The organism is Shewanella abyssi (assembly GCF_023284025.1).
Taxonomy (GTDB): Bacteria; Pseudomonadota; Gammaproteobacteria; order Enterobacterales; family Shewanellaceae; genus Shewanella; species Shewanella abyssi.
Map to the genome: position 1 here is coordinate 1 of NZ_JAKIKR010000016.1, position 89822 is coordinate 89822.

The 89822-nt window shown below is 45.1% G+C and carries 85 protein-coding genes and 1 riboswitch; of the genes, 51 read left to right on the forward strand and 34 right to left on the reverse strand.

Annotation, left to right across the window (positions count from 1 at the left end):
- Positions 1-107: 107 nt before the first annotated feature.
- The 5 genes from glpG to L2755_RS09020 all read right to left on the reverse strand — a co-directional run bounded on the left by glpG (position 108) and on the right by L2755_RS09020 (position 4697).
- Complete coding sequence (gene glpG, locus L2755_RS09000) at positions 108-947, reverse strand: rhomboid family intramembrane serine protease GlpG (RefSeq protein ID WP_248980354.1); 840 nt, start codon at positions 945-947, stop codon at positions 108-110.
- Positions 948-963: 16 nt separating this feature from the next.
- Positions 964-1272, reverse strand: a complete 309-nt coding sequence (glpE, locus tag L2755_RS09005) for a thiosulfate sulfurtransferase GlpE (RefSeq protein ID WP_248980355.1) — start codon at positions 1270-1272, stop codon at positions 964-966.
- Between the two features lie 63 nt (positions 1273-1335).
- On the reverse strand, positions 1336-2361 hold the full coding sequence (tdh, locus tag L2755_RS09010) for an L-threonine 3-dehydrogenase (RefSeq protein ID WP_248980356.1): 1026 nt from the start codon (positions 2359-2361) through the stop codon (positions 1336-1338).
- An 88-nt stretch (positions 2362-2449) separates the two neighbouring features.
- The gene (locus tag L2755_RS09015) at positions 2450-3646 is read right to left on the reverse strand and encodes a glycine C-acetyltransferase (RefSeq protein WP_248980357.1); all 1197 of its coding nucleotides are present in this window, start codon (positions 3644-3646) and stop codon (positions 2450-2452) included.
- A gap of 391 nt (positions 3647-4037) precedes the next feature.
- Entirely contained in the window at positions 4038-4697 is a 660-nt protein-coding gene (locus L2755_RS09020) for a TetR/AcrR family transcriptional regulator (RefSeq protein ID WP_248980358.1), read from the reverse strand.
- Positions 4698-4881: 184 nt separating this feature from the next.
- On the opposite strand from L2755_RS09020, the gene waaA reads away from it, so the two are divergent.
- Entirely contained in the window at positions 4882-6153 is a 1272-nt protein-coding gene (gene waaA / locus L2755_RS09025) for a lipid IV(A) 3-deoxy-D-manno-octulosonic acid transferase (protein ID WP_248980359.1), read from the forward strand.
- A 38-nt stretch (positions 6154-6191) separates the two neighbouring features.
- On the opposite strand, the gene L2755_RS09030 is transcribed toward waaA, so the two are convergent.
- Complete coding sequence (locus tag L2755_RS09030) at positions 6192-6926, reverse strand: 3-deoxy-D-manno-octulosonic acid kinase (RefSeq protein WP_248980360.1); 735 nt, start codon at positions 6924-6926, stop codon at positions 6192-6194.
- A 207-nt stretch (positions 6927-7133) separates the two neighbouring features.
- On the opposite strand from L2755_RS09030, the gene L2755_RS09035 reads away from it, so the two are divergent.
- Complete coding sequence (locus L2755_RS09035; RefSeq protein ID WP_428847786.1) at positions 7134-8093, forward strand: glycosyltransferase family 9 protein; 960 nt, start codon at positions 7134-7136, stop codon at positions 8091-8093.
- Positions 8094-8135: 42 nt separating this feature from the next.
- Here the strand turns inward: L2755_RS09035 and L2755_RS09040 are convergent, their stop codons facing one another.
- A complete protein-coding gene (locus tag L2755_RS09040) occupies positions 8136-9380 on the reverse strand; it encodes a hypothetical protein (RefSeq protein WP_248980362.1) in 1245 nt (414 codons plus the stop codon).
- Between the two features lie 118 nt (positions 9381-9498).
- On the opposite strand from L2755_RS09040, the gene L2755_RS09045 reads away from it, so the two are divergent.
- The 3 genes from L2755_RS09045 to L2755_RS09055 all read left to right on the forward strand — a co-directional run bounded on the left by L2755_RS09045 (position 9499) and on the right by L2755_RS09055 (position 12802).
- Entirely contained in the window at positions 9499-10581 is a 1083-nt protein-coding gene (locus L2755_RS09045; protein ID WP_248980363.1) for a hypothetical protein, read from the forward strand.
- Positions 10582-10723: 142 nt separating this feature from the next.
- Positions 10724-11809, forward strand: a complete 1086-nt coding sequence (locus L2755_RS09050; protein WP_248980364.1) for a CDP-glycerol glycerophosphotransferase family protein — start codon at positions 10724-10726, stop codon at positions 11807-11809.
- Between the two features lie 3 nt (positions 11810-11812).
- Positions 11813-12802, forward strand: coding sequence for a glycosyltransferase family 52 (locus tag L2755_RS09055; protein WP_248980365.1), 990 nt, complete (start codon positions 11813-11815; stop codon positions 12800-12802).
- A gap of 77 nt (positions 12803-12879) precedes the next feature.
- Here the strand turns inward: L2755_RS09055 and L2755_RS09060 are convergent, their stop codons facing one another.
- From L2755_RS09060 to L2755_RS09070, 3 genes are read right to left on the reverse strand one after another with little or no spacing between them, the layout of a single operon-like run.
- Complete coding sequence (locus L2755_RS09060) at positions 12880-13605, reverse strand: 3-deoxy-manno-octulosonate cytidylyltransferase (protein WP_248980366.1); 726 nt, start codon at positions 13603-13605, stop codon at positions 12880-12882.
- A gap of 18 nt (positions 13606-13623) precedes the next feature.
- The gene (locus L2755_RS09065) at positions 13624-14292 is read right to left on the reverse strand and encodes an HAD family hydrolase (protein WP_248980367.1); all 669 of its coding nucleotides are present in this window, start codon (positions 14290-14292) and stop codon (positions 13624-13626) included.
- Complete coding sequence (locus tag L2755_RS09070; RefSeq protein WP_248980368.1) at positions 14276-15886, reverse strand: pyruvate carboxyltransferase; 1611 nt, start codon at positions 15884-15886, stop codon at positions 14276-14278. The genes L2755_RS09065 and L2755_RS09070 overlap by 17 nt, the downstream gene beginning before the upstream one ends.
- Positions 15887-16197: 311 nt before the next feature.
- Here L2755_RS09070 and L2755_RS09075 point away from each other — a divergent pair, with 311 nt between their 5' ends.
- Both L2755_RS09075 and gltS read left to right on the forward strand, forming a co-directional pair.
- On the forward strand, positions 16198-16359 hold the full coding sequence (locus L2755_RS09075) for a DUF2986 domain-containing protein (RefSeq protein ID WP_248980369.1): 162 nt from the start codon (positions 16198-16200) through the stop codon (positions 16357-16359).
- Positions 16360-16513: 154 nt separating this feature from the next.
- Positions 16514-17737 (forward strand): sodium/glutamate symporter, encoded by a 1224-nt coding sequence (gltS, locus tag L2755_RS09080; RefSeq protein WP_248980370.1) that lies wholly within the window; start codon positions 16514-16516, stop codon positions 17735-17737.
- A 17-nt stretch (positions 17738-17754) separates the two neighbouring features.
- Here gltS and L2755_RS09085 read toward each other — a convergent pair whose 3' ends face one another.
- Both L2755_RS09085 and L2755_RS09090 read right to left on the reverse strand, forming a co-directional pair.
- Positions 17755-18375, reverse strand: a complete 621-nt coding sequence (locus tag L2755_RS09085) for a LysE family translocator (RefSeq protein ID WP_248980371.1) — start codon at positions 18373-18375, stop codon at positions 17755-17757.
- A 67-nt stretch (positions 18376-18442) separates the two neighbouring features.
- Entirely contained in the window at positions 18443-18994 is a 552-nt protein-coding gene (locus tag L2755_RS09090) for a lysophospholipid acyltransferase family protein (protein ID WP_248980372.1), read from the reverse strand.
- Positions 18995-19221: 227 nt separating this feature from the next.
- Here L2755_RS09090 and L2755_RS09095 point away from each other — a divergent pair, with 227 nt between their 5' ends.
- Complete coding sequence (locus tag L2755_RS09095) at positions 19222-19644, forward strand: YybH family protein (protein WP_248980373.1); 423 nt, start codon at positions 19222-19224, stop codon at positions 19642-19644.
- A gap of 169 nt (positions 19645-19813) precedes the next feature.
- Here the strand turns inward: L2755_RS09095 and L2755_RS09100 are convergent, their stop codons facing one another.
- Both L2755_RS09100 and L2755_RS09105 read right to left on the reverse strand, forming a co-directional pair.
- Entirely contained in the window at positions 19814-20563 is a 750-nt protein-coding gene (locus tag L2755_RS09100) for an NRDE family protein (RefSeq protein ID WP_248980374.1), read from the reverse strand.
- A gap of 74 nt (positions 20564-20637) precedes the next feature.
- A complete protein-coding gene (locus L2755_RS09105; protein ID WP_248980375.1) occupies positions 20638-22185 on the reverse strand; it encodes a metal transporter in 1548 nt (515 codons plus the stop codon).
- A gap of 238 nt (positions 22186-22423) precedes the next feature.
- Between L2755_RS09105 and L2755_RS09110 the strand changes: the two genes are divergently transcribed.
- The 3 genes from L2755_RS09110 to L2755_RS09120 all read left to right on the forward strand — a co-directional run bounded on the left by L2755_RS09110 (position 22424) and on the right by L2755_RS09120 (position 28332).
- A complete protein-coding gene (locus L2755_RS09110; protein ID WP_248980433.1) occupies positions 22424-23014 on the forward strand; it encodes a YhgN family NAAT transporter in 591 nt (196 codons plus the stop codon).
- 138 nt (positions 23015-23152) lie between these two features.
- Positions 23153-25333: an MGH1-like glycoside hydrolase domain-containing protein gene (locus L2755_RS09115; RefSeq protein WP_248980376.1), complete on the forward strand. Its 2181-nt coding sequence runs from the start codon at positions 23153-23155 to the stop codon at positions 25331-25333.
- A 170-nt stretch (positions 25334-25503) separates the two neighbouring features.
- Positions 25504-28332 carry an immune inhibitor A domain-containing protein gene (locus L2755_RS09120; protein WP_248980377.1) on the forward strand — a complete coding sequence of 943 codons (2829 nt, stop codon included), beginning with the start codon at positions 25504-25506 and terminating at the stop codon, positions 28330-28332.
- A gap of 57 nt (positions 28333-28389) precedes the next feature.
- Here L2755_RS09120 and L2755_RS09125 read toward each other — a convergent pair whose 3' ends face one another.
- Positions 28390-28959, reverse strand: a complete 570-nt coding sequence (locus tag L2755_RS09125) for a chorismate--pyruvate lyase family protein (RefSeq protein WP_248980378.1) — start codon at positions 28957-28959, stop codon at positions 28390-28392.
- Positions 28960-29112: 153 nt separating this feature from the next.
- Between L2755_RS09125 and L2755_RS09130 the strand changes: the two genes are divergently transcribed.
- The 3 genes from L2755_RS09130 (at position 29113) to L2755_RS09140 (ending at position 31114) form a co-directional block, all read left to right on the forward strand.
- Entirely contained in the window at positions 29113-29514 is a 402-nt protein-coding gene (locus L2755_RS09130) for a flagellar basal body-associated protein FliL (protein ID WP_248980379.1), read from the forward strand.
- 53 nt (positions 29515-29567) lie between these two features.
- The gene (rlmF, locus tag L2755_RS09135; RefSeq protein ID WP_248980380.1) at positions 29568-30620 is read left to right on the forward strand and encodes a 23S rRNA (adenine(1618)-N(6))-methyltransferase RlmF; all 1053 of its coding nucleotides are present in this window, start codon (positions 29568-29570) and stop codon (positions 30618-30620) included.
- A 155-nt stretch (positions 30621-30775) separates the two neighbouring features.
- Positions 30776-31114 (forward strand): nuclear transport factor 2 family protein, encoded by a 339-nt coding sequence (locus L2755_RS09140; protein ID WP_248980381.1) that lies wholly within the window; start codon positions 30776-30778, stop codon positions 31112-31114.
- Positions 31115-31122: 8 nt separating this feature from the next.
- On the opposite strand, the gene L2755_RS09145 is transcribed toward L2755_RS09140, so the two are convergent.
- Together L2755_RS09145 and L2755_RS09150 are read right to left on the reverse strand one after the other, a co-directional pair.
- The gene (locus L2755_RS09145) at positions 31123-32028 is read right to left on the reverse strand and encodes a substrate-binding domain-containing protein (RefSeq protein WP_248980382.1); all 906 of its coding nucleotides are present in this window, start codon (positions 32026-32028) and stop codon (positions 31123-31125) included.
- 45 nt (positions 32029-32073) lie between these two features.
- Positions 32074-32901 carry a formate dehydrogenase accessory sulfurtransferase FdhD gene (locus tag L2755_RS09150; protein WP_248980383.1) on the reverse strand — a complete coding sequence of 276 codons (828 nt, stop codon included), beginning with the start codon at positions 32899-32901 and terminating at the stop codon, positions 32074-32076.
- Positions 32902-33196: 295 nt separating this feature from the next.
- Between L2755_RS09150 and L2755_RS09155 the strand changes: the two genes are divergently transcribed.
- From L2755_RS09155 to L2755_RS09215, 13 genes are all read left to right on the forward strand, one after another.
- The gene (locus L2755_RS09155) at positions 33197-33667 is read left to right on the forward strand and encodes a DUF3305 domain-containing protein (RefSeq protein WP_248980384.1); all 471 of its coding nucleotides are present in this window, start codon (positions 33197-33199) and stop codon (positions 33665-33667) included.
- A complete protein-coding gene (locus L2755_RS09160; protein WP_248980385.1) occupies positions 33664-34290 on the forward strand; it encodes a DUF3306 domain-containing protein in 627 nt (208 codons plus the stop codon). The genes L2755_RS09155 and L2755_RS09160 overlap by 4 nt, the downstream gene beginning before the upstream one ends.
- A 144-nt stretch (positions 34291-34434) precedes the next feature.
- On the forward strand, positions 34435-36114 hold the full coding sequence (locus tag L2755_RS09165) for a 4Fe-4S binding protein (RefSeq protein WP_248980386.1): 1680 nt from the start codon (positions 34435-34437) through the stop codon (positions 36112-36114).
- A 10-nt stretch (positions 36115-36124) separates the two neighbouring features.
- Entirely contained in the window at positions 36125-36790 is a 666-nt protein-coding gene (locus tag L2755_RS09170; RefSeq protein WP_248980387.1) for a TorD/DmsD family molecular chaperone, read from the forward strand.
- Positions 36791-36959: 169 nt separating this feature from the next.
- Complete coding sequence (locus L2755_RS09175; protein ID WP_248980388.1) at positions 36960-37157, forward strand: twin-arginine translocation signal domain-containing protein; 198 nt, start codon at positions 36960-36962, stop codon at positions 37155-37157.
- Positions 37158-37192: 35 nt separating this feature from the next.
- Complete coding sequence (locus L2755_RS09180; protein ID WP_248980389.1) at positions 37193-40042, forward strand: formate dehydrogenase subunit alpha; 2850 nt, start codon at positions 37193-37195, stop codon at positions 40040-40042.
- A 26-nt stretch (positions 40043-40068) separates the two neighbouring features.
- Positions 40069-40656, forward strand: coding sequence for a formate dehydrogenase FDH3 subunit beta (gene fdh3B / locus L2755_RS09185; protein WP_248980390.1), 588 nt, complete (start codon positions 40069-40071; stop codon positions 40654-40656).
- A gap of 50 nt (positions 40657-40706) precedes the next feature.
- Positions 40707-41717 (forward strand): formate dehydrogenase subunit gamma, encoded by a 1011-nt coding sequence (locus L2755_RS09190; protein WP_248980391.1) that lies wholly within the window; start codon positions 40707-40709, stop codon positions 41715-41717.
- Between the two features lie 535 nt (positions 41718-42252).
- The gene (locus tag L2755_RS09195) at positions 42253-42450 is read left to right on the forward strand and encodes a twin-arginine translocation signal domain-containing protein (RefSeq protein WP_101090110.1); all 198 of its coding nucleotides are present in this window, start codon (positions 42253-42255) and stop codon (positions 42448-42450) included.
- Positions 42451-42468: 18 nt separating this feature from the next.
- Positions 42469-45324, forward strand: coding sequence for a molybdopterin-dependent oxidoreductase (locus tag L2755_RS09200; protein ID WP_248980392.1), 2856 nt, complete (start codon positions 42469-42471; stop codon positions 45322-45324).
- A 29-nt stretch (positions 45325-45353) separates the two neighbouring features.
- Complete coding sequence (fdh3B, locus tag L2755_RS09205) at positions 45354-45923, forward strand: formate dehydrogenase FDH3 subunit beta (RefSeq protein ID WP_020914967.1); 570 nt, start codon at positions 45354-45356, stop codon at positions 45921-45923.
- Between the two features lie 81 nt (positions 45924-46004).
- Complete coding sequence (locus L2755_RS09210) at positions 46005-46988, forward strand: formate dehydrogenase subunit gamma (RefSeq protein ID WP_248980393.1); 984 nt, start codon at positions 46005-46007, stop codon at positions 46986-46988.
- 278 nt (positions 46989-47266) lie between these two features.
- The gene (locus L2755_RS09215; protein ID WP_248980394.1) at positions 47267-48595 is read left to right on the forward strand and encodes a coproporphyrinogen III oxidase family protein; all 1329 of its coding nucleotides are present in this window, start codon (positions 47267-47269) and stop codon (positions 48593-48595) included.
- A 163-nt stretch (positions 48596-48758) separates the two neighbouring features.
- Here the strand turns inward: L2755_RS09215 and L2755_RS09220 are convergent, their stop codons facing one another.
- Positions 48759-48944, reverse strand: a complete 186-nt coding sequence (locus L2755_RS09220; RefSeq protein ID WP_248980395.1) for a hypothetical protein — start codon at positions 48942-48944, stop codon at positions 48759-48761.
- A 362-nt stretch (positions 48945-49306) separates the two neighbouring features.
- Between L2755_RS09220 and L2755_RS09225 the strand changes: the two genes are divergently transcribed.
- The 4 genes from L2755_RS09225 (at position 49307) to L2755_RS09240 (ending at position 53070) form a co-directional block, all read left to right on the forward strand.
- Positions 49307-50170: a PfkB family carbohydrate kinase gene (locus tag L2755_RS09225; RefSeq protein WP_248980396.1), complete on the forward strand. Its 864-nt coding sequence runs from the start codon at positions 49307-49309 to the stop codon at positions 50168-50170.
- A gap of 239 nt (positions 50171-50409) precedes the next feature.
- Positions 50410-51867, forward strand: a complete 1458-nt coding sequence (locus L2755_RS09230; protein ID WP_248980397.1) for a sensor domain-containing diguanylate cyclase — start codon at positions 50410-50412, stop codon at positions 51865-51867.
- A 94-nt stretch (positions 51868-51961) separates the two neighbouring features.
- Entirely contained in the window at positions 51962-52660 is a 699-nt protein-coding gene (locus L2755_RS09235) for an MOSC domain-containing protein (protein WP_248980398.1), read from the forward strand.
- Positions 52661-52722: 62 nt separating this feature from the next.
- Positions 52723-53070 carry a DUF4870 domain-containing protein gene (locus L2755_RS09240; RefSeq protein WP_248980399.1) on the forward strand — a complete coding sequence of 116 codons (348 nt, stop codon included), beginning with the start codon at positions 52723-52725 and terminating at the stop codon, positions 53068-53070.
- A gap of 58 nt (positions 53071-53128) precedes the next feature.
- On the opposite strand, the gene L2755_RS09245 is transcribed toward L2755_RS09240, so the two are convergent.
- Both L2755_RS09245 and L2755_RS09250 read right to left on the reverse strand, forming a co-directional pair.
- On the reverse strand, positions 53129-55045 hold the full coding sequence (locus tag L2755_RS09245; protein WP_248980400.1) for a methyl-accepting chemotaxis protein: 1917 nt from the start codon (positions 55043-55045) through the stop codon (positions 53129-53131).
- 327 nt (positions 55046-55372) lie between these two features.
- Positions 55373-57022, reverse strand: coding sequence for an electron transfer flavoprotein-ubiquinone oxidoreductase (locus L2755_RS09250; protein ID WP_248980401.1), 1650 nt, complete (start codon positions 57020-57022; stop codon positions 55373-55375).
- Between the two features lie 251 nt (positions 57023-57273).
- Positions 57274-57410: riboswitch (molybdenum cofactor riboswitch) on the forward strand.
- Between L2755_RS09250 and moaA (L2755_RS09255) the strand changes: the two genes are divergently transcribed.
- From moaA (L2755_RS09255) to L2755_RS09325, 15 genes are all read left to right on the forward strand, one after another.
- Positions 57398-58378 carry a GTP 3',8-cyclase MoaA gene (gene moaA, locus L2755_RS09255; RefSeq protein ID WP_248980402.1) on the forward strand — a complete coding sequence of 327 codons (981 nt, stop codon included), beginning with the start codon at positions 57398-57400 and terminating at the stop codon, positions 58376-58378. (Overlaps the previous riboswitch by 13 nt.)
- Positions 58379-58461: 83 nt before the next feature.
- On the forward strand, positions 58462-58986 hold the full coding sequence (gene moaB, locus L2755_RS09260; RefSeq protein ID WP_248980403.1) for a molybdenum cofactor biosynthesis protein B: 525 nt from the start codon (positions 58462-58464) through the stop codon (positions 58984-58986).
- A gap of 145 nt (positions 58987-59131) precedes the next feature.
- Entirely contained in the window at positions 59132-59563 is a 432-nt protein-coding gene (gene moaC, locus L2755_RS09265) for a cyclic pyranopterin monophosphate synthase MoaC (protein ID WP_428847787.1), read from the forward strand.
- A 6-nt stretch (positions 59564-59569) separates the two neighbouring features.
- Positions 59570-59821, forward strand: coding sequence for a molybdopterin synthase sulfur carrier subunit (gene moaD, locus L2755_RS09270; RefSeq protein ID WP_248980405.1), 252 nt, complete (start codon positions 59570-59572; stop codon positions 59819-59821).
- A 1-nt stretch (position 59822) separates the two neighbouring features.
- Positions 59823-60272 (forward strand): molybdopterin synthase catalytic subunit MoaE, encoded by a 450-nt coding sequence (gene moaE / locus L2755_RS09275; protein ID WP_248980406.1) that lies wholly within the window; start codon positions 59823-59825, stop codon positions 60270-60272.
- A 55-nt stretch (positions 60273-60327) separates the two neighbouring features.
- Positions 60328-61107 carry a molybdate ABC transporter substrate-binding protein gene (gene modA, locus L2755_RS09280; RefSeq protein WP_248980407.1) on the forward strand — a complete coding sequence of 260 codons (780 nt, stop codon included), beginning with the start codon at positions 60328-60330 and terminating at the stop codon, positions 61105-61107.
- Positions 61107-61787, forward strand: a complete 681-nt coding sequence (gene modB / locus L2755_RS09285) for a molybdate ABC transporter permease subunit (protein WP_248980408.1) — start codon at positions 61107-61109, stop codon at positions 61785-61787. Before modA ends, modB begins: the two co-directional genes overlap by 1 nt.
- Positions 61768-62898 carry an ABC transporter ATP-binding protein gene (locus L2755_RS09290; RefSeq protein ID WP_248980409.1) on the forward strand — a complete coding sequence of 377 codons (1131 nt, stop codon included), beginning with the start codon at positions 61768-61770 and terminating at the stop codon, positions 62896-62898. The genes modB and L2755_RS09290 overlap by 20 nt, the downstream gene beginning before the upstream one ends.
- A gap of 259 nt (positions 62899-63157) precedes the next feature.
- The gene (locus tag L2755_RS09295; protein ID WP_248980410.1) at positions 63158-63679 is read left to right on the forward strand and encodes a PepSY domain-containing protein; all 522 of its coding nucleotides are present in this window, start codon (positions 63158-63160) and stop codon (positions 63677-63679) included.
- Between the two features lie 3 nt (positions 63680-63682).
- Positions 63683-64360 (forward strand): response regulator transcription factor, encoded by a 678-nt coding sequence (locus tag L2755_RS09300; protein ID WP_248980411.1) that lies wholly within the window; start codon positions 63683-63685, stop codon positions 64358-64360.
- Between the two features lie 49 nt (positions 64361-64409).
- A complete protein-coding gene (locus L2755_RS09305; protein WP_248980434.1) occupies positions 64410-65666 on the forward strand; it encodes a sensor histidine kinase in 1257 nt (418 codons plus the stop codon).
- 55 nt (positions 65667-65721) lie between these two features.
- Positions 65722-66396 carry a TIGR01621 family pseudouridine synthase gene (locus tag L2755_RS09310; protein WP_248980412.1) on the forward strand — a complete coding sequence of 225 codons (675 nt, stop codon included), beginning with the start codon at positions 65722-65724 and terminating at the stop codon, positions 66394-66396.
- Between the two features lie 157 nt (positions 66397-66553).
- Positions 66554-67036, forward strand: coding sequence for a pantetheine-phosphate adenylyltransferase (gene coaD / locus L2755_RS09315; RefSeq protein ID WP_248980413.1), 483 nt, complete (start codon positions 66554-66556; stop codon positions 67034-67036).
- Between the two features lie 10 nt (positions 67037-67046).
- Positions 67047-68540: a capsule assembly Wzi family protein gene (locus tag L2755_RS09320; RefSeq protein WP_248980414.1), complete on the forward strand. Its 1494-nt coding sequence runs from the start codon at positions 67047-67049 to the stop codon at positions 68538-68540.
- Positions 68541-68571: 31 nt separating this feature from the next.
- Positions 68572-69246, forward strand: a complete 675-nt coding sequence (locus tag L2755_RS09325) for a TVP38/TMEM64 family protein (RefSeq protein ID WP_283102770.1) — start codon at positions 68572-68574, stop codon at positions 69244-69246.
- A 9-nt stretch (positions 69247-69255) separates the two neighbouring features.
- On the opposite strand, the gene mutM is transcribed toward L2755_RS09325, so the two are convergent.
- From mutM to L2755_RS09340, 3 genes are all read right to left on the reverse strand, one after another.
- The gene (gene mutM / locus L2755_RS09330) at positions 69256-70071 is read right to left on the reverse strand and encodes a bifunctional DNA-formamidopyrimidine glycosylase/DNA-(apurinic or apyrimidinic site) lyase (protein WP_248980415.1); all 816 of its coding nucleotides are present in this window, start codon (positions 70069-70071) and stop codon (positions 69256-69258) included.
- 54 nt (positions 70072-70125) lie between these two features.
- The gene (locus L2755_RS09335; RefSeq protein WP_248980416.1) at positions 70126-70578 is read right to left on the reverse strand and encodes a hypothetical protein; all 453 of its coding nucleotides are present in this window, start codon (positions 70576-70578) and stop codon (positions 70126-70128) included.
- 812 nt (positions 70579-71390) lie between these two features.
- Positions 71391-71828, reverse strand: coding sequence for a DUF2057 family protein (locus L2755_RS09340; protein ID WP_248980417.1), 438 nt, complete (start codon positions 71826-71828; stop codon positions 71391-71393).
- A 333-nt stretch (positions 71829-72161) separates the two neighbouring features.
- Between L2755_RS09340 and L2755_RS09345 the strand changes: the two genes are divergently transcribed.
- Entirely contained in the window at positions 72162-73157 is a 996-nt protein-coding gene (locus L2755_RS09345) for a helix-turn-helix domain-containing protein (protein WP_248980418.1), read from the forward strand.
- A 542-nt stretch (positions 73158-73699) separates the two neighbouring features.
- Here the strand turns inward: L2755_RS09345 and L2755_RS09350 are convergent.
- From L2755_RS09350 to L2755_RS09360, 3 genes are all read right to left on the reverse strand, one after another.
- Entirely contained in the window at positions 73700-74365 is a 666-nt protein-coding gene (locus L2755_RS09350) for a transposase (protein WP_248980419.1), read from the reverse strand.
- A 14-nt stretch (positions 74366-74379) separates the two neighbouring features.
- Positions 74380-74997 (reverse strand): IS4/Tn5 family transposase DNA-binding protein, encoded by a 618-nt coding sequence (locus tag L2755_RS09355; protein ID WP_248980420.1) that lies wholly within the window; start codon positions 74995-74997, stop codon positions 74380-74382.
- A gap of 222 nt (positions 74998-75219) precedes the next feature.
- Positions 75220-75729 (reverse strand): hypothetical protein, encoded by a 510-nt coding sequence (locus tag L2755_RS09360; protein WP_248980421.1) that lies wholly within the window; start codon positions 75727-75729, stop codon positions 75220-75222.
- Between the two features lie 1332 nt (positions 75730-77061).
- On the opposite strand from L2755_RS09360, the gene L2755_RS09365 reads away from it, so the two are divergent.
- The gene (locus L2755_RS09365; protein ID WP_248980422.1) at positions 77062-77220 is read left to right on the forward strand and encodes a hypothetical protein; all 159 of its coding nucleotides are present in this window, start codon (positions 77062-77064) and stop codon (positions 77218-77220) included.
- A gap of 728 nt (positions 77221-77948) precedes the next feature.
- Positions 77949-78317, forward strand: coding sequence for a hypothetical protein (locus tag L2755_RS09370; protein WP_248980423.1), 369 nt, complete (start codon positions 77949-77951; stop codon positions 78315-78317).
- Positions 78318-78617: 300 nt separating this feature from the next.
- On the opposite strand, the gene moaA (L2755_RS09375) is transcribed toward L2755_RS09370, so the two are convergent.
- From moaA (L2755_RS09375) to L2755_RS09400, 6 genes are all read right to left on the reverse strand, one after another.
- The gene (moaA, locus tag L2755_RS09375) at positions 78618-79604 is read right to left on the reverse strand and encodes a GTP 3',8-cyclase MoaA (RefSeq protein WP_248980424.1); all 987 of its coding nucleotides are present in this window, start codon (positions 79602-79604) and stop codon (positions 78618-78620) included.
- 20 nt (positions 79605-79624) lie between these two features.
- Positions 79625-81421 (reverse strand): bifunctional molybdopterin-guanine dinucleotide biosynthesis adaptor protein MobB/molybdopterin molybdotransferase MoeA, encoded by a 1797-nt coding sequence (locus L2755_RS09380; RefSeq protein ID WP_248980425.1) that lies wholly within the window; start codon positions 81419-81421, stop codon positions 79625-79627.
- A complete protein-coding gene (gene mobA / locus L2755_RS09385) occupies positions 81418-82032 on the reverse strand; it encodes a molybdenum cofactor guanylyltransferase MobA (protein WP_248980426.1) in 615 nt (204 codons plus the stop codon). Before mobA ends, L2755_RS09380 begins: the two co-directional genes overlap by 4 nt.
- A 97-nt stretch (positions 82033-82129) precedes the next feature.
- Positions 82130-82858, reverse strand: a complete 729-nt coding sequence (locus L2755_RS09390; RefSeq protein ID WP_248980436.1) for an ABC transporter ATP-binding protein — start codon at positions 82856-82858, stop codon at positions 82130-82132.
- A complete protein-coding gene (locus L2755_RS09395; RefSeq protein WP_248980427.1) occupies positions 82858-83565 on the reverse strand; it encodes an ABC transporter permease in 708 nt (235 codons plus the stop codon). Before L2755_RS09395 ends, L2755_RS09390 begins: the two co-directional genes overlap by 1 nt.
- Positions 83562-84374 carry an ABC transporter substrate-binding protein gene (locus tag L2755_RS09400; RefSeq protein WP_248980428.1) on the reverse strand — a complete coding sequence of 271 codons (813 nt, stop codon included), beginning with the start codon at positions 84372-84374 and terminating at the stop codon, positions 83562-83564. The genes L2755_RS09395 and L2755_RS09400 overlap by 4 nt, the downstream gene beginning before the upstream one ends.
- Before the next feature lie 280 nt (positions 84375-84654).
- Here L2755_RS09400 and L2755_RS09405 point away from each other — a divergent pair, with 280 nt between their 5' ends.
- Complete coding sequence (locus tag L2755_RS09405) at positions 84655-86037, forward strand: sigma-54-dependent transcriptional regulator (protein ID WP_346348086.1); 1383 nt, start codon at positions 84655-84657, stop codon at positions 86035-86037.
- Between the two features lie 25 nt (positions 86038-86062).
- A complete protein-coding gene (locus L2755_RS09410; protein WP_248980430.1) occupies positions 86063-88195 on the forward strand; it encodes a sensor histidine kinase in 2133 nt (710 codons plus the stop codon).
- Positions 88196-88711: 516 nt separating this feature from the next.
- Here L2755_RS09410 and L2755_RS09415 read toward each other — a convergent pair.
- Together L2755_RS09415 and L2755_RS09420 are read right to left on the reverse strand one after the other, a co-directional pair.
- The gene (locus L2755_RS09415) at positions 88712-89026 is read right to left on the reverse strand and encodes a hypothetical protein (RefSeq protein WP_248980431.1); all 315 of its coding nucleotides are present in this window, start codon (positions 89024-89026) and stop codon (positions 88712-88714) included.
- Positions 89027-89245: 219 nt separating this feature from the next.
- Positions 89246-89704, reverse strand: a complete 459-nt coding sequence (locus L2755_RS09420; protein WP_248980432.1) for a GNAT family N-acetyltransferase — start codon at positions 89702-89704, stop codon at positions 89246-89248.
- Positions 89705-89822 lie beyond the last annotated feature (118 nt).

The window sequence follows — 89822 nt, forward strand, 5'->3', positions numbered from 1 at the left end:
CGGCATTACTAAGCTGGTGGCGGAGTGCTAAGCATGACTTAATTGGTATATTAGGCTTATACCCAAGAGGTTTGGGTATAAGCATTGTTCAGCAAGGTCAGATTAGTCTATAGCTGTTGTTTACGGCTATCGATAAAACCTTGTAATACACCGACAAGCAAACCACCAAGGTGGGCGCCATTTGCAATAGATAAGCCGAACATATCGGTAAAGCCAAAAACTAACCACAACAACATGAAGCCGATGTACGCGGGCGGAAGCCCTATTCCAGATGAGGGACGTTTAACGCCCATAATCCAGGTGTAACCGAACACTGCATAAACAACGCCAGATAAACCACCAAAATTTGGACCCGCCATAAAGTACTGCAATATGTTGGGTAGGGTACCACCAACCAATAACAGCATAAATAACGGCTTAAAGCCTATTTTGTTTTCAATCTTTCCGCCTAAGTACCACCACCATAGTAAATTGAAGATGATGTGCATTGCAGAAAAATGGATAAGACTTGGAGTAAATAGCCGCCAAAACTCACTGAACGATGCGGGCGAGGTTGCGCCAAAAAAGGACAAGGCTTCAAAGATGGGGTTAGCAAAACCGAGGTTCATTACGGCATAAATCAAAATACAGGTGAAAAAAAACCCTAAGGTGAGCGGTCCAGCTCCCGCTAAAAATTGGGTAAGTAGTAGTAATTTAGGGTTGCCGTAATCTAATTTTGTATGGGTATCGCCATAGTCCCATGATGCGGCTAAGTATTTTTCATCATAAGGGTTGCTCAGAAAGGCTTGATACTCTTGCTGTACTCGATTCAGATGAGACTCGTCGTGTAATACCAGCATAACCCCCTGCTCGGCAGGCATCACCGCACAGTTAATGTTTTGCCCTTTTAGGTAGTCGATGAGTGCTTGCGCTGCTCTGCCGTTGGGTAAGCTGCCTATCTCTATCATCGACTTCTCCTAATATTTAAGCGTTAGCCTGATGCCAAGCGCTATAGCCGCCATCTAAGCTATAAACATTATCAAATCCCTGCTCATTTAAATAGCTGGCCGCACTTTGGCTACTCATTCCATGATAACAGACAACGATAATAGGCCGATCCATGTCAGCGTCGGCAATATAGTGAGCGAGGTTTTCGTTATTGAGATTAAAAGAAGCATCAATGTGGCCGGCTTCGAAACTAGCAGCATCTCTTATATCCACAATTTGCAGATCAGCCGTGGCTCCCCGCAGTTGAATAAGTTGGTTTACACTCAAGTGTTGAAAAGCTGGCATAGGAAACCTGTCGTCATAGTGGAGTAAATAAGAGGCTGGCATTGTTGCCAGCCCATGGACCAATTAGTCCCAGTTTAAGATGACTTTTCCTGACTGGCCTGAGCGCATAGCGTCAAAGCCCTGTTGGAAATCATCAATCTTGAAGTGATGAGTGATAATCGGGGAAATATCTAAACCTGATTGGATCAAGCTCGCCATTTTGTACCAAGTTTCAAACATCTCACGGCCATAAATACCCTTGATGATCAGCCCCTTAAAGATCACCTTGCTCCAATCAATGGCCATTTCACCGCCAGGAATACCCAGCATGGCAACTTTACCGCCATGGTTCATGGTGTCGAGCATTGAGTGGAATGCCGCGGGAACGCCAGACATTTCAAGACCGACATCGAAGCCTTCGGTCATGCCAAGCTCACTCATAACGTCATCTAAGCTTTCTTTAGTAACGTTGACGGCACGAGTCGCGCCCATTTTCTCGGCAAGTTCCAGACGATAGTCGTTAACGTCGGTGATCACCACGTGGCGTGCACCAACATGACGACATACCGCAGCAGCCATAATACCAATCGGGCCGGCACCGGTAATTAATACGTCTTCACCGACCAAGTCGAATGACAATGCGGTATGAACGGCATTACCAAACGGGTCAAAGATAGAGGCTAAATCGTCAGAAATATCATCAGGGATCTTAAAAGCGTTAAAGGCTGGGATCACTAAATACTCAGCAAAAGCCCCTTCGCGATTGACACCTACACCTGAAGTGTTACGGCATAAGTGAGTACGGCCGCCACGACAGTTACGGCAGTGACCACAGGTAATATGACCTTCACCTGAGACGCGGTCACCAATGGTAAAGCCACGCACTTCTTGGCCAATATCGACAACTTCACCCACATATTCATGACCAACAACCATAGGCACAGGAATGGTGTTTTGCGACCATTCGTCCCAGTTGTAGATATGAACGTCGGTACCACAAATAGCCGTTTTGCGGATCTTAATCAGTAGATCGTTGTGACCCATTTCCGGCTTAGGGGCGTCAACCATCCAGATGCCTTCTTCAGGCTTTAATTTGCTCAGCGCTTTCATTTTTTGACCTATGACAGACCACTGAGTCGCAGTCTGCAAAATTGATTCAATTAGGGCTACAACATGGTGTCGCCCTATTGGTTTAATTCTAGCTGATAATAGCCATCTCTTTTGCGATACGGGTGAAGGCTTCAATCGCTTTGTCGATTTGCGCTTTGGTGTGCGCGGCTGACATTTGAGTACGAATACGAGCCTGGCCTTTTGGTACCACTGGGAATGAGAAGCCAATAACGTAGATGTTTTCTGCCAGTAGACGATTAGCGAAGTCACCTGCAATTTTGGCGTCGCCAATCATCACTGGGATGATTGCATGATCGGCACCACCAAGGGTAAAGCCTGCTGCCGACATCTTCTCACGGAAGTAACGACTATTTTCCCAAACGGCTTCACGCAGTTCTTGACCTGTTTTAAGCATCTCAAGCACGTGAATCGATGCGGTAACGATCGAAGGCGCTAGCGAGTTAGAGAAAAGGTATGGGCGTGAACGCTGACGTAACCACTCAACAACCTCTTTCTTAGCAGAAGTGAATCCACCTGAGGCGCCACCAAGCGCTTTACCTAACGTACCGGTAATGATGTCAACTCGGTCCATCACATCACAGAATTCGTGGGTACCGCGACCTTCTTGGCCAACAAAGCCGACAGCGTGTGAATCATCAACCATAACCAGTGCGTCGTACTTGTCAGCAAGGTCGCAAACGCCCTTGAGGTTGGCGATGACGCCGTCCATTGAGAATACGCCGTCTGTTGCAATCAGGATATTACGTGCACCTGCTTCTTTAGCGGCTTTTAGCTGCGTCTCAAGATCGGCCATATCATTGTTTGCGTAACGGAAGCGTTTTGCCTTACATAAACGCACGCCATCAATAATTGATGCATGGTTAAGTGCGTCAGAGACAATGGCATCTTCTGCGCTTAATAGTGTTTCGAACAAACCAGCATTAGCATCAAAGCATGAAGAGTAGAGAATGGTATCTTCCATGCCAAGGAAGTTGCTTAGACTTGCTTCCAATTGCTTATGAATATCTTGTGTGCCACAGATAAACCGCACAGAGGCCATGCCAAAACCGTGGGCGTCGAGTCCGCCTTTGGCAGCTTTAACAAGTTCAGGGTGATTGGCTAAACCTAAGTAGTTATTAGCGCAAAAATTGATAACTTGGTTGCCATTAACTTTAATTGCAGTTTGTTGAGGAGAAACGATTACGCGCTCGCTCTTATAAAGGCCTTCCGCTTTTACATCGGCAATCTGTTGATTTATTTGATCGTAGAATGAGGTATTTGCCACCCGAATTCTCCTTGATTTAGTATTGTTTTGTTTATTGGAGTGGCGGCATTTTAACCTTAATCAGCCCAGTGCTACAGCCTTTTTTTTAGCGCAGCTGCGAGATAAGTTAGATTAGGGCTACCGCATGTTTCAGATTAGTTAAACTAACGGTATATATTGTATTTTAGTGTTTGAAATCTGGAGGTCGCCGCGTTAACGCGTCCGCTTCATTGCCTGTTTATGCTGTTTTAGTCGCGGCCTTGAAAGCTTGGCTGTGCAGCTGGCGAAACTTACTATTACCACTATTTCTAATGGTGGCGTTGATACGTTGATTGCTGAATGATAACGATATCGACTCCAAAGTGGTATTGATAAGGTGCTGGATCCACACCTTATTGTTGTCATCAATAAACTAAGACGGGGTGCTAGAACTGAGCGCCATTGAGCGGTAGTAGTCTTCAAGCCTTTCAAAGGTGGCGGAGGAGTTTGGAGTGGAATAGGCTCTAAATATCATGATGACTCGCAATAGACCTTCATATAATGACTCTTTAGTGATTGAGCCGATACAAGATTGTGTTTGAGTTAACTTATAGCTTATCCAGAAACTCACTAGCATTTTAATGGTATCAGCCAGTGGTGCGATGTCTTCTTCACTAATTGCTAGGAAGCCATCTTGAGTCAGTTTTATCAGTACACTGCTAGAGCGTGCTAAAACATCTTGCTGTGCCTGTAAATATCGATTCTTTAACGCATCATCACGACTCAGAATATCGGCAAGGTTGGCATACATAAAGCGGAACTGCCATAAGGTGTAGAACATGGCATCAAAGTAGCCAACCAATAGTTCGACATCGACCTCTTTGTCTACATAGGGCTGAAAGCCTGACTCTAAATGTTGTTCGTAGAGGCTGAAAATCGAGCGAATAATGTCTTCTTTATTGCGGAAGTGATAGTAGAGGTTCCCCGGACTAATATTTAGATGTGCTGCAATATGATTAGTCGTGATTGCTCTTTCGCCATGCTGATTGAACAACTCTAAGCTGGCTTGGACAATTTTGTCTCGGGTCTTCATATTCATCCTAAATGATTTATATCCACGAAATCACCAACCTTGGTGTCGACAGTGTTTGGCTTGGCTATCTGAAAATGCGCGAGCAACTCGACATATTCGCAGTTTGGCATCTACGTTAAGTTGTGACTATCATGTTAGCATTAATGCAATTCTTCAAGTAAAACTCACTAAAGTAAAAAAATTAATGAATCGTAGCCTTTATTCTGCTTTGCTTTACCTCCTTTTACCGCTGTTATTGGTCTATTTAGCAGTACGTGCCTTTAAAAGCCCCGATTACCGTGGCCGCTGGGGCGAACGATTTAGCCTAAAAGGCTTACAACAAACCGACCTGTTACTGCATTGTGTTTCAATGGGAGAAACCATTGCCGCGATCCCTCTTATAAAACAGATCCAAGCGACCTATCCAGACTTAACTATTACGGTTACCACGACTAGCCCTACAGGCTCTGCTGAAGTGGTGCGGGCATTTGCTGGCACGGTACAACATTGTTACTTACCCTTTGATTTAGCGTGGTGTAGTAGGCGTTTTGTAAAGCAGGTGGCACCGAAGACCTGCATCATTATGGAAACAGAGCTTTGGCCCAATTTGATTCATTACCTAAAGAGCAATGATACCAAGGTGTTACTGGCTAATGCTCGCTTATCGCAAAAGTCTGCTGATGCCTATCAAAAGCGTCCGAAGTTGAACTTACCTATGCTACAAAGCTTAGATGCGATAGCGGCCCAATCAGATCAAGCTGCAACCCGTTTTATTAAGCTTGGAGTCAACCAGGATAAGGTGACAGTTTGCGGTAGCCTAAAGTTTGATTTAACCATTGAACATGCACGTATTGAGGCAGCCAAGGCTCTGCGTGAAAGCTGGCAAGCGCGGCATCGACCTGTTTGGGTGGCGGGTTCGGTACACCCCGGAGAGTTTGAGTTGGTGCTGCAAGCTCATCAAAGAGTCATGCAGCAATATCCTACAGCTTTGATGGTTATGGTGCCAAGGCACCCAGAGCAGTTTGACGCCGCGGTAACAGCCGTTAAACAGGCAAATATGCTGGTGGCTCGACGTAGCCTGAGTCAAGATGTGACCGCACAAACTCAGGTTGTTGTCGGCGATACGATGGGAGAGTTACTGACGTTATATGCTGCAGCGGATCAAGCTTTTGTTGGTGGTACGCTCATTGAGAGTGGTGGGCACAATCCTCTAGAGCCCGCCGCGGTCGGCTTACCCGTTTGCGTGGGACCGCATCATTGGGACTTCAAAGAGATTGCTCAGCTGCTAGAAGTCAAAGGCGCATTGCAGATCGTTGATTCAAGTGAGCAGTTAGCTGTGTTCCTCATTGAACTGTTCGCCAACAAGCAGGTTTATACCACGGCTAGCGATGCCGCTAAGCAAGTTGTTGCAGAAAACCGAGGCGCGCTACAAAAGCAGTTTTCGCTGGTGGAATCACTGCTTAGTGGTAAAGTTTAATCTAATAAGAAATCAAGCTAAGCCGTTTAAAGCACGGCTTATTTGTTGGCTAATGCGCCGTGGTAAGCGTGATGCAGGTGCTGCCAGTCTGCCTCAGTAAAGGCAAGTTGCGGCAGTTTGGCTAACTCCTTTCTAAATGAGCGCAGTAAACGGTCTATATTGGATTGTTGCCAATCAGCCCTCGGCGCGCGTATTTCACCACGGTCAAAATCGATTAAATAGAATTGCTCTGCAGTAATGAGTATGTTCTTGGCATTCAGATCGGCGTGATATACACCGTGATTATGGAAACGAGCAATACATTGGCCGAGGGATTGCCATTGCTCTGCAGTCATCGCGCTTTTGCTTAGCCGAGCGACTAAATCTTCAGCGCCCTCGACTCGTTCAATAATTAAATCTGCGCGATAGCAAATACCTTTACGTTCTACGTTGGCAGCAATGGGCTTTGGCACTGGAAAGCCTTGTTGATACAAGTTTTCCAGTAATGCTAATTCAGCTACGGCGCGAGTACGTGCTAAGCCAGTAAACAAATATTGGTCACGGCTAATTTTCTCGATCAAGCCACCACGATAATAATGACGTAGTACCCACTGTTGCTGTGTTGCCGCTAATTGACTCGCATCTACAAACCAGGTGGTATAGCGGCCTTTCGATGACCCTGTTACCGCGGAATGGGCACGCCAAAAATCCACCCCAAACCAAGAAACTTCAATCTCTTGCGGTGTTTGTTCACTATAGGCAATGCAGCCGATGGCTGTTTTTTTAAACTTCATAGATAGAATTGTACGCTAAAGCGTGGAACCTGCCGCCATTCTACATTAAGATCGGTAGATTACGCCAAACAACCTTCGAGCATTATGAGCTTAACGACCCCTGATAATTGCGTTACACCACAAGCAGACGCGTTAGATTTAACGCATGCTAAGTCCTTGTGCTTGCTTAGGCTGTCGGCGATTGGTGATGTTTGCCACGCGGTGGCTATGGTGCAGGCGATTCAGCGACGTTATCCCGATCTTAAAATCACTTGGATTTTGGGGAAAATTGAATACCAGTTGCTAAAGCATCTTCCAGGGGTAGAGTTTGTCATTTTTGATAAATCCCAAGGCTGGCGCAGTTACCTTAATCTTAAGCATGTGCTTAAGGGGCAAAAGTTTGATGTACTATTACACATGCAAATAGCGCTGAGGGCGACGATTGCCTCTCTGGCTATATCGGCAAAGTTGCGTATCGGCTTCGATCGCTTTCGAGCAAAAGAGGGTCAGTGGCTGGTGACTAATCACCGCATAGAGCCACAAGTCACCCCCCATGTACTTGACGGTTTTATGGGATTTGCGCAAGCAGTAGGCGTTACAGATCTAATCCCTCGCTGGAATATTCCAGTATTAGCAGCGGACACTGAGTTTGCCAAGGCGCTTATTCCGAGCGGCAGCCCTGTGCTGGTCATTTGTGCGGCCGCGAGTAAAGCGGAGCGTAATTGGTTACCAGAGCGCTATGCTGCGGTGGCAGATCATGCAGTCGAAAAGGGCTATCGTGTCATTTTATGTGGTGGACCAACGACGCTTGAGCAGGTGCTTGCCGATAACATTCAACGCGCCGCTCAGTCTGAACTTGAAAACCAAGTGGGTAAAACCACATTGCTGCAACTTTTAGCGGTATTAAAACAAGCGACGATTGTACTCGCACCTGATACTGGCCCAGCTCATATGGCCGTTACCCAAGGCACTCCTGTTATAGGTTTGTATGCGCATTCGAATCCCGGTCGTACGGGGCCTTACACATGTTTAGGCTCCGTCGTCAGTGTATATCAGCAGGTGATTACCAAGCAAAAGCAAGGCGATATTCCATGGGGGGTACGTGCTAAAGGGGATAACTTGATGGCTAAGATCGATGTTGACCCCGTTATTGGACAGTTCGATCTGCTCGCTAAAGCGTGGAATTAGTCGCGGCGATTCACACCGAAGAATAGTAATATTACAGACGTACTAATTAAACTGGTCTGCAAAAAATATACGTTCTTGGCTTATAACGTTTAAATACAGCATGATTTGAATCAGTGCATTTTGTATTAGATCTTGTTTTGAACCAGAGAATACAATGTATTCAATTTGGTAATTATGGGGTAGCGAAAAGTACAGTGAACTTTCCATCCCCCCCATTTTTTCGGGTAGATTATCTGTCATGATTAATGTTTCAAAAGGGATCGTTGACCTCATCTCTTCCATCTTATGAGCTTGAATTATTTCTTGATTAAAATCTGCAAAAGGGTGGCCTTTGAACTGTAATCTATCGGCCTTTAATTGGGGAATAACGCCAGTCTCAGAAAGTGAGTCTGCGATCACTCTGATCTGCAAAGCACTACTGGCAATAGTCGAGCCAACACCTATGAACATAAACTTAGAACGTTGATCCTCAGTGGCGGATTTTGCCATATTACGTGGATCTGACAAGCCTACCATCTGATAGAAAAGTGATGTTTGCTCTGCACTAAATGAAGCGTTGCTAAGATAATCCCATCTTATTTGTTTTGTCCTACCTGCCAAGTGTACCTTTAGCAAACTAATTTCAGGCTTCTCCAAATAATCCATGCGCAACATGTGATAAGTGGTTGGAAATAACCTATGCCAGTTAAAGATACTTGATATGCAGCGGGGGAGTTTATTGGAGCGCTGGCTGAGTGCTCTAATGACTCTGTTTTCGCCGCCTTTTAAGTAGCTTTTGAGGTTGTTTAGACCGGCACATAAATCATGGCTTTGCTCTGCTGCAGATAATATCTCCCATTGATACATTTTTTGATATTCAGAAGCTCCATCATCAATCAATTCGAGCTGTTTGATCATAACGCCTGATATTTGCGTTACTCTTCTTATCAACCTAGAAAGGTCTTTGCTCCAGTAGGTATTACCAAAAATGATTACTTGAGCTTTAGATTTTGTGCGAAGTATTGAGCAAGCAGACTGGTAGAGTGACTCTAATGATGCAAAGGACGTAGCGTTTAGCTGTGAGAGGAGTTTTTCATCAGTAATCGGATGCCGCAACCAGCAGATTAGCTTAGGGTGTTTACTCATCGATTCGGCTATCATTGCCATCTGTTGAATCGTCGGTAGTGTAGCCCGATCAATATAGATTTCTAATGTGAAAATTGAATCACTAATCGTTGATTTCAGCATATAATCATTGGGTTTATCGTCAGTTTTATCATTATAAGCTGTGTTAATTGCACCATTCAAACCTTTAAAAGCTATATTCTGTAGTTAGTATCACTAGATGCTTGATGAACGTGGTAATATTAAGGTGTTTTCATGCATTTGCTCTACAATTATTCGTCGTTCTTTCTAGGAAAATTGGATGTCTTTGGTTCCTAAATTTTTATTCATTCCAGTTTCTTCAGCTGAAGGCGTTGGTGAGTATATGCGATCCTTGATTGTCGCTAATGAGGTGAAGCGACGTTGGCCAGAGGCCGATATTCAATTCATTTTGAGCCGTCAGGCGCCTTATTCCTCGACTTGCCCCTATCCTGTGGCACTGTTAGACGATACCCCCACCAAAAATATTAAAGCGGTGAATGATTTCATCTCTTTCTATCAACCTGAGTTTGTCATTTTTGATGCCTCCGGTCGCCGCTCTCAATTGGTTCATGCCAATAAGCTTGGCGCTAAAGTTATATTTATCAGCCAGCATAAGCGTAAGCGTAGCCGGGGGATGAAAGTGCTTCGTGCGCGGGTGACTGATAGCCATTGGGTGGTACAACCTGAATTTGTTATTGGTGATATTAGTTGGTTCGATAAGCTAAAACTAAAATTTATTACCAAGTCAGAACCGACAGTCATAGGCCCTATTTTCGTTAACCCGAGTGTAAATCGACAAGCAGAGCAGTTGGCTCATTATGGTTTAACCAGAGGGGGCTTTATTTTGCTCAATGCGGGCTCTGGTGGACATCAAAATGGTAATGGTTATGTGGTAGAGGAGTTTGCCAGAGCCGCCGTCAATATTTACCAAGCTACGCAGATCCCTTGCGTGATGGTGTACGGACCGAGTTACCCTGGTGATATTCCGTTAGTTGAAGGTGTTACCACAATAAAGATGCTCAATCATGAAGCGTTAATTGACCTGCTTGATGCTGCAAAAGTGGCAATATTAAGTGGTGGTGACACACTACTACAGGCTATTGCACTGAAAAAAATGACCCTGTCGGTTGCTGTAGCCAAAGACCAGAATCATCGCGTTAAAGTGTGCAAAGAGAGTGGGTTAACGATAAGTTCTGAGCTAGATGCTCAATTAATAACTGACAACTTAATAAAATTAATCACAACAGATAACCAGCTAGCATTGCAGTCAGCACTGGCTAAATGTGACTGTGAAAATGGATTAGATATTGGCATGAAAATAATAAGTGATTTATTTGATTACAAATTTGGAGCTCAGCAATGAGAGTTGCAATAGGTAAGAGGTTTCCATTAGCGTCAAACCGGTAAAGCTAATGTTTGCAGTTAGGCTAGATTCGCTATTGGCGACACCTCATTAATGACTGTCGATATTGAAGCAGAGGTTAAGTCGGTAGGTATTGTTAAATATGTTTTCGGGGGAGATTGTTGTGAGTTCAAGCAACAAGCGTTATCTATTATATATTGCACAGAATTATTCTTATGCCATCTTAAGGCCGTTGCAGACGGCAATACGGGCAAGAGGAGATGAGGTGTGCTGGTTTTTTGAAGGCGATGATGTAAACCCCTCATTTCTGAAGCCGACCGAAAAGCGTTTATCCACTATTGCAGAGGTGCAAGCTTGGCTGCCTGATGCGGTTTTGGTTCCTGGTAATGTGGTTCCAAACTTTATTCCTGGCGTCAAAGTGGGGGTTTTTCATGGGTTTAATGCTGGAAAAATGAACCACAAAGGCCGTGAAGATCATTTTGAAATACGTGACTGTTTTGATCTGTACTGCACTCAAGGTCCCGCAACTACTTTGCCATTTATCCGCTTGGCTGAAAAGTTTGCCACGTTTAAAATTGCCGAAACTGGCTGGCCAACATTAGACCCAATGTTTAAAGGTGATATGCCGCAGCCTTACGCTGTCGAAGGTGATGATCGGCCTGTTGTGCTCTTTTGCTCAACGTTTTCTCGCAGCTTATCTTGTGCGCCAGTCGTTTATGAGCAAGTTAAAGCGATGTCGACGCAGGGTAACTGGCGCTGGTTGGTACAGTTTCACCCCAAAATGAGTCCACAGATTGTTGAAAAATATAAAGCGCTTGAGAATGAGAACTTAACCTTTGTGGAAACAGATGATGTATTACCACTGCTGAAAGCAGCTGATGTGATGTTGTGTGATACTTCGTCAATATTGATTATGTTTTTACTGCAAGGCAAGCCTGTGGTGACTTTTAATAATCGAACTAAACGTTCGCATCTGCTGAATGTCGACTGCATAGAAGACATTCAACCTGCATTAGAGTGTGTTTTAACTAAACCTGCTGAGTTGATGGAAGAAATAGAACAGTATTGTGACGATATTCACCCATACCGTGATGGTTTATCTAGTGAGCGAGTCTTAACGGCAGTAGATGAATTGATTGCACAAGGCACCGACGATCTTAAACTTAAACCCGCTAATTTGCTGCGTCTTTTTAAGATGCGCAAGAAGCTGGGTTACTGGAAGCTATAGAATATGAATGTACTAGAAAGTGTTGGTGTTAGAACAGACAATATATTGGTGTTTGAAAGTACTTATTACAGCCTGTTCTTGTACTTATTATGTGATGACGCATGGAGAGGGAGAGACTTTCTTATCTTTGGTGACCGTATATCAATTGAGTCGTTAGAAAGGTTAAAGAAATACGCGAATGTTTTGGACGAAAGCTATCTTTATATGCCAAGACCAATGCCTACGATGCTGAAAAATCCTTTCAATTATGTAGCTAGAAAGATTGCGCAGAAAAAGCTATTCGCCATGTACGAGTATTGTATTGGTCATGCAAGGCAGATTAATAATTGGTTAGTTGAGACTAAACGGATTCAGATTGAAGATGGTACAGCGACTCACTATGAGCTTACACATGGGGACAAGAAGCGAGGGCTTTTTGATATTATCAGTTTGAAAGAACCTCAGAAAGTTGACCGAATTGACAAGTTTATTGTGGCGAAAGATCTTAAGCCGTTGGAGCAGTTTGAAGGGAAAGTTGTAACGATTGATTTTTTTCAGCTTTGGAAGCATAAGAGCCCAGAGCAAAAAAATGAAATACTTGATGTTTTTGATGTTGATGCTAGTCAGTTTAATTTAATAAATCAGGGCTGTAGTGTATTATTTACTCAACCTTTGAGTGAGATTAACGATTATGCAGAGGTAAAAAAAATCAATGGTTATAAGAAACTTGTTCAAGAGCTTTTAATTGAAGAGTCAGATTTAGTCATCAAGCCTCATCCTAGAGAGGTCACTGACTATAAACTTCACTTTCCAGGGGCTATTATTTTAAAAGCTAGTTTTCCCTGTGAGCTAATGCCTTTATTAAATGTGAGGGTCGATAAGGTTATATCTTTGAGCTCGACTGCTGGTAGCTGTTTTCTCGGCTTTTGTAATGAAATTATTTATGCCAAAGCACCTACATATTTTGATATGCCGCAAAAATTGCAGGATAGTATTAATAAGTTTGATTTATAGTTTTGCGTGCAATACTGACACTAAGCCTATTGTGTCAGTATTGCACGAGGCATTTTTACTAACCTCTGCAAACCGCATTAACGTTCGTTAAGCGCGTTAATCACCTTGTCGACATCCAGCGGCACATCTACAGCAATACTCGAACTGGCAACCTCAATCATTTTGACTGGGATGTCATTTTCGAGGAAGCGTAAAATTTCAATATCTTCAACCTCTTCGATTGCCGTTTTTTGCTGATGTGATGCAAAAAATTCCAAATGAGCTTTAGAAAAGGCATAAATACAGACCTGCTTAAAGCCAAAGGAAAATCCATTAGTCTTACTGACTGGTATCGGCGAACGGCTCATATAGAGCAGGTTTCCTGTTTTACTGGCAACGACCTTAGGAACGGTAAAAGAGCGAAACTCCGCTTCAGCAGTGATCGGGCACATCGCATTGACTACCGTTTCTGGTTGTTTCTGGTACTCATTGATCACGCTGATGATATCGTTAGGTTCAATTAACGGTTCATCACCTTGCACGTTGATAACGAAGTCACAATCTAGCTGCTGATTCGCTTCAGCGAGTCTATCTGTGCCGGTAAGGCAGTTTGATGAAGTCATAATAACTTGGGCACCAAACTGTTCGGCTGCAGACTGGATTTTATCGCTGTCAGTGGCAACATAGACTTTATCTTGGCCAACGGCTGCGCAGCAGCGCTCCCAAACACGCTGTATCATCGACTTTCCTAGAATATCGATTAATGGCTTGCCCGGAAAGCGACTCGATTGGTAACGAGCGGGAATGACGACTGCATATTTCATATTGTAAGGATCCAATTGCTAATTATTGACTTGTACTTGTTGAGGCCAGCGCTCAATAACTTCAAACTGATGTTCGTTAGCCAGCGATTTCATTCGCTGCGGAACATTCGAAAATGGCACATAGCAGATGAAATCGATGTTGTTTGCTTGGCTGGCATCAAAGTCAGACACGGCATCGCCAATCATCAGCGCTTTGTTGTGTGTTTGGCTCTGTAAGATATCGCTCAGCAGTTGGGCTTTTGGTATCGGTGAGCCAAAAACATTAACAAAATACTTATCGAGGCCACGGCTTTTGAATACAGAACGAAGTTCGCTTTGTTCTGAACCGCTGGCTACAAACTTTTGTCCCGGCAGCGCTTGGATTAAGCTTAAGAAGCCGGGAGTGAGCTTTGCTGTTAAATATAGCGCCTTGCATTGTGCAGAAAAATCACTGAGTATTTTTGCTTCAACTAGCGTTTTTTGATCATCTTTGAGCTCAAGTATGTCATTAACAAAATGAGCTATGTGATGAAACCTCGACTTACCAAAGTTATTGGCAAAGTAGGTCACGCACTCAGTCACGAGTTCAGGGGTTAAAGAAAGCGCTTCAAGCGCTTCCTTCATTGCCTGCACTTTAAGTGCGTTTGAATCTAAAATGACCCCGTCACAATCAAAAATATATAGATCGTAATTATAAATTTGGTGCATAAATAGAGCCCTGTAAAATCGGATAGCTCGTTGGCGTTAATGCAGTAATTTGCAGCGTTGGTGCAAAACTTTTGAATTTTGCCAATAAGTCGATCATCTCTGTTTGACGAATATCACCGCGCTCATAACCATCAACACCCACAACTGAAACATGCGTAGCTTGCGCGTGCACGGCTATCGCCAGTGCATAAGCTGCGGTGAGATCATAAGGTACGCTACAATAGTTATCTTTGACAATAAAATCATCAGCTTCAATGTTCAAACCATAATCAAAGAACTCGTTAGAGACATTGCTTAGCTCTTCATCAGTAAATCGGTGTGCAGGCATAATCAGCGGCTGTTTTAGATTCTTATATACATCATGTTCTGATAGGAACTTACTGTTATGAGAAACACAGTAATAGTTAACAAACCTTGATGCCAAGGTGCTTACCGCATTGATTGCAATAACAATTGGTTGGCGATCTTGAATATAAGCTTCTATAGCGGGTAGGTAACGCTTCAGGCTTGGGCCATTACTGACGATAAGCACTTCTTTATCTTTGAATTTGCCCAGTAACTTATCGGTACCAGATATCGCTTTGGTGGAGGTGTCGAATGAAATAGCCGATTCCATCACATCACCATTGTATGATGTAGTGCCTTCAAGTTGGCTTAAGTAGTTTATTGCGCCAACGATCTCTTCGGTGCCGTAATGCTTATTCGAGATGAGGTTTTGAATATACGTCGGGTGTACATCATTTTGTGCACCAAGGAAGTACAGTAAGCTACTACCCCAACCATAGTCTTTCTGCATCTGTTCGAAATGGCGAATAACCAGTTCATAAACGGCAGAAGGTTGATATGGCGTAGTGTCGTTATCGATGACAGCCAATAAGCTTTCAGTTTGCGCATTACCAGCACCACGGCCCATACCAGTGACGGTGACGTCTAACCAAGTCACGCCTAGGCTTTTTGCCGTGATCGTATTGTCGAGGGCTTTACCCATATTATTATGGGTATGGATGCCGATATCACCTTGCCATTGAGTGCGAAGCGCTTTGACGATGCGAGTGACCTCTTCTGCATCCATATTACCCAGAGAATCGGCAAAATAAAGCGAATCTAGACCATTCCACTTAGCCGCTATTGCTGCTTTTTCTGCAATAATAGCATCCGGTTTACCACCGGCTTGCATTAAATTATAACCCACGATATAGCCTTTGGCTTTGAGGGCGTGAACGATGGCTTCAGATTTTTCGACTTCATGGAAATGAGCTGCAACACGCACAAGATCGATAGGGCTTTGAACTGCATCAGCGAACAATGCGTCTACAGCTTGTTCAATCGACATCGGTGCATCAAGAATGGTTTTAGCGTCGACCATCACCCCATAAGTTGGGCCTGCTGGGAGATTTAGGCTCTTGATAAAGGCCTCTGTAGTATACGCAAATGGACCATCAAAACCTGGCTTAGGAAAGTTACGCAGCCCTAGCTCCACGTAATCTATTTTGGCTGCCGCCATAGCGGCTAAATAAGCGGTTACAACCTCGGGAGAAAAATCCCAATTGTTGTAGTAGCCACCATCTCTCAAAGTACAATCAAGAATATACATAGTTCACCAATAAATAAAAATGCTATAAAGCCTAGGGTTGATTGGGTGGTAATACCGAGCTTGCAAACATTTGGGGCTCTTATTAAGCTTGTTGCAAGCTATTTACCGAGTATTAAGTGCCATAGTATCGCATATGAATTGGCATAATTCTCTAAGCCTACACTTAAACGATAGCGTAAGGTGTGAACCTTGTTTAACTATTCACCTCTGAGGGGGAATAGTGAGCAGTTAATTGGTTGCTGCAAATGTGATGTTAGCTGTGATTACACTATAATGTTTTACCTAGCGAATAAATTCAAAAGTATGAAGCAATGAACCGCACTAAAAAAATCACCAAAAAATTCATGGGCAAGGCTAAAAAAGCCAATGCCAAAATGAGCACAAGTAACAAGCCAAAGTACATATCTAAAGCCGAAAGAGAGCGCTTGGAGGCATTAGCTGCAAGCGATAACGTTGCTCAAGAACCAGAATAGTTTAAATATCGCTCAAATATGTTGTTTTATTACATCAATATTCATAATTCGGACATAGCTAATATTATTTACCCTAATGAATATGCCAGAATAGCCGGCTAATTTTTGCTTTAGCGGTGCTAACTGCAAAGCCGATGTAACGGATAGGAGTTTTATGGATACCGTATATTCAATCGGAGAGCTAGAATCATTCTTGGTTGCGATACTAGTGCTATTTATCGGCCATACAGTTAATCGCCATGTCGGTTTCTTCAAAAGATACAATATTCCCGAGCCCATTATTGGTGGCTTGGTGGTTGCTGCGATTACCACTTTTTTGCATTTTCAGCATATTACCCTTAAGTTTTCTTTGCCGATGCAGAACATCTTAATGCTAATGTTTTTTAGTACAGTGGGCTTGGCAGCAAGCTATAAGCTGCTAGTAAAAGGGGGCAAGAAAGTGTTTATCTTTCTTGGTATCGCCTCTGTCTATATTGTGATTCAGAATGCGGTGGGTGTGAGCTTAGCAACCGCATTAGGTTTAGAGCCGCTAATGGGCTTGGTTGCAGGCTCTATTACCTTGTCTGGCGGTCATGGTACCGGTGCTGCTTGGGCGCAGACTTTTTCCGAAAATTACGGCATGAGCACGCTCGAGTTTGCCATGGCAGCAGCCACATTTGGGCTCGTGATGGGCGGAATTATAGGCGGCCCAGTAGCGCAAAGATTGATTAATAAAAACAAGCTAGTGTCTTCCTATGGTATTGGGGGAAACCACCATAAAGATCACCCCGATCTGGTCACTTATGATCAGTTAGAAGAGGATAGGGTTACCGCTAAAAGCGTCATGGAAACGCTATTTATTTTGCTGCTTTGTGTTGCGGGTGCACGGTGGGTCGAGCACCTGGTATCGGTGTTTGAGATAAGCTGGTTAAAAATGCCTGATTTTGTCTATGCGTTGTTTCTTGGGGTTGTCATTACCAACCTTACTGAGCTGACGAGAGGCTATAAGACGAATAGTGAATGTGTGGATATATTGGGCACCGTCTCTTTGTCATTGTTCTTAGCGATGGCATTGATGAGTTTAAAGTTGTGGGAAATTTTCGACTTAGCGGTCCCACTGCTGGTTATCTTGCTTGTGCAGACGATAGTACTTGGCTTTTTCGCATATTTCGTGACATTTAGATTGATGGGGTCGAATTACGATGCTGCTGTTATTGCGGGAGGGCATTGCGGCTTTGGCATGGGAGCGACCCCAACAGCGGTGATGAATATGGGCGCGTTAGTCTCTCGAAATGGTCCCTCTCCACAAGCATTTATGGTGGTACCAATCGTAGGTGCATTCTTCATCGATATCGTAAATCTTATTGTGCTGCAAGGCTACATTAGCTTTATTCTTTAGCTGTCAACCTATGCTTGTTAACGGATCAACAAAATGGCGGCAAGAGTAATGAATACTCCGCCGCTAGTGCGATCAAACCAATGCAGTTTATTGCTGGATTTCAGTGTTGGTGCCAGTACATTTGCCATGCAAGCATAAAGCATAACGAAGCTAAAATCGACGACGGCCCAGCTTAGCGCTAAAATGGCTAACTGCGGACCTTGCGGCGCTGTGATATCAATAAATTGTGGGAATAAAGCGGCAAAAAACAGTAGATCTTTTGGATTGCTAATGCCGACTAAAAAGGCTTGTTTAAATAGCTGCAGTGGTTTACCACTTCCTTTTGCTTGCGCTAGCTCAAGGCCTCGGCCGTCTGCTTTGGTGAGCAGCAGTTTTATGCCTAAAAAGAGTAAGTAAGCCCCGCCACACCATTTCAATACCGTGAAACCATATTCCGTTGTATTTAATAGTGCCCCCAAACCAGCGGCTGATGCCATCATCAATATAAGTGCGGAAGTTACACTACCAAAAGCGGTCGCTAAGCTGCGGCTTTTACCATAATGGATACCGTGTCCCATAGATAAAACGGCCATCATGCCGGGGGAGATGGCAATAAGCACAATAGCGAACAGGTACAGCAGCCAAGTATCGAGACTCATAATATTTTATACAATGTCTAGGATCAGGCTGCACTATAGCGGGCTAACTATCTTTAGGCAATGGTGCTTAGCGCTCAAAATCAGGGATCACTTTTGGATGGCGGCCCTTAATAGAACGATAGAACGCAATGATGTTATCCATATCTTGTTGAATGTCATCGGTCGTGTCTTTGCCTATAGGTATGATGACGGTCTTACTGCCGAAATCTAACCCGACAGTGACTATTGGCACCTGAGCTTTACTGGCGATATGATAAAACCCTGTTTTCCACCGTGTTACTGAGCTACGCGTGCCTTCTGGAGCGAGTGCTAAGCTAAAGTTAGCATTAGTATTAAAGAGTTCAACGACGGCATCGACTAAGTTATTGTTCTTTCTTCTGTCCACTGGGGTGCCGCCCATAGCGCGGAAGAACCAACCCCAAGGCGGCATAAAAAGCTGATGCTTGCCAAGAAAGTTAACTTTGGCTCCCATAGCGCCACGTGCGAGGAGGCCAATGATAAAATCCCAGTTACTGGTGTGTGGACCAACGATAGCGATATATTGATGGGAAGTGGGTAGTTCGCCTGATATTTTCCAGCCGATGATTTTGAGAAATACTTTGCAAAATGATTGAAACATATAATGAAAACCGCCCTAGCCTTATTGTGGGTATTATTGCTCTCTGTGACTTATTACCAATGAACAGCCATAATGGGTAACGAGACGTCAGATGCGTATTTGGGTATAGTACACTTAATTATCTTAGGAGCTGTTGATCTTTCGAGCTTAGTTTTTTCAACTATTGATCATTGAAATGCAACTGAAGGGTCGCACTTCTTGGCTATGTTTACCGTGTGGAGAGAGTCATGTTTAAAAAAGGATTTAGCGTCTTACTACTATGTATGGCATTTAATGCTAATGCAGTACCGACGGATGACATTGCTATTGTTTTGGCTGGGCAACAAGCGGCTTGGAATCGCGGTGACTTAGATGAATACATGCAAGGCTATTGGCGTAACGATAACATGCGTTTCGTTTCTAATGGCAAGTTTCGCTATGGCTGGGAAGAAACTCTTGCTGCATATAAAAAGCATTACCCCGATAAGGCGACTTTGGGTAAGCTGACTTTCACTATCAAAGAAACCAAAATGCTGAGCAATTATGCGGCGGTTGTTGTTGGTCGTTGGGCGCTTGAACGGGCTAAGGATAACCCAAGTGGTGTATTTACACTGCTAGTGGAGAAGATAGATGATCGCTGGGTGATAACCCATGATCATACCTCCGATTAGCATCACCAAGGGAGCTACCATTAGTGGCAATCAATGCAAGCACCAAGGATGGTGTGAATGTCAGTTATGCAGGAGCAATAACTGACCTTGATTAAAGCCCATTGAATTCCCACTGAATCCTGCATCTTCAGGTGGGATGGGTATAGGTCATCACCTAAGCAGCTTTTTTCTAAAAGCTAAAATCATTCCGACCTAGATTTCTGCCTTTTCCATCATAACGTACTTCAGAAAACTGCACCTTGCCTCGCTTATCTTTCAAAATAATACTGGTCGAACGGGTACCGTATTCTTGGTGTTGGATATAGATCGATGAAAGGTGGCGCTCCCACTCTAAACTCACCCCCGTTTGCGGCAAATCAGCGTCTGGAGCCTGTGTCCCATCCTTCATAATTGCCAGTAATGAATCGATACAGGGATTGCTGTTATTGGTTATATGCGCCTGAATAGCTTGGGTGCCGCGTGACATTTTGGGCCAAATATCATCGAGTGCGCCGTTACTAATAGAGTGAAACCCAGCGGTTAGTTGGTTGAGCCGTTTAGCGCGACTGTCAAAACAATATAACGCCTTTTCATCGCCATATAGTAGATTGAATGGATTATAGAATGGGCTATAACGTGCTAACCATGACTCATCTATACCATCGTTAATGAGTGCTTTTAGGACTAACTCTCCGCGGCTTTTCATATCTGACTGAATTAACTCAGGATCGCGAATGTTGGTTAATCCAGCGATAAGTCCATTTTGATTAACACCTAGCCAAGTACCGCCAGCCTCTAGATCTTTGCCTGCAAGTAGTCGGTTTTGCTTAGGCCAAAAGTGAGCGGCTTCCGTTGGGCGATGGTGAAATTCATCTCGATTGGCGCAAATGATCAGCGGGTATTCTGGGTGTGCCTCGAGGGCGACAAATAGAATGCACATAAGCCAACATAAAATGGAGTGATGAGTACAGACTAATACTCATCTCCAAGAAAAGCCATAAAGCGGTTATCAACCTAGTGGTGATGATGACCCTTGTCATGAGAATGCTCATGAGAGTGGTTCTTAGCTTTATGCAACATCAGTCGGCTCATAAACTTACGTGGACCTAAACGCAGTAGGCTAGCAGCAAACAAGGCCGCCACTATCCAAAGGCTAATACTGTTGACAAGGGTGGGCAAATGTCCCAATGCCTGCCATTGCGGTTGGATCCATTCGATAACGACGAGCAACGTAAAGAGCATGGCAAACAATGCTAGCCTCTGCGGCCACCCCATCAGCTTAAGTTGCACGAAGTTAATGATCGGAGCGGCAATTAATGGCAACATCACCGCTGTTGTCGTCCAGCCACTATAAGCCAATGAAAGCGATAGCACTGCTGCGCCGAGGTTGCAAAAGCGCATTGGTAAAAACACCAGTAGTAATACCGCAACTTGCACCAATGGATTGGATAAAGGGACGGCTGGATGACCGATCAAGTTGGCTAAAATAAGGCTAAGTACAATCCATGGTGCACTGCGGTCAATTAAGTGAGCAAAGCCAAAACGCACAGCGGAAGTGGGTAGTGAATCGTGGGGGTCGGTTGGTTCAATCTTGTAATAAGTTAACAGAGTACCAATTATGAGTACGGCAACGGCCTGGATGAGGGCAAACATTGGTCCAAGTAAAAAGCCGGAAATGATGATCGCTTCAGGGCCCAGTAATCGTTGTAACCAACGTCGACCGAGCCCGGGGTTTTGTGGCGATAGGCCAAAGTGAAAACGAATACTGGCAACGGCATAACTAAGTAACAAGATCGGCGCGATGGTGAGCATCCAATCTAATAGATATTCAGTTGAATGGCTGTGACTATGCTGGTGGTCTTGGCCACCAGAGTCCATCATTAATAACAAGAAGAGTAGTCCTATACCAAACAAGCTGCCGATCCCTGCTTGATACTCAAACCGACCTTGCTTGTCTGTATTTGGCTGTCCGTGAGGTTGATGCAGCACCACATGCAATATTGAACCAGTGACAAACGCCTGTAAATAAACTGTATTTTCAAGACTTAGGTGCGACAACAGTTGTTCGCCAGCAAAGTAGCCAATGCCAGTTAATAGCATCATGCCAGCCAAAACTAACATAGCCCAACGGCTACCCACTTGGGGCTTTAACAGCCACCATATGGCGACACCGACAGGCAATCTGTGCAAGATGATTCCCAGAGCCAGCAGTGGAGAGTTCCCGTCTTGCTGGGCCAAAATCATCGCACCGCCATCGGTAATGGTATGCAGTAATAGCCCACCAATGCCTAAAATAAGAGTTAGATTATGGGTGACTTCAGAATACCGATGGAATAAGCGCTCGCTTAGGGTGGGGCCCCAAATGCCAATAATGACAAACACGATTGCTAGGAAGCCGCCGTGCTCTAACAGTTCGGGTAAGATGTGGATCAGCACCAAGCCGCCTAAAGAAACGAATATAAATCCGTCTAGGCCTTTTTGTAACCCTGTCCCCGATGAAAAAAATCGGTAAAACAAGGGCCCTAATAATAGTGCGATACAGCTAGATAAGAGATATAGCATGGGGATCCCATTTAAAACCGCGAGTGCGAAAAAACGCCATAGTATACCAGTGTTAAGGGTAATTAGCAGTGCGATAAACTGAATTTACATTGCACGATTACCACAACAGAATTCAAGTTAATTGTGAATGTATTAATACCGAGTGCAAATATTTTATAACTTTTTGTTAGCTTTACTGTAAAACATTATAGAATAATCATCTATTCAAGCAATTAGGCGTGAACAAGTAATGGATACAATGGATACCTTCTCTGCGGCAGTCATGCTTTTTTTAATCATGGATCCGTTAGGCAATTTACCCATATTTGCCTCTATATTGCGTCATATTGAGCCTAAAAAGCGTCGTCGTGTGTTGATCCGTGAGTTGTTATTCGCCTTAGCCATTATGCTGTTATTTCTATTTGCGGGCGAAGCGATCCTTAATTTCCTTAATCTACGTTCTGAATCAGTGAGTATTGCGGGCGGTATCATTCTGTTTTTGATTGCGATTAGAATGATCTTCCCACAGCCGGGCGGAGTCGTCGGACTTGCGGCAGGTGAAGAGCCCTTCATTGTGCCAATGGCGATCCCACTGATGGCGGGCCCTTCCGTGTTAGCGGCGCTTATTCTGCTCGCCCATACCGATGGCAGCAGAATGATGGACTGGACCGTCGCATTACTTGCCGCCTGGGGAGTCAGTGCCATCATTCTGTTATTTTATAAAGTCTTTACCAAAGTGCTTGGAGAGAAGGGCTTAACGGCGGTAGAGCGACTTATGGGAATGGTATTGGTGATGATCTCGGTGCAGATGTTTCTCGATGGTATTGCGAGCTACATGAAGTCCCTCTAGTCATAAAATATTGCCTTGATTGGTGTAACGGCTGGTTACGCCAACAAAATTTAAAGAGGTTAGGTTGTAACACAAGTGTTGCAGAACAAATACTAGCCTGTAATACTCTGAATACAATATTCAAAAACAATAATAATCATGATTACCTGTCTACTGCTCTGTGCTGTAAGTCTTACCTCAATAGATTCTGTCGATTATCAAAATTTGCTGCCTTATCAAGGTGTGCCAACGTCAATGGAGCAGCGAGATAGCAAACGGAATTTAACTATCGGCTCCGTCTATGTCGATCAAGGGGCGTGGCATGGTTTTCATCTGCCTAACTCTGCCGAGTACTATGGCAGCTTTACCGGCCCTCTATTTATTGCGCAAGAGTATAGCCTGCACCTTAGTGATAGTTTGCAGCGGTTACAGTTAATCAACGTCACCACCGACGAATTTTTATCTTTCGATAGTGCGGCGAAAATTGATATTCATAGTCAGCCTGATGGACTCGTGCAAACCTATACCTGGTCGGATATTAAAGTCAGTATGAAACTGAGTTATAGCGACAACCGCACAGCAACTGTGATGACTGAACTGACGAATCTTTCAAACCGTGAGCAGCAATGGCAATTGGTATGGCGCGGGCAACCCTTTGCCAGTCATCCAGAACAGCCGCAACACTCGCTAATTGCCGAGACCGAATCGAGCACAAAACACATTAGTTGGTACTTAAAGCCTGTAATGCAAACATGGCGCATGCAACTCGCTGATGCTCAATATCAGCTTTGGTTTGACCGTGACATGGCGATTAGAATTAATGCCCAATCAGGCTATTTGGCCATCGCTGAACCGGTCACCATTGCTGCCAAGCAATCGTACCTTTTTCAAAGTGCACAGCGTTACTTCCATACCCAAAAAGAGGCGCAAGCGCATGGTGATCCAGATTGGGAACTGATAGAGCAGCAGCTAGCAAGCAACCGAGTACGCTGGCAAAGTAGAATGGACCGGCTACTCGTCGGTGGTGATAAAACGGCGCGCCAGCTTGCCGTCAAGAGTATGCAAACCATCATACATAACTGGCGTAGTCCGGCAGGAGCACTGCTACATGACGGCATTACCCCCTCAATCACCTATAAGTGGTTTAATGGCGTGTGGGCTTGGGATACCTGGAAGCAAGCGGTAGCGGTTGCACGCTTTGAACCCGAGCTGGCTAAATCAAATGTACTGGCGATGTTTGACTATCAATACACGGAGCAAGACAAGGTACGCCCACAAGACGCGGGTAACTTACCCGATGCCATTTTCTATAACCAAGGCTCGGAGCGTGGTGGTGAGGGCGGCAACTGGAATGAACGCAATGGTAAACCGCCGCTAGCAGCATGGGCGGTATGGCAGATCTATCAGCAAGATGGTGACAGTGAGTTCGTGAAAACCATGTACCCCAAACTTGTGGCCTATCATCAATGGTGGTATCGCAACCGTGATAATAACGATAATGGTCTGGCGGAGTATGGTGCCAATCTTCACCCTGCGCATATTAATGATGATGGCGAGCTCAATGTTGAGGCCATTATTGAGGCTGCTGCATGGGAGTCCGGTATGGATAATGCCCCAAGATTTGATGCCGATGCGAGTTTGCAAGTATGGCAAAACAGTCAAGGTGGCGAAGTGGTGGGTTATTCCGTGGCGCAAGAGTCTGTCGATCTTAATGCCTATCTCTATGCTGAAAAGCGTTTCTTGCAAGAGATGGCGAAGATGCTTGAGATAGATGCAGATATTCAAAAGTGGGATGTTGAAGCAGAGCGATTAGCCAAACAGATCCAGATGCAGATGTATGATCCAGAGTCGGGGTTCTTCTACGATATTCGCTATACCGCCACTGGGAGCGAGTTGATGATAAATAAAGGTAAGGGAGTAGAAGGTTGGTTGCCATTATGGGCGGGTGCAGCATCGAATGCACAAGCAAAAATCATCGTCGAGCGTCACTTAAATAAAGAGCAGTTTGGTACCAAAATTCCATTTCCTACCGTTAGCGCAGACAGCCCTAACTTTGCTGCGGAGCAGTACTGGCGTGGTCCCGTTTGGCTCGATCAAGCTTTGTTCGGTTTACAAGGTATTGCTCGTTACGGCTATGATGATCAAGCACGATTACTTGCGCAGCAACTGGTGACTCAAGGCGAAGGTATTATTGGGCAAAGCCCTATTCGTGAGAACTACAACCCAATAACTGGAGAAGGTTTGCATTGCACCAATTTTAGTTGGTCTGCCTCGGTATTATTGCTTATCTATGATACTTGGTTAAGTAAATCAGAATTAAAACCTGTGCTCAGTCACTAGGATGGGTATACAGATCTGCCGTAGGTTATTTCAATTACGGCATGATCTCTGTTATAAAAAAGATATAAAATTGACAACTAATTGGCAACAACGCAGTCTGATTGTTAACAGAGTGAAAGAGTTCTAAGCGGGATAAGTAGCATCAAGATGCTAATAAAGGAGCGACTAACATGAAAGTTTTTTTCCGAAAGAGTGCCATTATTAGCTTTCTAATTAGTGTTTTTCTAACCATGAATGCCGCATTGGCGCTGCCTATTAATGGCACCACTTCAGATGCCAATATTGTCGATAAAGAGCGTGTGCTTTATTGGTTGATTAAGCGAGGTGAAGTCGCTAGTAGTGCATCTGATGCGGAAAAAAACCAGGCTGTGGAAGCGTTTATCGGCCATGCAAAAAGGCCGCAAAAAATATCCTTACGTGAAGCGCGCTATGAGGCAGCTCGACTGCAACAGAGTAAGCAAAAAGGTAACTTGGTCAGTTTTGCTGCGCCACAAGCACAAAGTATTACCAATAAAACCGTAAAGGTGTTGGCGATACTGATCGATTTCCCCGATCTTCCTCACGACAGTAATGGTCTAAGCAGCAGCGATACCGACATGTATTACAGCTCATACGCCGCTGAGCATTATAACAACTTACTGTTTTCGGCCAATGGCTATGCGGGTCCCAATGGGCAAACATTGATGACCGGCTATGAATACTATCAGGCCGAATCTGGTGGCAGTTTCTTTTTTACCGGAGACATTAAAGGTTGGTATCGGGCGCTAAACAGTGCAGCTATTTATGGTGCTAACGATAGTTCAGATAATGATATTGGTGCAATCGATCTGGTAAAAGAAGCTGTTAGTGCCGCCTTAGCGACAATGAGTAGTGCTGAATTAGCGAGCTATGATATCGAAGACCCGTTCGATATTAACCAAAATGGTAACTTAAATGAGCCCGATGGTGAGATAGATCATGTGATGATCTTTCATTCCAGCATAGGTGAAGAGACAGGGGGAGGGATGTTAGGGGCTGATGCAATTTGGTCGCATCGCTCATCAACTACTCCCTACACTATTCCTGGCACTAGCATGAAACTGGCGAGTTATACGGTTCAACCGATTGATGCAGCACTGGGCGTATGCGTACATGAGTTCGGCCATGATCTTGGTTTACCTGATGAATACGATATCAGCAATGAAGGCAAAGGTTCGCCTGTCGGTTTTTGGTCTGTGATGGCTTCAGGTAGTTGGGCTGGTGCAATTCGAGGTACAGAGCCGACTGGATTTAGCCCTTATGCCCGTTCGTATTTGCAAGATAAATACCAAGGGAATTGGCTTTCTGAGCAAAAATTACAACTAAGCAGCTTGGATTCATCTGGACTGGACGTCGCTATTGTCGCGGCGGTGAATCATGATCAAGTCAACCAGATTTCGCTGGCTATTCCGGCGGAAGATATCAGCTTTAAGACCCCATACACTGGTGAATATCAGTTTTATTCCGATCAAGGTGACATGATCAATCATGCCATGTCGTTTGATGTCGAACTGCCCATTGCGACACCGTTAACGCTATCGATGAAGGCGCATTGGAGTATTGAGGTCGATTATGACTATGCCCAAATTATGGTTGATGGTACGGCGTTGGAAGGTAATTACACTAAAGCCAGCAATAACATCAACTCAGCTCGCAATATTCTAACGGGAAAATCGACTGATTTGGCTGCTGCTGAAGGCACAAATGGCTGGGTCGAGCTTGAGTATGACTTAAGCCCCTATGCCGGGCGCAATGTGCGCTTATCTATCAATTACGCTACCGATCAGGCTGTTGGCGATTACGGTGTGGTGATTGATGATATCACCATTAAGCAAGCCGACATTCAGGTGTTGTTTAACGGTGCGGAAACTTCATCTGACATTGCTTACGCGGGCTTTTTACGACTAACAGACAAACGTCCAGGTAAGGATCGCCGCTACATTGTCCAACTGCGCAGCCAAGAGGGCGTTGACAAAGGCTTGCTAAGTCAGCGTTATGATCCTGGGATGGTACTTTGGTTTGAGAACAACGATTATAGCGCTAATGAAGTCAGCAAGCATGCTGGCTACAGCTTGATTGGTGTCGTCGATGCCGATCAAAATTTAATGGGTAGCTTAGATAGTGAGTTTCAGATCCGTGATGCAGCGTTTAGCTTATATAATCAGTCTTTTTTCAGTTATAACGGCGTGGATGATGAACATTTATCAGCGAATAAACTGTTTGATGACGCTAACGACTATGGGGCACCACTGCAGCCTGAATCGGGTATGGTGTTACCTGAGCTCGGTTTGTCGATTGAGGTGATGACACAAGCTGAGAATAGCAGTAGTGCTACCGTACAGTTTACCTATCGCGGAGCGGTAGAACCGTCGACAGAGTTGAGCGCCGTTATTTCCCACAGTCAGCAAGGTGGTCAAGTTACTTTTGTGGCCGACGTCAGTGGTGGTGATGGCAATTACCAGTATGCATGGGACTTTGGTGTTGATAATGCAACGAGTAATGAGGCTGCACCTAGCTATACCTATAACGATGCCGGCAGTTATTTAGTCACGCTGACTATTACTGATGGTAATGGCGTTGAGTTTACCAATAACACCACGGTCAATGTTAGCGCAGCACTTGATGTTGGATTTACATTGACCGTGAATGATTTAGTGGTGACATTTAATAATAAATCGGTAGGCGGTAGTGGTGAGCTGAGCTACGCATGGCAATTTGGTGATGGTGATACAAGTACCGAAACATCACCAACACATAGCTATGGGGCAGCTGGTAATTATACCGCGACTCTAACAGTCACTGATAGTGTCGGAAAAATGGGTGTTATGACAGGGGTTATCAACGTTGGTACACCCGTGACGACAACGCCTCAGAAGAGTAGTTCAGGCTCTAGCGGCGGTGGTTTAGGGATGTTATCAATAGGGCTATTGTGTTTGCTGGTGGGTTATCGACGCAAAAAGATGCTACTCAGTAGAATTTAAAACTGGGTAGTTTGGGCAATCCTATGATTGCCCTGAACAAAACGAATGCAAATAGTACTATTTAGGCAGTGCCGCAATGGCTTTTTGAGCGGCAGGCAGAAATATTTCGCTGACAATGAGCTGCTCCTGTTCATGTTGGAAATAACGGCGACGCCCCCATAGTGCGCTGCTGGTATCTTGGTTTAGCGATTCGGCCAGCATGGCTATTTTGCTGCAAGGTTCAAAGTGAGCGACTTCAATTTTTCCTGGCGTGAATTCATCTTTTGAATAGAGTAATTCACCGAGCGGTCTAACACCCAAACCAAGAAAGTCCTGCTGTTTTTTTTCGAGTAAACGTCCCGGAATTAATGTGCGAGCAAAAACCCAAGGCACACCATCGAGTACCAACAACACCTCTCTAATCCACACTTGTTGATAGTCTGGATACTCATTTGTCAGCGGCGACAGGGTATCTTCACCGAGCACTTTCACTTCAAAATGTTGGCATTGTGCTTTGAGCTTTTCAGTCAAACTGCTGGTGCTTAGCAGCCAATCTTTAAAAGGCGGCGGCGGAAAATTAGTTATTTTGTCTGGTGAAATCCACTTAATTGATTCACCATAGGGAAAGCTTAACCTAGTCACACTCATCTAATTCTCGGTACAATGTTAGCAACCGAAGCAGTCTAGCATGCCGGTGTCGTCCCAGATAGCCGTTGTCGGCTTTGAACGGCTAGGTTGGCGTGATATAAAATAGCATGAGATTTTGTCTCATCACATATCGACCAGGGGATCATTTTCACCATGAAAAAAATTATTGCGATATTACTCTTAGGCCTAAGTTGCAGTTTTAGTCTGTTGGCTGCGGATGAAAAACCGCTTGAGGAATACGCTTATTACGGTTTTGAGCCAGAGATCGTCACTAACTACATTTCGAATCGAAATAAGTTGGGTTATGTCAGACTCAGTGTTGAGTTGATGGTTAAAGATCCAGAAGATCTCGTTAGTTTAGAAAGGCACGATCCCTTGCTACGAGCCGCAATCGTTGAGATCTTGGGTAACCAAACAGAAGACAAGGTGAAGTCCTTAACGGGAAAAGAGGAAATTAGGCGTGAGTGTTATGAGGTGGTCAATCGCCTACTAGAGCAAGAAACAGGGAAGGATTTGGTGGTTAATCTACTCTTTACTAAATACCTGTACGATTAAAACCCATATTTAACTTTTACGCTGGCATAACCAACAGATGCTGCTGAGTGAACATGAATAAACCAAAGAATAATTCCACTACGCCAGCATCTGTGACGGCGAATAAATCTGCCCCAACGCTAGATAAAGGCATGCATCCGCGTAACCTTCACAATGGCGGCTATGACTTTCCAGCATTGATTAGCAGCTATGGCGAGCTTAAGCCGTTTGTGAGTACCAATGCATTTGGTAACTTATCGATAGACTTCGCTTTGCCCGAAGCGGTTAAGGCGCTCAATGCTGCTTTGCTTAAGCACCATTATGCTGTCAATGCCTGGGATATACCGTCAGGCTTTTTATGCCCTCCTATCCCTGGACGGGCTGATTATATCCATCATGTGGCCGATCTACTCGCGGTCAAAAAATCGAACAAGAAGCGTGTACCTAAAGGTCACAAAATTCGGGCGCTGGATATTGGCACCGGGGCGAATGTTATTTATCCGCTGCTTGGGATCCAATCTTATGGCTGGCAGTTTGTGGGTAGCGATGTTGATCCCATTTCAATCAGCAATGGCCAACAGATTTTTGCTAATAATCCTGACTTGAGTAACAAATTTTCTGCTCGTTTACAGCGCAATGCACAACAGGTGTTTCAGGGGATTATTGGCAAAGGTGACCGTTTTGATCTCACCCTGTGTAACCCCCCATTTCATGCATCTCTTGCCGAAGCTAACGCCGGTACAGCGCGCAAACTGACTAACCTTGCTGCTAACCGCGCGGCTAAATCTGGGCCGCAAAAGACTGCTGCAGTGGCAACAAATGATTCTGGGGTGCTTAATTTTGGTGGCCAGAAAGCGGAACTTTGGTGTGACGGTGGTGAGAAGCAGTTTTTGAATAACATGATTACCGAAAGCCAAATCTTTGCTGAACAATGTTTGTGGTTCACGACCTTGGTCTCTAAGAAAGAGAACCTGAAGCCTGCGCAAGCGTTACTGCAAAAGGTCAAAGCCCGCGATGTTAAAGTGATTGATATGCACCAGGGTAATAAAATCAGCCGTATTTTAGCTTGGACATTTTTAACGCCCGAACAGCAACAGCTATGGCAGCAATATCGTGATCAACTCTAGCTGAGTAAGCTGCCTTATAGTTAATCTGAAATTAAAGTCTTAAATAACTGGCTGAGCCATTTCAATTTCTTCACAACTTGGCCTAGACTCATAGCAATGTTATTGAGTTGATTGGACTTAGTTGTGAATTTTAAGTTAAAGCATCTGCTAGTAGGATGGGTATATTTCTGCAGAAACCTGAGGTAAGAGCATCTCGGGGGGAGCTCGAGCGCTTAATTAGTGATGACTTTATGGAGTTTGCCGCCACAGGTTGTTGTTTTGGAAAAGCTGAAGTGCTCGCTCGATTACCGGATGAACGTGCGCCGTACATTGAAACTAGTCATTTTGAGGTTCGCGAGTTAACTGATGGACTTTGCCAGGTCCTCTACCGTGCTAAATTTAAAAAAGCCAATGACAACATCATCAGCTTTTCTATCCGAAGTTCACTTTGGCGTGGCCATCAAGAAGTATGGCAAATGGTATTTCACCAAGGCACACCTTGTAAGCCATTTTAAGATTTAACTTACTGTCCATTCCAGAGTAATTTACCGCAATCGGTCAAGTCATAGCCACCTAAAGTTGCAGCCAATTGCTGTGTTTGTGGCTCGGCAAGTAGATTGAATAAACGTTGCAGCTGACGTCTGAAGTAAATTCCTTGGGGCATAACAAAATCAAAAGACTCTGTTACCAATGGCACAAAGCTTAAACCGCTTTCAAGTGCGACTGATTGACAGCCGAAACCTATGTCTGCATCACTTCGAGCAATATACCCCGCCAGCTCTCGCTCGCTTTGCGCCACTAAACTCGAGTTTAACTGCTCAAATGTAGCCCCCTGCTTCATTAGCCACTGCTCCAAGTGTTGTTGGCTGCCAGCACCGGCTTGACGTGCAACCCAGCGCCAAGACTGTTGCGGTATTTTGTCCAGTTCTTGACAGCGATGATGCATATCGGACCGCATCATTAATCCTTGCTTACGGGTATAGCCATGCACCATCACCCACTGCTGGTGATTGGCGTAGCCTTGCAGTAAAGCAGGGTGACGAACCGCACGCTCTTCAATACTGCCCCAATGTAGAGTACATACATCAGCATAACCACGTGACAGCAGATCCAGCCCCAAACGGGAGCCAGTCGAACTATAGCTGATGAGTTCACTTTTACCGACTTGCGACATCATGCGAGCGACCAACATCGACAGCAAAGGATCATCGCTGCCGGTGATATGCATACGATCAGATAGCATACCGCTGTGACAAGAGTCCATGACCCAGCGGTCGATTAAAATTTTTGGGAAGAGCCACTTGCCGGTAATTTTAGTCGCGGGGAGAATACGGTCATTCGCCATGGAATAGACTTTCTTCTCATTGAGATCAAGATACTCGGAGACCTGTCTAGCACTCATGTAGATCAGTTCTGTTGGCTCAGTCATTTTTTATCCTTGTGGCGCAAAATCGTTTGGTCATTATTTAACGGGTTAAATGGCATCAAATTCAATGTTTTCAGCACCGTTGTAAACTAAAAAATGGCGGCCTTTCGCGCGAGCGATCATAGTGATCCCCAGTTGTTGTGCTAACTCTAGCCCCATTTGAGTGGCGCCACTGCGAGAAAGCAAAACAGGGATCCCCATCTTGGCGACCTTAATTACCATCTCAGAGGTTAAACGCCCAGTGGTATAGAACAGTTTGTTGTGACCGACGTCTTGATTAAGCCACATCTCGCCTGCAAGTGTATCCACCGCGTTGTGGCGACCGACATCTTCTACAAAACCTTTAATCTGGTCGCCTTGGCATAAACCGCAACCGTGTACGGCGCCAGCATTCTTATAGGTTTCGTTATAGGCATTAATGTTCTTAAGTAAGCTATAAATGGTGCTCTGCTTAATTTTTGGTGCCTGAAGGTTAATTTCATCGAGGCCAGCCATAAAACCACCGTATACCGTCCCTTGGCCGCAACCTGAGGTGACTGTTTTTTCAGATAGTTTTTCATCTAAGTCTTCGGTTTTTTCACTGGTAATAATAGCGGCTGAGTTGACATCCCAATCGACAATGACAGACTCGAGCTTGCTCAGGTCAGAAATAAATCCCTGATTTTTAAGATAACCTAACGCAAGTGCTTCAGGTCTGGCGCCTAATGTCATTAAGGTCACAATAGGGCGCCAGTTTAAATAAACAGTGAGTGGGCGTTCGCAAGCAATAAACTTATCTACTTTCTCGCCCTTTTCATTTATTGCGGTTACGGCAATGGTAAGAGGAACTTCAGTGTTGGTTTTGATTAAAGTTGGGTTGCTCTTGTTTGCTGTCATAAGACCCGTCATCAGTTATGAAAATTAAATTGCAGTTATTACTAAGCAATATCTGTACCTAACTTCATAGGGATATAAAGTTAGTGGCAGATCACATTAATCGACAGTGAGTCGCCCTTTTATGTCCCATAGCAGATTGCTATTTGGACAAAATGTCCTAGTCTTTGGTGTGATTAGTTGATCTAGTTCAAACTATTTTCACACAGGCATATGGCACACATATTGCTTTACTAAAGGAGTATTTATTTAGTTGGACTGTCATTTAGGCAGCCATCTCAGGCAAGACGGAGACTGAATGCAACATACCGAAAGCCAATGGCCAATGTACGTTTCTCTTAAAAAGATTGAGAAACAAGTCGGAAGATGGACCTCAGTACAGTGGGAAGTAGACCAAATTCTCCCTGCCACCCACGCAGCACCAGAAGGTGCAACACTCGTCTTGCTAGAGCTGCATAAAGACGAACGCGGTAGCTACCGTATCAATATCGACATGGATAACGCCATGTTGTACATCGTTTGTGATGAAAACCTTGAAGGCGACTGGATCCCTGCCGCCTTATCTGCTGATCAAAATGTTGCCGCCGGCTGCTTAGAAGGTGATACCCCAGTACTTAATATCCCGATGCCACAAGCCATTGCCTGTTGGATTGAAGCGTTTATTACCCGTCATGGTGAAGTCGAAATCAGAGCGCATCGTCGCCAAAAGCACGTTAACCGCCGCAAAAATGAAGGTCCAAGTACTAATCATTTAGCAGGTGACTCATGAGTGGCTTGCTGTCGCGCTGGAACTTGCGTCGACAAAAAGTAGAGCAGGAAGCTGAAGCTGATCTAGAAGCACTCGAAGCCGCAGAGCAACAGGTAGTGGCTGAAACTACACCATCGGCAACCACTGCTTCAGCAGAGAGTTCCAGTGCTGAGGTTATTGAGCCTGATGAACCGAAACTGCTCACAGCCGAAGATCTTCCTGATCCCGAAAAGATTGAAGTTGGTGGTAGTTTTGCCAGTTTTATGGGAGCCAATGTCGATCCCGCCGCAAAATCAGCAGCGTTAAAAGCCCTTTGGAAACAGCCTCATTATAGTGAAATTGATGGGCTGCTTGATTACGCACTGGACTACAGTAATCAACCCAAGTTGTCCGCAAAAGTCTCTGCTGAATTGGCCAAAAAAGTATTCCGTTATGTCGTTGAAGATAAAGATGATGAGGAGGAAAACGAAATCGAAGCAGTTTCAGAGCTTGAGTCAGATGAGATGACTGCCGCTGAAAATACTGTTGAAACTGAAGTTGTTAGCGATACAAAACAGGTATCGGACATTTTGGACGATAATGATGAAGAGTTGTCCCAAAATGAACCAGAGCACCCAGACGTTATAATAAACAAAGTTGTTTAACGTCAGTATAGAGTGTTTTTAATTCCACAATTTTGGTATGTGAATTGCTGTACCTAGTGCAAAGCTGGCGTTAACGATAAACGCACTAAATAAACAGCGAATACTAAGTATAGAAGCAGCCAAAGAACTGTTCAGGAACGCAATGTGAGCAATCGTGAAACACAAGTTGGACTCAAAGAGGTTCGACAGCAGGTCCTTGCTGGGACACAGGTTATTCAAAACCTAATCCCACCGACTGTTAGTTATACCACCGAGGGCAATGTGCTCGTTATCGGGCCAGAAGATTTGGCACGTTTAGCAGCCGACAAATTGTCCCACATGGGCAAGTGCGCCATTTTGGCTAACGAAGCCATCACTAGCCAAGACGAGGCACATCTAGAGCTCGTCATGACTGCAGCCGAAGGTGTTGAGAGTTATTACAATAAACTCATCGAGGTAAAAGGTTTCTTGGGCCAGTTCCAAGTTAAGGTTGAACATGAAGAGGGCAGTGCGGATTTAAGTGTCGTTGCTATTCGTAAACCGCATTTCGATCTGATCCTTGATTTAAGCATGAGTCCTTGTATTAACCTTGAAATGCTACCGCCTGGCTATTTTTATGTTGGCCAAGATCAGGTCAAACTGGCTGAAGCAGTTGAGCAATTACCCGATCTTATCGGTGAGTTCGACAAGCCGCGTTATGTCAAGGTCAATAGTGACATCTGTGCCCATAACCGTAACGGTAATGAAGGTTGTACCCGCTGCTTGAATTTCTGCCCCGCGGATGCGATTGCCAGTGTTGAGAAAAAAATCGAAATCGATCCATACCTTTGTCATGGTGCGGGTAGTTGTACCAATGCGTGCCCAACCGGCGCCATTAGCTACGACTTACCGACGCCGCAATCTATGCATACCTACCTCAATAAGCTGGTGACACGTTTTCGTTCACAGGCGCAAGTCGCACCAGTGGTGTTATTTCACGATATTGGTAAAGGTGCAGAGCTGGTCACTGAGCAACTCGCTGGCGATATTATTCCTGTTGAAATGGAAGAGATCACCGTCGCCAGTGTTGATCATTGGCTATCGTCTCTTGCATGGGGCGCTCGTCAAATCTTGATCCTCAATACCGATGCAACGGCACCTACGTTAACTCAAATGCTCAATGGCGAACTGGCATTAGCCAACGATATTCTTGATGAGATGGGGCAACCGCGTCGTATAAGCTTGATCAGCGAGCATCACTTAACGGAAGCGGGTGCAGATGAGTTATCTGAGCTACTAACTACCAGCGCCAGCTGGCCAGTGATTGTGCCAGCGGAATTTGCGGCGACCACTAAGCGTGAAACGCTATATGAGGCAATCGATCACCTCAATGAGCAAGCAGCATCTGTCGATACTTGTTTGTCTCAGAGCAACATCCCTTATGGCCGCGTTAGCGTTAACACCGAGAGCTGCACCCTGTGTATGTCTTGTGTGGCAACCTGCCCAACCGCTGCGTTAACCGACGGCGGCGACCAGCCAGCACTACACTTTGTTGAGCAAGATTGTGTGCAATGTGGTTTGTGTGAAGCGGCCTGCCCTGAGAGAGTCATCAGCTTAACGCCTCAGGTTAATTTAGATAAAGCTGCGCGTCAGGCGCGTCAAACCCTGCATGAGGAACCCCCGTTTGAATGTATTACTTGCGGCACACCGTTCGCAACGCAATCCATGGTCAAACGGATGTTAGAAGTGGTAGGAACCCACAGTGCCTTCAGTGCCAACACACAGCGTTTAAAGATGTGTGGCGACTGTCGAGTAAAAGACATGTTTGAAGACATTCTTCAAGATCCTGAACAGCAACTGCGATAAGAGTTTAGCCATGACCGAATTAGTAAGAGAAGTTTCAGAAAACGATCAGTTAAGAGCCGATATTTATCAGCTATTAGCTGCACTATTACGTCGCCAGCCTAGCAGCGAATTATTGCAGTTCTTAGCAGGCTTAGAGATTGATGCCAATGACGGTAGCGATATGACCAAGGCTTGGGTTGGACTCAAGTTAGCGGCCGAGCAATTTACTTCTGAGCAGCTTGAGGATGAGTATTTTAATATCTTCCTCGGTGTAGGTAGTGGTGAAATATTACCTTATGGCAGCTGGTTTATGACAGGTTCACTGATGGATAAGCCATTAGCCTTGTTACGTACTGACCTAATGCAGCTTGGTTTTGAGCGCGAAGAGGAAGTGAAAGAGCCTGAAGATCACGTAGCCGCTTTGTGTGAGGTGATGGGCACTTTGATCCTTGAGGCTCCTGGTTACCGTCAGCTTGCTTTCTATCAGCGCCATATGGGCAGCTGGATAGCACGTTTTTGCGAGACGCTAGCCAAAACACCAAGTGCGGCGTTTTATGCCACGGTAGCGGAATTAGCGAAAGCATTTTTTGTTATTGAAGCAAACGAATTTGAACAGTTAAGTTTAAACATTCCGGTTAACTGCCCTGGCAGCGAAGAGGAAAAAATTGAACCAAGCACTAACGAACTGGCTTCGTAAGTCATCGTCAGTGTAAGTCATCGTCAGTGTAAGGCTGAATTTATGCCTGCTGAGAAATCCACTTAGCAGGTATATAAAAAACAGGGAGCATTCCCTACATTAATCGAGTGAGACGTTTAGCTTTATTTAAACCTATCATCTCAATATCTGTAAAACCAAAGGAGACACTATGAAGAAGCAAGCTTCCGACATGGGTCGTCGTCAACTGCTTAAAGCATTGGCGATCGGCAGCGCTGCAGGCGTTGTGGCAACCGCCAGCGGTCAAGCGATAGCGGCGACGCCAGAAGTTGCACCTGCTGCGAAAGGCGATGGCTATCAAGAGTCCGATCATGTTCGTAGTTATTACGCGTCGTTACGCACTAAATAAGCGTTTCGTAGTCAATAATTAAAGGAGAGTGTGTGATGCGATTAACCCGCAAAACAGACCAAGCAGCCAGCGGTTCTAAGGCTGTCTTAGGTTTAAACCGCCGTCAATTCCTCAAGTCCGCGAGTCTCGCGACGGGTGGTATTGCCGCGGCATCAATGCTTGGCGCAGGAATGATGCGTAAAGCAGAAGCTAAAGATGTACCCCATAGCGCCCCAACTGAAATTAAACGTACTATTTGTTCTCACTGTTCAGTGGGTTGTGGTGTGTACGCTGAAGTGCAAAATGGAGTTTGGACCGGGCAAGAGCCTGCATTCGACCATCCGTTTAATGCTGGTGGCCACTGTGCAAAAGGTGCTGCTCTGCGTGAACACGGTCACGGTGGAAAGCGTCTTAAATATCCAATGAAGCTTGAAGGCGGAAAGTGGAAGCGTCTTTCATGGGATCAAGCCATCGAAGAAGTGGGTCAAAAAGCCCTTGATATCCGTAAGGAATCTGGTCCAGATTCAATATTCTTCATGGGTAGTGCAAAGTTCTCCAATGAACAAGCTTATATGTATCGCAAATTTGCAGCAATGTGGGGCACTAACAATGTCGACCACTCAGCGCGTATTTGTCACTCTACCACTGTAGCCGGTGTTGCAAACACTTGGGGCTATGGTGCGCAAACTAACTCTTTCAACGATATTCGCAACGCTAAGGCGATGATGTTTATCGGCTCTAACCCTTGTGAAGCTCACCCTGTTGCGATGCAGCATATTTTGGAAGGCAAAGAGCGCGGCGCGAAAATCATCGTTGTCGACCCTCGATTCACCCGAACGGCAGCTAAGTCTGATGAGTTCGTGCATATTCGTCCTGGTACGGATATTCCTTTCATTTATGGTCTGCTGTGGCATATTTTTGAAAATGGCTGGCAAGATGAGAGCTTTATCTCTCAACGTGTTTACGGAATGGAACGTATCCGTGAAGAGGTGAAAAAATATAACCCAGCTGAAGTCGAACACGTTGTTGGTGTGCCTAAAGAGCAGATGTACCGAGTGGCTAAGCTGTTAGCTGAAACTAAACCAGGTACTATTGTTTGGTGTATGGGGGGGACTCAGCATCACGTGGGTAACGCCAATACGCGTTCATACTGCATCCTACAGTTAGCCCTTGGTAATATGGGTGTTCCGGGTGGTGGTACTAACATTTTCCGTGGCCACGATAACGTACAGGGTGCAACTGACTTTGGTCTATTGTTCGATACTCTGCCGGGTTATTACGGCTTAAAGACGGGTTCTTGGAAGCACTGGTGTAACGTTTGGGATCTGGATTATGAGTGGGTTAAGAACCGCTTCGATCAAGAGCAGCGTTTAGGCCAAGATCCAATGACCTCAACGGGTATCCCATGCTCACGCTGGCATGATGGTGTACTTGAAGATAAGTCAAAGATTGCCCAAAAAGATAACATTCGCATGGCATTCTTCTGGGGCCAATCGGTCAACACTGAAACCCGTGGCCGTGAAGTGCGTGAAGCGCTGAACAAAATGGATACCGTGGTTGTTGTGGATCCATATCCTACAATGGCGGGTGTCATGCATGAGCGTACCGATGGCGTTTATTTGTTACCTGCAGCCACTCAGTTTGAGACTTACGGTTCTGTATCAGCGTCTAACCGCTCATTGCAGTGGCGCACACAAGTTATTGAACCACTGTTCGAGTCTAAGCCTGACCATGTGATCATGTACAAGCTAGCGAAGAAGTGGGGCATTGAAGGTGAGTTCTGTAAGCATATTAAAGTGAATGGTGATGAGCCGTTGATTGAAGATATGACCCGTGAATTCAACCGCGGCATGTGGACCATTGGTTACACAGGTCAAAGCCCAGAGCGCTTGAAGATGCACCAAGAAAACTGGGGCACATTCGATATTAAATCGCTTGAAGCACCAGGTGGCCCAGCAAAAGGCGAAACCTACGGGTTACCTTGGCCTTGTTGGGGCACACCAGAAATGAAACATCCTGGCTCGCAAATTTTGTACCGCACTGGCCGTGAAGTTAAGAACGGTGGTGGTAACTTCCGTGCCCGTTTTGGGGTAGAACATAATGGCGTAAATATCTTGGCTGAAGGTTCTTACTCGAAAGGTAGTGAGATCCAAGATGGTTATCCAGAGTTTACCGACAAGATGCTTAAGCAGCTTGGCTGGTGGGATGATCTAACGGCGGAAGAGAAAGCCGCTGCTGAAGGCAAAAACTGGAAAACCGATATTTCCGGCGGTATTCAGCGTGTCGCTATCAAGCACGGTTGTATGCCATACGGTAACGCTAAAGCGCGTTGCGTAGTGTGGAACTTCCCTGATGATATTCCACTACACCGTGAGCCACTTTATACGCCACGTCGTGATTTGGTTGCTAAATACCCAACTTATGAAGATCGTATGGTTGCTCGTCTCCCTACCCTGTACAAATCAATTCAGGATAAGGATTTTGCCAAAGACTTCCCATTAGCCGTAACAACGGGTCGTTTGGTGGAGTACGAAGGTGGTGGTGAAGAGACACGTTCAAACCCATGGCTTGCCGAACTTCAGCAAGAGATGTTTATCGAGATCAACCCTGCTGATGCAGCTGATCGCGGTTTACGAGATGGTGATGATGTGTTCGTTCACAGTCCTGAAGGGGCAAAAATCACAGTTAAGGCGATGGTAACTCCACGAGTTATCGCTGGCGAATGTTTCATGCCATACCACTTTGCGGGTGTATTCGAAGGTAAGAGCCTTGCGAAGAACTACCCCGAAGGAACAGTCCCTTACGTTGTTGGTGAATCTGCCAATACTGTAATGACCTATGGGTATGACGTGGTAACTCAGATGCAAGAGACTAAGTCTAGCTTGTGTCAGATCAGCAAAGCCTAATTAACTTGATGAGGAGATAAGCCATTATGGCAGTCATGAAATTCTTATGTGACACCAAACGCTGCATCGAGTGTAACGGTTGCGTCACAGCATGTAAAAACGAAAACGATGCCGCGCTAGAGTGGGGCATTCAACGTCGTCGCGTAGTCACTATCAATGATGGTGAGCCGGGTGAAGCGTCAATCTCAGTGGCCTGTATGCACTGTACTGACGCACCTTGTATGGCAGTCTGCCCAGCAGATTGTTTCTACCGCACTGAAGACGGCATTGTATTACACAATAAAGATACCTGTATCGGTTGTGGTTACTGCTTCTATGCTTGTCCTTTCGGAGCGCCTCAGTTCCCGCAAAAGACAGCATTTGGTAGTCGCGGCAAAATGGATAAGTGTACTTTCTGTGCCGGTGGCCCAGAAGAGACTCATTCAGATGCTGAGCGCCAGAAGTATGGTGCTAACCGTATCGCCGAAGGCAAGCTACCTATGTGTGCAGAGCTTTGTGCGACTAAGGCGCTGCTAGCAGGTGATGCTGGAGTGGTATCTAATATCTACCGTGATCGTATTGCCGCTAGAGGAAATCCTGGCGCAATATGGGGCTATACCCCGACGACTGGCTAGGGCTGAATAGGGTTATGCACCTTGGTGCATAACCCAATTAAGGAGTGAATATGTATATGAAATCACTGCGCAGCTTGTTCGCAATGCTGGTTATCCCTTTGGTTTTGTCCATGGGATTGGGATTTAGCACATCAGCAATAGCAGCGGATGATCAATCGAGTAAGCAGCAAGCGGGTAAAACCAGTGACGCTGATCTTTGGCGCGCGGTTAAAGCAGGCGACTCAGGTTTTACAACAGCTCAAGGTATTGAGCCTGGTGTATTGATTAACGTTGCCGGTAACCAAGGTAAAGATATAAGAAACCAGTATTTAACTCCTGTGATGGGGATTGCTGTTGTTGGTGTTTTTGCCGCTTTCCTATTTTTCTACCTAGTGAATGGTCCCTCTAAATTGAGTAAGGGCTTTTCTGGAAAAATGCTACTTCGCTGGACAAAGGCTGATTTATGGATCCACTGGGTATTGGCATCATCTTGCATGGTACTGATATTTACTGGTTTGAATGTCATGCTCGGTAAACACGTATTGCAACCCTATGTTGGTGAGGGGATTTGGGCCGCATTGATCTACGGTAGTAAAACAATTCACGACTGGGCTGGACCGATATTTATTGTGTCTTGGGTTCTGTGTATTGTTAAGTGGATGCCGATGCAAACCTTCAAGATGTATGACTTAAAATGGTTCCTTGTGGTCGGTGGTTACATCAACTTTGGCCCATTTAAAGGTAAGCATCCAGACAGTGGTTTCGCTAACGCTGGTGAAAAAATGTGGTTCTGGACCTTAACTATATTCGGTCTGTTTATTGCCGCTTCAGGTTTAATGCTGGTATTGCCAGGTTTGGACTTACCACGGGAAGCTTCTATGGCTGCGCTGTTAATTCATGCTATTAGTGCCATTATCATCATCGCGTTTACTATCGTGCATATTTGGATGGCGACAGTATTAAGTGAAGGTGGTATGGAGTGCATGGTGTCTGGTTATTGTGATGAAAATTGGGCTTCTCAGCACCACAACGTTTGGTATGATGAAATAAAAGAAAACGATACTATCGTCTATAAAGACTAGTCGTTTTATTTTCTACAAACGCCTCGATATTTATCGGGGCGTTTTTGTATCTAGCAGCTTTTAGCGTCACTGACTTGTAAGTTATTTTTGGAAAGTTTTTTAACATCCTTATTCCCGACATTTTAACGTGGTTATTTATCGGTCGAAACAATGATTTTAGCCACTCAAATTAAGAATCATTATCATCTGCATTTTTGTAATAACATGCTGTAGTTGTTACATTTTATTTAACATTACCGAGCTGGTAATAGTGAGTTTTTTAACTGTAGATATCATCGCTATTTTGACAAACATGTTCTGCTTAACACTTCTAATAAAATCTGCACTTAGGCGCGGTTTTTACCCCGTTTAGATCAATCTTTATGAACACAATTTTCTTTATATTGTTGAGGCAATTTGTTGGGTGTTTTCTATCGATGAATGTAGTCCACATTTTTCACACCGCTCTTTACATACCGTTAACACGGTTGGCGTGGCAAAGATAAAAACCCCTTGTTTTATATAACCAGAGTATTCCGTTCTACCAGGAGTAAACATGAAGAAGCAACAGCCTGATCTGAACCGCAGATCTTTGCTGAAAGCGCTCACCATTGGTGGCACCGCAGGTGTCGCAATCGCCGCAACAGGCGTAAGTGTAGCTCAAGCAAGTGAAAATAATGTCAGCACTAAGAGTGCTAATGGCTATCAAGAGACTGCGCACGTTCGTAGTTATTACAATAGCTTACGCGGCTAGTTTAGGAGAATTTAAGCGATGCAATTAACTCGCAAATCCAACACGGCAACTACTGTAGAGAAAAAAACTCTAGGTATTAGCCGTCGTCAATTTATGAAGCAAGCAGGTATCACTTCTGGTGGTATTGCAGCAGTTTCTTTGTTGGGTACAGGCATGATGCGTAGAGCAGAAGCCAAAGATGTGCCACATAATGCACCCACTGAGATCAAGCGTACTGTATGTAGTGCTTGTGCTGTCGGTTGTGGTTTATACGCAGAAGTACAAAACGGCGTATGGACAGGTCAAGAGCCTGCTTTCGATCACCCATTCAATGCGGGTGGACATTGCGCTAAAGGTGCTGCACTACGTGAACATGGTCACGGTGAGAAGCGTCTTAAGTACCCAATGAAATTGGTTGATGGCAAGTGGAAGAAACTATCTTGGGAGCAAGCTTTAAACGAAGTTGGCGACCAGATGCTAGATATCCGTAAGGAATCTGGTCCTGATTCACTTTACTTTATGGGTAGTGCTAAGTTCTCGAACGAAGGCTGCTACATGTATCGTAAATTTGCGGCAATGTGGGGCACGAACAACGTCGACCACTCTGCACGTATTTGTCACTCTACCACAGTAGCCGGTGTTGCTAACACTTGGGGCTACGGTGCGCAAACTAACTCTTTCAATGATATTCAGAATGCAAATGCAATCTTCTTCATAGGGGCTAACCCTGCTGAAGCGCATCCAGTTGCAATGCAACATATCATGATTGCAAAAGAGAGAAACAACGCTAAATTAATCGTTGTTGATCCTCGCTTCACTCGTACTGCAGCGCACGCTGACCTACATTGTGGTCTACGTCCTGGTACTGATATTCCATTCATCTACGGTATGCTTTGGCATATTTTTGAAAATGGTTGGGAAGATAAGACGTTCATCCAAGAGCGTGTTTTCGAGATGGAATCAATTCGCGTAGAAGCGAAGAAGTTCCCACCAAAAGAAGTCGCACACATCACTGGATGTAGCGAAGAAGAAGTTTATCAAGCAGCTAAGTTAATGGCCGATAACCGTCCAGGTACTGTTGTTTGGTGTATGGGTGGTACTCAGCATCACGTCGGTAATGCTAACACTCGTGCTTACTGTATCCTTCAGCTTGCTCTAGGTAACATGGGCGTTAAAGGTGGCGGAACAAACATCTTCCGTGGCCACGATAACGTACAGGGCGCGACTGACTTAGGTCTACTGTTCGATACGCTACCTGGTTACTATGGTCTGAAGACGGGTTCTTGGAAACATTGGAGCCACGTTTGGGATCTTGATTTTGATTGGGTTAAGAATCGCTTTGATCAAACCTCATATCTTGGTCGCATCCCAATGAATACCCCTGGTATTCCTTGTTCTCGCTGGCATGACGGTGTATTAGAAACACCTGAAAAATTAGCGCAGAAAGATCGCATTCGCATGGCATTCTTCTGGGGTCAATCAGTTAACACTGAAACACGTCAGCGTGATGTTCGTGATGCACTTGATAAGATGGACACCGTTGTTGTTGTGGATCCATTCCCAACGATGGCAGGTGTTATGCACCGTCGTCAGAATGGCGTTTACTTGCTACCAGCATGTACGCAGTTCGAAACTGAAGGTTCTGTGTCTAACTCTGGCCGTAGTCAGCAGTGGCGTGAGAAGGTTATAGAGCCGTTATTCGAATCTAAGACCGATCTTGAAATCATGTACCGTTTATCTCAAAAGCTTGGTTTTGCTGATGAGTTCACTAAGCGTATCGGTAAAGATGCAAATGATGTTCTTGTTATTGAAGACATTACTCGCGAAATTAACCGCGGTATGTGGACAATTGGTATGTCAGGTCAAAGCCCAGAGCGTTTGAAGCTACATACTCAAAACTGGGGCACGTTCAGTAACAAGACTCTTGAAGCTGTTGGCGGACCTGCTAAAGGCGATACTTACGGTCTACCTTGGCCATGTTGGGGTACTCCAGAGCAGAAGCATCCTGGTACACAAATTCTTTATAACACACACAAGCATGTGCTTGAGGGTGGCGGTAACTTCCGTGCTCGTTTTGGTGTTGAGTATAAAGGTGAAAACCTATTGGCTGAAGGCAGCTACTCAGTTGGCTCTGAAATCCAAGACGGTTACCCAGAATTCACTGCAGCCATGCTTAAGCAATTAGGCTGGTGGGATGAACTAACAGCGACCGAGAAAGCAGAAGCTGAAGGTCGTAACTGGAAGACAGATTTATCTGGTGGTATCCAACGTGTGGCGATGAAGCACGGTTGTATCCCATACGGTAACGCTAAAGCCCGTTGTATTGTTTGGACTTTCCCTGATGCAGTCCCTGTTCACCGTGAGCCGCTTTATACGCCACGTCGTGATCTTGTGTCTAAGTACCCTACATATGATGACATGCAAGTTCATCGTCTACCTACGCTGTACAAGTCAATTCAAGAGAAAGACACTGCGGCTAAGTATCCGCTAGGTCTGACTTCTGGTCGTCTAGTAGAGTATGAAGGTGGTGGTGAAGAGTCTCGTTCTAACCCTTGGTTGGCTGAACTTCAACAAGAGATGTTTGTTGAAATTAACCCTGCTGATGCGGCTGATCGCGCTATCCGCGACGGAGACACAGTATGGCTAGAAGGTGCTGAAGGTGGTCGTATTAAGATCAAGGCCATGGTCACTCCACGCGTTAAGCCTGGTGTCACTTGGATGCCTTACCACTTTGCGGGTGAGATGCATGGCGAAAGTCTTGCAGCTAACTACCCTGAAGGCACTGTTCCTTACGTTATCGGTGAATCAGCTAACACTGCATTGACTTATGGCTATGACCCTGTGACTCAGATGCAAGAAACCAAGGCATCGCTTTGTCAGATTGTTAAAGCGTAATAGCAGAATTAGCTAGGAGAATTGCCAAAATGGCTACAATGAAATTTTTATGTGATACCAAGCGCTGCATCGAGTGTAACGGTTGTGTCACAGCATGTAAGAACGAAAACGACTCTGCTCTTGAGTGGGGAATCCAACGTCGTCGCGTAGTGACTATCAATGATGGTGAGAAGGGCGAAGCCTCAATCTCTATCGCTTGTATGCACTGTAGTGATGCTCCTTGTATGGCGGTTTGCCCAGCAAACTGTTTCTACAAGACTGAAGATGGCATCGTACTGCACGACAAAGATACTTGTATCGGTTGTGGTTACTGCTTATACGCTTGCCCATTTGGTGCACCTCAGTTCCCTCAAGGCGGCGCTTTTGGTGCTCGCGGTAAGATGGACAAGTGTACTTTCTGTGCTGGCGGTCCTGAAGAGAACCATTCAGATGCAGAGCGTCAGAAGTACGGTGCAAACCGTGTTGCTGAAGGCAAGCTACCTATGTGTGCTGAGCTGTGTGCAACTAAATCGCTACTAGCGGGTGATGCTGAGATTGTTTCTGCCATCTTCCGTGAGCGTGTTGCATACCGTGGTTCTAAAAACGCAATTTGGGGCTAGTCAACTTAGGTTGATTACTGCCAAACCTACTGCTTGTCGGCTCATTTAGTTGGGCCGACAGGGAGTAACAGAGGACGTATTATGAACAAATGGTTTAAACACATAGGTATTGCTATTGCGCTGTTATTCAGTGTGACCGCTTTTGCTCATGACGGTGCAGAACACGAGCACGACGCGCAAGCTAACAATGGCCAAATTTGGTCACAGCTTAAAGCGGGTGCAGAGGGTTATACAACGTCAACAAGTGAGTTCCATGCTCAGCCAATCAATACGTATGACCTACGTGTACTTGAGCTGCGTAGTGACCTATTAGCACCTGCGTTAATGGCTGCTCTATTCGGCATGATCATTATCTTTATAGTGTTTATTAAAGTGAATGGTATCTCGAAGCTGCATGGTGGTTTCTCAGGTAAGTTAGTCTATCGCTGGTCTAAGTTTGACGTGTCTATTCATTGGTTAGGTGCTATTCCATGCCTACTACTGATTTTGACGGGTCTTACACTATTAGCAGGACGATTCTTCTTCCAGCCATATATCGGTGAAGGCTTATGGTCAAACCTTGTCTATGCTGCAAAGCAAGTGCACGACTTCATGGCGATCCCGTTCATGCTTGGTTGGGCATTAATGACAGCGCTTTGGGCTAAAAATCAGCTACCAAAGATGTATGATGTAAAATGGATGATGGTCGTTGGTGGTTACATCAACTTCGGTCCATTTAAAGGCAAGCATCCAGATGCTGGCTTTGCTAACGCCGGTGAGAAGTTGTGGTTCTGGGCCTTTGCTGTATTTGGTCTAGTGATCTCAGCATCAGGCATGTTGCTACTATTCCCGAACTTGTTCGAGCCTAGCCGCACATTGAGCTTGATTGCACTAGTACTTCACTCGGTCAGCGCTATCATTATTACTGCTTTCTCAATCGTACATATTTTTATGGCTACGGTTATGTCTGAAGGTGGTATGGAATGTATGGTGTCTGGTTACTGTGATGAGACTTGGGCAACCCAACACCACAACCTTTGGTTCGATGAAATCAAAGAAAATGGTACTCTTAAATACAAAGAGTAAACTCTTTAGTATCTAAGGCTTGAACTGCAAACACCCCAGTGGATTTATTCACTGGGGTGTTTTTGTTTGACATAGATAAAGGGTAAGTTGGTTAATTAATGCGCTCTTGCTAAAGTATGACTTACTTAACAAAACGCTCTACATTTCCTTGTTAGGAAACGTTAAGTTATAACCAAATCACGTTTTACGCTGATTTAAAGTGTTAATTTCATTCTCCAACAGTTCACTTCAGTCAACCCATTTCATTTTCTGAACTGCCACCTTTGATAGGAACTTCTATGTCTTCAATTATTTTGCCCGATAGTGCCCAACCTTATAATGCCAATATCACCACGCCTGACTGGATGATTAGTAGCATGGAAAAGGTGATGCAGTTCTATGTCGATCGCAATCTAAGGCTCGATACGGTTTCTGCCGAGATGATGCCGAATCCGATTGAAGGTAAGAAATACATGCTTTATGCCCATGTGCCTTTCTGTCATACCTTGTGCTCTTACTGTACTTTTCATCGTTTCTTGTTCAATGAAGATAAGGCGCGCAGCTACTTCATTTCTTTGCGTAAAGAGATGGATATGGTGAAAAACCTCGGCTATGACTTTGAGTCGATGTATATCGGTGGTGGTACGACTACCGTTTTAGAAGATGAGCTTGCCCGAACCATCGAGCATGCGAAAAAACTGTTCCCAAGTATTAAAGAAGTGTCATGCGAGTCTGATCCACAACACTTAGACCGTCCAGGTTTCAAGCAGCTAAAAGGCTTGGTCGATAGAATGTCGATTGGAGTACAGAGTTTTAATGACGACATTCTGACGATGACCGACCGTATTGAAAAGTTTGGCACGGGTCAGCAGACATTCGACAAAATCATGGCGGCAAAAGAACTATTTCCAATCATCAACGTTGATCTTATTTTTGGTTTTCGTGGTCAAACGGATGAAGTGATTCAACATGACTTAGATATGGCGGCGAAGTTAGATCCACGTCAAATCACCACTTACCCGCTGATGATCACCCATCAAACTCGTAAGAGTGTTAAAGGTAAGTTGGCCGCACCTCAAGGTGATATGGTGCGCCAATATCGGCAGATTTTGAACAGTCTGAACGGCCAATACAATCAGCTGTCTGCTTGGGCATTTGGCAAAACAAATGATGAAGGTTTTGATGAATACGTTATCGACTACGACGAGTATTTAGGCGTAGGATCTGGCTCATTCAGTTTCTTAGATGACACGCTTTACGTGAACACCTTCTCGTTGAAGAAGTATCAACAGCGAATCGGAAGTGGCCATATGGGGGTCGAGCAGCAAAAGAACTACGGTCGTAAAGAGGTGATGCAGTATCGCTTCCTGCTGGGTATGTTCTCTGGGCGTTTATCACGTAAGTACTTCCGTGAGACATTTGGCGTCAACTTAGATACTGCCTTATTTAAAGAGATGACCTCAATGAAAGCCATTGGTGCCATCAAAAATGACCCAACCGACCGCGACAATCTGATTGTTACTGATAACGGTAAAATGATGGGGTTGTTGATGATGAAAGAGTTTTACTCTGGGATGGATAATGTCCGAGCTCAGTTACGTAAACCCTTAAAAGAAAGTGATATGTAATTTTAGCAAAGCTGCGAAAATGTAAATCAAACTCTTAAAGGTCTGATTTAACTCTGCTACGAAGCTGAATTAAGCCATAGTAAGTGTTAGTTCAAAATAACAATTAACGGCAACCTAGTTTGCCGTTTTTTGTAATCACTGCGGAATTAAATGAGTCTGGGATTCAGCTCACCGCTTGGCGAGAGACCATCTGTTCTAAGCGAACAATATCCTCTCTAATCTGTACGATATACGTATCGGTATACTGCATCTTTTCAAACTCATAAAGACAGGCTTTATAACGTTCGAGGCGAGTCTCGAGCGACTCTTGGAACTCCGTGAGTTCATCCATACTAATAATTGAGTCCATTCAACTATCCTATTTCGTTGGGATGTGGCCATGATATACGCAGTCAAACAGTGACTGTGCAACTGTTTTAAGTATAGCCAAAATGTCGACAAAGCAATTAAAGAATTACCGGTCATTATTGTTAGTTTTTTCAGAGGCCTAATGCCGATGACTTATATTATTTTGTTTTAAAGTGTTGCTATCTCTCACAGAGCCTTAAGATATTGCTTACAGCAAGTTACCGTTAAGCAGCCTATACCCCCAGAGTAAAGCGAAAAACCGATCGATTTAGCCATAATCGCTAATGATTGACGCATTAGGGCTTGGCGCACTAATACAAATCTCCTACTATCAACGCATCGCACTCTATTTACCGGGTTGTTATGGCCAGTATTTTACTCGTCGCTAATTTAAACTGTGATCGTATTTTTAATCTTAATAAGCCGCTGAAAACAGGTGGTCGATTTCACTATCAAGACGGCGGCCAACGGCTTGGTGGCGGTGGAGCTAATACTGGCATCGGCTTAGTTTTGGCTGGGCATCAAGTCACATTAGTGACAGAAGTTGGCCGTGATGATGTTGGCGACTGGCTGTTAGCGGAAGCCAGTACCCAAGGTATCAATTGCAGCTTAGTGCAACGTCGGTCAGGGCCTACCAACGAAATGTTGTTGATGATGACCCCTGATGGCGAGCGCACCATTATACGTCCTGAGCGGCCAACGTTTGAGCTACCCATTCCGCCTAAATGGGACACGATTGACGCTTTTTATATTAATTCGTCATCGGAGGGGGCCGCTAGCTGGGCAAAGACTGCGATTGAGCAGTGTTGGGTTGTAGCCCAACTGGCTAAGGATGAGCGAGCTCGACCTTGTCATATTTTATTGGCGTCGTTAAGTGATATGCATGGACGTTGTGATCAGCAGCCATGGCAATTTGCTCGATCAATTGCTGGCGACAGTTTGCAATACTTTATTGTGACTGATGGTGAGAATGGTGCCACGCTATACAGTGAGTCAGAGCAAGTTAATGTCGCGGCTGTCCCTTGTATTGTAGTTGATACGACCGGTGCTGGTGATGCCTATGCTGCTGGGCTTATTAATGGTCTAGTCAACAAATTAACCATGATACAGTCGATGCAAGAGGCTGCGATTTGGTCAAGCTACGCAGTTGCCTGTGAGAGTTCAATACCAGGAAAAGGCTTGAGGGAGTATTTAATTGAAGAACAGCAATCTAAATCGTCATCTTAATGGCATTAATATCAAGTCGTTTTACCCACAGATTGGCATTTTCCTTGGTTAATTGAACTATTTTCAAACCTCTTTTTGCCCTGTTCTCCTACAGGGCTGTTTTTTTTAAGTAAAACTACATTCCGTCAGTACTAATAATCAATGCGAGCAGATCGCTTTTCGGTTAATATTCACATTGGATTAACAAGTGCTGCTTGTTCGAGCAGTTTCGATTAAATGCTGTGAAGTGGGCGTAGTATATGGGTCATAAAGTGTGGAACGATAAAAAGCGGTTTATTTGGATCCTAGCGGTTTTGCTACTAGCGGCTTTTGTTGTCACCAGTGGGATTAGTTACCAAGTTGCACATGATTCATTAAGTGAGCAGATAGAGGAAAATACCTTACCGTTAACCAGCGATAATATTTATTCAGAAATACAACATGATCTGCTCAAGCCTATCTTTATTTCATCCTTGATGGCGCAAGATACCTTTGTGCGAGATTGGACTCTGGATCAGGAAAAAAACCCCGATAAGCTAGTACGTTACCTTAAAGAGATCCAAGATAAGTATGGCACAGTCACCAGTTTTTTTGTGTCAGAAGCGACCCGGAACTACTACCACTCCAGCGGTGTACTAAAAAAGATTGACGATATAGATGCAAATGATGCTTGGTATTTCAGAGTGCGCTCGCTACCCAAGTCAGAAATTTATGAGGTGAACATAGATCAAGACACTGCAAACCGTAATCGCACCGTCATTTACGTTAATTATAAGGTGTTTGATTTTGACGGTAACTTCATCGGTGTTACTGGCGTAGGCTTAGCGGTAGAAAGCGTTAAGAAGATGATAGAGCTTTATCAAACGCGATATAACCGCAGTGTCTATTTTACTGATAGGCAAGGAAACGTCACCTTGCATAGCGAAGGTTTCTTGGGCGCTGATACTCTACAGGCCACTCCTGGGCTTGAGATGCTTGCCACGCGTATTTTAACGAGCCCTAGTACGTCTTTTTCCTATAAGAGAGACGGGAAAACCATTTATCTAAATAGCCGTTTAGTCTCAGACTTTAAGTGGTATTTAGTGGTTGAACAAGATGAAAGCTTAGGCAAACAGAAGTTGCTTACCACCTTCTGGGCTAACCTAGGACTGAGCATCTTTGTTACCTTGGCCATTTTACTTATCGCCAATATGACCTTGGGCAAATACCAACGAAAACTTGAGTTGATGGCATCGACCGATAAGCTTACCGGCGCAGCCAATCGCCAAGCATTTGAAGAGTACTTTGCCAAATCACTGGCTCGTTCAGTACTCGATGGTACGCCAATGTCGGTATTGATTTTCGATATCGACTATTTCAAACACGTTAATGATCAATATGGTCATAACATCGGTGATCTGGTGATTCAGACAGTAAGTAACATGGTTAAGTCTCAACTTCGTGATGAGGACTTACTGTGCCGCTGGGGCGGAGAAGAGTTTTTAATTCTACTGCCCAATATCGATCTTAGCCGTAGCCATGACATTGCAGAGCGGATTCGAGAATCAATAGAAGCGCGTGTTATTCGTGTTAATGGCAATGAAATACAGGTCACTGTGAGCGCCGGGGTTGCGGAGTATCGAGCCTCAGAAAAGCCTGAAGAGTTGATTAATCGTGTCGACATTGCGTTATACCAAGCAAAAGAGCAGGGACGTAATAGAGTGGCACTATCCTATTAATCCTCCCATCGATATTCAACAGATAATCGCTAGGCTATCGCTATCACAATGACCAGTGATAGGATAAAAACAGCATAATTAAGAGAAATTTTTGATGGCAGTGCAAATCCTCATTAAGCAAATTTCAGGTTTATATCGCGGTAATGATCTTACAACACTTGGCTCAGTGCAAAGTGGCATTAACCAAAAGCGAGGTTATAAGCAGCTGCTTGTTACCCAAGAAATGGTCGAAGGTGATAGTCAGGCAGATCCTAAGCATCATGGTGGTTTGGATCGGGTATTACACCATTTTCCTCGCGAGCATTATGGTCAGTATCGCCGCTGGGATATGATCTCTGGTTTTAAAGATGCTCCCACGATGGGCGAGAACATTAGTACTGTAGGGCTAGACGAAACCCAAGTGAATATTGGCGATATAATTCAAATAGGTGAGGTGCGGTTGCAGGTGACTCAGCCTAGGTCGCCCTGCTTTAAGCTTAACCTGCAGTTCGGCCACAATGAGTTTGCGTTAGCGATGCAACAGAGTGGTCGCTGTGGTTGGTTCTATCGTGTACTGAAGACCGGCACTATTACTGAAACTGACACCATTACGCTTGTTGAAAGGTGCTCAGATATGAGTATTGCAGAAGCGATGCATATCTATTTTTTACCCGATTTTGATGCCGTTCAGTATCAGCGCCTAGCTGATTGTCCGGGACTTGCAGCTTCCTGGGTGGGGAGTTTACAACGTCGCATCGCTAATAATGCCATTGAAGATTGGCAAATGCGTTTATATGGGGTACAACAAGTATAGTTAGTGCTGGAAACAGTCATTTAATAAACTGATAAATAAGATTAAAATTCAAGGAGTGAAGCATGACCCAAGATGAAAAAAACATGGGCATAGTAGTGCATTTGACCAGCTTTTCTGGCTACTTAATCCCTTTTGGGAGTATTTTAGGACCATTGATCGTATGGCTGATGCAGCGAGATGAGCTGCCATTTGTGGATAGCTGTGGGCGTAACTGCTTGAACTTTAAGATCAGCATGGCGATCTACGCCATGATCAGTGCGGTATTGATGTTGATTGGTGTAGGATTCATTCTGCTGGGTATTATTGCCATTGTCGATATTGTGCTGACGATTATAGCGGCGATGAAAGCCAGCGAAGGCGAGAGCTATAAATATCCATTATCGATTAATTTTATCAAGCCACGCACCTAAGCCAAATTGCCTATCGAGTGATCTCGATAGACAACATCATCACTATTAACGCTATGAGTTAAATTTTAAAGTTAGCCACTAATGAATCGAGTCGATGGGCAAGTTGAGTTAATGATTGACTTGCCTTAGCCGCATCTTTAGCCGTATCGGCAGTACGTTGAGTGATATCGTTAATATCACTGACGTTACGATTAATATCTTCTACCACCGTTGATTGCTCTTCAGTGGCAGCTGCCACTTGTATGTTCATGTCACTGATTGAGCCGATACGCTCACTAATGCCTGTGAGTGACCGACTCGCTTCATCAACAGCATTCACTCCTTCAATAGAGCGAGAGCGGCTTTTCTCCATCGCTTCTACCGCGCGGCTGGCTTCGGCTTGCAGCTTATCAATCATCACTTGCACCTCATTGGTTGAGGTCGCTGTGCGTGATGCAAGGCTACGTACTTCATCGGCAACAACCGCAAAACCACGCCCCGCTTCACCCGCTCGAGCAGCTTCTATTGCAGCATTGAGTGCTAGCAAGTTTGTCTGCTCTGATACTGCGCGAATAACATCGAGAATACTTTCGATAGATTTAGTGTGCGTCGCTAATGAATCAATGACTTCGCCGACTTGCTCTACATCATTAGAAAGCTGACTAATGGTTTCCCGTGCTCGAGTGACAACAACTTGTCCGGTACTCGAGTCGGTATCAGCAGCTCTGGCGGTATCAGCGGCTTGTGCGGCATTACTGGCAATTTCATTTACCGTTGCGCCCATTTCGTTAATGGCGGCGACCACCATAAGGGTTTGATCTTTTTGCAGCTGACTGTCTTCTAACGTGCGCTGCGCTTGGCGAGATACATCGATGGCAGAGCAACCTAGTTGCTTGCTGGTTTCAGCGACTTCAATCACCGAGGCTTGAATTTTACTGATAAAGCTATTAAACCCCTTTGCTAACTGTGCTAATTCATCATTGCCGTCAACCGGGAGTCGTTGCCGTAGATCGCCTTCACCTTCACCGATGTCGGCCAGCATTGTAGCCACTTTAGCGATGGGGCGGCTAATTGAACTGGCGACCAAGCTTGATAGTGCAATAAAAATAGCAGCAATAACGGCTGTCCAAATAAGGATCTTATAGGCTGACTCTTCGAGTAGCGAAAAAATTTCACTTTCAGGTACTTGGGCAACTAAGTACCAATCCATTGAGGGAATGTAGCTGCTTGCAATAAGCATTGATTGACCATCGATATCTGTTTTCAGTAGGTTGAAATCAGTGTGGCGCATTAGGCTCGAAGTGTCGGTGCCACGATATAGGTTGTTTAGATCAGCTTTGCCTATTTGGGTCGTATCTTGGTGTAATTTGACTTGGCCCTTGCTGTCGACCAAATAGACAAAGCCTGATTGCTCAATTTTAAATGACCGCAGTAACTGCACCATGTCATCGAGAGATTTTCCTAAACCGACTAAGCCTCGACCGTTAGGTTGTTGATAATTGATAAAGAGCTTCACATCGCCATTGTCTTCAGTGAAAACATTGAGCATCGTCTCTTGGCCACTGTTCTTGTAATCGAAGAACCAAGCGTCTTGAGCTGGATTGAGCACCCGCAAAAAACCATCTTGAGTGTAGTAAGCGGCGCTTTCTCTGTCCGCAAAAGAGGCTTGCGCTAAATCGTATTGCTGAGAGATAGCATTAAGCTGGCTTATCAGCAAAGCTTCACGTGCTGCAGGACGATCCTCTGCAAGCCATTGCAGCAACAATTTATTGTTGGCGAGCTGCTGCGCTGCATTCATTAATGTTGATATGTTGAGTTCAACCTTGTTACGAATTTGCGCTAACATATTGGGCATTTCCGAGGTCAACATTCGTTGTTCTACCACCTGTTTAGCACTTTGTTGGCTAAGTATGCCAACCAGGGCGGTGGAGAGTAAAACGGTTAGCGTAACGGTAAGTAGTATTTTCTGTTTGATGGTGAGCATATTCAATTTCATAAAAATTAGATGGCCTAATACAGCCATTATCTAAGGCTGAAAGTAGTTGATTGAAAGCAGACTCGTCACCGCTGAAGTAAAACCGGTTTAGAGGTTTAGCTTTGTGAAGAGGGATCTGTTTTGTAACGTGTAGGAATAAAGGCAGGTATCTGAATTTCAGTCTGAAATTTGTACTCTTATATTAGCGCGGCGGATTATGTCTACTTTTTGTTATTGGCGCAACTAAAAATGCACACCTTTTGGTGTGCATTTGCTTAAAACATCACAAATTATATGGATATCGATTCATTAAAAAGTAGCATTTTATGAACTGCAACCTCAGCTAATTTACATATTGGGATAGTTAGGACCGCCACCGCCCTCAGGTGTTACCCAAGTGATATTCTGGCTCGGATCCTTGATATCGCAAGTCTTGCAGTGAATACAGTTTTGACCATTAATCACAAACTTCTTCTCACCCGCTTCTTCGATGATTTCATAAACACCCGCTGGACAGTAGCGTTGTGCCGGTTCATCAAATTTAACCAAGTTGAAATCGATTGGAATGCGAGCATCCTTTAAACGAAGGTGGCACAGCTGATCTTCTTCATGAAAAGTATTCGACAAATAAACCGACGACAACTTATCGAAGCTGAGTTTTCCATCTGGTTTAGGATAATCGATTTTATTGTATGCACTCGATTCAGCCATTTGGGCATAATCAGGCTTTTCATCTCTAAGTGTGATCGGGAACTTACCGCCAAACCAATTTTGGTCAACAAAGTTAAATGCACCGCCAAGATAAGTACCAAACTTGTGCATAGCGGGACCAAAATTGCGTGAGCAATAAAGTTCCTCTTTTAGCCAGCTCTCATCAAATCGCTCTTGCAGGCAATTGAGATCTTTACCTGCCTCTACGCCTGCTAGCATCGCTTGTGCAAGGGTTTCAGCCGCCAACATTCCACTCTTCATCGCGGTATGTGTGCCCTTAATTTTGGCAAAGTTCAAGGTACCCGCATCACAGCCAATAATCATTCCACCAGGGAAGGTGAGTTTGGGTAAAGAGTTTAGGCCACCTTTAGTGATAGCACGAGCACCGTAAGATATCCGTTCTCCGCCAGTCAGGGTTTTAGCGATTACTGGATGAGTCTTGTAGCGCTGGAATTCATCAAATGGGCTTAGATGCGGATTCTTGTAATTAAGATCGATAATCAAACCAACGGCGACTTGGTTGTTCTCGAAGTGATACATAAAACCACCACCCGATGCGCCTTCAGTCAAAGGCCAGCCACCGGTATGTACCACCTTGCCAAGCTCATGTTGCTCGCTTGGCACAGTCCAGATCTCTTTAAAGCCTAGACCATAATGTTGTGGGGTTTTACCATTGTCGAGTTGGTATTTCTCAATCAGTTGCTTGCCTAAATGGCCGCGGCAGCCTTCGCCAAATACCGTGTATTTGGCGTGAAGTTCCATGCCGGGTTCATAGCTATCTTTCGGTTGGCCATCTTCGCCAACGCCCATGTCACCAATCTGGATCCCTTTCACGCTGCCATCGATATTAAAAAGCAGTTCGCTTGCAGGGAAACCAGGGAACACTTCAACTCCAAGCTCTTCAGCGCGTTCGGCTAGCCAGCGGCATAGATTGCCGACACTGATAATGTAATTGCCTTGGTTGTGCATGGTTTTTGGCACCAAGGCATTAGGCATTACACGGGCAGCCGTTGCTGAGCTCAACATGTGGATCTCATCACTGCTGACCGCGGTGTGTAGCGGTGCGCCGGACTCTTTCCAGTTATCAAAAAGCTCGCTTAATACTTTAGGTTCAAAAACCGCTCCAGAGAGAATGTGGGCTCCAACTTCAGAACCTTTCTCTACCACACAGACCGTGAGTTCTTGGCCACTGTCTTTGGATATTTGCATTAAACGACAAGCTGCTGCTAATCCTGAGGGGCCCGCACCCACGATTACAACATCGAATTCCATCGATTCGCGTTCCATCAGTTACCTTCCTTCATTTTCCCCCGATGACCTACAGTGGTAAAAGCTCAACCACTATAAACGGGTGTTTTAATGTTTAGCTTCACCTTACCTGAAAATAGGGCTATGGCACAGAGTTTAAACAGATCTAGTGCAGCTATTTTAAGCAATTATTTAGGTGACGGCTGTCACATATATTCCACACTTGCTGCTTTTTAACACTAACTGCCGCGATGACGCTATGGTTTGTCACCAAAATACGCCTATAATCAAGGCTGACGGTTCTCCGAGCTTCTGATCCTACGTCGACACAGATACGGGTTTTTAGCCGTGGCAATAACGCCACCGGGGTGAGAAAAGAAATGATCTCACCTCCCCTTACTTGGAAAGGTGATCATGTCCCAACTACAAGACAATTTTGGTCGACGGTTTCATTATTTGCGTATGTCAGTGACTGACGTATGTAACTTTAAATGCACTTATTGCCTCCCCGATGGTTACCGTCCTGACGGTAAACCTAAGTTTTTAGATCTCAATGAGATAGAGCATTTAGTGTCTGCTTTCTCTGAAGTCGGCACGCAAAAAATTCGCATCACCGGTGGTGAGCCTTCTTTGCGCAAAGATTTCACCGATATTATTCGTATCGTTAAAGATAACGAAAAAATCAACACTATCGCCGCCACCACTAATGGATACCGCTTAGCGGCGCATGCCCAAGAGTGGTATGACGCAGGGCTAAGACGCATCAATATCTCTGTCGACAGTCTCGATCCGAAAATGTTTTATCAAATTACCGGTGAAAACAAGTTTGACGAGGTAATGCGGGGTGTCGATGCGGCACTAGAGGCGGGCTTTGAGCGGGTAAAAATCAACGCCGTATTGCTTAAAGGCCTAAATGACAAAGACTTGCCACGCTTCCTGCATTGGATCAAAAGTACGCCTATTGATTTGCGGTTTATTGAGCTGATGGAAACGGGCATGGGCCAAGATTACTTTAAAGCTCACCATTTAGCCGGCGCCGATATTAAAACCCAATTGCAACAAGAGGGCTGGCAGTTTGATACTCCAGCTGCCGACGATGGCCCTGCACAAAACTTTAGCCATCAAGACTATCAAGGTCGAATAGGGCTGATCATGCCTTATGCTAAAAACTTTTGTGCCAGCTGTAATCGCTTGCGAGTATCAGCTAAAGGTAAGTTGCACCTGTGTTTGTTCACCGAAAATGGCGTCGACTTACGAGACTTACTGCAAACACCTGATCAACAAGCTGAGCTTATTGAGCGTTTGCATGGGCAGTTAGCGCAGAAGAAAGAGACACATTTTCTGCATGACGGTATCACAGGCGTGACCCAGCATCTTGCTTCTATCGGTGGCTAAATTCTGTTCTGACGCAAATCTATTGCGTCAGAACAGCGCTATAATCGCCGCATTGACTAAATTAGTTATATAAAGAGACCGTTATGGGACATTGTACTCAGAGCCAATTTTTGCCACTTAATATTGCTGTATTAACTCTATCTGACACTCGGAGTATCGACAACGATACCTCAGGTCAGTTTTTAGAGACTGCACTAGTTGAAGCCGGACACAACTTGGCCGATCGTCAGATAATTACAGATGACAAATACCAGATCCGTGCAGTGATCTCTCAATGGGTTGCCTCAAATAACGTGCAAGTGATTATCACCACCGGCGGCACCGGTTTTACTGAAAGAGACAATACACCAGAGGCTGTTAAGCCACTGTTTGACCGCGACATTGAAGGTTTTGGTGAGCTATTTCGTCATATCACCTATACCGAGCTTGGTACTTCAACTGTGCAATCTCGGGCACTGGGCGGCATCGCCAATAAAACCGCTATATTTTGTCTTCCTGGCTCCACTGGTGCCTGTAAAACAGGTTGGAATAAGTTGCTCAAAGAGCAGCTCGATGCCAGCCATCGTCCATGTAATTTTGTGATGCACATTAAGAAAATAACAGACTAACTTGTAGATAACCCCTTGTGCTAACTGCAACTATTGCAAGGTTAGCAGGCTATCTATACGGTGATTTGATAAACATGTTGATTAAGAAGGTTTAACCCTAATGACAAATGCTTTTACCCATATCAATGCAGATGGTAACGCGCACATGGTTGATGTTACTGATAAATCAGTAACTGAACGTGAAGCAAGAGCGGAAGCTTATATCGAGATGGCGAGTGAAACGCTGGAGATGATCATCAGCGGCAGCCACCATAAAGGTGATGTATTTGCCACTGCACGTATTGCTGGCATTCAAGCAGCAAAGAAAACCTCAGATTTGATCCCCTTATGTCACCCACTAATGCTGACTAAAGTCGAGGTTGAGCTTGAAGCGCAGCCTGAGCATAACCGTGTTTGGATCCGCAGCTTGTGTAAGCTTTCGGGCAAAACAGGGGTTGAAATGGAAGCCTTAACAGCGGCATCAACAGCTGCACTGACTATTTACGATATGTGTAAAGCAGTACAAAAAGATATGGTGATTTCTCAAGTGCGTTTACTTGAGAAGCGTGGCGGTAAATCGGGTCACTTTAAGGTATAGAAAGAGATGATAAACGTACTGTTTTTTGCACAAGTTAGAGAGTTACTCGGTACCGCAAGTATTAAAGTTGCAGCGGACGAAAATACCCAAACAGCTGAAGGGTTGCGAGCAACCTTAGCCGCCACAGATGATAAATGGGCCAAGATTATGGCCTCAGACAAACTATTGGTGGCGGTTAATCAAACCATTAGCCAGTGGGATACCGCTATCGAAGATGGCGATGAAGTCGCCTTTTTCCCGCCAGTAACCGGAGGCTAAGATGATCCGTGTACAAACTGCAGATTTTAGTGTTCCAGAAGAGTATCAGCTCATTAGCCAAGATAATGGTGATGGCGCAGTGGTCACTTTTGTTGGTAAGGTACGTGACTTCAATGATGGCAGCGCGGTTACAGATCTGACCCTTGAGCATTATCCAGGTATGACCGAAGCGGTATTGCATCAAATCGAAGCCGAGGCGCGTGAGCGCTGGCCACTTAACCAGGTAACCATTATTCATCGTGTTGGTCGCATGGCTTTGGGTGAGCAGATTGTTTTTATTGGTGTGACTAGCGCCCATCGAAAAGCGGCCTTTGCTGCCTGTGAGTTTTTAATCGACTTTTTAAAGACCAAGGCGCCCTTTTGGAAGCTTGAAGCGGGTAAAGAGGGTGCTAGCTGGGTTGAAGCGCGTGATTCTGATGAACAAGCGGCTAATGTGTGGCATAAAAAGTAATCGTACTTGATCTAACCTAACTTAACTTAACCTAATTCATCTTGGGAGTGGCTTAATGAAGCTGAGCGTGGTCTTGCTGTCGGCGTTAATGCCGTTGTTGCTACTAAGCAAAGCGGCTGTAGCTGCTGAGGATGTGCCAGTGATTGCGGCGGCATCGAGTATTAAGTTTGCATTAGATGATGTGGCTGAACAGTTTCAACAAGATACTGGCCGTAAGGTGCGGATAACCTATGGTTCGTCAGGCAATTTTGTTGCCCAAATAAAGCATGGTGCGCCGTTTGAACTTTTTCTCTCAGCTGACGAGCGCTACACCAATCAACTGACTAGTGCAGGCAAAACTCAGGGTAAAGGGACTGTTTACGCAGTCGGAAAGCTAGCGCTTGCCGCCCCTAAAACTTCCCCGCTAGTCTTAGATAAAAACCTCGCTGGGCTAAAGCTGCTTATCGACGCCCAAAAACTTAAGCGTTTTGCCATTGCCAATCCAGACCATGCTCCCTACGGAGAGCGTGCGAAAGAGGCATTGCAAAACTTAGGCTTGTGGCAAACGATCCAACCGCAACTTATTTTTGGCGAGAATGTATCGCAAGCGGCGCAATTTGCACTGAGCGGCTCAACCCAAGGCGGGTTAATCGCTTTATCGCTCGCATCGGCAGAGCGTTTTAAGCGCCGCGCAAATTATGTGGTTATCCCACAATCGCTTTATACCCCATTGAAGCAACGCATGGTGTTGACCCTAAAAGCCAAGCAAACTGCCAATGACTTTTACCACTACATTCAAACCGACAAAGCGCAGCATATCTTTGCTGAGTATGGTTTCGGCAAAGCGGTTAACTAATGGATTGGCAAGCACTTTGGCTATCAATTAAACTGAGCACGGTGACGGTCGTTATTTTAGTGCCCATGGCCATTTTAGCGGGCCGCTTCTTGGCTTATCGTCAATTTCGCGGTAAGTCTTGGGTCGAGGCGCTGGTCATGGTGCCTTTAGTACTGCCACCGACCGTGATTGGTTATTACTTATTAGTGGGTTTGGGCAGTGAGTCTTGGCTAGGACAGATGCTAGAGCAGTTGCTGGGACATCAACTAGTGTTTCATTTCTCAGGGCTGGTGGTCGCGTCTATCTTGGTCAACATTCCATTTGCTATCCAGCCCATTCAGCGCGCTTTTGAAGCAGTACCTGAAGATGTGCGTGATGCCGCTGCTTGTTGCGGCATGAGCCGCACTAAAGCACTATTCAAAATTGAGTTACCTATGGTGTGGCCGGGTGTGTTAACGGCAATGGTGCTGGTCTTTTCCCATGTGCTGGGCGAGTTTGGCGTCGTGTTAATGATGGGCGGCAATATCGCCGGTGAAACCAAAACCATTGCTATCTCTATTTATGACAGCGTACAGGCATTCGACTTTGCGAGTGCCGGTAATATGTCATTAGTGCTGCTGTTATTTGCGATTACGGTATTAGCGTTGACGACCAGTTTGTCACGACGAGTGGGAGGTCAACATGTCTCAAGTCGTCGCTGATCTATATTGTCGAATTAAACAAACTGACCATATTCATATTGATGCGGAATTTACCTGCAAGGCAGGTGAAGTGCTGGCGGTAGTCGGGCCGTCGGGTGGTGGCAAGTCTACACTGCTGCGGATGATAGCCGGACTCAATAGGCCACAATCGGGTGAAATTAGCTATGGCGATACCCGTTGGTATAGCAGTGAACAATCAATTCAATTAAGCCCGCAGCAACGGCATTTAGGTTATGTGCCACAGCACTTTGGCCTATTTCCTAATCTTACCGCGTTGGAAAATGTGATAGCGGCATTAGACCATATCCCAAAGTCAGAGCGTGTAGCGCGGGCTAAAGACTGGCTAGAGCGGGTTAATCTGCATGGATTACCTGACCGCTTACCTGCGCACCTTTCTGGTGGTCAACGGCAACGTGTTGCATTGGCACGAGCGTTAGCGCGTGAGCCGTCAGTATTGCTGCTTGATGAACCATTTTCAGCAGTAGACCGGGAAACCCGTGAGCGCTTATATCTAGAGCTAGCGCGTTTGAAAGAACAGTTAGCCATCCCGGTGATTATGGTGACGCACGATCTCAATGAAGCATTGTTATTGGCTGATAGCATGATTTTGATCAGCCAAGGACAAATGTTGCAGCAAGGCCGGCCTCGAGAGGTGTTGACTCGACCACGGAATGAAGCTGTCGCCAAACAGATGGGACTACGTAATATCTTCGATGCCTATGTGATTGCGCAAGAAGATGATCGCCAGATCACTTGGCTTAAGTTTGGTGAGCATCTTATCGCCAGTACTTATTTTGACAGCCTAGAGATAGGTACAAAAGTCCGCTGGGTGATCCCCAATCAAGGTGTTAGATTTAACTCGATTAAACAAGGCCGTTTGTGCCGCAGCTTTAATAAGCTCGATATCACTATCGATTCGATGTTAGTGATGGGCGAGACGGTTCGAGTGCTAGCGAGCGTCGTGGGAGTGAAGCATAAAATTAATGCTGAAGTGCCATTGCATTTAGCCCAAAAGCTAGGACTGGTTGAGGGGCTGGAAACCACGGTGGCACTTAAATCTGAGTTAATCCACATCTTGGAGGAACATGCGGAACCAGCGACTCAAGCATAAGTTCCAAGGTATGATCAAAGTTTAATCTTTCCGTCACCTTAGGGTTATGTGGCTTGGCATAATATGAACTTCTAATCTAAATGAGGAGTTTACCTGTTTCGTGATGAAAGTGATGAAGTAACAAGTGATAATAAAGTCACACTCATTGGGCAGGTCGACGATGAATGGCAAGGTGTTGAGATAGAGATTGATAGTATTCGCTTAGTTGCTGAATAATGTAGCGATAGCATTGAGTTAGCTTTTTATATTCGGAGGAGTCATGGCTCGCTGGTTAGTAGGTTTGTTATTAGTATCAGGTAGTGCATTTGCAAGCCAAGGTTTGTATCCGCTGATGTCGACGGGAGATTACCCGTCGCCGATTGAGATGATGCAAAAGCTAGAGCAACAGCACCCAGGCGTGATCTCTGAATTTGAGGCGAATTTAGATGCTGGTGAGCTCATTTATGAGTTTAAAATGATCGATCCGCAAGCAAAAACAATCATTGAATATGAATACCGTGCGATTGATGGTGCGCTGAAACAGCGTGAGATCGAGCGCTTGAAAAATGACGATAAAGACGAGCTAGCAGGCATTATGATGCTGCAGCAAAGTGGATTAACCTTTTCTGAAATGTTAACTATTGTTTGTAAAGACAGCGCGGGGCACTTAGTCAAGGCAGAGGTCGATAATGACCTCGGAATAAGCTATATCGAGTTAGAACTTTTAGATGTTGATGGCAAGAAAAAGTTAGCCTTCAACATGGAAAATAAGCAATTACTACCACTGCTCAAATGGGATTAAAGCATGAAAATACTCATGGTTGAAGATGATGCGACTACCATCGAATACGTTGTAAAAGGATTTATTGAGCAGGGGCACAATATTGAAACGGCCACCGACGGTCACCAAGGATTACTGCTAGCGACTAGCATGAAGTATGACCTGATTATTTTGGACCGCATGCTGCCCCAGCTCGATGGGCTTAAATTATTAGCGGCATTACGTGCCACCGGCAGCCAAACGCCGGTACTTATATTATCTGCATTAAGCCATGTTGATGAACGCGTTAAAGGCTTACGCGCGGGTGGTGACGATTATATGACTAAGCCGTTTGCGTTTTCTGAGCTATTGGTTCGCGCAGAAAAGCTGATGCAACGTGGAGAGTCACAGCCGTTGGTGACCGACTTAAAAGTTGGCCCATTAGCCATTGAACTGTTGACCCGAAAAGTCACCTTGGATGGGCAAGAGATCTTGCTGCAGCCTAAAGAGTTCCAGTTGCTGAAGTATCTTATGGAGCATGAGAATCAAGTGATCAGTCGCACACTGTTATTTGAAGCAGTATGGGATTATCACTTCGACCCACGCACCAATGTTATTGACGTGCATATTGCCAAGCTGAGACGTAAATTTGAAGAGTTAGGCCATGGTGAGTTGATTGAGACCGTCCGAGGGGCTGGTTATCGCCTACGCCAAGGGCATTAAGCCCTACCAGAGTAGTGCCTGGCGCATTACCATTATTTTCTCGGCATTGGTGACGGTGATTATTGGCACCTTATTACTTGGTATGTACCGCCAGTTGATTAATGAGCAAGAGTATCAACTCGACCAACACCTTAATGCCGAGAAAACCCGTTACCAACAGATGGCACTCACCCTTGATAGGCGCAGTTTTGCCACCCAAGTCCGCAGCGCCGATCCCAAAGCCGCCCTTATTGTATGGCGTAACTCTATCGATCTTATCGGTTCATTGAGCATGATCCCCAAAGATATGCCAATGTTGCCCGATAAGCGTGAATTTCCGGTCTTTACCGGTGGACCCGATAAGTTGCACATTATTACCGGCGGCATGGTAATGACGCGTTATGGCCCGGTATTGATTGCCACTCGAGTGGATCAATTAGGCACGCTCATCGACAAATTTACCAACGCGGCGATTACCGCTTTGATGTTAACGGTAGTATTAACGCTAGCGCTGGGTTACCTGTTTTCTAAGGCTATTTTACGCCGCCTTGTGCAATATAATCGGCTGAGTGAGCAGATTGAATTGGGGCAATATTCGACTCGATTACCCGTCAGTTGGCGGCAAGATGAGTTCGATATGCTGGCACAACAATTTAATCGGGTGTTAGACACCTTAGAGAAGAATCTTGCCGCGGTTCGTGGCGCGACTGACAACATTGCCCATGATCTGCGTACGCCATTGTCTCATTTACGTATCGGTTTAGAGCAGTTGCCGGAAAAACCTGCAGAGGAGTTGGCCGAAAGTTGCGCCATTCTCACTGAAGAACTCGATCACTGTTTGGCCACGTTCGACGCCATGCTGTCGCTAACGCGTATTGAAGAGGGTCAGCAAACATTAGAGTTACAGTCGCTAAGCTTACAAACCATCAGCCGAGATCTATTCGAGATGGCAGAGGCTATGGCTGAATATAATGGCCAGTCGCTTAGATTAATGACCGGTGAAGAGTTTAACGTTAGCGGTGATAAGTATCTGCTTTTCCAAGCACTGTTTAATTTGGTCGACAACGCGATTAAGTACTCAGGTGAAGGTGCAAATATCATTATCTCGCAAAACCGCAATGTCATTTCTATACAAGATAATGGCCCAGGGATCCCCGCGGGCTCGCGGGATAAAGTGTTTGAGCGTTTAGTTCGTTTAGATCCAAGTAGACACCACAAAGGCACCGGTTTAGGTTTATCGATGGTTAAGGCGATTCTGTCGCGCCATAATGCTAAAATCGCCTTAATGGATAACCAACCCGGGCTTAAAGTACAGATTACTTTTTGAACCCCGTACATCTTGGTTGTTAAACCGATTATGTTTGTTTGTGGAATACTCTCCTATGTATCAAGTTATTGCTGACGAAGCCGATTTTATCATTATCAATAAATCGGCCAACGTCCATTTCCACAGTCAAGATGGGTCTGCAGGCGTAGTTGCTCAGGCGGAGTTAGATCTGGGCATAAAGCTTTACTCTGTCCATCGTTTAGACACATTAACCTCAGGTTTGCTCATTCTAGCCAAGTCATCGGCCGCAGCAGCAGAATTTACCCGTCAATTTGGTGAGCACAAAATTCAGAAATACTACTTGGCACTGGCCCAAGGTAAACCCAAAAAGAAGCAAGGCTGGGTGATTGGGGATATGGCAAAATCACGCCGCAGTATGCACAAGTTACTGCGCACCACAGTTAATCCCGCCGTTACTCAATTCTTTTCGCATTCGATAGCAGATGGTTTACGCCTCTACTTACTCAAACCCTTAAGCGGCAAAACTCACCAGCTTAGAGTGGCATTAGCCAGTATTGGCGTCCCCATTTTAGGGGATGCTCTCTATGGTGGCACTGCGTCAGATAGAGGCTATTTGCATGCTTATTGCCTGAATTTCAACTACAAAAATCAAGCCTATCAGTTTAGTGTGTCTCCTCAATCAGGGGCGGCCTTTGATCATGATGAGATTGCGAAACAGCTAGAAATTTGGCAGCAGCCTGATAGTTTGAATTGGCCTAAAGCGAAGTAACGTTATGGTGTTTTAGCGGTGAATATCGAATCATGGGGGCGCTTAAGGAATATCTAAGCTTTAGCATTCACAATTTAGCCGATAACGAGTACGATAGTGGCCGTAAAATACAGACATAACAGACGAATAATTAACACTAAATCATGAGTAGATAATTGTGCATAAACGAGCCATATACCCAGGAACATTTGATCCCGTAACCAATGGTCACGCTGATCTTATTGAGCGTGCTGCAAAATTATTTAAGCATGTGGTTATTGGCATCGCTGCTAACCCCTCTAAAAAGCCGCGTTTCACACTTGATGAGCGAGTGCAGCTATTAAAAACGGTGACCGCACACTTAGATAACGTCGAAGTGGTCGGTTTTTCGGGCCTGCTGGTGGATTTTGCCAAAGAGCAGCGGGCCAGTGTGCTAGTTCGAGGCTTGCGGGCTGTTTCTGATTTTGAGTATGAATTCCAATTGGCGAACATGAATCGCCGCCTTAGCCCCGATCTTGAAAGCGTATTTTTAACTCCTGCTGAGGAGAACTCTTTTATCTCTTCTACCTTGGTTAAAGAGGTTGCTCATCACGGTGGTGATGTGAGCCAGTTTGTCCACGTTGAAGTTGCTAATGCACTCATTGAAAAAGAAAAAGGTTAAGCCACAAACCATGAGAAAGCTTGTTGTATCAATCAGTATTAAGCTGCTGACATTGTGCGCTGTTTGTTATTCGACAATCATTAGCGCCGCGCCTTGGGTAGATACCTCTGACATCTATTTACGGGCAGATATTCAGGCATTGGCCGATGCAGGGGTGATCACCGTTCCGGTCAACACGTATCCGTTGATGTGGTCAGGTATCGGTGCAGATCTGGCTAACGCTGAGCCATCAACCTTTTCTCCAGGCTTAGTCGATGCGTACGCGCGGGTTAACTTCAGTTATCGTAACGCTGTCGGTAATCGTGGCAATACCCGTATTAAATTAGCAGCCGCTAGCGATGCGGCGCGGTTGCAACACTTTGGCTCAGATTATAGAGAGCAAGGTGAGGCGACGGCGTCATACGAATACCTTGGCGATAGGTTTGCCTATAAGATCTCCACCTCAGCCAACTACGACCCAGCTGATGATAAATCACTACGCCTTGATGACTCCTACCTTGCGATGGTCATGGGTAACTGGATGGTGACTCTTGGCGCCGTTGAGCAATGGTGGGGACCTGGATTTGACTCTGCATTGCATAAATCTAATAACGCCAGACCGATGCCGTCGTTAATGTTAGCGCGTAATAATGCCCAAGCGTTTGCAACGCCGTGGTTGTCTTGGATTGGACCATGGAACTTTACTGCGGGCGTGAGCCGGATGGAGGAGGAGCGTGCGGTGCCTAATCCGCTGCTGTGGAATTTACGCGGCTCTATACGTCCATTGCGTCAATTAGAGATTGGTGTCTCTTGGACAACACAGTTCTGTGGTGAGGGGCAAGAGTGTTCTTTTGAAAGTGCTTTTAAATCAATCACTGGCCAAAAAGATTGCCGCAATGAAGGGGCTGATGGTTGTACCAATTATGGTAACCAAATAGCGGGTTATGATATCCGCTTTAGCGATACTTGGTATAACGTACCGTTCGGCCTCTATTATGAAAGAACTTGCGAAGATTCTAAGGGTTCAATGCCTTGGGATATCGTCGACTGTGGTTCGATGTTTGGCGCCGACACCCGTTTTAATTTTGATGGTCAGCAGTATAAGTTGTTCTTTGAATACACCGACACCATGGTTTTTTGTGGTGAAGATGAAAACGCCTTTAACTGTTTTTACGAGCACTCAACCTACAAGAGTGGTTCACGTTATTATGGCCGCGCTTTAGGTAGTACTTATGACAGCGATGCCAACGTGTATGTCTTGGGTTTAATAGGCCAGTACGCCAACAGTAAAGGTTTTACCTCGCTGCTGCGCTATGCGCAACTGAACAAAGATGGCGCTAATGCGAATGCAGATTGGGCTCCTCAGCCACCGAAAGAAGACCTGCTGATGCTAGAGCTAAGTTATCGTATGCCTTTCTGGCAGGGGATGATGAGCGTGGGTGGCACGATATCGCAGTCCGAATTTGAAGAGCAAGACAATGAAACCGATGCAACAGTCTTCGGTACCTATGAATATCGTTTTTGATCTTCTATCTGCTGTGGCTTTGCGATAAACCATGAATATTAAATTAGCAGTTAAGCTGCTTGGGCTGTTATTCATCGCCATTTTAGTCGCTGTGGCATTCCAACAAGGTTTCTTTCAGCGCCTAAGTGATAGCCAATGGGTTAGCGATTATGTCGCACAAAATGGCTCACGGGCGATTGCTGAACTGGTATTGATGGGCGCGCTATTCTCTTGTATCGGCGGGCCTAGACAGGTACTGGCATTTGCTTTTGGTTATGCGCTAGGCGGTGTCAACGGTGCTATCTTTGCCACCATTTCAGCCTTATTGGGCTGTATCATTCTATTCTATTTTTCTCGCTTTGTTTTTCGCGAGCAGATTAAGCGTCGCTTCGAGCACAAGTTAGCCAAGCTTGAAGCCTTGATCATCCACAAAACCTGGCTTAAGGCATTGATGTTCCGCTTGTTGCCGCTGGGTAGTAACTACATTACCAACCTTTTAGCGGGCACGACTTGCGTCAGTCCGTGGCAGTTTTTTGTGGGCAGTGGCATTGGTTTTCTGCCGCAGATGTTCATTTTCAGCTTTGCCGGTGCCGGGGTTAGCCTTAGCGATGCACATCACCTGCAGTTGAGTGGTGGATTATTTGCGCTGGCGTTGTTAATCGGCATATACCTTTACCGCACACGACTAGGCAAAGAGCTTAATCAGGCGGTAAAAGCGGACACTTGATAGCTTGAATTAGCGCTGTTGGCAAATACTACAAAACACCGTAGCACGTTGACCCACACGTACTTCACTCAGCAGTTGGCCACAATGAGTGCAAGTTTCCCCCCCTCGACCATAGACATGTAGCTTTTGAGCAAAATAGCCCGGCTTGCCATCGGCATTGGTAAAGTCCTTTAACGTGGTACCTCCCTGTTCAATCGCTCGCGCTAGGATCTGTTTCACTTCAGCAACGAGAATGGTGATACGTTCGGCATCCACTTTACCCGCTTCAGTTTGCGGGTGCACTCCCGCCGCAAATAGCGCCTCATTGGCATAAATATTACCCACACCCACCACGATATGGTTGTCCATCAAGCACAACTTAATGGCTTTCTTCTTATGCTTTAACGCGTCGACTAAATACTGTGGGTGAAAGCCGGCTTCTAGTGGCTCAGGCCCTAGTTTCGATAGCAGTGGATGAGCTTGTTCTGGCAGTTCGCTCCATAACCAGGCACCGAAACGCCTTGGGTCGTTATAGCGCAGTATCTTACCGCTGGCGAGTACCAAGTCGATGTGATCATGTTTTTCGACCGGACTGTTGACGGGCAATATTCGTAAACTGCCCGACATGCCCAAGTGGACTATGGTGGTGCCAGCGGCGGTATCAATCAGTAGGTATTTTGCACGGCGGCGCACCGCGGTAATCGTCTGACCAATTATCTGTTTAGCGATCTCAGGGACTGGCCATCGCAGTGACGCGTTACGTACGATTAGATCGGTCACAATGTTATCAACCAAGTAAGGGGAGATCCCTTGTTTAGTGACTTCTACTTCTGGCAGTTCTGGCATTTAGGATCTCTTCTTTAACGCTGTGGAGTTTCGATAGGTATGGATATCGATGTATTAATGAGCTCGGGCACGAATGATGGGGCTGAGTTGCTCTCGTAAACTGGCAGGAATCTGATACCAGTTACCCGCGGGAGACTTTAGTAAGCCTTGGCTGCTAAATAGTACCCAGACTTGTGCCGTGTCATTATCAGTAATTTGAATCACTAGCTCAATGGGCTCACCTGCTGTTTCAGGCTTATCGACGAGGGCCGAAATATGCACTAGTTCCCACGCATTGGCCCATTCGAGGCAATTGAGGATCTCTTCACTACATTGCCAACCAGATTGCCGTTTCTGCAGCCAATACTCGCCCAGCTGTAACTGCGACAGTGGCGCCGATTGGTCGAACAGCGCCTGAGTTTGCAGCGGTTTTATATGGCTATTGTCCTCAATCACAGTGAGCACTGAGATCATAAAAATAGAAGCGAGAATGATAATGGTATTCCACTTTCTGCGGGATAATGCCATGGGGATAGAATTCAATTGGGTATCTGACTATTAAGTGTATCTGCAAGTGGGGATAACCACAAACTTGGCGCACGGTGGCTGACCGTTGGACACTTTTTTGATCAAACTTCGTTTGATGAAGATCGTGGTACTTCGCCAATTCTTGTAATCAAGAGTCGAGCCAAGGGGCAAAGCGCTTGTACCCGCTGTTGATTTCATAAGAGTCAATCCCTCAGCGCCCCGGCGAAATTTAAACAGCGAAATTTCCAACGGGGGAGATTGGTGTCTGCAAATTTGGCTACTTAAATGCAAGTTCTGATGTTCACTGGTGTGGAGGTTTATCAAATTTAAAAGCTTTTATTGATAAGCCTAATGCTGAGAGTTTGCGCTTTTATAACCCAGTGTAGATGCAGCTGAGGCCTTCGATTTCAAGGATGAAATATGGATGGCGTAAAGCGTGCCTCAGTTGCGTCTGCACATACGCCGACCGCAGGTCATTGGAACCATAGATGTTGAAAGTTCACTCAGTATTGATTGTTCCCTTAAAACTAAGGCCTTGCGGCCTATTAACGTCGTGGCGCTTCGCCATTCTTGTAATCAAGAGTCGAGCCAAGGGGAAAGCGCTTGTCCCTGCTGTTGATTTCATAAGAGTCGAATCCTCAGCGCCCCGGCGAAATTTAAACAGCAAAATTTCCAACGGGGTAGATTGGCATTTCCTCCGTCCATGGGGGTCAGACATTTTCGTTGAGCTTACAGGGACCCTTTCTTTTGTAAGACGGGTCGCTGACAACTTTCCGCCAATTTTTATACTTATGCTTTCGGGTTAAAAAGTACTAAAAATCTACTTTTTGTGTGAATAATGCAGCCATCAGCTGAGATTGGCTGGGTAGGCTATCTGTACGAGTTAGCCCCTTGCTATCGCTTATCTGAATTACCGGGTGTTGTATATAATCTCGTGCTTCATCTTGTGTCATCAACACTGGAAGTGACACGGTATAATCAACTCCTTCTTGTGCCGATACATGCCAGAATAGTGGCTTTGACTTTACTAGAGATCCTGAATCATCAGCGTTAACAGCAAAGCTTTCTAGGTATGTTAGCTTTATTAAGTTTTGCCCCTCTGCCAACTCAAACTCTTGAGAGTTATTCACTTGTACACCATTAATTTCTGATACTTGTAAACCGCTAGGTATAAATACACTTGCTGCAAAAACCGATGCTGAAGAGGTGGCTATTATGGCGGCTAAGACTGCTTTAGTGAGTAATTTCATATTTGACTCCAAGTACTCTTATTGAGTTTAAGTAGGTTTTAAGTGGACTGCTTGTCCGTTGATAAGAATAATATTGTCTCCCGTCGGGGGAGGGTCAAAGACTTTTTCTATTTTATTTGCGGTAAAGGGGGAATTCTGTATTGGTTAACAAAGTGGTCTGGGTTTCAGCGTTAATCAGCCATATGGAACAACTACCTTGCTAGCTCGGCAATAAATCGTTAAGTTTACCTGAATAATCAAAATCGCAACCGCTGGTTGACAAATTAACAAGTCTGCTTGGTAGTCTGCAACTGCCTGATTTTCTAAGATTACCGTTCAATAATAGACGCATGGATGAGCTTTATGATTTTAGCCGATAAGATTATCAGATTACGAAAACAGTGTGGCTGGTCGCAGGAAGAATTGGCTGCAAAGATGGATATTTCCAGACAGTCAGTCTCGAAATGGGAAAGCGCAAGTAGCATACCTGATTTAAACAAAATCATTATGCTAGCCAAAATTTTTGACGTGACCACTGACTTTTTACTGAAGGATGATATTGAAGTACCTGATCCACTCCATGAAGGAACAGAGCTTGGTAGCATTCAAATCACCCTAGAGCAGGCATCAAAGTATGTTGAGAGTAAGATAGAGGCCTCGGCCCTAACCACTAAAGGGGTGGTGCTTTGCGTATGCTCGGTAGTGCCGCTGTTTTTCTTTTTGGCAATGGCTGAAACAAACCGATTGAATTTGACTGATGATCTGGCGCCAGCGATAGGTGTTGTCTGTATATTGATAATGGTTTCTGTAGGAGTCAGTTTTTTTATCCGCACCAATCAATATGAGAATGACATTGCACAAATAGAAAAAGAGAAATTTGAATTGGCTTATGGAGTGCACAGCGTATTTACCGAAAAGTTACAGCAATTCAGGGGGACTTATAATCGCTGGCTATCAGTCAGTATATTCATGTTTATTTTCAGCTTTGTCCCTCTGATGTTTACCAGCATAGTTTTTGATGGGGCTGATATTACTCACATGATGCTAATTGTGCTGTTATTGATGATTTCAGTAGGGATATACATTTTGGCCCCTGTTACAGCCAGATACGATGCCTATAACAATATTTTGATCGATCGTTGTTTGGATACTGAAGGAAGTCGGCGTACAAAGCGTGCTGAGAAGCTTGCCGCGTTCTACTGGCCCTTGTTAACCGCCATCTATCTTGGCTGGAGCTTGTGGACTATGAACTGGGGAGTGACTTGGATTGTTTGGCCTGTCGGTGCGGTTCTGTTCGCAGCACTGGTTGGATTAATGGAATTAACAACTAAAGATACCACCCAGGTTTGACGTTTTCGTTGTTGGAGTCGAAGGGGCGCTCTTTTGGCTGAAGCTAGCTGGCTTCAGCCCCAAAACGTTTGAGCTATCTATTAGTGTTATCAAGCTACGCTTGACCAAAGTCGTGGGATTCCATCCCACACCTAGGCAAAAGGGGATCAACAGCAATCCCCTCTTGCCTAATTCTTGATAAACAGTCCCGTGCCGCCCCTGACGAAGTTACATGCATTAAGTACAGGCCTCATACTCCAACAAAAATCGCCTAACGGCTCAGATGGTACATCCATGTACCCCCGAGCCTGAACCATCATCCATGATGGTTCTAAGGTATTTTTATTTGCGCACTTCGGCAACTTCGATGGGGAATTGGCGTTTTCTATTCGTTAGGTGGGGTGGTGACTTTGGTGCCCCTAATTGAGAACACGAGAGCTGGAGCCTTGTTATTGTGCTTTTCCAACCCGGTGCAGATGCGGCCGTCGAAAACAGGGCCAATTCTGTTCCATACAGAATTTGGCATTTCCTCCGTCCATGGAGGTCAGATGTTTTCGTTGAGCTTACAAGGACGTACTAGCAGCGAGCCTCAGTTGCGTCTGCACATACGCCTGCCGCAGGCAATTGGAACCACATATACTCGACGTTGCGACAAACTGATTTACAGCCAATAAAGGTATGCCTGTCCGATCTTTTGTTTCCAGCCTAAGGGCTTCATCAATCAATCCTTTTTTTCTTAAATAATAAGGAAGGGTGATCGTTTCTCTAAGCAGCAGTAGTCGCACGCCAATAAACGCCAAAATGGAAGCGGCGCGCTCTAAATTTTGCGGCTCTGTCATTCGCAGCCGTTCAGCCCCTGCGCCTGTTTTCCAGGCTTTATGGAAATCTTCTACTCGCCATCGGGCTGTATAAATGTCAATGATATGCAGGGCTTGCTTTAAGGTATCGATGGGTTCAGTGGTTAATAGCACCCAACGTAATGGCTCGGTCACTGTGGATGATGTTTTCTCTTGGGCATAAATGACATTAACGGGTTTCGCACCATCTTTAGCATTAAGTGTGACGGTAGCGACTTTGACTGTTAACTTGGCTTTTCTTGCCGCTCGATTAGTGGCTTTTCCTTTATTTGTTTTCATTCCCTTTTGAGCAATATCGATGCTATACGTGCCTAAGATGGACTGTGCCTCAAGGTGCTCAAACAGTTTTTTATCTGAGTTTTCGATGATCATTGAATGCTTTGCTCTTATCCAAACCGTTCGTTATGTTTTTGTTTATCTTGGATATAACTTAATATATCGGCCTCTCTATCGCAGACTGAAATCACCCGCGACATGGTTTCACCTAAACGCTCTCGGCAAAAATGCGACGCATCCGGCCACTTGCCACTTTCTTTTTCATCAGCATCTTCGGGATTATTGGGGCGACACCACCAATCTTGATGGATTAAACCAATGGTTCTGGTGCTGTGACTGTCCAACAGCATGACTGAGTGAACCCACCAACCACGTGATTTATCGGTCTTTTTCCCGAGCTTACCTAAATCAGCAGCGACCTGATGCTTATAGCTAAGTGAGGTGGTATCTTCTAACGCGAGGATTTCAGCAAACGAGGCGGCTTCATTTGCGGTATGTTGAAATCCTGCGACTCGGATCATATCTGGAGAAACATTATCATTGCGGATCAATCGGTAAGCCCCTTCTAGTTCAGCTTCATTACCACGACATGATAACGCGATAGACTTACCGCTGCTACGTGCCATGTTTGCAGCGGTACTCACTAACCTATGAGCACGGCGCATATCACCTAATTTGGCTTGTTGAAAATGAGAGGCGGCCCATTCATCTGCATTGAAAATCGACATGGTTAACACTTTAAGCTATTGAATTTTATGATCAGATCGTGGAAATCCTATAAAGTTCAATTTTCTCAATATTTGTGTAGAAGAGTCAGCCATCCATGTCATGGTCGAGCTTCCATGGCTAATTCTGTTTCATACAGAATTAGGCACGTCAGTTAGATGGTTTACGTTGAGCTTACAATGTGCTTACCGCTGTTTGCACAAATTAATAGTCATATTGATAAACTATTCAGGAGCAAGAAAGATGTACAATGAAAGTATGAGTAGAGCAAAAATTGCGGCTTTTACAATAGGCGAAATAGACATATTGTTATCTGTTTTTTTCACGTTATTCGTATAAGAAATCAGAGCAAGAGAGAGGATGCTTCCTTGGAGGATGTTTACAATAATCATCAGCTGATAGTTAAACGGAAATCCACTTCCCATGATCCAGGTTGAAGCTGCAGATGAATGGCATAAGCATACAACTACTGTGATAAATAATGCCAGATTTCTAGTTGAAAGCTTCAGTATTACAGCAAGTGTTACGATCCAACTAGCAACACCAAAAACAAATGCATAAGGGCTTATGGATAACAGAGCTTTAAAGTTCTTTGAAGCTTCATTCACTTCACTGTATTCAGTCAGCCAGTATTGAATGGATTGGCCATAGAGTGTCAAAGTAGCATCTAAAATTACAATAAGAAAAATAGGTATTAATAATACCCATTTGGGATGATCTTGGATTGTTTTCATTGTTATAAAAAAAACAGATGCTTAAGGTAGGCATCTGTTTTTAACCTCGTTAAGAATACAGTTAGTCTAATTGCGTCCTTGCGTTCCTGGTCGCATGACGCATTGCAAGCCATTAGAGTACCATTCACCATTGGTCTGAGCTCCTTGGGTACCACGGAGTCCATCTAGTGCGGCTGCAGACGCGAACCCTCCGGTGATCAGTCTAAGGTCTTCAATTTTCATTTCTTTAATTTTTAGATCTTTTTTAATGCAGTTCTAAAAACGTCCTTTTAATAAAATATAATCTTGCATTTAGTTGGCTGTTGCACTGTAAAGGCCAAACTCTGGCGAGATAAGCATAACGCACCAGTAGTAGTATGTTGTATTTTGCATGCAAAGTGCAATATTGGCGTAATACAGTAGTTGAAATAAAAATAATTTTTTATTAGTGAGTTTCATTCGTACAGGAAACCATATGAATAATCTGTAATTTAATCTATCACTGAAGTTGCTTAGTTATTTAAGATGTTGTTTTGTATGCCTTTAATTAATCATTTTTAATGGCTGATGCGAGGTGTAAGGTCGTGCTTTAATAAGCTAGTGTTGATGTTGATGTTGATGCTATGAATGCTATCGCGGAGTTTCCATGGCAAATTCTGTTCCATACATAGTTTGGTATTTCCTCCATCCTTGGAGGTCAGATGTTTTCGTTGAGCTTACGGGGACCCTTTCTTTTATAAAGAGTTGCGGCGAGTCTCAGTAGTGTCTGCACTTACGTTGACCGCAGGTCATTGGAACCATTTTTGTTAGCAGCTAGCGCATTTCTGCCCCAAAGTTTGTTGGTCGGCTATTCGGTTTATCAAGCAGTGCCTGACCTTTAAGAAAGGTCAAAGTCGTTGCGCTTCGCCCACACCAGAGCCAAGGGGCAAAGCGCTTGCGCCCCTTGGCAATCCCTCAGCGCCCCGGCGAAATTTAAACAGCAAAATTTCCAACGGGGAAGATTAGTGTCTGTAAGTTAGGCTACTTAAATGCAAATGTGATGTTCACTGATGTGTGGGGGGGTATCTAATTTAAAAAGCCTTTATTGGTAACTTGAATGCCAAATGATTACGCTTTTATAACCCGGTGCAGATGCGGCTGAGGCCGTCGAAATTAGGGCCAATTCTGTTCCAGACAGAATTTGGCATTTCCTCCGTCCATGGAGGTCAGACGTTTTCGTTGAGCCCACAAGGACCCTTTCTTTTATAAAGAGTTGCGGCGAGCCTCTGCAGCGTCTGCACATACGCCGACCGCAGGTCATTGGAACCACAAATGTTTTAAGTTGCAACAAACTGATTTACTTGCAATAAAGATATGCCTGTCCGATTTTTTTTAACCGCCATCTACCTTGGTTGGAGCTTGTGGACTATGAACTGGGGAGTGACTTGGATTGTTTGGCCTGTCGGTGCCGTCCTGTTCGCAGCACTGGTTGGATTAATGGAATTAACAACCAAAGATACCACCCAGGTTTGAAGTTTTTGCTGAGCCCACAAGGACGTGTTCACGGCGAGCCTCAGCAGCGTCTGCACATGCACATGCACCTGCCGCAGGCAATTGGTACCACTGCTGGTTGGGTAGCCCTCTGAGTTACTTTATTAATTATAAAGATTAGGCCTTACGGCCTAAAAGGTCGTGGCGCTTCGCCCACACCAGAACCAAGGGGCAAAGCGCTTGCGCCCCTTGGCAATCCCTCAGCACCCCGGCGAAATTTAAACAGCAAAATTTCCAACGGGGGAGATTGGTGTCTGTAAGTTTGAATCGCTGGGTTAAAATCATGATGTTCACTGAAATAAGAAGCGCATAATCTCAAATGCTTTTATTGATAACTTTAATGCCGAGAGTTTGCGCTTTTCGAAACCTGTGTAGATGCGGCCGAGGCCGTCGAAAACAGGGATGTTTTCGTTGAGCCCACAAGGACGTGCTTGCGGCGAGCCTCTGCAGCGTCTGCACATACGCCTGCCGCAGGCAATTGGAACCACATATACTCGACGTTGCGACAAACTGATTTACAGCCAATAAAGGTATGCCTGTCCGATCTTTTGGTTCAATTATGCGGAGTACTAACCATAAAATTATACCGCGCTGAGGGTTTAGTCAGTTTACATCAATAGGTTACATTGATATGTTTAATGTCAATTAATTAACGGCAGGGATATATCCGAGACGCTGGATAATAAGCTGTTATGTTTTAAGGACTATTCGTGTTCAAGTTTAACTCTAATGCAAAAAACTATATTTTCAGAATAGCGCCATTGGCTATATTGCTTGTAATGTTTGGTGTTATCTTGAATGAAGAGCAAAATAAAAAAGAAGTGCTTTATCAATTGTTTCATAGCGCCCAAGCGGCTGACAATCAAAATGAAGTAAGGTTTTATCGTTACCTTAAAGATATAAATTGCTCAATGATGGCAACAAGTTCAAATGATAAAAAGGTATTACAAATGTACATAAAGGTATTTGAAGATAGTATTTCAAATATGCTTACTGAAAGTCATACATCCCAAAAGACTAAAGGGCAGATTGAATCTGCTTTAGAGTATATTCCTTGCGAATGCAAAACTGGATCATAATAATAATTTAAAGCGGGACTGCTAACAGTTTAAAGCAGGCATATCTCCTCAAGCTGAAATAAGCACGGTTAGAATCTTCGTTCTAACGCATTTCTGTCCTAAAGTGAGTTTCACCTAACCTTCAAACAGGGGTTAAATCAACAAATAGGTTTTGAGTTTCTAGCAGCCAGATAAACAAAACCCGACGTTTTAGGCGTCGGGTTTTCGGTTTGATAACTCATTAAAAACAGTCAAACACTAACGGCTAATACAAATGCTAAAAACAAACACCATCAGCGAAATTGACTGTTCAAGTAACAGCTATCCACCGGTGGCATTCATAAACCGTAGGATCTGGGTTTCACCGTTGGGGTCAAAGCGATGCTCTTTTGGCTTGTGCTTGATGCCATCTAGAATGGCAGTTTTTAGCTTTTCTATGTCACCGGGGAACTCACGCACTATGGCTTTTAAGTCGACGGAGTTTTCATTGCCTAAACACAGCAGTAAACGACCTTCTACCGTGACTCGGACTCGATTACACTCGTGGCAAAAGTTATTGCTGTGGGGTGAAATAAAGCCTACGTGAATATCGCTGCCGGGCAGGGTGTAATAACGCGCAGGCCCGCCGGTTCGGCGATTAGATACCGTTATTTCATAACGCTCTCTAATGAGCCTTTTGATCTCATCGCTGCTGCAATGGCGGCTGCGTTTGCGCTCGTCGATCACCCCTAAAGGCATCTCTTCGATAAAGGCGATATCGAGATCACGATCACGGCAGAACTCAATCAGATCCAGCACTTCATCGTCATTTTGACCGCGTAGGATCACCGCATTAACTTTAATCTTTTTAAAGCCAGCTGCTCGTGCGGCATCAATACCTGCAATGACGCGGTTTACCTTGCCGTTACGTGTCAGCTCAGTGAAGAGATCCGGTTTTAACGTATCGAGGCTGATATTGAGGCGGTTAAGCCCGGAATCATGCATCTCTTGGGCAAAACGGGTCAATCGAGAACCATTGGTGGTCATCGAAAGCTCTTCGAGACCGGGGAGCTTGCCGAGTAGCTTAACCAATTTGTTGCAGTCGGTTCTCACTAAAGGTTCGCCACCTGTTAGGCGTATTTTCTTAACGCCTAACTCGGTAAAAGCCTGTCCAATCCAGGCCAATTCTTCAAGGCTTAGCACATGTTCTTTGCTTAAAAAACAGGGATCTTCACTCATGCAATAGACACAGCGAAAATCACAGCGGTCAGTTACAGACAGCCGTAGGTATTCGACCGTACGGCCAAAGTTGTCAACGATCAAACTCATACTACTTACCTATATGACCCTTAAAGAAGGTCGGAAAAAGGTTGAATATACACTGTGTCACCTGGATTCAACTGGTCATCTTTCTCGCCTATCACGATGAGACAGTTTCCTTTTACCATAGAGCTAAGCATCCCTGAGCCTTGAGCACCTGTTGTGGTTACATGTAACTTGCCATCTGCTGACAGATGGTAGATCCCGCGCATAAATTCGGTACGACCGACTCGGCTGCGCAGTGGTTTATCTGTAATCGCTGGCACCATAGTCGGTGTCCAGTTTTGCTCTCCGGCAAGTTTGCGGATAGCGGGTTGTACAAATTGTAGGAACGACACCATGACCGCAACTGGGTTGCCTGGTAAGCCGAAGAACAGGCTGTTGTCGATCTGACCGAAGGCCAATGGGCGGCCTGGGCGCATGTTGATGCGCCAAAAGTTTATCTGGCCTACTTCTTCCAATACGGTTTTGATGTAGTCAGCATCGCCGACAGATACGCCACCTGAGCTGATCACGATATCAGCTTGCTTAGCTGCATCGGTCAACGCCGCAGCTAGTGCGGTTTCGCAGTCTTGAATAATGCCTAAGTCTATCACTTCACAACCGAGCTGCTGCGCCATCGACTTGATAGTGTAGCGGTTGGAGTCAAAGATGCAGTTAGGCTTTAACGGTTCGCCTGGCTGGCAAACTTCATCACCGGTAGAAAATACCGCAATGGTTGGACGCTTGAAAACGGCTAGTTCGCCAAAGCCTAATGAGGCAAGTAAACCTTGTTCTGCAGCATGTAGACGCGTGTTTGCGGCTAGTGCGGTCTCGCCTTGGGCTATATCTTCGCCAGCTTGTCTTACGTGTTGGCCTAAAGCCATTTCACCTTCAAACTCGACTTTGCCGTCTTGCTCATTTGCCAGTTCACGCAGCTGAATGGTGTCTGCACCCGCGGGCATGGGAGCGCCTGTCATGATGCGTACCGCTTCACCGGCTTGAATAGTGCCAGCATAAGCGTGACCCGCCATCACTTCGCCCATTACGGTATAGGCTTGGTTGTCTTCGCCTAACTTAAAGGCGTAACCGTCCATTGCTGAATTGGTGTGTTGTGGCACATTAACCGGAGAGATGGCATCTGCAGCCAGCACTCTATTTTCAAGTGCATCTAGCTCAACGTTTTCAGTTGCTGTCACTGGTGTGACATAGGAAAGAATTTTGTCGATGCCTTGGCGTACTGACAACGTAGTGCTGTTATCGAGTTCGCAACCACAGCTGGGTGCCATCGGCAGGTCGATTGGGCATGGCTTCCACGTTGCGATGTACTCGCTAACGTAATCGGCAATTTGCTCAACGTTATTGATGTCTAAGCGGCGCAACTCTTGTGGTATCTCGGTGTCGTCGCAGCAGGCAATCGCAAGAATATTATCATCAAAGGTGTGAATGAAAGGTTTGCCATGAGCGGCTCGATGCAGCTCAATTTTTGGTAGCTCGAGCTTTTTAAAGCCCTCTACCAATACGATGTCGACCTTGTCCGCTTCAATCTGCTGTAATAGATGCGGTAGCTCAGGATCTGTGTCTCTGGCATCTTCAGTCATTAAGGCCCAGCGCACGTGTGATGCCACTAGCATCTGTTTGGCGCCTGCTTTACGCATCTCATAACTGTCTTTGCCGGGAATATCGACATCAAAATTATGATGAGCATGCTTGATGACGGCAAGGCGAATGCCACGGCGATTAAGCTCTGGGATTAATTGTTTCAATAATGTGGTTTTGCCAGTGCCACTGTAGGCACAAAATCCGAGAACGGGAATAGGTAACGGATTGGTAAAGGGTATGCTCATTTACACCTCTGGTTGTTTTTTTCGTTGGTGATGGCTTCACTAAGCTGCTGTTTTTGTTCTGGCGTATTGACGTTAATAAAGGCATTTGGCTGGTCGCTGAACTCGGTCACCACATAATGGTGTTTGGCGTACCAAAAATAGATTTTACGCTCTCCGCCATCTAAAAAGGCTTTCATTGACGTGCGTAAACTGGGTTTTAATAACATGACAACGGGTTGCTCACGCTTACCATCACTCGCCACCGCAAGCTCTGCATCGGCACTCTCTAACTGAGTTAGCATGCGTGCCACTAAATCCAGCGGTAACAATGGACAATCGCAAGGTACGACCATCAAGTAGTCCGCATTGGTATGACTCATTGCAGTGATCATGCCTGCCAATGGACCTAAATAACCGCTATCTTGGTCACTTATCACCTTAAAGCCGAATTCAGAATACACCTTTTGGTTGCGGTTCGCGTTGATCAGGATCCCCTTAACTTGAGGTTGTATCCTATCAATTGTATGTTTGATCATCGCTTGGCTATCTAATTCAACTAAGCCTTTATCGTCGCCACCCATACGCCTGGCCATTCCGCCAGCGAGGATCACAGCATCGATCGTTGTCGTCATCACGTCTTCCCGTTATTAGTTGCAGCTTACTTAACAATAGCAATCATATTCCGTCGCTTAATAACTTAATGTTGGCGGAATAGCAATTTGGGTCTAGTTACTTGGCCATACTGTTTAGCATGTTGGGATTAATATGGACTGCTAAAGTTGGTGCTGCTTCAGGCACCTTATCACTGGTGCTAATTCTATTATTATCGATTAGCCATGCATGGTCGCAGATTTGCGTCAGCATACATGACTGATGGCTACTAATTATCATCCCCGTACCTTGCTGTTTTAGATCGGAGATCATCTGCAAGACCAGGCGTTGTGAATGCTTATCCATATTTGAGGTTGGTTCATCAAGCATCAACAGTTTGGGCTCTACAATCCAAGCTCGTGCTATGGCCAATCGTTGTCGTTCACCACCAGATAAACTGGATGCCGATTGCGACAGTAAATGAGTTAACTGTGCCATCTCAATCGCTTGTTCTGTACGTGCATTCAGCTTTGCTTTGTCGCAGTTTGAGAAAGCCAAAGGATAGGTGAGGTTATAAAGCACGCTGCCATCAAAAAGATAAGGGTGCTGATGCAGATAAAACGCTTTACCCACAATGGCATTGCTGCGCCACCATGGCGCAATTGAATAACCGATGGCCTGTACTTGGCCTTGACTGGGTTTAATCAGTCCAGCCAATAATTTCATTAACGTGGTTTTGCCGCAGCCGTTATCACCCTGTAGATGAATCACTTGGTTTTGCGGAAAAATAAGCTCTTGAGCGCTGAACAGATGCTTATCATCGAAACGCATCTCAAGATCTTGTGCAATAATTTTTGCCATGCTAATTAATGACTCCTCGGCTCGGCCTTGCCTCTTAGCGTACCTAAGGCAAAGTTTAGCACTAGTGCTAATACTAACAGGACAAGCCCAAGTGCTATCGCTTGGGCAAAGTCACCCTTACTGGTTTCTAACGCGATAGCGGTGGGAATATTTCGAGTGACACCTGCAATGTTGCCGCCGACCATCATTGAGCAACCTACCTCGGTCAGAATACGGCTAAACGCGGCGATAATAGCTAATAATAGTGGAACTTTGAGCTCTCTGCAGACGGCCCAAATTGCGCTGTACCAAGGCGCGCCTAATGTTCGGGAGGTTTCCCAAGCGCGGCGGTCAACACTGGTGAACGCCGCTTGGCTCATGGCGACAAGCACTGGCGCACAGATCATCATCTGGCCTAAGATCATGCCTTTTTGAGTAAAAAGCCATTTTAGATCGCCAAGTGGCCCCATGCGAGTTAACAGCAGGTAGACTAATAATCCGATAACAACGGTGGGAATGGATTGCAGAGTTTGAATCAAATTGGTGACCAGCCAGCGGCCACGGAAGCGAGAAAAAGCCAATATGAAGCCGAGCACCATTGAGGGCAGCAAGGTAATCACCAGTGCTGCAAATGATACTGAAAAAGATACCGATATAATGGACCAGACTTCTGGATCCAATGAAAACAGCAGGCTTAACGCCTGCTGTGTTAGGGCTAACCAGCCTTCATTCATTCGCTATATGTTGCCTTGAACAATTGTTCACCCTGAACCTTATAGTTGTTGATCATCCCTTGCGCCTGCGCGCCGATCAGCCAGTCGCTTAATGCTTTAGCCCCTTTATGGTTTAAGTCAGGGTACTTGTCTGCATTAATCAGCATGATTTGATATGGATTCGCCAGTGCTTGCCCGCCATCAAAATCTACTGCAAGGCCGATTTTACCTGAATATGCCACGAAAGTACCACGGTCAGATAAGGTATAACCTTGTAATTCGTTTGCCATTAGTAGCGTTTTGCCCATGCCTTGGCCTACAGAAGTATAGCCGTCAAATTCAGGCTTAACATTGGCTTTACCCCAAAGGATAAGCTCTTTCATGTTGGTGCCTGAGTTATCACCGCGTGAAATGAATGGCGTAGCGGATTTCGCTATCTTGGCAAATGCCGCTTCGGCAGAGTCACTAGAGCGGATGTTAGCAGGATCATTCTTTGGACCTAAGATAACAAAATCGTTTTCCATGATCCCACGTGGAAGTCTGCCATAACCTTCAGAAACAAATTTGGCTTCTGCAGCGGGTGCGTGTGTCATTACAACATCCACATCACCTTGGCGAGCCAGCTTAAGCGCTTTGCCTGTTCCTGTAGCAATCACCTGTACTTTATAACCGCTTTGGGCTTCGAAAGTCGGTAACAGGTTTTTTAATAAACCTGAATTTTCAGTACTGGTCGTGGTTGCTAGCTTAATAACTTCATTGGCTTGAGCTGGCATTCCAACAAACAATGCAGCAGTCACAGCAAGACCAATAACGCGTTTAAGGTTTAACATTTTTACTCCTTGGCAAATATAAAAGGGTCACTCCATACCTGAGTCACCACTGGAAAGTGAAATCACTTCTCTATTTGAAGAGCAAGTTTGATGCCATTTATGTATTCGAGGATTTTGTATCACATCAGTCGCTTAAGTGTGAGCTTGATCCCATGGTTATTAAAAACCATTCAGACAATATGTCCCAACGTCGTTAAAGCGTGGTTCATAGTGACCTATTCCCCCCCGTTAGGTGATAGACTTTGTTCATTATGAGTCAAAATGTCCTGTTTAAGACAAGATGAGCCAGAGAGTAAATGACATGAAGCCACTTCCTTCCGCGGTATCGGTACTAATTGTTGACGATGAACCTGGTATGCGCAGCTTTTTAAAAAAGGCACTCGCTAAGAAATTTGCACTGGTGGAGACGGCTTCCAGCGTTGAAGATGCAGAACAACTGCGTTCGCGTTGTCATTTTGATCTACTGATCGTCGATATTCGTCTGCCTGGCCGTTCAGGAATAGAGTGGCATGAAGCGCTCAATGATCAAGAGCGACGCTCTGACATCATCTTTATGACGGGTTATGCCGATATGGACGTGGCCATCAAAGCGCTTCGTGCAGGCGCATCTGACTTTATTATGAAACCCTTCCATCTCGAACAGATGATGAAATCCGTTGACCGCTGCATTGAGCGACGCTTATTGAAGCGCGAAAACTTGATGTTGCGCCGCGAAGTATCGTTCAATCAATCGTCCACCATCATCGGCCAAAGCGATGCTATGAGCGAAGTGAAAGATATCATTGCCCGTGTAGCGCCAACTAATGCGGTGGTGCTCATCGAAGGTGAGTCGGGCACCGGTAAAGAGCTCGTCGCTAGGCAGCTGCATACCTTAAGTGGACGCCAAGGGCCATTTGTGGCGGTGAACTGTGGTGCTATTGCGCCAGAACTGCTTGAAAGTGAGCTATTTGGCCACTCAGCTGGTGCTTTTACTGGCGCAAAAGGTAACCGCGAAGGGCTATTTAGCTTTGCATCGACTGGCACCATTTTCCTCGATGAAATTGGTGAAATGCCGTTAAAAATGCAAACCGCTTTACTACGCGTGTTAGAGCAACGAACCATCAGGCCAGTGGGCAGTGAGAAAGAGATTAATATTGATGTCCGGGTGCTTGCGGCAACAAACCGTAAGTTATCTGAAGAAGTCGCAGAGGGTAACTTTAGACGAGATCTCTATTACCGCTTAAACGTACTCGAGATTGTTGTCCCACCACTGCGTGATAGGCCAGAGGATATTGTAGAACTAACGCATCACTTCACCTGCCAATTAGCAGCAGAATTGGGGGTAAAAGAGGTGGTCTGGAGCCATGAAGACTTACTCAAGTTACAGCAACACGAATGGCCGGGTAATATCCGCGAGCTGCGTAATATGATTGAACGCTGTATATTGCTCGGTAAGCCGCCTGCCGAGTACTGGAAAACCCAACCTAAGGCTGAGATGGTTGCCGAATCTGGCTACCCATTGCAATGGGCGCTGAAAGACGTTGAGCGCGATCACGTGACTCGAGTCGTTGATATACATGGTGGTAATAAGTCAGCTGCAGCAAGAGATCTTGGCGTGTCACGTAAGACCCTAGACCGAAAATACAAAGAGTGGTTTGGCGGCGAAAAGAACATAGAAGCATAACAACGAGTTAGTCAGGAGAGTTTAGGTGTCATTTTTTTCCAATATCTTTGGTGTTAGTTGGCAGCAGATGCAAGCTAAGGTGCGCTATCGCATCCTTATTCTGACCCTACTACCGATTTTGTTAACACTGGTTAGCCTAGTGTTTATTACCATCTATTGGAATATAAGCTACACAGGTCAGCAGCTCTTTATGAAAGTAAAAGCTGATTTAACCGTGGCCAATAGTACCCTGGTATCGGTGCAAACCACTCAAGAAAAACGCCTTGAACTGGTGATGGAGTCTTGGGCATTTCAAAATGATTTTAGAAAAATAAATTTCAATGGCAAATTATCTAGAGAAGCACTGACGCAGCATCTATCACAGACTAAAGTTGATATCGATTTAGATTTCTTACGTTTAATCAGCGTTGCTGAAGCGGCGGCTGACCCCGATCTGCGGCAGATGTTACCTCATATTGAAGCTGACCAACCATTTTCTGGACTGATGGTGTTGTCACCCAGTCGTCTTTCTCGTATTGACCCTGTTCTGGCTGAGCGAGCCAAAGTCACGGTAATGAAAACACAAAGAGCGCAGGAACCGAGCAAGACGGAAGAGAAACGTGGTTTATTAAGCCGTTCATTACTGCCCATCCCTGATGCATCAGGGAATGTTGCTTGGTATTTAGATGGTGGTATTTTGCTCAATCGAGATGCTAGAATCGTCGACCATATTCGCGATCTGGTGTATGACAAGGGGACACTGCCGGAACGTTCCATCGGTACCGTGACCATTTTCCTCGATAATATTCGTATTAGTACCAACGTGCCACTGCATTTTTTCCCTCAAGGTGACAATGAACGAGGTAGAGCGCTTGGCAGCTTGGTGTCGTCAGAAGTGCGTGAAAAGGTGTTAAATCAGGGCTTGCTATGGGTCGATCGTGCCTTTGTATTTAATGATTGGTTTATCTCGGCGTATGCGCCATTAATGGACGTACAGGGAAAACGTATCGGTATGATCTATACCGGATTTTCTGAGTCACCCTTTATTCACAACTATTTACTCAATATTATCGAACTTGGCACTATTTTAATGTTGGTGCTATTGGTTTCTGGTTGGCTGGTTTATCGTGGCGCCTACAGCTTATTGCAACCGATTGAGCGTATCCACCATGTGGTAAAAGCGGTGCAATCGGGGCGTAATCTACGTATTGGTTCCTTGGGTCTTGATAGTGGCAATGAACTGTCTAATCTTGCTGAACAGTTTGATCGTATGCTGGATCTGTTGCAGCGACGTAATACGCAGATCCAAGCAGCTGCAGAGCAGTTGGAGGTTAAAGTAGAAGAGCGTACTCGCAGCCTGCAGGAAAAAACTGAAGAACTGCAAGCGAACGTAGCATTACTGAATGAAACTCGTCAACAGCTAGTCATCAATGAAAAGTTAACCGCGTTAGGTGAGTTAACCGCAGGGATCGCCCACGAAATTAATAACCCGACGGCGGTGATCTTGGGCAACATGGAGTTGTTAAAGTACGAGCTAGGCGATAAGGCTGATGTCGTTGAAGAGGAGATAGAGCTAGTTATTCAGCAGGTTGGACGTATCAGTACCATTATCCGCAGTTTGCTGCAGTACAGCCGTCCTGGGGAGTTTAATGCCCCACTGGAGATGCATCAAATCACGCCGATTATTGAAGAGATGTTAGTGCTAGTACGTCACTCAATACAAACGCAAGAAGTGGTGCTTAGCCAAGAGCTTAATGCAAGTTATCCAGTGCAAGTTAACCGTCCGCAATTACTGCAGGTATTGATTAATATTGTAGTCAACGCCGCACATGCAATCGATGATAAGGGTCAGATATGGATCCGTACATACGACTGGGTACAACGTGGTGAGCCTGTTGGGGTCAAAATTGAGATTGAAGATGAGGGTAAAGGCATTCCTGAAGAGGAACTTAATCGTATTTTCGACCCTTTCTACACTACCCGTAAAGATGGTACTGGTCTGGGACTATCGTTAAGCTACGGTATTATAAAACGTATTGGTGGCACTATTGAAGTGAGCTCTACTGTGGGTAAAGGCAGTTTGTTCACCATTGGTCTGTACCATACTGCGGTAGAAGAGCAGACAAATGCCCCTTATGAAGGCCTACAGTTTCACGGTAACCGCGCCGCCCCCTCCTAATTCCTATCAACGCTGGGCCATGACTAATATTTTTATTTAACGCGGGGATGATAATCCCGGCTATCAAAAAGCGTGTGAGCAATGTGGTGTAGCCATTGCTGGTTGCAAGCGTATGCAAGAGGCTATCATCAAGGAATTTCAGGCAAAAAAAAGCCGGGATAAAAATCCTGGCTATTAAAAAGCGTGTGAGCAATGTGGTGTAGCCATTGCTGGTGCAAGCGTATGCAAGAGGCTATCATCAAGGAATTTCAGGCAAAAAAAAGCCGGGATAAAAATCCTGGCTATTAAAAAGCGTGTGAGCAATGTGGTGTTGCCATTGCTGGTTGCAAGCGTATGCAAGAGGCTATCATCTAGGAATTTTAGACAAAAAAAAGCCAGGATAAAGATCCTGGCCACAAAGTGTGTGTGAGCAATGTCGTGCTGATACCAATAATATTTAATATATTGCCAATTCAGAGGCTCTCAAACTTTTCAGTTCAAGGCGCATCGATGAGATAATGGCTATTCCCTTGTAAATCAATGCAAAGCAGAAATGGAACGTTTGAGAGCCTCCCTTTGGGCGGTTTTCAATGCGCTGTATGCTGCGTTGAGCGATTTCGCTATAGAACAACTATTAACTTCAATCATTCGCCTTGCCTTCAGCGCATTGAATTCCCGCTGAACGTACAAATATTGAGTATTATTGGTATATAAACTCGAACCATAAGGAGATGAGATCCCTAAAAGTGTGGAGTTCTGGAACGCATGTAAATAATAATCATTATCATTTGGTTGTGCAAGTTTTATTTCCACTTTAGGGCTAATTAATTTATCGCTAGGAATTTCAGACAAAAAAAAGCCAGGATAAAAATCCTGGCCAAAAAGTGTGTGTGAGCAATGTCGTGCATATACCATGGGTATAAAAAAACTCTTTGCAGTATAAAGATGATGAGAACTTTATAGAGTGACCTGAGTTCTGGAACGCGTGGTAATAGTAATCATTCTCATTTGTATTTGCAAGTTTTATTATCAATTTAATGTCAGTTGCATCTAGACCAAGTGCATTAGGTATTAGACCTGTTTTTGCAGGTGGAGTTTGTTTTGGCTTAAGTGCTGATTATCAGCGGTCATCGCAGTGATCTGATATTGATTGTTGATTAACATTTTCAACATAGCAGGAAAGCAATTACGGGTCTTAACTTCGATACGGCTATAGCCTTGCTCGCGAGCCCAGCGCTCTTGATACTCAAGTAAGCTCTTGGCTAGACCTAAACCTCGGTAATCCGGTGCTACTCCACCAAGCCAGCTGTAAAATACATTCTCTGCAGTTTGATAGCCCAATTTAAAACCAGCGACTTCACCTTCTATCTTTGCGATAAGCAAAAGAGACGGTGTTGCTAGCAAGCGGTTACTGATTTCTTGGCTAGAATACGGCTGGTCAAATTCCGGGATGGCATCATAAGCGCTGCTCAGTAATGCTAAAGCTTCAGCTGTGAACTCAGTAACTGCTTCTATTTCAATCGTGTACATTTTCTACTCTCATTAATTTAGCCTGTTCACCTAGAATGCTCTCAATAAAATGAGCTAAAGGTGAACGAATCGGCTAAATTATAACAGGTCTGTCCAGTTGCTGTTAAGCCCTGGGAGC

Excerpts from the sequence above, each read along its gene's own strand:
- L2755_RS09235 (WP_248980398.1), top strand. The coding sequence starts at position 51,962 with ATGGCAGTGCAAATCCTCATTAAGCAAATTTCAGGTTTATATCGCGGT.
- L2755_RS09160 (WP_248980385.1), top strand. The coding sequence starts at position 33,664 with ATGAGTGGCTTGCTGTCGCGCTGGAACTTGCGTCGACAAAAAGTAGAG.
- L2755_RS09240 (WP_248980399.1), top strand. The coding sequence starts at position 52,723 with ATGACCCAAGATGAAAAAAACATGGGCATAGTAGTGCATTTGACCAGC.
- L2755_RS09290 (WP_248980409.1), top strand. The coding sequence starts at position 61,768 with ATGTCTCAAGTCGTCGCTGATCTATATTGTCGAATTAAACAAACTGAC.
- L2755_RS09070 (WP_248980368.1), bottom strand. The coding sequence starts at position 15,886 with ATGTATATTCTTGATTGTACTTTGAGAGATGGTGGCTACTACAACAAT.
- mutM (WP_248980415.1), bottom strand. The coding sequence starts at position 70,071 with ATGCCAGAACTGCCAGAAGTAGAAGTCACTAAACAAGGGATCTCCCCT.
- fdh3B (WP_020914967.1), top strand. The coding sequence starts at position 45,354 with ATGGCTACAATGAAATTTTTATGTGATACCAAGCGCTGCATCGAGTGT.
- L2755_RS09350 (WP_248980419.1), bottom strand. The coding sequence starts at position 74,365 with ATGATCATCGAAAACTCAGATAAAAAACTGTTTGAGCACCTTGAGGCA.
- moaE (WP_248980406.1), top strand. The coding sequence starts at position 59,823 with ATGATCCGTGTACAAACTGCAGATTTTAGTGTTCCAGAAGAGTATCAG.
- L2755_RS09155 (WP_248980384.1), top strand. The coding sequence starts at position 33,197 with ATGCAACATACCGAAAGCCAATGGCCAATGTACGTTTCTCTTAAAAAG.
- L2755_RS09100 (WP_248980374.1), bottom strand. The coding sequence starts at position 20,563 with ATGTGCATTCTATTTGTCGCCCTCGAGGCACACCCAGAATACCCGCTG.
- modB (WP_248980408.1), top strand. The coding sequence starts at position 61,107 with ATGGATTGGCAAGCACTTTGGCTATCAATTAAACTGAGCACGGTGACG.
- L2755_RS09030 (WP_248980360.1), bottom strand. The coding sequence starts at position 6,926 with ATGAAGTTTAAAAAAACAGCCATCGGCTGCATTGCCTATAGTGAACAA.
- L2755_RS09405 (WP_346348086.1), top strand. The coding sequence starts at position 84,655 with ATGAGCCAGAGAGTAAATGACATGAAGCCACTTCCTTCCGCGGTATCG.
- fdh3B (WP_248980390.1), top strand. The coding sequence starts at position 40,069 with ATGGCAGTCATGAAATTCTTATGTGACACCAAACGCTGCATCGAGTGT.
- modA (WP_248980407.1), top strand. The coding sequence starts at position 60,328 with ATGAAGCTGAGCGTGGTCTTGCTGTCGGCGTTAATGCCGTTGTTGCTA.
- L2755_RS09210 (WP_248980393.1), top strand. The coding sequence starts at position 46,005 with ATGAACAAATGGTTTAAACACATAGGTATTGCTATTGCGCTGTTATTC.
- L2755_RS09050 (WP_248980364.1), top strand. The coding sequence starts at position 10,724 with ATGTTTTCGGGGGAGATTGTTGTGAGTTCAAGCAACAAGCGTTATCTA.
- L2755_RS09035 (WP_428847786.1), top strand. The coding sequence starts at position 7,134 with ATGGTGCAGGCGATTCAGCGACGTTATCCCGATCTTAAAATCACTTGG.
- L2755_RS09220 (WP_248980395.1), bottom strand. The coding sequence starts at position 48,944 with ATGGACTCAATTATTAGTATGGATGAACTCACGGAGTTCCAAGAGTCG.
- L2755_RS09065 (WP_248980367.1), bottom strand. The coding sequence starts at position 14,292 with ATGCACCAAATTTATAATTACGATCTATATATTTTTGATTGTGACGGG.
- L2755_RS09310 (WP_248980412.1), top strand. The coding sequence starts at position 65,722 with ATGTATCAAGTTATTGCTGACGAAGCCGATTTTATCATTATCAATAAA.
- tdh (WP_248980356.1), bottom strand. The coding sequence starts at position 2,361 with ATGAAAGCGCTGAGCAAATTAAAGCCTGAAGAAGGCATCTGGATGGTT.
- L2755_RS09170 (WP_248980387.1), top strand. The coding sequence starts at position 36,125 with ATGACCGAATTAGTAAGAGAAGTTTCAGAAAACGATCAGTTAAGAGCC.
- L2755_RS09365 (WP_248980422.1), top strand. The coding sequence starts at position 77,062 with ATGCCTGTCCGATTTTTTTTAACCGCCATCTACCTTGGTTGGAGCTTG.
- moaB (WP_248980403.1), top strand. The coding sequence starts at position 58,462 with ATGGGACATTGTACTCAGAGCCAATTTTTGCCACTTAATATTGCTGTA.
- gltS (WP_248980370.1), top strand. The coding sequence starts at position 16,514 with ATGGATACCGTATATTCAATCGGAGAGCTAGAATCATTCTTGGTTGCG.
- L2755_RS09110 (WP_248980433.1), top strand. The coding sequence starts at position 22,424 with ATGGATACCTTCTCTGCGGCAGTCATGCTTTTTTTAATCATGGATCCG.
- L2755_RS09095 (WP_248980373.1), top strand. The coding sequence starts at position 19,222 with ATGTTTAAAAAAGGATTTAGCGTCTTACTACTATGTATGGCATTTAAT.
- L2755_RS09125 (WP_248980378.1), bottom strand. The coding sequence starts at position 28,959 with ATGAGTGTGACTAGGTTAAGCTTTCCCTATGGTGAATCAATTAAGTGG.
- L2755_RS09320 (WP_248980414.1), top strand. The coding sequence starts at position 67,047 with ATGAGAAAGCTTGTTGTATCAATCAGTATTAAGCTGCTGACATTGTGC.
- L2755_RS09020 (WP_248980358.1), bottom strand. The coding sequence starts at position 4,697 with ATGAAGACCCGAGACAAAATTGTCCAAGCCAGCTTAGAGTTGTTCAAT.
- L2755_RS09130 (WP_248980379.1), top strand. The coding sequence starts at position 29,113 with ATGAAAAAAATTATTGCGATATTACTCTTAGGCCTAAGTTGCAGTTTT.
- L2755_RS09380 (WP_248980425.1), bottom strand. The coding sequence starts at position 81,421 with ATGAGCATACCCTTTACCAATCCGTTACCTATTCCCGTTCTCGGATTT.
- L2755_RS09340 (WP_248980417.1), bottom strand. The coding sequence starts at position 71,828 with ATGAAATTACTCACTAAAGCAGTCTTAGCCGCCATAATAGCCACCTCT.
- L2755_RS09200 (WP_248980392.1), top strand. The coding sequence starts at position 42,469 with ATGCAATTAACTCGCAAATCCAACACGGCAACTACTGTAGAGAAAAAA.
- L2755_RS09245 (WP_248980400.1), bottom strand. The coding sequence starts at position 55,045 with ATGAAATTGAATATGCTCACCATCAAACAGAAAATACTACTTACCGTT.
- L2755_RS09085 (WP_248980371.1), bottom strand. The coding sequence starts at position 18,375 with ATGAGTCTCGATACTTGGCTGCTGTACCTGTTCGCTATTGTGCTTATT.
- L2755_RS09195 (WP_101090110.1), top strand. The coding sequence starts at position 42,253 with ATGAAGAAGCAACAGCCTGATCTGAACCGCAGATCTTTGCTGAAAGCG.
- glpG (WP_248980354.1), bottom strand. The coding sequence starts at position 947 with ATGATAGAGATAGGCAGCTTACCCAACGGCAGAGCAGCGCAAGCACTC.
- L2755_RS09400 (WP_248980428.1), bottom strand. The coding sequence starts at position 84,374 with ATGTTAAACCTTAAACGCGTTATTGGTCTTGCTGTGACTGCTGCATTG.
- L2755_RS09325 (WP_283102770.1), top strand. The coding sequence starts at position 68,572 with ATGAATATTAAATTAGCAGTTAAGCTGCTTGGGCTGTTATTCATCGCC.
- L2755_RS09230 (WP_248980397.1), top strand. The coding sequence starts at position 50,410 with ATGGGTCATAAAGTGTGGAACGATAAAAAGCGGTTTATTTGGATCCTA.
- L2755_RS09150 (WP_248980383.1), bottom strand. The coding sequence starts at position 32,901 with ATGACAGCAAACAAGAGCAACCCAACTTTAATCAAAACCAACACTGAA.
- L2755_RS09295 (WP_248980410.1), top strand. The coding sequence starts at position 63,158 with ATGGCTCGCTGGTTAGTAGGTTTGTTATTAGTATCAGGTAGTGCATTT.
- L2755_RS09250 (WP_248980401.1), bottom strand. The coding sequence starts at position 57,022 with ATGGAACGCGAATCGATGGAATTCGATGTTGTAATCGTGGGTGCGGGC.
- L2755_RS09335 (WP_248980416.1), bottom strand. The coding sequence starts at position 70,578 with ATGGCATTATCCCGCAGAAAGTGGAATACCATTATCATTCTCGCTTCT.
- L2755_RS09225 (WP_248980396.1), top strand. The coding sequence starts at position 49,307 with ATGGCCAGTATTTTACTCGTCGCTAATTTAAACTGTGATCGTATTTTT.
- L2755_RS09355 (WP_248980420.1), bottom strand. The coding sequence starts at position 74,997 with ATGTCGATTTTCAATGCAGATGAATGGGCCGCCTCTCATTTTCAACAA.
- L2755_RS09215 (WP_248980394.1), top strand. The coding sequence starts at position 47,267 with ATGTCTTCAATTATTTTGCCCGATAGTGCCCAACCTTATAATGCCAAT.
- L2755_RS09345 (WP_248980418.1), top strand. The coding sequence starts at position 72,162 with ATGAGCTTTATGATTTTAGCCGATAAGATTATCAGATTACGAAAACAG.
- L2755_RS09045 (WP_248980363.1), top strand. The coding sequence starts at position 9,499 with ATGTCTTTGGTTCCTAAATTTTTATTCATTCCAGTTTCTTCAGCTGAA.
- rlmF (WP_248980380.1), top strand. The coding sequence starts at position 29,568 with ATGAATAAACCAAAGAATAATTCCACTACGCCAGCATCTGTGACGGCG.
- moaA (WP_248980424.1), bottom strand. The coding sequence starts at position 79,604 with ATGAGTTTGATCGTTGACAACTTTGGCCGTACGGTCGAATACCTACGG.
- L2755_RS09120 (WP_248980377.1), top strand. The coding sequence starts at position 25,504 with ATGAAAGTTTTTTTCCGAAAGAGTGCCATTATTAGCTTTCTAATTAGT.
- L2755_RS09140 (WP_248980381.1), top strand. The coding sequence starts at position 30,776 with ATGGGTATATTTCTGCAGAAACCTGAGGTAAGAGCATCTCGGGGGGAG.
- L2755_RS09180 (WP_248980389.1), top strand. The coding sequence starts at position 37,193 with ATGCGATTAACCCGCAAAACAGACCAAGCAGCCAGCGGTTCTAAGGCT.
- L2755_RS09190 (WP_248980391.1), top strand. The coding sequence starts at position 40,707 with ATGTATATGAAATCACTGCGCAGCTTGTTCGCAATGCTGGTTATCCCT.
- moaA (WP_248980402.1), top strand. The coding sequence starts at position 57,398 with ATGTCCCAACTACAAGACAATTTTGGTCGACGGTTTCATTATTTGCGT.
- L2755_RS09420 (WP_248980432.1), bottom strand. The coding sequence starts at position 89,704 with ATGTACACGATTGAAATAGAAGCAGTTACTGAGTTCACAGCTGAAGCT.
- L2755_RS09060 (WP_248980366.1), bottom strand. The coding sequence starts at position 13,605 with ATGAAATATGCAGTCGTCATTCCCGCTCGTTACCAATCGAGTCGCTTT.
- L2755_RS09300 (WP_248980411.1), top strand. The coding sequence starts at position 63,683 with ATGAAAATACTCATGGTTGAAGATGATGCGACTACCATCGAATACGTT.
- mobA (WP_248980426.1), bottom strand. The coding sequence starts at position 82,032 with ATGACGACAACGATCGATGCTGTGATCCTCGCTGGCGGAATGGCCAGG.
- waaA (WP_248980359.1), top strand. The coding sequence starts at position 4,882 with ATGAATCGTAGCCTTTATTCTGCTTTGCTTTACCTCCTTTTACCGCTG.
- L2755_RS09055 (WP_248980365.1), top strand. The coding sequence starts at position 11,813 with ATGAATGTACTAGAAAGTGTTGGTGTTAGAACAGACAATATATTGGTG.
- L2755_RS09115 (WP_248980376.1), top strand. The coding sequence starts at position 23,153 with ATGATTACCTGTCTACTGCTCTGTGCTGTAAGTCTTACCTCAATAGAT.
- L2755_RS09395 (WP_248980427.1), bottom strand. The coding sequence starts at position 83,565 with ATGAATGAAGGCTGGTTAGCCCTAACACAGCAGGCGTTAAGCCTGCTG.
- glpE (WP_248980355.1), bottom strand. The coding sequence starts at position 1,272 with ATGCCAGCTTTTCAACACTTGAGTGTAAACCAACTTATTCAACTGCGG.
- L2755_RS09175 (WP_248980388.1), top strand. The coding sequence starts at position 36,960 with ATGAAGAAGCAAGCTTCCGACATGGGTCGTCGTCAACTGCTTAAAGCA.
- moaC (WP_428847787.1), top strand. The coding sequence starts at position 59,132 with ATGGTTGATGTTACTGATAAATCAGTAACTGAACGTGAAGCAAGAGCG.
- L2755_RS09360 (WP_248980421.1), bottom strand. The coding sequence starts at position 75,729 with ATGAAAACAATCCAAGATCATCCCAAATGGGTATTATTAATACCTATT.
- L2755_RS09075 (WP_248980369.1), top strand. The coding sequence starts at position 16,198 with ATGAACCGCACTAAAAAAATCACCAAAAAATTCATGGGCAAGGCTAAA.
- moaD (WP_248980405.1), top strand. The coding sequence starts at position 59,570 with ATGATAAACGTACTGTTTTTTGCACAAGTTAGAGAGTTACTCGGTACC.
- L2755_RS09090 (WP_248980372.1), bottom strand. The coding sequence starts at position 18,994 with ATGTTTCAATCATTTTGCAAAGTATTTCTCAAAATCATCGGCTGGAAA.
- L2755_RS09105 (WP_248980375.1), bottom strand. The coding sequence starts at position 22,185 with ATGCTATATCTCTTATCTAGCTGTATCGCACTATTATTAGGGCCCTTG.
- L2755_RS09145 (WP_248980382.1), bottom strand. The coding sequence starts at position 32,028 with ATGACTGAGCCAACAGAACTGATCTACATGAGTGCTAGACAGGTCTCC.